The 115,343-nt window shown below is 44.5% G+C and carries 110 protein-coding genes, 5 pseudogenes and 2 riboswitches (1 of these 117 only partly in view); of the genes and pseudogenes, 21 read left to right on the top strand and 94 right to left on the bottom strand.

What is annotated here, in order from left to right:
• Positions 1–215 carry the beginning of an HD domain-containing protein gene (locus AB4Y93_RS01130; RefSeq protein WP_441888186.1) on the bottom strand. 424 nt of this gene lie to the left of the window's left edge, so 215 of the gene's 639 nt are visible here — the first part of the coding sequence; the start codon lies at positions 213–215; the stop codon falls past the left edge of the window.
• A 212-nt stretch (positions 216–427) separates the two neighbouring features.
• Positions 428–1,900, bottom strand: a complete 1,473-nt coding sequence (locus AB4Y93_RS01125; RefSeq protein ID WP_441888185.1) for a PAS domain S-box protein — start codon at positions 1,898–1,900, stop codon at positions 428–430.
• A gap of 140 nt (positions 1,901–2,040) precedes the next feature.
• Between AB4Y93_RS01125 and AB4Y93_RS01120 the strand changes: the two are divergent.
• Positions 2,041–2,109, top strand: a pseudogene (locus AB4Y93_RS01120) (hypothetical protein); the annotation flags it as partial.
• A gap of 145 nt (positions 2,110–2,254) precedes the next feature.
• On the opposite strand, the pseudogene AB4Y93_RS01115 reads toward AB4Y93_RS01120, so the two are convergent.
• Positions 2,255–2,782: pseudogene (locus AB4Y93_RS01115) on the bottom strand (TetR/AcrR family transcriptional regulator C-terminal domain-containing protein); the annotation flags it as partial.
• On the opposite strand from AB4Y93_RS01115, the pseudogene AB4Y93_RS01110 reads away from it, so the two are divergent.
• Positions 2,782–3,490, top strand: a pseudogene (locus AB4Y93_RS01110) (MATE family efflux transporter); the annotation flags it as partial. The pseudogenes AB4Y93_RS01115 and AB4Y93_RS01110 overlap by 1 nt on opposite strands.
• Positions 3,491–3,582: 92 nt before the next feature.
• Here AB4Y93_RS01110 and AB4Y93_RS01105 read toward each other — a convergent pair.
• The 5 genes from AB4Y93_RS01105 to AB4Y93_RS01085 all read right to left on the bottom strand — a co-directional run bounded on the left by AB4Y93_RS01105 (position 3,583) and on the right by AB4Y93_RS01085 (position 6,857).
• The gene (locus AB4Y93_RS01105) at positions 3,583–4,806 is read right to left on the bottom strand and encodes an RNA polymerase sigma factor (RefSeq protein ID WP_441888184.1); all 1,224 of its coding nucleotides are present in this window, start codon (positions 4,804–4,806) and stop codon (positions 3,583–3,585) included.
• 7 nt (positions 4,807–4,813) lie between these two features.
• Positions 4,814–5,161 (bottom strand): YciI family protein, encoded by a 348-nt coding sequence (locus AB4Y93_RS01100; protein WP_441888183.1) that lies wholly within the window; start codon positions 5,159–5,161, stop codon positions 4,814–4,816.
• A 207-nt stretch (positions 5,162–5,368) separates the two neighbouring features.
• Positions 5,369–5,680 (bottom strand): hypothetical protein, encoded by a 312-nt coding sequence (locus AB4Y93_RS01095; RefSeq protein ID WP_441888182.1) that lies wholly within the window; start codon positions 5,678–5,680, stop codon positions 5,369–5,371.
• A 123-nt stretch (positions 5,681–5,803) separates the two neighbouring features.
• Complete coding sequence (locus AB4Y93_RS01090) at positions 5,804–6,025, bottom strand: hypothetical protein (protein WP_441888181.1); 222 nt, start codon at positions 6,023–6,025, stop codon at positions 5,804–5,806.
• A gap of 100 nt (positions 6,026–6,125) precedes the next feature.
• The gene (locus tag AB4Y93_RS01085; protein ID WP_441888180.1) at positions 6,126–6,857 is read right to left on the bottom strand and encodes a class I SAM-dependent methyltransferase; all 732 of its coding nucleotides are present in this window, start codon (positions 6,855–6,857) and stop codon (positions 6,126–6,128) included.
• A gap of 2,370 nt (positions 6,858–9,227) precedes the next feature.
• Between AB4Y93_RS01085 and AB4Y93_RS01080 the strand changes: the two genes are divergently transcribed.
• Positions 9,228–9,440 carry a glycine zipper domain-containing protein gene (locus tag AB4Y93_RS01080; RefSeq protein WP_441888179.1) on the top strand — a complete coding sequence of 71 codons (213 nt, stop codon included), beginning with the start codon at positions 9,228–9,230 and terminating at the stop codon, positions 9,438–9,440.
• Between the two features lie 750 nt (positions 9,441–10,190).
• Positions 10,191–11,006, top strand: coding sequence for a polysaccharide deacetylase family protein (locus tag AB4Y93_RS01075; RefSeq protein ID WP_441888178.1), 816 nt, complete (start codon positions 10,191–10,193; stop codon positions 11,004–11,006).
• Between the two features lie 413 nt (positions 11,007–11,419).
• Here the strand turns inward: AB4Y93_RS01075 and AB4Y93_RS01070 are convergent, their stop codons facing one another.
• Both AB4Y93_RS01070 and AB4Y93_RS01065 read right to left on the bottom strand, forming a co-directional pair.
• On the bottom strand, positions 11,420–11,665 hold the full coding sequence (locus tag AB4Y93_RS01070) for a translation initiation factor 2 (protein ID WP_441888177.1): 246 nt from the start codon (positions 11,663–11,665) through the stop codon (positions 11,420–11,422).
• A gap of 375 nt (positions 11,666–12,040) precedes the next feature.
• Positions 12,041–12,376 carry a DUF3888 domain-containing protein gene (locus tag AB4Y93_RS01065; protein WP_441888176.1) on the bottom strand — a complete coding sequence of 112 codons (336 nt, stop codon included), beginning with the start codon at positions 12,374–12,376 and terminating at the stop codon, positions 12,041–12,043.
• Positions 12,377–12,554: 178 nt separating this feature from the next.
• On the opposite strand from AB4Y93_RS01065, the gene AB4Y93_RS01060 reads away from it, so the two are divergent.
• Together AB4Y93_RS01060 and AB4Y93_RS01055 are read left to right on the top strand one after the other, a co-directional pair.
• Positions 12,555–12,827, top strand: a complete 273-nt coding sequence (locus AB4Y93_RS01060) for a hypothetical protein (RefSeq protein WP_441888175.1) — start codon at positions 12,555–12,557, stop codon at positions 12,825–12,827.
• Positions 12,824–13,057, top strand: a complete 234-nt coding sequence (locus tag AB4Y93_RS01055) for a helix-turn-helix transcriptional regulator (protein ID WP_441888174.1) — start codon at positions 12,824–12,826, stop codon at positions 13,055–13,057. Before AB4Y93_RS01060 ends, AB4Y93_RS01055 begins: the two co-directional genes overlap by 4 nt.
• Positions 13,058–13,248: 191 nt before the next feature.
• Here the strand turns inward: AB4Y93_RS01055 and AB4Y93_RS01050 are convergent, their stop codons facing one another.
• The 5 genes from AB4Y93_RS01050 to AB4Y93_RS01030 form a co-directional block, all read right to left on the bottom strand.
• Positions 13,249–13,725: a GNAT family N-acetyltransferase gene (locus AB4Y93_RS01050; RefSeq protein ID WP_441888173.1), complete on the bottom strand. Its 477-nt coding sequence runs from the start codon at positions 13,723–13,725 to the stop codon at positions 13,249–13,251.
• Between the two features lie 194 nt (positions 13,726–13,919).
• Positions 13,920–14,801, bottom strand: a complete 882-nt coding sequence (locus AB4Y93_RS01045; RefSeq protein ID WP_441888172.1) for a GNAT family N-acetyltransferase — start codon at positions 14,799–14,801, stop codon at positions 13,920–13,922.
• 252 nt (positions 14,802–15,053) lie between these two features.
• Positions 15,054–15,335 carry a hypothetical protein gene (locus AB4Y93_RS01040; RefSeq protein WP_441888171.1) on the bottom strand — a complete coding sequence of 94 codons (282 nt, stop codon included), beginning with the start codon at positions 15,333–15,335 and terminating at the stop codon, positions 15,054–15,056.
• 270 nt (positions 15,336–15,605) lie between these two features.
• Positions 15,606–15,941: a hypothetical protein gene (locus AB4Y93_RS01035; protein WP_441888170.1), complete on the bottom strand. Its 336-nt coding sequence runs from the start codon at positions 15,939–15,941 to the stop codon at positions 15,606–15,608.
• Between the two features lie 76 nt (positions 15,942–16,017).
• On the bottom strand, positions 16,018–16,329 hold the full coding sequence (locus AB4Y93_RS01030) for a hypothetical protein (protein WP_441888169.1): 312 nt from the start codon (positions 16,327–16,329) through the stop codon (positions 16,018–16,020).
• Positions 16,330–16,896: 567 nt separating this feature from the next.
• Between AB4Y93_RS01030 and AB4Y93_RS01025 the strand changes: the two genes are divergently transcribed.
• The gene (locus tag AB4Y93_RS01025; RefSeq protein WP_441888168.1) at positions 16,897–18,966 is read left to right on the top strand and encodes a serine hydrolase domain-containing protein; all 2,070 of its coding nucleotides are present in this window, start codon (positions 16,897–16,899) and stop codon (positions 18,964–18,966) included.
• Positions 18,967–19,607: 641 nt separating this feature from the next.
• Here the strand turns inward: AB4Y93_RS01025 and AB4Y93_RS01020 are convergent.
• The 4 genes and pseudogenes from AB4Y93_RS01020 to AB4Y93_RS01005 form a co-directional block, all read right to left on the bottom strand.
• A complete protein-coding gene (locus AB4Y93_RS01020) occupies positions 19,608–19,790 on the bottom strand; it encodes a hypothetical protein (protein WP_441888167.1) in 183 nt (60 codons plus the stop codon).
• Positions 19,791–19,909: 119 nt separating this feature from the next.
• On the bottom strand, positions 19,910–20,320 hold the full coding sequence (locus AB4Y93_RS01015) for a hypothetical protein (RefSeq protein ID WP_441888166.1): 411 nt from the start codon (positions 20,318–20,320) through the stop codon (positions 19,910–19,912).
• A 456-nt stretch (positions 20,321–20,776) separates the two neighbouring features.
• Positions 20,777–22,063: pseudogene (locus tag AB4Y93_RS01010) on the bottom strand (IS110 family transposase).
• A gap of 232 nt (positions 22,064–22,295) precedes the next feature.
• The gene (locus AB4Y93_RS01005) at positions 22,296–23,189 is read right to left on the bottom strand and encodes a DMT family transporter (RefSeq protein WP_441889203.1); all 894 of its coding nucleotides are present in this window, start codon (positions 23,187–23,189) and stop codon (positions 22,296–22,298) included.
• Between the two features lie 99 nt (positions 23,190–23,288).
• Between AB4Y93_RS01005 and AB4Y93_RS01000 the strand changes: the two genes are divergently transcribed.
• Positions 23,289–24,173, top strand: a complete 885-nt coding sequence (locus AB4Y93_RS01000; RefSeq protein WP_441888165.1) for a LysR family transcriptional regulator — start codon at positions 23,289–23,291, stop codon at positions 24,171–24,173.
• Positions 24,174–24,702: 529 nt separating this feature from the next.
• Here the strand turns inward: AB4Y93_RS01000 and AB4Y93_RS00995 are convergent.
• From AB4Y93_RS00995 to AB4Y93_RS00870, 26 genes are all read right to left on the bottom strand, one after another.
• Positions 24,703–25,119, bottom strand: coding sequence for a PapG chaperone-binding domain-containing protein (locus AB4Y93_RS00995; RefSeq protein WP_441888164.1), 417 nt, complete (start codon positions 25,117–25,119; stop codon positions 24,703–24,705).
• Positions 25,120–25,408: 289 nt separating this feature from the next.
• A complete protein-coding gene (locus AB4Y93_RS00990) occupies positions 25,409–25,954 on the bottom strand; it encodes a hypothetical protein (protein ID WP_441888163.1) in 546 nt (181 codons plus the stop codon).
• 171 nt (positions 25,955–26,125) lie between these two features.
• Positions 26,126–26,599 (bottom strand): DUF5412 family protein, encoded by a 474-nt coding sequence (locus AB4Y93_RS00985; protein ID WP_441888162.1) that lies wholly within the window; start codon positions 26,597–26,599, stop codon positions 26,126–26,128.
• Positions 26,600–26,770: 171 nt separating this feature from the next.
• Complete coding sequence (locus AB4Y93_RS00980) at positions 26,771–27,229, bottom strand: hypothetical protein (protein ID WP_441888161.1); 459 nt, start codon at positions 27,227–27,229, stop codon at positions 26,771–26,773.
• Positions 27,230–28,023: 794 nt separating this feature from the next.
• On the bottom strand, positions 28,024–28,191 hold the full coding sequence (locus tag AB4Y93_RS00975) for a hypothetical protein (protein WP_441888160.1): 168 nt from the start codon (positions 28,189–28,191) through the stop codon (positions 28,024–28,026).
• Between the two features lie 186 nt (positions 28,192–28,377).
• Positions 28,378–28,752 carry a VOC family protein gene (locus tag AB4Y93_RS00970; RefSeq protein ID WP_441888159.1) on the bottom strand — a complete coding sequence of 125 codons (375 nt, stop codon included), beginning with the start codon at positions 28,750–28,752 and terminating at the stop codon, positions 28,378–28,380.
• Between the two features lie 456 nt (positions 28,753–29,208).
• The gene (locus tag AB4Y93_RS00965; protein ID WP_441888158.1) at positions 29,209–29,973 is read right to left on the bottom strand and encodes an IS110 family transposase; all 765 of its coding nucleotides are present in this window, start codon (positions 29,971–29,973) and stop codon (positions 29,209–29,211) included.
• 264 nt (positions 29,974–30,237) lie between these two features.
• Complete coding sequence (locus AB4Y93_RS00960) at positions 30,238–30,615, bottom strand: VOC family protein (RefSeq protein ID WP_441888157.1); 378 nt, start codon at positions 30,613–30,615, stop codon at positions 30,238–30,240.
• A gap of 86 nt (positions 30,616–30,701) precedes the next feature.
• Entirely contained in the window at positions 30,702–31,520 is an 819-nt protein-coding gene (locus tag AB4Y93_RS00955) for a DUF6597 domain-containing transcriptional factor (RefSeq protein WP_441888156.1), read from the bottom strand.
• 370 nt (positions 31,521–31,890) lie between these two features.
• A complete protein-coding gene (locus tag AB4Y93_RS00950) occupies positions 31,891–32,181 on the bottom strand; it encodes a zinc ribbon domain-containing protein (protein WP_441888155.1) in 291 nt (96 codons plus the stop codon).
• The gene (locus AB4Y93_RS00945; RefSeq protein ID WP_441888154.1) at positions 32,181–33,227 is read right to left on the bottom strand and encodes a DUF4037 domain-containing protein; all 1,047 of its coding nucleotides are present in this window, start codon (positions 33,225–33,227) and stop codon (positions 32,181–32,183) included. Before AB4Y93_RS00945 ends, AB4Y93_RS00950 begins: the two co-directional genes overlap by 1 nt.
• 32 nt (positions 33,228–33,259) lie before the next feature.
• Complete coding sequence (locus AB4Y93_RS00940) at positions 33,260–33,982, bottom strand: YwaF family protein (protein WP_441888153.1); 723 nt, start codon at positions 33,980–33,982, stop codon at positions 33,260–33,262.
• Positions 33,983–34,191: 209 nt separating this feature from the next.
• Positions 34,192–36,480 carry a 5-methyltetrahydropteroyltriglutamate--homocysteine S-methyltransferase gene (gene metE / locus AB4Y93_RS00935; RefSeq protein WP_441888152.1) on the bottom strand — a complete coding sequence of 763 codons (2,289 nt, stop codon included), beginning with the start codon at positions 36,478–36,480 and terminating at the stop codon, positions 34,192–34,194.
• 185 nt (positions 36,481–36,665) lie between these two features.
• Positions 36,666–38,015 carry an ABC transporter substrate-binding protein gene (locus AB4Y93_RS00930; RefSeq protein WP_441888151.1) on the bottom strand — a complete coding sequence of 450 codons (1,350 nt, stop codon included), beginning with the start codon at positions 38,013–38,015 and terminating at the stop codon, positions 36,666–36,668.
• 213 nt (positions 38,016–38,228) lie between these two features.
• Complete coding sequence (locus tag AB4Y93_RS00925) at positions 38,229–39,152, bottom strand: glycoside hydrolase family 113 (protein ID WP_441889201.1); 924 nt, start codon at positions 39,150–39,152, stop codon at positions 38,229–38,231.
• Between the two features lie 95 nt (positions 39,153–39,247).
• Positions 39,248–40,078: a carbohydrate ABC transporter permease gene (locus AB4Y93_RS00920; RefSeq protein ID WP_441888150.1), complete on the bottom strand. Its 831-nt coding sequence runs from the start codon at positions 40,076–40,078 to the stop codon at positions 39,248–39,250.
• Between the two features lie 4 nt (positions 40,079–40,082).
• Positions 40,083–40,961 carry a carbohydrate ABC transporter permease gene (locus tag AB4Y93_RS00915; protein ID WP_441888149.1) on the bottom strand — a complete coding sequence of 293 codons (879 nt, stop codon included), beginning with the start codon at positions 40,959–40,961 and terminating at the stop codon, positions 40,083–40,085.
• A gap of 142 nt (positions 40,962–41,103) precedes the next feature.
• Positions 41,104–42,615 carry a response regulator transcription factor gene (locus tag AB4Y93_RS00910; RefSeq protein ID WP_441888148.1) on the bottom strand — a complete coding sequence of 504 codons (1,512 nt, stop codon included), beginning with the start codon at positions 42,613–42,615 and terminating at the stop codon, positions 41,104–41,106.
• 4 nt (positions 42,616–42,619) lie between these two features.
• Positions 42,620–44,479 carry a sensor histidine kinase gene (locus AB4Y93_RS00905; protein WP_441888147.1) on the bottom strand — a complete coding sequence of 620 codons (1,860 nt, stop codon included), beginning with the start codon at positions 44,477–44,479 and terminating at the stop codon, positions 42,620–42,622.
• 29 nt (positions 44,480–44,508) lie between these two features.
• Positions 44,509–45,573 (bottom strand): LacI family DNA-binding transcriptional regulator, encoded by a 1,065-nt coding sequence (locus tag AB4Y93_RS00900; protein WP_441888146.1) that lies wholly within the window; start codon positions 45,571–45,573, stop codon positions 44,509–44,511.
• Between the two features lie 218 nt (positions 45,574–45,791).
• Positions 45,792–46,697, bottom strand: a complete 906-nt coding sequence (locus tag AB4Y93_RS00895; RefSeq protein WP_441888145.1) for a LysR family transcriptional regulator — start codon at positions 46,695–46,697, stop codon at positions 45,792–45,794.
• Complete coding sequence (locus AB4Y93_RS00890; protein WP_441888144.1) at positions 46,694–47,089, bottom strand: hypothetical protein; 396 nt, start codon at positions 47,087–47,089, stop codon at positions 46,694–46,696. Before AB4Y93_RS00890 ends, AB4Y93_RS00895 begins: the two co-directional genes overlap by 4 nt.
• Positions 47,090–47,156: 67 nt before the next feature.
• Positions 47,157–47,393, bottom strand: a complete 237-nt coding sequence (locus AB4Y93_RS00885; protein ID WP_441888143.1) for a GrpB family protein — start codon at positions 47,391–47,393, stop codon at positions 47,157–47,159.
• A gap of 38 nt (positions 47,394–47,431) precedes the next feature.
• Positions 47,432–48,145 carry an AAA family ATPase gene (locus AB4Y93_RS00880; protein ID WP_441888142.1) on the bottom strand — a complete coding sequence of 238 codons (714 nt, stop codon included), beginning with the start codon at positions 48,143–48,145 and terminating at the stop codon, positions 47,432–47,434.
• Positions 48,146–48,281: 136 nt separating this feature from the next.
• Complete coding sequence (locus tag AB4Y93_RS00875) at positions 48,282–49,079, bottom strand: DUF2935 domain-containing protein (RefSeq protein ID WP_441888141.1); 798 nt, start codon at positions 49,077–49,079, stop codon at positions 48,282–48,284.
• Positions 49,080–49,153: 74 nt separating this feature from the next.
• Positions 49,154–50,350 (bottom strand): MFS transporter, encoded by a 1,197-nt coding sequence (locus tag AB4Y93_RS00870; RefSeq protein WP_441888140.1) that lies wholly within the window; start codon positions 50,348–50,350, stop codon positions 49,154–49,156.
• Between the two features lie 150 nt (positions 50,351–50,500).
• Between AB4Y93_RS00870 and AB4Y93_RS00865 the strand changes: the two genes are divergently transcribed.
• Positions 50,501–50,905 (top strand): hypothetical protein, encoded by a 405-nt coding sequence (locus AB4Y93_RS00865; protein WP_441888139.1) that lies wholly within the window; start codon positions 50,501–50,503, stop codon positions 50,903–50,905.
• 64 nt (positions 50,906–50,969) lie between these two features.
• On the opposite strand, the gene AB4Y93_RS00860 is transcribed toward AB4Y93_RS00865, so the two are convergent.
• The 4 genes from AB4Y93_RS00860 to AB4Y93_RS00845 all read right to left on the bottom strand — a co-directional run bounded on the left by AB4Y93_RS00860 (position 50,970) and on the right by AB4Y93_RS00845 (position 55,251).
• Positions 50,970–51,479 carry a hypothetical protein gene (locus AB4Y93_RS00860; protein WP_441888138.1) on the bottom strand — a complete coding sequence of 170 codons (510 nt, stop codon included), beginning with the start codon at positions 51,477–51,479 and terminating at the stop codon, positions 50,970–50,972.
• A gap of 68 nt (positions 51,480–51,547) precedes the next feature.
• Positions 51,548–52,654 (bottom strand): Ger(x)C family spore germination protein, encoded by a 1,107-nt coding sequence (locus tag AB4Y93_RS00855; protein ID WP_441888137.1) that lies wholly within the window; start codon positions 52,652–52,654, stop codon positions 51,548–51,550.
• A complete protein-coding gene (locus AB4Y93_RS00850) occupies positions 52,647–53,738 on the bottom strand; it encodes a GerAB/ArcD/ProY family transporter (protein WP_441888136.1) in 1,092 nt (363 codons plus the stop codon). Before AB4Y93_RS00850 ends, AB4Y93_RS00855 begins: the two co-directional genes overlap by 8 nt.
• 10 nt (positions 53,739–53,748) lie before the next feature.
• A complete protein-coding gene (locus AB4Y93_RS00845) occupies positions 53,749–55,251 on the bottom strand; it encodes a spore germination protein (protein ID WP_441888135.1) in 1,503 nt (500 codons plus the stop codon).
• A gap of 257 nt (positions 55,252–55,508) precedes the next feature.
• Between AB4Y93_RS00845 and AB4Y93_RS00840 the strand changes: the two genes are divergently transcribed.
• Both AB4Y93_RS00840 and AB4Y93_RS00835 read left to right on the top strand, forming a co-directional pair.
• Entirely contained in the window at positions 55,509–58,013 is a 2,505-nt protein-coding gene (locus tag AB4Y93_RS00840; RefSeq protein ID WP_441888134.1) for a TPM domain-containing protein, read from the top strand.
• Between the two features lie 78 nt (positions 58,014–58,091).
• Complete coding sequence (locus tag AB4Y93_RS00835) at positions 58,092–59,045, top strand: substrate-binding domain-containing protein (protein WP_441888133.1); 954 nt, start codon at positions 58,092–58,094, stop codon at positions 59,043–59,045.
• A 68-nt stretch (positions 59,046–59,113) separates the two neighbouring features.
• Here AB4Y93_RS00835 and AB4Y93_RS00830 read toward each other — a convergent pair whose 3' ends face one another.
• The 3 genes and pseudogenes from AB4Y93_RS00830 to AB4Y93_RS00820 all read right to left on the bottom strand — a co-directional run bounded on the left by AB4Y93_RS00830 (position 59,114) and on the right by AB4Y93_RS00820 (position 62,267).
• A complete protein-coding gene (locus AB4Y93_RS00830) occupies positions 59,114–59,671 on the bottom strand; it encodes an NADPH-dependent FMN reductase (protein WP_441888132.1) in 558 nt (185 codons plus the stop codon).
• Between the two features lie 54 nt (positions 59,672–59,725).
• Positions 59,726–61,744 (bottom strand): Na+/H+ antiporter, encoded by a 2,019-nt coding sequence (locus AB4Y93_RS00825; protein WP_441888131.1) that lies wholly within the window; start codon positions 61,742–61,744, stop codon positions 59,726–59,728.
• Between the two features lie 82 nt (positions 61,745–61,826).
• A pseudogene (locus AB4Y93_RS00820) lies at positions 61,827–62,267 on the bottom strand (manganese catalase family protein).
• A gap of 135 nt (positions 62,268–62,402) precedes the next feature.
• Between AB4Y93_RS00820 and AB4Y93_RS00815 the strand changes: the two are divergent.
• Positions 62,403–63,248, top strand: coding sequence for an MBL fold metallo-hydrolase (locus tag AB4Y93_RS00815; protein WP_441888130.1), 846 nt, complete (start codon positions 62,403–62,405; stop codon positions 63,246–63,248).
• Between the two features lie 46 nt (positions 63,249–63,294).
• Here the strand turns inward: AB4Y93_RS00815 and AB4Y93_RS00810 are convergent, their stop codons facing one another.
• The gene (locus AB4Y93_RS00810; RefSeq protein ID WP_441888129.1) at positions 63,295–64,011 is read right to left on the bottom strand and encodes an MOSC domain-containing protein; all 717 of its coding nucleotides are present in this window, start codon (positions 64,009–64,011) and stop codon (positions 63,295–63,297) included.
• A 142-nt stretch (positions 64,012–64,153) separates the two neighbouring features.
• Here AB4Y93_RS00810 and AB4Y93_RS00805 point away from each other — a divergent pair, with 142 nt between their 5' ends.
• A complete protein-coding gene (locus tag AB4Y93_RS00805; protein ID WP_441888128.1) occupies positions 64,154–65,137 on the top strand; it encodes a zinc-binding dehydrogenase in 984 nt (327 codons plus the stop codon).
• A gap of 59 nt (positions 65,138–65,196) precedes the next feature.
• Positions 65,197–65,547, top strand: a complete 351-nt coding sequence (locus tag AB4Y93_RS00800; protein ID WP_441888127.1) for a VOC family protein — start codon at positions 65,197–65,199, stop codon at positions 65,545–65,547.
• On the opposite strand, the gene AB4Y93_RS00795 is transcribed toward AB4Y93_RS00800, so the two are convergent.
• The 7 genes from AB4Y93_RS00795 to AB4Y93_RS00765 form a co-directional block, all read right to left on the bottom strand.
• Complete coding sequence (locus AB4Y93_RS00795; protein WP_441888126.1) at positions 65,534–66,052, bottom strand: DinB family protein; 519 nt, start codon at positions 66,050–66,052, stop codon at positions 65,534–65,536. The two genes, AB4Y93_RS00800 and AB4Y93_RS00795, sit on opposite strands and share 14 nt — an antisense overlap.
• A 211-nt stretch (positions 66,053–66,263) precedes the next feature.
• Positions 66,264–68,012 (bottom strand): allophanate hydrolase, encoded by a 1,749-nt coding sequence (gene atzF / locus AB4Y93_RS00790; RefSeq protein WP_441888125.1) that lies wholly within the window; start codon positions 68,010–68,012, stop codon positions 66,264–66,266.
• Entirely contained in the window at positions 68,009–71,656 is a 3,648-nt protein-coding gene (gene uca, locus AB4Y93_RS00785) for an urea carboxylase (protein ID WP_441888124.1), read from the bottom strand. Before uca ends, atzF begins: the two co-directional genes overlap by 4 nt.
• Positions 71,657–71,684: 28 nt before the next feature.
• Positions 71,685–72,335 (bottom strand): urea amidolyase associated protein UAAP2, encoded by a 651-nt coding sequence (locus AB4Y93_RS00780; RefSeq protein WP_441888123.1) that lies wholly within the window; start codon positions 72,333–72,335, stop codon positions 71,685–71,687.
• Positions 72,336–72,433: 98 nt separating this feature from the next.
• Complete coding sequence (locus AB4Y93_RS00775) at positions 72,434–73,153, bottom strand: urea amidolyase associated protein UAAP1 (RefSeq protein ID WP_441888122.1); 720 nt, start codon at positions 73,151–73,153, stop codon at positions 72,434–72,436.
• A 47-nt stretch (positions 73,154–73,200) separates the two neighbouring features.
• Positions 73,201–73,304, bottom strand: a riboswitch (guanidine-I (ykkC/yxkD leader).
• Positions 73,305–73,415: 111 nt separating this feature from the next.
• On the bottom strand, positions 73,416–74,771 hold the full coding sequence (locus AB4Y93_RS00770) for an APC family permease (RefSeq protein WP_441888121.1): 1,356 nt from the start codon (positions 74,769–74,771) through the stop codon (positions 73,416–73,418).
• A gap of 61 nt (positions 74,772–74,832) precedes the next feature.
• A riboswitch (guanidine-I (ykkC/yxkD leader) is annotated at positions 74,833–74,937 on the bottom strand.
• Positions 74,938–75,197: 260 nt separating this feature from the next.
• On the bottom strand, positions 75,198–76,919 hold the full coding sequence (locus tag AB4Y93_RS00765) for a stalk domain-containing protein (protein WP_441888120.1): 1,722 nt from the start codon (positions 76,917–76,919) through the stop codon (positions 75,198–75,200).
• A 320-nt stretch (positions 76,920–77,239) separates the two neighbouring features.
• On the opposite strand from AB4Y93_RS00765, the gene AB4Y93_RS00760 reads away from it, so the two are divergent.
• The 4 genes from AB4Y93_RS00760 (at position 77,240) to yjcZ (AB4Y93_RS00745) (ending at position 78,531) form a co-directional block, all read left to right on the top strand.
• Positions 77,240–77,404: a hypothetical protein gene (locus tag AB4Y93_RS00760; protein WP_441888119.1), complete on the top strand. Its 165-nt coding sequence runs from the start codon at positions 77,240–77,242 to the stop codon at positions 77,402–77,404.
• Positions 77,405–77,649: 245 nt separating this feature from the next.
• The gene (gene yjcZ / locus AB4Y93_RS00755; protein ID WP_441888118.1) at positions 77,650–77,781 is read left to right on the top strand and encodes a sporulation protein YjcZ; all 132 of its coding nucleotides are present in this window, start codon (positions 77,650–77,652) and stop codon (positions 77,779–77,781) included.
• Positions 77,782–77,992: 211 nt separating this feature from the next.
• On the top strand, positions 77,993–78,157 hold the full coding sequence (locus tag AB4Y93_RS00750; RefSeq protein WP_167274326.1) for a hypothetical protein: 165 nt from the start codon (positions 77,993–77,995) through the stop codon (positions 78,155–78,157).
• A 242-nt stretch (positions 78,158–78,399) separates the two neighbouring features.
• Positions 78,400–78,531, top strand: a complete 132-nt coding sequence (yjcZ, locus tag AB4Y93_RS00745; RefSeq protein ID WP_167274323.1) for a sporulation protein YjcZ — start codon at positions 78,400–78,402, stop codon at positions 78,529–78,531.
• A gap of 37 nt (positions 78,532–78,568) precedes the next feature.
• Here yjcZ (AB4Y93_RS00745) and AB4Y93_RS00740 read toward each other — a convergent pair whose 3' ends face one another.
• From AB4Y93_RS00740 to pdxR, 6 genes are all read right to left on the bottom strand, one after another.
• Positions 78,569–79,348 (bottom strand): SDR family oxidoreductase, encoded by a 780-nt coding sequence (locus AB4Y93_RS00740; RefSeq protein ID WP_441888117.1) that lies wholly within the window; start codon positions 79,346–79,348, stop codon positions 78,569–78,571.
• A 64-nt stretch (positions 79,349–79,412) separates the two neighbouring features.
• Positions 79,413–80,234: a DUF2935 domain-containing protein gene (locus tag AB4Y93_RS00735; RefSeq protein WP_441888116.1), complete on the bottom strand. Its 822-nt coding sequence runs from the start codon at positions 80,232–80,234 to the stop codon at positions 79,413–79,415.
• 151 nt (positions 80,235–80,385) lie between these two features.
• Positions 80,386–81,279, bottom strand: a complete 894-nt coding sequence (locus tag AB4Y93_RS00730) for a DUF3298 domain-containing protein (protein ID WP_441888115.1) — start codon at positions 81,277–81,279, stop codon at positions 80,386–80,388.
• Positions 81,272–81,775, bottom strand: a complete 504-nt coding sequence (locus AB4Y93_RS00725; RefSeq protein ID WP_441888114.1) for a sigma-70 family RNA polymerase sigma factor — start codon at positions 81,773–81,775, stop codon at positions 81,272–81,274. Before AB4Y93_RS00725 ends, AB4Y93_RS00730 begins: the two co-directional genes overlap by 8 nt.
• Positions 81,776–81,803: 28 nt before the next feature.
• Positions 81,804–83,813: an acyltransferase family protein gene (locus AB4Y93_RS00720; protein ID WP_441888113.1), complete on the bottom strand. Its 2,010-nt coding sequence runs from the start codon at positions 83,811–83,813 to the stop codon at positions 81,804–81,806.
• Positions 83,814–83,968: 155 nt separating this feature from the next.
• The gene (gene pdxR, locus AB4Y93_RS00715) at positions 83,969–85,402 is read right to left on the bottom strand and encodes a MocR-like pyridoxine biosynthesis transcription factor PdxR (protein ID WP_441888112.1); all 1,434 of its coding nucleotides are present in this window, start codon (positions 85,400–85,402) and stop codon (positions 83,969–83,971) included.
• 206 nt (positions 85,403–85,608) lie between these two features.
• Here pdxR and AB4Y93_RS00710 point away from each other — a divergent pair, with 206 nt between their 5' ends.
• Positions 85,609–86,229 (top strand): LysE/ArgO family amino acid transporter, encoded by a 621-nt coding sequence (locus tag AB4Y93_RS00710; protein ID WP_441888111.1) that lies wholly within the window; start codon positions 85,609–85,611, stop codon positions 86,227–86,229.
• A 181-nt stretch (positions 86,230–86,410) separates the two neighbouring features.
• Here the strand turns inward: AB4Y93_RS00710 and AB4Y93_RS00705 are convergent, their stop codons facing one another.
• The 6 genes from AB4Y93_RS00705 to AB4Y93_RS00680 form a co-directional block, all read right to left on the bottom strand.
• Entirely contained in the window at positions 86,411–87,607 is a 1,197-nt protein-coding gene (locus tag AB4Y93_RS00705) for a Ger(x)C family spore germination protein (RefSeq protein ID WP_441889199.1), read from the bottom strand.
• Between the two features lie 26 nt (positions 87,608–87,633).
• Positions 87,634–89,043, bottom strand: a complete 1,410-nt coding sequence (locus AB4Y93_RS00700) for a spore germination protein (protein WP_441888110.1) — start codon at positions 89,041–89,043, stop codon at positions 87,634–87,636.
• Complete coding sequence (locus AB4Y93_RS00695; protein ID WP_441888109.1) at positions 89,040–90,134, bottom strand: GerAB/ArcD/ProY family transporter; 1,095 nt, start codon at positions 90,132–90,134, stop codon at positions 89,040–89,042. Before AB4Y93_RS00695 ends, AB4Y93_RS00700 begins: the two co-directional genes overlap by 4 nt.
• A complete protein-coding gene (locus AB4Y93_RS00690; protein ID WP_441888108.1) occupies positions 90,115–90,381 on the bottom strand; it encodes a hypothetical protein in 267 nt (88 codons plus the stop codon). The genes AB4Y93_RS00695 and AB4Y93_RS00690 overlap by 20 nt, the downstream gene beginning before the upstream one ends.
• A gap of 116 nt (positions 90,382–90,497) precedes the next feature.
• Entirely contained in the window at positions 90,498–90,773 is a 276-nt protein-coding gene (locus tag AB4Y93_RS00685; protein ID WP_441888107.1) for a chorismate mutase, read from the bottom strand.
• 158 nt (positions 90,774–90,931) lie between these two features.
• On the bottom strand, positions 90,932–92,407 hold the full coding sequence (locus tag AB4Y93_RS00680; protein WP_441888106.1) for a DHA2 family efflux MFS transporter permease subunit: 1,476 nt from the start codon (positions 92,405–92,407) through the stop codon (positions 90,932–90,934).
• Positions 92,408–92,658: 251 nt separating this feature from the next.
• Between AB4Y93_RS00680 and AB4Y93_RS00675 the strand changes: the two genes are divergently transcribed.
• Positions 92,659–93,240, top strand: coding sequence for a TetR/AcrR family transcriptional regulator (locus AB4Y93_RS00675; protein ID WP_441888105.1), 582 nt, complete (start codon positions 92,659–92,661; stop codon positions 93,238–93,240).
• A gap of 46 nt (positions 93,241–93,286) precedes the next feature.
• Here AB4Y93_RS00675 and AB4Y93_RS00670 read toward each other — a convergent pair whose 3' ends face one another.
• The 21 genes from AB4Y93_RS00670 to AB4Y93_RS00570 form a co-directional block, all read right to left on the bottom strand.
• A complete protein-coding gene (locus tag AB4Y93_RS00670) occupies positions 93,287–93,736 on the bottom strand; it encodes a VanZ family protein (RefSeq protein ID WP_441888104.1) in 450 nt (149 codons plus the stop codon).
• 74 nt (positions 93,737–93,810) lie between these two features.
• Positions 93,811–93,972, bottom strand: coding sequence for a hypothetical protein (locus AB4Y93_RS00665; protein WP_167274271.1), 162 nt, complete (start codon positions 93,970–93,972; stop codon positions 93,811–93,813).
• A 15-nt stretch (positions 93,973–93,987) separates the two neighbouring features.
• Positions 93,988–94,782: a hypothetical protein gene (locus tag AB4Y93_RS00660; protein ID WP_441888103.1), complete on the bottom strand. Its 795-nt coding sequence runs from the start codon at positions 94,780–94,782 to the stop codon at positions 93,988–93,990.
• 90 nt (positions 94,783–94,872) lie between these two features.
• On the bottom strand, positions 94,873–95,040 hold the full coding sequence (locus AB4Y93_RS00655) for a hypothetical protein (RefSeq protein ID WP_167274264.1): 168 nt from the start codon (positions 95,038–95,040) through the stop codon (positions 94,873–94,875).
• Positions 95,041–95,179: 139 nt separating this feature from the next.
• A complete protein-coding gene (locus AB4Y93_RS00650; protein WP_441888102.1) occupies positions 95,180–95,377 on the bottom strand; it encodes a DNA-binding protein in 198 nt (65 codons plus the stop codon).
• 24 nt (positions 95,378–95,401) lie between these two features.
• Entirely contained in the window at positions 95,402–96,304 is a 903-nt protein-coding gene (locus AB4Y93_RS00645) for a DMT family transporter (protein ID WP_441888101.1), read from the bottom strand.
• A gap of 132 nt (positions 96,305–96,436) precedes the next feature.
• Positions 96,437–97,426 carry a hypothetical protein gene (locus AB4Y93_RS00640; RefSeq protein WP_441888100.1) on the bottom strand — a complete coding sequence of 330 codons (990 nt, stop codon included), beginning with the start codon at positions 97,424–97,426 and terminating at the stop codon, positions 96,437–96,439.
• The gene (locus AB4Y93_RS00635; protein WP_441888099.1) at positions 97,395–97,976 is read right to left on the bottom strand and encodes an RNA polymerase sigma factor; all 582 of its coding nucleotides are present in this window, start codon (positions 97,974–97,976) and stop codon (positions 97,395–97,397) included. Before AB4Y93_RS00635 ends, AB4Y93_RS00640 begins: the two co-directional genes overlap by 32 nt.
• Positions 97,977–98,153: 177 nt before the next feature.
• Entirely contained in the window at positions 98,154–99,002 is an 849-nt protein-coding gene (locus AB4Y93_RS00630) for an NAD-dependent epimerase/dehydratase family protein (protein WP_167274246.1), read from the bottom strand.
• A 31-nt stretch (positions 99,003–99,033) separates the two neighbouring features.
• Entirely contained in the window at positions 99,034–99,972 is a 939-nt protein-coding gene (locus tag AB4Y93_RS00625) for an aldo/keto reductase family protein (RefSeq protein WP_441888098.1), read from the bottom strand.
• A gap of 193 nt (positions 99,973–100,165) precedes the next feature.
• A complete protein-coding gene (locus AB4Y93_RS00620; protein WP_441888097.1) occupies positions 100,166–100,882 on the bottom strand; it encodes a YebC/PmpR family DNA-binding transcriptional regulator in 717 nt (238 codons plus the stop codon).
• Positions 100,883–100,981: 99 nt separating this feature from the next.
• Positions 100,982–103,204 carry a heavy metal translocating P-type ATPase gene (locus tag AB4Y93_RS00615; RefSeq protein WP_441888096.1) on the bottom strand — a complete coding sequence of 741 codons (2,223 nt, stop codon included), beginning with the start codon at positions 103,202–103,204 and terminating at the stop codon, positions 100,982–100,984.
• Positions 103,205–103,514: 310 nt separating this feature from the next.
• The gene (locus AB4Y93_RS00610; RefSeq protein ID WP_441888095.1) at positions 103,515–105,071 is read right to left on the bottom strand and encodes an ABC-F family ATP-binding cassette domain-containing protein; all 1,557 of its coding nucleotides are present in this window, start codon (positions 105,069–105,071) and stop codon (positions 103,515–103,517) included.
• A gap of 120 nt (positions 105,072–105,191) precedes the next feature.
• The gene (locus AB4Y93_RS00605) at positions 105,192–106,634 is read right to left on the bottom strand and encodes a bifunctional 2-methylcitrate dehydratase/aconitate hydratase (RefSeq protein ID WP_441888094.1); all 1,443 of its coding nucleotides are present in this window, start codon (positions 106,632–106,634) and stop codon (positions 105,192–105,194) included.
• Positions 106,635–106,659: 25 nt separating this feature from the next.
• Positions 106,660–107,793: a citrate synthase/methylcitrate synthase gene (locus AB4Y93_RS00600; protein WP_441888093.1), complete on the bottom strand. Its 1,134-nt coding sequence runs from the start codon at positions 107,791–107,793 to the stop codon at positions 106,660–106,662.
• Entirely contained in the window at positions 107,794–108,693 is a 900-nt protein-coding gene (prpB, locus tag AB4Y93_RS00595; RefSeq protein ID WP_441888092.1) for a methylisocitrate lyase, read from the bottom strand.
• A gap of 14 nt (positions 108,694–108,707) precedes the next feature.
• Positions 108,708–109,844, bottom strand: coding sequence for an acyl-CoA dehydrogenase family protein (locus AB4Y93_RS00590; protein WP_441888091.1), 1,137 nt, complete (start codon positions 109,842–109,844; stop codon positions 108,708–108,710).
• A 27-nt stretch (positions 109,845–109,871) separates the two neighbouring features.
• Positions 109,872–110,735: a 3-hydroxyacyl-CoA dehydrogenase family protein gene (locus AB4Y93_RS00585; RefSeq protein ID WP_441888090.1), complete on the bottom strand. Its 864-nt coding sequence runs from the start codon at positions 110,733–110,735 to the stop codon at positions 109,872–109,874.
• A 21-nt stretch (positions 110,736–110,756) separates the two neighbouring features.
• Positions 110,757–111,935 (bottom strand): acetyl-CoA C-acetyltransferase, encoded by a 1,179-nt coding sequence (locus tag AB4Y93_RS00580; RefSeq protein ID WP_441888089.1) that lies wholly within the window; start codon positions 111,933–111,935, stop codon positions 110,757–110,759.
• Between the two features lie 14 nt (positions 111,936–111,949).
• Positions 111,950–113,065 carry an acyl-CoA dehydrogenase family protein gene (locus tag AB4Y93_RS00575; RefSeq protein ID WP_441888088.1) on the bottom strand — a complete coding sequence of 372 codons (1,116 nt, stop codon included), beginning with the start codon at positions 113,063–113,065 and terminating at the stop codon, positions 111,950–111,952.
• 170 nt (positions 113,066–113,235) lie between these two features.
• Positions 113,236–114,003 carry a MerR family transcriptional regulator gene (locus tag AB4Y93_RS00570; protein ID WP_441888087.1) on the bottom strand — a complete coding sequence of 256 codons (768 nt, stop codon included), beginning with the start codon at positions 114,001–114,003 and terminating at the stop codon, positions 113,236–113,238.
• 144 nt (positions 114,004–114,147) lie between these two features.
• Here AB4Y93_RS00570 and AB4Y93_RS00565 point away from each other — a divergent pair, with 144 nt between their 5' ends.
• Entirely contained in the window at positions 114,148–114,285 is a 138-nt protein-coding gene (locus tag AB4Y93_RS00565) for a hypothetical protein (RefSeq protein ID WP_441888086.1), read from the top strand.
• A 37-nt stretch (positions 114,286–114,322) separates the two neighbouring features.
• Here AB4Y93_RS00565 and AB4Y93_RS00560 read toward each other — a convergent pair whose 3' ends face one another.
• Positions 114,323–115,324, bottom strand: coding sequence for an ABC transporter ATP-binding protein (locus AB4Y93_RS00560; protein WP_441888085.1), 1,002 nt, complete (start codon positions 115,322–115,324; stop codon positions 114,323–114,325).
• Between the last annotated feature and the right edge of the window lie 19 nt (positions 115,325–115,343).

The raw sequence follows: 115,343 nt of genomic DNA, 5'->3' as shown, positions 1-115,343 counted from the left end.
GCGGGAGTAAGGCCAATATCGTGGAAAATCGAACTGATATAAAGCAATTCAGAATCGTATTTCATTTGATTCAGGTTACCCTTCATAGCCGCAAATAGAAATACCCGATTCGAGTGGTTCCACAGAAGGTCGTCGCCATGCTCACGTAACAATTCAGCCGCTTCAATGGCTAGTTTACTATCAGGAATCTTTATATCAGCGATTAAATTCGTCATCGAAATCTTCCCCCTAATACTTTATTTTTAGTTTGTTCATAAATGTAGACAACTGAAGGAACATATCTGTGACAAGACTAATAACAAATTCAAGATTCCCAATTTTTAACAAGATTATTTTGGAGCCACACCACAACTGAATAAAGAGCATCTATCATCTCTTAAAAGGAGATAGATGCTCTTTGTAGTGTAGTTAAAGTGCTCATAACTGTTTATTCTAAACTTGCACTCAGATTAATTGAATTTTTCTGTTTTACGATTGGCAAAACAACTTCCACCATCGTCCCTTTCCCAACTTCACTTTCGATTCGCATAGTCCCCCTATGATTTTGAATGATCTTCATTGAGACCATTAAACCTAACCCTGTTCCTGTTTCCTTTGTAGTAAAAAAAGGATTTCCGATCTTGGTTATTTCATCTTGTGGGATTCCAAACCCTGTGTCATTAATTCGAATGACAATCTTATCGTACATTTGCTTGGCTTGTACAATTACTTCTCCGCCTTGAGGCATGGATTCAATAGCATTCTTTAAAACATTGATAAATACTTGATTGATACTGCTTTGACAATGAATGAATGGTAAATTGGCATCTAACTCTTTCTTAATTAGAACGTTATAAAGGTTGGCTTGTCCTTCAAATAATCTTGTTACGTGAGTTAATATATGCACTACATCCCTTAACTCATATACTTCATTTGAAGGTTTAGCTAATACTAAAAGCTCACTTACAATTTCATTGATTCGATCAATTTCTGATATCATGACATCATTTCTTAATTTCTTTGAGCCATCCATATCCTCTTTCAAATACATTTGCATAAATCCTCGTAAGCTAGTCAATGGATTTCTAATTTCATGGGCGATCCCCGCTGCTAGTTCGCCAACTAAGGAAAGTTTCTCTGATCTGCGGATTAATTCTTCCGAATGTACCCGTTCCGTTATATCACGCCCCATACTGATTACATGTTGAACTTCACCTGCATTATTTCTAATTTTTTTAGAATGCGCTTCTTGCCATATATAATGACCATTTTTATGCCGAAGACGATATACAAATATTCTGCTTTCAGCGTTATTCGAATTACCATTCCTTAACCAGCCGCCATTCAAATCTTCTGGATGCCAATAATCATAGGCATGTTTCCCAATAAGTTCATCCGGTTCATATCCGAGTTGGTTACGGGAAGCCGGCGAGATATATGAGATAATTCCGTCTGGAGTTAAACGCAAAATAACGTCCTGTGAATGTTCAGAAATAAGCTTATGTAGTTCTTCAATCTTCTTGTACTCTTCTTCCTTCTTTTTTTGTTCCGTTATATCTACAATTTGGAAAATGAAAATGTCATTCCCATTGATTCCCTGAAGGTTTCTTTCTACAGTAACACTTAGATGGCCCCATATAATCATTCCGGATTTATGAATATACCTTTTTTCTAATTGATAACCATCCATTTCACCCTGTCCCAATTTACGCCATAATTCCAGATCAGCTTCTAAATCTTCAGGATGAGTGCCAAATGAAACACCAAGATTTATTAATTCTCTATCGTTATATCCTAGCATTTTGCATAATGAAGGATTAGCCTTCAAAAAATTTCCATCAAAAGATAACAAAGCCATCCCAATTGGAGATTTCTCAAATGCACGTAAAAAAAGACTATGGTCATTGAAATTTGAAAACATCTGTTCCTCCGTTTAAAAGTAGGTACGTGAACCTACTAATAAATTTGATTAACCTTAATAAGGCATTATAACAGCAATTTTCAGTTAAAAATATACATGATTTTCCTGTCCGAATTATTAAAGCATTCCCGATTCCGCAGATGCAGACGGAGCGTAGAGTCTGGATCTATTTGCCGCTGATGAGTTATAACAAAGGGGATCGATGCTACCCGGTCCTCTATATGCACGATGGTCAAAATGTATTCGATCAATCGACGTCATGGGGAAGCGATTGGAGCGTTGATGAGACGATTCCTTTCCACAAATGAGAAACAGCAGCCGATTTGCTGGCTGCTGTCGTGTTGAATTGCACTATTATCCCACCTTCTTCTCCTGCTCCTTGATCACTTGCTCAATCCCCAGCAGTATCAACTTCAAGCCGAATTCAAACGCTCTATCGGTCCCTACCAAACCGAACAGCCCGTTCTTGTACATACCTCGGAACAGTCCCGCATCCGTATTGCTCATGGAGTCCAGAAGACGGTCCATCTCTCCTAACGGATGCATTTCCTCATCCTTAAGGATAGCGGTAAAAGCCTGCTGATGCTGATATTTGTCCAATACAAAGTAGAAGATAAAGTTCACAAGCGTAAGTACCGATTGTAATTTCTGCTCTTCCTCAAGCGGCGTCGATTCTATGCAGAGCAGCATCCGATTGGTGAACCGAATCATGTCCGGTTCATGGGGCAGCGTCAACATCATAAGCTGCGTTGAGCAGGGGTACCGGCTGAGTACACTCCGAACCGTCACCGCAAACTCCGTCAACTGCTCCTTCCAATCTCCCTCGGAGTGGAACTCCTCCACGATCACTTTAGAGACCTGGTTGGCCAGACGCTGGTAAATGGGACGTATTCGGCGTTGCTTCTGCTACGGTCATTTCTAACTTGGCTGCGAGTGTATACTTTGCCTTCCATATCGGATCTAAGAGCCAATTCTTATCCGTCTCCCTCAAATGGTTCAAGGTTACCAAGGACATTTTCCGTTTTCTGGTTGAGTATGGGGAGCAAGCCGTAGCGGCATTCGGAATTTCATCACGTTTATTACAATTTCCTGAGGTTATTCTGATGGGCTTATGCGAGGGAGTCGTGCCACTCATTGCCTTCTCTTTTACAGCGAATAAATTACGTATGAAGAAAACGATTGGATTCACAATCAAAGGGATTGCGGTGTTAGCTATCCTGTTCGGCGTCATCGTCTATCTGATTTCCGACCACCTAATTGGTTTATTTACAAATGACCCGCAGTTAATTGAAATGGGCAGCTATATTCTACACGTAACGTTCTTGTCTTTATTCATTACAGGAATGACCTCGTTGTTTACGGGGATTTTCCAAGCAACAGCGCAAGGAACTGCCTCGTTTATTATGTCCATTATTCAAGGAATTACTTTGATTCCTGTGCTCTCTCTTTATCGCCAATCAAATGAACGGCTTCCACGGGGTGGTCTGGTCACTCGTCATAGCGGATACCGTCTCGTTCCTTGTTGGAGTCATCATGCTGTATGTTCTGCGAAATAAATTGCAGCCGGATTTGGAAAGTTTAGTACAGTAAAAGACAAATACACGCAAAAATGCAGAATAAGGGCACTCCCCTATCCTGCATTTTTACAACCGGCCATTTGGAAATCTTTTTATCAGAGTCACTTAAATCTCAGAAGCTTGGCGGCTTAGAAATTGTCGAATAGAAACTTCAGTGCTTAGTCCAATAGCACGGCTGTATGCAGAGCGAGCCTCTTCTTTTCGCTCCAGCCGCTTGTACAAATGACCGGCAAGCGCCCAGTAGGGCTGATAGGCCACCACATCCGCAGATGGTATAGCTTCCAGCAAGATAACGCCGTGTTCTGATCCATAAACCTCCGCGACCGCTGCTGCTCGACCGACTAATGCGCCAAGTGTAGGATTTATTCGAACGAGGCCTTCATATAACTGAGCAATAGCCTCCCACTCGATACGTCCAGTCCATAAACGCTGCGCATGTACTGATTGAATCGCTGCCATGAGTTGAAAGCGACCAATTCCACCGGCTTGAGAGGCAGCACGTAGATAATCCTCCGCCTCCATGATCAAGCCTTGCTTCCAAAGTGTACAATTTTGCTCAGTGAGTGGAATATAGTTTCCTTTATCATCATGTCGAGCCTCTCGGCGTGCCTCGCAATGCAGCATGAGTGCCAATAGACCGTAAACTTCTGGTTCGCGGGGTACGAATTGAAGAAGCAGCCTCCCCAGATAGATCGCTTCCTCCGCCAAACTCTTCCGAGGTGAATCAACAATGGCAGCCTCCTCCCACCCGCTCCCGTAAGCAGCATAAATGGTCTCCAGAACAGAATCGAGACGATCAGGGATCTCTTCTGAACCAGGCGTTTCAAAAGTTAAGCGTTCGGCACGAATTTTTGCTTTTAACCGAGTAAGACGCTGGCTCATGGTGGAGGGCTTGATGATGAATGCGGACGCAATTCGAGCTGCATCGATCCCAAGCACCGTCTGCAGCATAAGTGGCGTACGCATCCCGGGATCAATTGCTGGATGAGTACAAAGAAACATCATCCTCAAACGTTCGTCCGGAAACGTATAGCTTGAAGAAGTCAGACGTTGTGTATCCTCAGACATAGCAAGGAGTGTCGGCAACGCCATTTCGGAAATTCGGGTACGGCGGGCACGATCAATAAGTCGTCTACGGGCGGTAGTCAGCAGCCAAGCTTCAGGCATATCCGGAATGCCAACCTTTGGCCAAGTCTCGAGAGCGGCGAGAAAAGCATCTCCTATAGCATCCTCTATTGCCTGCAGATCCCGCCAATTTACAGTCAGAAAGGATAGCAATCGGCCATATGCATTACGTGCCGTCTCTTCAATGATCTGATGAGTTTCCATAGAATGATTACTTCAACGCAGGAATATTCTGTCTAACCTCAACCGTATCAACAGGTCCCCGGGCAGCCCACTCTAAAGCGGTGTCTAGGTCCGGAACATCAATAACGAATATCCCGCCAAGCTGTTCTTTTGTCTCGGGAAACGGTCCATCCTGAACAACCAGCTCACCACCGCGCCGCTTCATCGTAGCAGCCGTCTCAGGAGCATAGAGACCCGAGCCAAACACCACAACTCCTGCTTCCCGCAAAGCATGTACATAATGCGTCCAGCTTGCCAAATATTCATCTTGTCTTGCGGGATCCTTTCTTGCCGCAAAGTCTTCCTGACTCTCATAAAACATCAACGTGTAATTCATTCTAAAACTCCTCTCTTATATAACCGTATTAGAATTTGGTTTCGTTATAATGTCGTTTCAGTTATTCCGATTTCTACAATTTCAAGAAAAATATTTTTTATTATTTGTCGTTATCTGTGATAATACCACATATTGGATTAAGCTACCCTTACATAAATAAGAAAGGCAGCAGATCATCCTCTGATCTGCTGCCGCGGTGTTGCTTAACTAACGAGCCCCGTATGGTTGATTATGTTCTTCAAAATATCGCTGTAAGTTGTTCCAAACCTCTTCAGATACGAAATAAGTTTCAGTTGCCTCAAGTTCTTCACCATATTGATCCCTGTATTCGATTATATAAAATAAGTTGTCTCCAACAGATTTTAAGCTCCAATCTAAGTAAATAACGCTATCGCCAACGTTTAGGGTTTTCGATTTGGATAAATCAATACATTTGTCATGATCTAGCACTACTTTAGAGATGAATGATTCAATTATATAGATTGAATCTCCTTTACGACATTCATTTGAAACACTCACTTTGACCTACCTCCCATGGGCATAATTAAGTTACATTCTATCATGAACCATGAGCGTAATTTGTCGATTACTTGCCAGCAACTGATCATTCTCTGATCTGCTGCCGTTGTGATACAGAACTCATTACTTTTTTAATAGTGAAACTATATAGATGATGAACGAAGCTATTGTTACCAGAAATCCAATTCCAGAAATAAATGAATAAATAAAGAGTGGGACTGGACTAGGATCGGCGAAAAAATCAGAATGATCCTGCATCGTATTAAAGAAATATAATCCACCTAACAATGCTGCACCTAACCAAACAATTGCACCTAATATAGCAAATATTAATGATTTTTTCATGCAAATAACTCCTTATGTTTGATTAACTATGCCAAGTTAACAGGCTTAGAGAATCATAAAAATAGTCCAGATTTCGTTCACCTTTCAGCAGGAGTGGCACCTAAGCCGTCGGACGGCTAGCGATAAAGACAAATTCAAGTCCCGGACGATCGGGAGCTCCTCGAACATCATCCACAGATAGGCCCACTTCTTGAAGCGAATTAACAATCTCTTTGCGACTCCGAAAGCGTAATGTCGAGTCTGACGTGATAAGAGCACCATCACTCTCGAAGATATAAGTCCACCGGAAGGATACGAAAGAATTTTTAACATCAGTGACCTCGACCCATCCTTCCACATTGCCATAGTTGGGCACCATAACGCAGCGATAGGTGTTCTCCTTGGTCCATCTGTGCCATGCCTGTGCGTTAGGGTCCCGTGCTTCAAAAACGAAACGTCCTCCGAGGCGCAATGAGTCATACACTGCACAGAGGGTCTCCTTCCACTCTCTATCGGTCAGGAAAACCTGGGCGACGTTGCCGGTCATCGTCGCGATGTCCACTGCCATAGGAGAAAGGTCTTTTGTATCGCCAAGAATCCATTCGACACAGTTGGCCCAAGTTTTAGTTCGAGCTACATTGAGAGAAGCTGCGGCTGGATCAACTCCAATGACCTTGATACCCTGGGCAGCAAGACGACAGGCGAAAGTTCCTGTTCCACAGCCGATGTCGAGCACAGAATGCGCACCAAACTCGTTAACCATTCCCTCATAAGCATCGAGGTCGGAACGGTCCGAATCAAATGCGTCATAAATCGCAGCGAGACGAGAATTTTCGAAAAGTTCATCGGCCATAGAAACATACCTCCATTTATCTATTGACAGGGGAATATCAATATCATTATGATAATACTTTTATTTAACTATGCTGATCATTAACTTAATAGAAAAGGAGCACTTGATATTGCGGCAAACTGCTCCTTGATTGCTGAACTATCATTCCTCGTTTAGCGTAATTCGAGATGCAGCGGGCCCTCTTCTCAATACATATTTGTATCGATCAATCCCCCCCCAAATCCCTATCGTTATAGGCATTATATCGTCATAACCTCCCATTTGATAGGTTGAGTATATAAGAAAATTCTTAGTGTGAACTGTATGAGCCTCCATACCTTTGTGGCTCTCTTTCCAATGATTTATGTAATCAATTTTCGAGGGTTTCGTCATTATAAGTGGAAGAATAAGAATTAAACATAATGCAATCCATACTGGCTTCTTTCTTATAATTTTCAACAAAGATAATACCTCCAATCATTAGTTAATATTTTAGACGCATCATTTTGATCAGGGTTGCAGTTTAATTACAATGGCGGCTGATCCTGTGATCAGCCGCCATTGTGTTGTCTGAACTATCGTTCCCAGTTAGCTTAATAAACACTGTCGCTGATTTTGTAATCTGCAGCTGGCGTAATGAAGGATCTTATCGGGAATGTTACAAAGTTCTAGTCACTCATCGGAAATGTTATCACGTTCTTATCAATTCATTTTGAAAAGAACTTGATAACATAAAATAAAAAAGCCGCAATTTATGCGGCTTACAATGTTACTATGTTCTTGTCACCCGACATATATGGCTCTCAACTCTCGGACGACAAGAATTTCTATACATACCTCTGTTAACGCAATTAAGCTGCCGATTGTGTCGGCAGCTTCGTCACTGGTTTCTTATTGAACTAAAACGCTAATTCGTTCTCCATTAATGTCGTTATCACAAATCACTCAGTCACAGCTCCAAGCTGCCCTTAATGTTTTTTAAGTAAGTAGCTCTAAATTCAATTAGGATCCGATCTCTGCCATCCAATCTATAATCTATCCCCTCCTTATCATAGAGCTAATATCTCAACATCTCCTTTTTACCACTATTTGCGATACGGTTCACGGTTGACCGTATCATCAATAGGGCGAAATCGAAAGGCACCCACTGGGGTGCCTTTATAGCCAATGTGTATGTATGTCATTTCTTTGGAGAGATAACACTAGATCCACCAGTCGGCGGGTTTTTACCTACCGGTGATTTCTTTCGCTAAAACTAACCGGATTACAAAGGGAGAATCGATATGGCTCATTTTCAAACCTTAATATTATCAACGTTCAAGAACAGATTCGAAATCAATGACTCTGAGGTGCCTACCAGCAAAATGTCTGGATCATGGCGCTAGCAATCATACCTTACGTTGAGAAACACGCTACGTCCTTACCTAGAGATGGGTAACCGCCAACCCACATTATTCACCTCGTCCTTCGCACAACCAACAAGGCAGGAACCAAAGTCACATCAGACATTCTATTCTCGCATTTGACTACAGGATGAAATCCTGCGGATTCATGAGTCTGAGTGAGGAAACTGAATTATTTCGAGGGAGCGTACTAATCAGTTCCTATTCGCTTTTTGAAACACATGTTATTACGTAAAAAGCAGCCGATAATAGTTACCGGCTGCATCATTATTTTATTAAGTTAATGTTTCCAGTTAACCATCCATGCAGCGCAAAAAACAGCGCTGCACCAGAGAGGTATGAACTTTGGTGCCATTAGAGCCTAACCGTTAGTCTGACTCCAACCATCACGGTGCATCACAGAATGTCGCACCCAATACGGGTAGCACTTATGGGAGATTAATCCTTTTTAACTGGTTGCACCAGCCTTACCTTTATTTTTAAAAGAAAGTCGTATGCTTCCACTTCAATTAATATAATGATCAATCGGAGGCTCTGCCTTTTTTAAAAAGTGTTCTTCTGGGTCTTCTTTTCTATGCTCTTTTACTAGTTTTAAGCTAATTTAATTTTCATGGGAGTTCAAATGCCTGCCGATTTCATATATCTAGACATCTAATAGGTTTAGATAGATGTTGTAACTTTCCTCATCAAGCAAACGAAGATGATTTTTTCGAGCATTCTTCACTTATAAGATTTAATTACATCGAAACTAAGCTCCGCAGCTAATTATTTTGGAAACCGAAATATTCCCGTTGAAATACATGGAAAAGAAATCTATCCAGAAACTGAACTACAGGGATAAGGCAACGGCCTGTATACTTCAAAATAATGCATGGGCAGTGCACTTGTTTTGGATTTGTTAATGAATCCATTTAACTTATTAGGGCAAGATATATTTCGGAATATGCAACAAGTAACATCATTCATAAAAATGAGGGAGTGAGATTATATGACTGACCACAATCGAAAAAATGATTCTGACCACAACGCAGAAGGTATTAACACTGGAGAAACTTTAAGAACAATGGGTGGTGGCGTTGTAGGCGCTGTCGTAGGTTCTGCTTTAGGTCCAATCGGAACTGTTGTAGGTGGTGCTATAGGTGCAGCGTTGGGCAATAAAGCGGGTGATGCTGTTGATGATGAAAATGACGACAAAGAATAATCTCCCCTATCATTAAGTAGGATATCAGGGTGCAGGAGGATAACCTGCACCCATATTTACTTTCTTCTGTAGTAACTCTAATCGCTCGCTGTTCCCTCTTTTCGGACTTTTCATCGACAACGATTTTTTTATAGTTCAGTTCCGTTTGACTTACATTAGATGTGGATTGCACCTTAGCAGTGATCCGGGTTGCTCAGACCAGACCCATAAGAGAGGTATTTTAAGAACTCCTTATGTTATATAAAGTCTTTCGCCATACATATCTGAAGCATGTTTACATAAAAATTTATACAAGAAAGATATTATTGATGTCCTCCAGGAGGCTTTGTTTATACATCTTTTTAACAACGCCGCCAAGATAAATGGCGTATGTAAGAGCGATCGAGAAAATAGTATGAATTCAACAAATGGCTTGGATCCGTTAGGTTAGAAGGACCGGCCTTCACATGTTCAATTCCCTATTTCCCCTCATCATCCTTTTCTTTAATTTAACTACAGGATGAAATACTGTGAATTCATGAGTCAGAGGCGCGGAAAATGGGTCTGCAGGTCCGCGATTGAACTTGAATGCATAATTAGGCACCTAGAAAACGATACTAACTAGCAGGTTTAGTTATAAAATAAAAATAATGCCCCTTTAACCAATAAATAACGAGCATAACACAGGAACCAATGCTTCTGTTGGTTTTTGTATTTGTTTGGGTTAATTATTTTTCCAGCACAAGACTATAAAGAGAGGAAGTACTATTATTGAAATCGTACACTACATATTTCTTTCTTTTGATACTAATTCTTTTGACTACTGGTTGCGAAGAAAAAGAGAATCCACATTCCCAAATACAAGCTGAGGAAAAACAAATCCAAGTACTCCCCATAAATACCAAACCAGTCAAAATGGACTCACGAGTCTCCCCACTTTCCATTCCCATTTTGATGTATCATTCGATTGGCATTAATTCGCAAAGCACGCTTTTTGTACCCCCGAGGGTATTTCAAGAACAAATGGAATATCTAAAAATGTCTGGATATAATACCATTACATTTAAAGATCTGAAGAGTTGGAAAAAGGGGGAAGCTATACTGGATAAACCGATTTTAATTACGTTTGACGATGGTTACTTGGATAATTTCACAATTGGTTATCCAATATTAAAAAGGCTGGAAATGAAAGCTACGATCTTCATTACGAGCGATTTGGTCAGCAGCACCAATCATTTAAGTTGGGGGCAGATAAAAGAGATGGAGGAATCAGGTTTTATCGAAATTGGTGTACATACCCGGCATCATGTGAATTTGATAAAACAGTCCCCGATGCAGCTCAAGGACGAGATCTTGGGAGCTAAGCAAAAGATAGAGGAGAAATTGGGGCATGAAACGCTCGCTTTTGCTTATCCGTTTGGTAAAAACAATACCAAAGTAGTGAAGGTAGTTAAGAATGCCGGATTTGAATTTGCTGTTACGACACTGTCTGGTCTAGCGCAACAAGACCAGGGACTTTTGACACTGCATCGCATTAGGATAACCGGAAATCAGTCTGAGGCTGATTTTGAGCTGATGTTCCCCTAATACCCAGATATTAAAAGAGGCTGATTAAAACGGTAAATATTGCTAATGTTCAATCTAAATGTCCCCCATGTGTTTAGCACTTCTATTGCTCCGCAAAGAAGGATGCAAGGAAATCGTCCAGGAGAAAATATACTGGAACCACAACTGCACGACTAGAGCTAATAGCACTCATTAAAAGCAAAAGCCGGTGATACTTTGATTGTCACCAAGTTGGATCGGTTTGCCCGTATGAAGGTATTGAGATCATCGAGGACTTGTTCAAGCGAGGAATAAAGGTACACGTTCTGGCCTTAATTGGCCGAGAAATAAGTAAAATCTAGCGAAATGTAGCGTTTTGCGTATAGATATGTAGAATATTGAAGTTCATCTAGAGATTCTATGCAATACTCATTTTATCATTTTCCTGATTTGAACTAACTCGTTAATATATAAGTCAAGCTGCGGCTGCATGGAATCGGTTGTTGATTCAGCTCAGTTCGTGATTGTGAGAAGGTCTCTTCTTCCAGTGCTCGAAGGGCAATGCCAGCAGCAATTGCACTAATGCTGTCACCTAATGTAGTGATAATGGTACCAATATAAGCAAGCCTAGCGGCTATAAGTTCCATAGATTCGCTATTCTGATCATTGCTGCCGCTGCTGCCGTTTTTATTATTGTTCATGAATCATGTCACCCGCGCTGGATATTCATTTGTTCCCTGATAACAACCTATGTATCATAAGGTCAGGAATATACCAAAACTAACCCTAACCCTAACAACGTTGCAATCATCAATTTTTTAGGAAAACTTCTCTTTTTAATTAAAGAAATTATTTTGTTAACATAAAGTATCAAAAATAATATAACGCTTATGAAAGAAATTAAGAAACCAATTAGAATTAGAATGATATAAATCCCCCTTATTATTCACTTTCCAATTATAACCTAACACGCTGAAGACATAGGTATTGTTGCATTATACTGCCCATAACGTAACAAAGCTGCCGATTGTTCACTGGCAGCTTCATCAGTTTGACTATTCCACTATCGTCTCCAGTTACTTCAACAGATCTTGGTAATTCGGGGGAAAGTCGTCAATATTCGGCCCTCTAAGATGTTTAAAACTTTTAAGTTCAACTCCAGCAGCCGAGATCCGATATGTAAATATATCCTCACCGACAGGAATATGAGGACCAACTGTAGGACGCGCATCAAGGGTAATTAAAAAGTCAAAACCACGGAAACCATTAACTCTTTTAGTGTTATTCACATCAACAAAGTAAGGATAAATATCCGGGGATCCGCTTCCTGTAAGTATGCCTGAGTATACCTCAAAAAGCTTTTCTCGCATATGCGGTAGCAAGAGCAACACTAACATATCTTGAAGTCGCAATTCCCTCGAGTCCTCAACTGGCTTCTTTTCCAAAGCATGAGCATTACAAAATGAAGTTTGGTTTCCGAACATTGAAACTAATTAAGGCGGTCAGCCTGGCGATTATCGAGTTCTGCTTGGCCAATCGGAATATGCGGGACCTTTTTTTCAACGTCAAATCGGTACGCGTGGACGATCTATGGAAATCAACCGGGTGCGCAACCGGTTGTTCGGGATGCTGTCCGGCGCCGTTCTGGCTTGCTTGATGCTGGAACCTTCGGACGAGCGGGCATTGATGTATTCGAGGATTTACTTTTTCGCTTTACATGGCATCATCGCGACATATGCCCATTCAGAAGAAACCGTCGAGCAGCTGATGGAGCGGCTTCGGGAAACGTTCGAGCAAACGTTCGAGGTGTTCTTGAACGGCTTGAAAACGAAGCTTACAAGCGGGACTGGGAATGGAGGATGATGAAGCTTCATCGTTTGCTGGCCATCACGATGCTGTTGCTTAGCCGAAGAAGAACTACCGTCCAAGAGCTGACCGACCGGTTCGAGGTATCGCTGCGTACGATTTACCGCGATCTCGGGACAATCAACCGTACGAGCATTCCGATCGCTTCCTATTCGGGAGCGGAGAGCGGCTACGAAATCATGGAGCAGTACCGGATCAACAAGCAGATGGACGTGATAAAGTTTTAACGAGATAATCAGGTTTCTCCATTCCCATCCTTTCAATTGAGAATTGCCCACTCTCTGTGTATTCGACTATCCTGCCCTTTGTTCCACGACGAACGGCGGCCGATCGAATGGCTGGCCGCCGCTTTGTCATGATTGAAATATCGTTCACCGTCCAATCCCTGACACTATCATTTGTATAACATTAATCTAATTCACATTGTAAACTCTTGTGCTGGACCTTTGTTATCAATTCTCCTGATCTCATTGTATTGACCGTTTGTATACTCTTTAATAACTTTTCTCCAAAAGATTTGTGCTGGAGTATTCCAATCGAATTCACTCACTCTCCATTTTCCCATATATAATTTAAATGCCTTTATTGCAGCTTGCTTGCCAATATTATTCCTACGATATTTCCTCAAGACAAAAAAGTGATTAAGATAGTATATTCCTTCTATGGATAAATACTTAATGATTACAAAGCCAGCTAATTCCCCATCAACTCGAATAAAATATAAATTATAGTTTGGATCTCCATACCATTCTCTGTAATTGAGATTCGAGATATACGATCCCGTTTCATTAATAGTGGATCTACTTAGCTCTGACAGATCATAAGCAGCAAATTCAAAGAGATTTTTTAGAACATCTAATCCCTCTTCCATAATTTTCTCCAACAATACACTCAATTTGTCACTTCCTAACGGTCATTAGATGTTTGAAGAGAATCATTTCAAGGCATTGTATTAATTACAGCATTCAGAGTACAAATTTCTCATGTGCTAAAGCAACTCCATCATTATCATTTGATTCAGTAATGTAGGCAGGATGGCCCTGACTTAGATCTCGTATTGTTTAAAGACCGGAATCGTTAACTTAGCCGCTAAGCATGAGCCAGCGTAGGTATACAAAACACGGGTAGCTTTCCCAAATCAGAAAGCGGTCTAATAAACAAGACATCTTCATGCTCACCATAGGGTTCTACATAAGCTTTGTTGAGGAGTTGATCAGGTCTGAAGTGAAACCGTACTTTCTTTGTTTGTTTCGTAGTAATTCGCGAGACCAACGTTTCCATGTTCACCTGTTTGTCGCTGATCACCTCATACAAATGCAGCAAATCGCCTTCATGCTCAAAAACGATAATGGCATCGTCAGTTCGCGAGTAATATAGGCATTCGTGGAAGATGTTCAAAGCATAAAATTGAAATAAACCTTCGCTGTTTGTGACACCAACATGTTTTGAAATGGGTCTACGGGAAGAAAGCATTTGTTTAATTAAATCCCAATGCTCTTCCTTCAAAACATCCAGTTTTTCCAGTAAAGTTGGTTCACCTGCGGGCTGAACAGCTATGTTTAAATAAAATTGATGTTCAGGAAATACCGTAAATCCGAACTTGGGGTAAAATTCGAGCACAGTGCTGTTCGCAAATAAGAAAAGCAAATCACATGTGCCTTCGTAGGTTTCCAATACATACTCCATCAGTTGTCTGGACAATCCCTTACCCCGATGCTCGGGATGAGTCATTACCGTTCCAATTTGTAGTGCTCTTTTGCTTTTACCATTAATAAGCAAATCCATTTTACTTACCGAAACATTCGCGATTATTTGGTCATCTTCAACAAATGAATGGCAAATATAGCGTTCGCCCCAGGCTCCCTTTTGGTACCATGCTTCGAAGTCAATCCCAAATACTAGTTTGGAAAGTCGATTGAAGCTTGCTCGGTACTCGTCATGGTTTTTATAGTCATAACTATGTATTATCATCGAAAGAAAAGTGTTGTCCTTTCTAAGTAGAATAATTATTTATTACATGCTCCGCTATGTATTTCCACGAAGATCACTCACTCAAGATAATACTTTGAGTTTACCATTAAACCCCATATTTCGGGGCATAAAGAATACTTATAATTAAGCTAAACTGCATATTAACGTAACAAAGCTGCCGATCGTGTATCGGCAGCTTCATTCAATTTGGCTATTCAACTATAGTTCCCAGTTAGTTGAATTACTTTTTGGTTAATAAATAGATAACTTTATTTTTTTAATTTCATTTGTGTCCTTATCGTATCTAAAATAATAAACTTGCTTTTCATCTTCTTTATACAACCAGAATCCATCTGCAGTACTTCCTGAAGCGTTCGAAAGCTGATTTAGATCCAATCCGCCTGACATACTCACGTTTCTATTAGGATTGGTTCCTGGCATATTGTTTATTTCTTTTTTCATATCTATAACTTGAAAAATGAGAAATAATACAGCAATAAGCAATCCACCAATTAGAATGTTAGTGTTTTTCATGATTAACTCCTTTTGTTCATTTGTTTTAAAACTACCTTAATAGACTTCTTATAGAGCACTGTGTTTCTTTATCTTTGGGCTCTCGATAGTTACTACACAATTTTATTTTAGAACATATTGGAAGTGCCCTCCCCTTTTGTCCAAAAAAATAGCAACCGTATAGACGACGCCGGCTGCTGTCATGGTGTTTCTGAACTAATGTTCCCAGTTAGGTATGGCTTATGTGTAAAGTTACTCACTATATAGCGTGAAGTGCTTCTCAGTAAGTAATTATTCCATCAAACGCTTTGTTGATTCTAGTAGTTGAGAGTATACTATATAATTATCTTCATTTTCTCTTTTTAGATTATCCAAAGCTATAACTTTTTCTTCAATCTTTATTTCAAGATCATTTCTACGAGTTGATAATTTTTGAATAGCACCGTTGTTTAAAGGATCATTTTTTTCTGTGAGAATTGAAATAGAATCAAAATATGCATTCCTCCAGGCTAATAATCTCATTAGTTCTTCTTCAAGTTCTATTTCACCTGCAGAAAGATTTTCAAGTTCAGTTTCGAATTCTTCCTTCATTCGATTAAGCTCATCTTTATATTCCTCTGGTTCCATGTTTCAACCACCTTATATTTTAATAGCCTACCTATATCGTGAAACTGCACGTTTAACTTTGAACTAACGTTTCCCTTTAGCTTAATGATTCGTCTTGATTAATTGACGTTATATTCTCATTCCTTTTCTTCACGATAAGCTTAATTAATTTCACGATATCATCTTCAAAGCAGCCCCAAAGTAGTAAAATGATACCGCAAATTGTCATAACTATTGAATTATGGTACGTGGTTGTTCCACCCATTTCATCCAAAGCTGTTCCCAGTCGCCCAGGAGGAGTAGTCCAGCCTCCTAATGTGGATGAATGACGTGCTGCCGGAATATAAACTCCTAAGTATAAGATTATTCCAGTGAATAATAAAATTCCTCCGACAATTATCTTCTTCAACTATGAACTCATCTCCCTTGAATTAATGTCTTACATAAATATTATATTACCACATATTGGAATTAACCTGCCCTTTACTTCAATAAAACTGGCAACTGATCCGGCTTCCAGTTCACATCCCATCGCTTTAAATGGCATCTTTCAGATTCGATGGACATATTTTCCTTTTCAAGTTCGCCAAACCATTCTATCACTTCTTTATATTATTAAAAAATGAATCATCACGATTTTTTTCATTCTGCCACCCCCTTGCTATCTGACGTGAAGTACTAACACGATTGTTGCGGCCCTTACCTTAGCATAATGAAACCGGTAGCCGATAGACACTCGCGGCGATCCTCAGATGAGCGAAGCAACAACATTCACGAGCGTAGATAAGACGTAAATGTTGCCAATACTCAGCGCCGGTACGTTTAACCGGGCTTTTTATCGAGCCGTCTTCTCTCAATTAAAAGGAATCTTTTGGAAGAGTAGCGCGTATTAAAGAGAGACTCTGCCCAAGCGAAGGCTTTCAAAGGAGGATGGTCTATTCGGGTGGCTTCGCAATAATCTATTCAGGAGGTTCTAATGCGAAAAAGAAGAATGTGGATACCAATAGTGGTGCTGACGTTAACGATGCTTATTCCAACGGGAGCGATGGCCGCCGGCCAGAGCGGTATGCCGGCCTATGAGGCCACGCGGAAATCCGCGGCGGAGAAAGCCGCGCTGCTTACGGGAAGTTACAATACGACGAGCGTTCAGTATGCGCTGATCGATCACGGCAGCATTATCGTCTCCGGTCAATCCGGCCGCAATGACGAGAAGGAAAAACAGACGTTAACGAAGAGAACGATGTACGGCATCGGGTCGACAAGCAAAATGTTCACTGCGGCGGCCGTGATGAAGCTGGTGGACGAAGGGAAGGTAGATCTGGATACGCCCGTCGTTCAGTATCTCCCGAACTTTGCGATGCAGGACGAGCGTTACAAGCAGATAACGCCGCGCATGCTGCTGAATCATTCCTCCGGTCTATACGGATCAACGCTGACGAACGCTTTTTTATTCGAAGACAACGATACCTATGCCCATGATACGTTGCTGAAGCAGTTGGCCGATCAGAAGCTAAAGGCCGATCCAGGCGCGTATTCGGTTTATAGCAACGACGGTTTCACGTTAGCCGAGCTGTTGGTAGAGAAGATCAGCGGCATGGACTTCACCTCTTTCATCCATCGATATTTTACGCAGCCGCTTGGCATGAACGACACCAAGACGCCGTTGGATCGGATTGATAGCTCTCAGATGGCTGGACTCTATTTCCCTACTTATCAGGGACAATTGCCGAACGAGTCGGTCAACGTCATCGGGACCGGCGGCATCTACTCAACGGCGGAAGATTTAGTCCGGTTCTCGCAACTCTTCTCCGGACAGGTTACAAGCATACTCTCCGATACATCCGTAACCGCCATGGGACAATCGGAGTATAAGAGAGGAATGTGGCCGGATGATGCGGATACGTCGGTTAATTACGGGCTCGGCTGGGATAGTGTCAACCTGTTCCCGTTTGGCAATTACGGCATTCAAGCACTGACGAAAGGAGGAGACACGATTCTTTATCATGCTTCGCTCGTCGTGCTTCCCGAGCAGAACATGGCTGTCGCCGTACTCTCATCTGGCGGTGCCAGCACGACCGACCAACTGCTAGCCAATGAAATCTTGCTCAGCGCGCTGAAGGAGAAAGGTGCCATTGCCAACATCAAGCCCGAGAAGTCGTTCGGCGCGCCGGTCAAAGCAGCGATGCCTGCGGAAATTATGAATGATGCGGGTCTATACGGATCGACAAACCAATCGATTAAGGTTGGCATCAGCCAGGAAGGCGTCATGTCCTTATCCTCAGTACAGGTGCCGGAAGCTCCGGCCGAGAAATATGTATATACGGCGGATGGTTCGTTCATAAGCGCGGACGGGAATACGAAACTCAACGTCGTTAAAGAGGCGAACGGACATACTTACTTGTGGATCCGGGCTTATGCCTCGTTGCCAGGGCTTGGCCAAACGGCTTTGTCGCAATACGCCGCCGAGAAGCTAGTAGCCAACGATATACCTGCAGAGACAGCAGCAGCCTGGAAGGAGCGCGACGGCAAAAAATATTATTTGTTGAATGAAAAATATTCGTCGCTTGCTTATCTGATGCTGCCGATCCTAAAGGTCGATTTGTCGAAAGAAGCCCCCGGCTATGTGTTGGATCAGCAAATAACCGGCCCGGATGCCTCGGTCAGCATCTTGCAAATTCCGACGATGGCGGGACGAGATACCCAGGCGTATAACTTCTACAAAGCAGATGGGATCGAATACCTCGATTCTTCAGGCAGCCTCTATGAAAGTGAAGACGCCGTAAAGCCTATCTATGAGGGGGGCAAATCGAAGGCAACAATTCCAGCAAGCGGTCTTGCCAAGTGGTACACGGTGCCCGGCAAAGCGGCAGGCAAGACCATGCAGGTGAAGCTGCCTGCTAACGGTTCTTTTGCCGTTTACGACGAAAAGGGAATTTGCGTGATTTTTAGCATCATCAGCGGCAATCATTCAATTGTACTGCCTAAGAATGGCGCCATTGTTTTCTCCGGCGAAGCCGGATCGAAGATGGATATTTCCATAAAATAAGAACGCATAAGAGAGGGAGATCGTCTGACCAGTTCAGACGATCTCCCTCTTTATTGGATCTTGTGGACTGCCGGCGTTAGTCTTAAATAGACCGGACCTAAGTTGAATGTCCGCAAGGATGCTCTATTGTTCGCTTGGTAAGCGGAATCGCCGTATGGCGGATGTTAGCGTAACGCGAATGGAGCAGTTGCCACCAGCAAGCTGCTCCACAATGCGTTCAACTATGTTTCCCGTTAGCCATACATGCAGCGCAAGATCAGCGCTGCACCACAGAGGATGAAAAAGGTTAGAATCTGTCAATACTTCTAACGGGGCTGGGAGAAGAAGGTCTATGAACTATGGTGCCATTAGAGCCCAACCGTTAGTCTGACTCCAACCATCACGGTGCATCACAGAATGTCGCACCCTTTACGGGTAGCACTTATGGGAGATTAATCCTTTTTGACTGGTTGCACCAGCCTTATCTTTGCTTTTAGAAGAAAGTCGCTATTACCACTTCAACTACATAATCGTTAATATCATAGGCTCAGGCCTTTTTTTAAAAAGAGCTTTTATGGGTCTTTTTTGTTTTGCTCATTTACAGGTTTTGGCCTAATTTAATTTTCATGGGAGTTAAAAATGTTATTGGTGGTGGCGAATCATCAGTGTTTTTTTCTAAACCAAGTAGAGATAAGAATTAAGGTTGTACCAGGTAGTTGGGTAAACAACAGAGCCTCTTTAGGAAAGTAACCCAAAGGAACACCAATTCCTGCTAGAAGAAAAAGAAAAGCGGCAACGATAATCCAAATCCACGCAGATATTCTCTTACGATTTTTAGCTTCCATGTTACTACTATATCCTTTCGATTTAGTTGTTGAGTTGCTGCCGGAAATAGTCCTAGTCCATTGATACCGTCGGTTGCTTCTTGTTGAACTATCGGTTTGGGTTGTAGTTCAATTCCTTCCTAATTTCCTTTAAAGTATTTAGCTTTTGTTATCGCCCAGGAACCATTTTTCTTCGTTATATATACCACTACATTATCTGCTCTAACATAGCGTATATTGTTTTCATTGTCATAACTTAATAACTCAATTGCAAAAATAATAACTCTCTGTTCGGAGTTTAATTTATTATGTTTTACAATTCTTATTTTATTAAGATCCTCATTAAACAAATCAGTTTTAATGTTCTTATAATCCTCAATTTTAATAATCTTGTTTTCATAGGGGGTATTTTGTTTTATATCATCGAATAATTTGAATGCTATTGCTTCTGTTTTTTGTTTTTCGCTTACGCCGTTAAAATAATGAATAAGTACTAGGGATACTATGGTGACCGTTATTACGCCCCCAAGGATGTAGACAACCCTTTTCAAGAAACCACCTGCTTCGAAAAGACTTCTGTAATAGATATACTACATTTTTACCTTGTAGTTGCGCTACACTGCCCTTCCCTCGGTTTTAAGGGTTTATCTCACATATACTCACTCATTCGCAGGATTTCATCACCATGGATTAGATATGGAGGTGGAATAAGCTGGGGGCGGATGCCGTAAGTCTAGTGACTGAGCATGCGGGAACAGAGGAATTGCTTTAGCCATTCTTTTCTGCCTAACTCTACTGCACGCAAACTCCACAAGCGCCCTGGTGTTTACCATCCCATGGCTCGACGGGTCTATGCCCTTACATTCCATCGTCATACTTATCCAAGGTGTGGAGACCGATTGCGTTTAGCGGACGGGTCTAAGCCCTTATTGGGCAGGAACTCGGTTCTCCGTGCTTTCTTTGTTAAATTCCTGCGAATGAGTCAATATACGTGATAGATCAATGCTCTACGCTGCTGGTAAAACGAGATGACTTGCCTTTTCGGGAGTGAAAGTTTCTGCTCTATGGACCATGCCGATTAAAACTCGTGCTACTTTGCCCACAAGTTTAAAGACAGACTGTTGTTTTTTCATGTGCTTTACTTGAACATTGTGCTGATGTAATTCTTGAAAGACTGGATTAATTCCTATGAGCTGGATCGTCGCCAGATAAAGATATTTTCTTAACCTGGAGTCCCCTCGTTTCGAGATAACGATCTGGCCTTTCCTTTTTCCCGATGTGCTTTCTGCCAAATTTAGACCGGCTTTGCGTAGTAACTGACGTCCATGCGCATACTGCCTGAGGTCGCCAGCACCTGCTAAGATAGCCGCAACGAAGATAGGAACCATGCCTTTTATGGAACGCATATGAAAGGCCATGGGGATCTCCTCTAGCAATACGTGAAGCTGCTTTTCAATGTCCGCTAACATCTCCGTAATTCGCTCAAACTCCGCGATTAAACGTGCTAAATCTAGCTTTGCTTCAGCTAAAGCAGTAATGTCTCCCACACTTCGCTTAGCTTGGGCAATGAGCTCAGCTGCCTTTTGTATGCCTGTTGTACCGCCTGCCCTCTGCATGTGTTTTTTCCATATCGCTATGATTTCTGGTACGGTCTGATCTGCAAGATCTTGAGGTGTAGGGAACTCCTTCAGTGTAGCCATTGAACGTTTGCAGGTCCAATCCTTAAATACAGAGCTGTACTCCGGATAACGGATATCCAGCCACCGAATAATACGATTTTGTAACCGTACACTATTAGCAACCCAAAATTCTCGATCGCTCATCAGCGTCCGTAGCCGCTCAAATACATGGGTCTGTTTCGTATGTTCATAGTAGTAGCCTCGACTTACTACATCTGCAATGACAAGCGCATCTTTAGGGTCACTTTTCGATTGACAGTTGTCACGGTTCTCTTTATTACGTTTTGTCGTTGCTGGATTAACTAAAACGACTTGCAACTCTATATTTGTAAGCCAATTGGCTAGGTTCCACCAATAATGGCCTGTCGGTTCCATGCCTATGATTACATTGCTCAGACGGTGCTTTTGCTGGATACCTTCGATCCATCGCTGCAACTTTTCAAATCCCTCTATGGTGTTGCTAAATGATAGATGCCGATTCGTCAGTACGATCCCACGATAATTCGTAATCTATGCCACATGCGTTTCCTTGGCCATGTCAATCCCTACAATTAAATGCGAGGTCGTAATTCGTTCGATACGTTGATTTTGTGCTGTCGATTGTTTAAACTTCATGATAAGAGCGCCTCCTTGATGGTATTGGGTTATTTACCCTTGGACAAACCCATCATACCGAGGCGCTCCTTTTTTGACAAAGGAGATTTCTTAGCCTTAACAGGAATGTTTAGTCGAGAAAATGGCAGCTCATTATGTGTGAGCTGCCATTAGTGTCTTTATTGAGCTAATGTTCCCGGTTAGCAGAACATTCATTGTAGGATATTTCAATCATGCGTTAACTCATGATTATTCACACATTGTTCCGGTTTTGCATTGATTTCATTTTGAGGTTTACCAGTATAATACCTATGATAATTAATATAAGTCCGAAGACCATCTTAATAGTAATGGTTTCCCCTAAAAAAATAACGCTAATCACGATCGCAATGAGTGGGACTAAAAAGTTAAACGATCCAATTTTTCCGGCTTCACCCGATCTAACAAGCAAAAAGAAAACGAGCCAGGTCAAGGCCGTGCAGAAGATTGCAATAACCGACAACGTCGAGATGAACGGCTGGTTCCAAACGATATCCGTCCAGTTTTCAACGGCAGTACCCGTAATCAACAATACAATTCCACCGAAGATCATCTGAAGAGTAGTTAACCATATCGCATCGACCTTAGTAGATGTTTTCTTCATATAAATCGTACCGAATGACCATGTAACCGTGCTAGCTAAACCAAGCAAGACACCTAGGGTCGAAATATTTCCAGATCCATCGCTGATGCTAATAACAGCGACTCCTATAAAGCCTAAAATCAAGCCGACTATTTTGAAGCCGTTCATGGATTCACCCAACCACAACCAAGCTCCGATTCCGAGCAGAACGGGCTGCATAAACACGATTGTCGAAAATAAACCGGCAGGCATCATACTCAGTCCGAATGTTTGAAAACCGAAAAAGAGAATGATGTTCAAGATTGCGGAAATCAGGTAAATGTGCCAAGTTTGTTTTAATTTAAGACTTCGATATCGCGGTAAAGCGAATACAAGCAAAATGAGACCTCCTATAGTGATCCTCAAACCAGCAAAAAGCAACGGTGTTGCGAATTCAAGTGCATATTTAGAGAGCGGCCAGTTCACCCCCCACATCGCAACTAAAAAAGTAAGTAGGATAAATGTTTTTGTTCTCGAGAGCTGCATTTTCTTCAAGCTCCTTTCTGTGATGTTGTTTACTATGGTACAATAGCTCAACACATAAATAAAATGAATGTTTTTCATGAGGAGGATATCAAATTTGTTATGAATCAATCTCAACTTTTATTGTTTGTAAAGATAGTCGAGACCGGTAGCTTTACAAAGGCTGGTGAGCAACTGAGTATGACGCAGCCTGCCGTAAGTCGCGCCATCTCTACACTTGAATCCGAATTAGGAGTCACTCTTATGATTCGGGATCGTAAAAGCGGCGTTATCCTCACCGATATTGGCTTGCGGTTGCTTTCCATATTCAGAGAGATTTTACACGGATACAGTAGGGTTGAGCAGGAGGTCACGGCTGAAAAAGGGTTTGAAGTTGGTACTGTTCGTGTTGGGGTGTTTCCTATTGTGTCTGCGCACTTCGTGCCGAAAATATTGCGGGTTATTGGGGAAAAGCATCCGGGGTTGACATTCGAACTGTATGATGGGACCATCGATGAGATTAAAAAATGGCTAGATTCCAGAATGATCGATGTCGGTTGGATCATTCCGCCGAGCAACGAACTTGAAACGATCCCTTTCTTCCGAGATGAATTATGTCTGATCCATCGAGATGATCATCCATTGCAAAGTCTAGAAACAATCCATATTACGGATCTAGACAATGAGCCTATGATTGTGTGCAAAGGTGGGTTTGTAACACCGATTTACGAGCTGTTCCAGCAATTTGGGGCCACGTTGAACACCAAATATAATGGTCATAACATAAACACTGCGTTGAATCTGATTCAAGAAGGGCTAGGCATCTCGATCGTATCGAAAACTTCTCTATCGTTATCGAGAATTCCACCTAATGTCCGCATCCGGACAATTGATCCGCAGCCTTATAGAGAAATTCATCTGGCGGTTCCTTCATTAAAGGAGGCTTCTTACGGTGTCAAACTGTTCATTCAGATTGCAAAAGAGCTTTTTTATCCAGTTCTGCACTAGCACCTTCAACGGAAAATCCCATTATGTAGAGCTGAGTTGACTTAAACTGCCCGTTAACGCAAAGAAGCTACCGATCGGTGACGGCAGCTTCTTCCTGGTCGTATATTCAACTATCGTCTCCCGTCCCTCGTTTAGCCATACATGCAGCGCAAGATCAGCGCTGCACCACAGAGGATGAAAATGGTTAGAATCTGTCAATACTTCTAACTGGGCTGGGAGAAGAAGGTCTATGAACTATGGTGCCATTAGAGCCCAACCGTTAGTCTGACTCCAACCATCACGGTGCATCACAGAATGTCGCACCCTTTACGGGTAGCACTTATGGGAGATTAATCCTTTTTGACTGGTTGCACCTGCCTTACCTTTGCTTTTAGAAGAAAGTCGCTACTACCTCTTCAACTACATAATCTTTAATATCATAGGCTCAGGCCTTTTTTAAAAAGAGTTTTTATGGGTCTTTTTTGTTTTGCTCATTTACTGGTTTTGAGCTAATTTAATTTTCATGGGAGTGTAACAAATCATCCCAATACTAAGTTTCTCTTTTATTCCAACGTTCTGTAATAATTTTGACTAAGGTTTTATTATCTAAAAATATATCTTTAAGTGAGACAATGGAGTGCCATGAATAACCTGTACCGATACCAAATAAGCACTCATCGTAAATTAAGCTTATAAGTAATTCCTGGTTGGTTTTATCATTGTGGTGAATTGAACTTGAAACATTATTATAGATATCGATCTCGTAATACATAATATGATCCGCTGCTCTTTCAATTGTTAATTGTCCTGTAAGACTTGAGAACCAAGCATAAAACGATTTCCGACTCTCCTCAAATCCTTTCTCGCCTTGATCACCTGTTTTAAATAGTTCTCGGAATAGAGTTTGTTCTGTTAGTAAAATCCCATTATGATCTGTTAAAGAGTTGTGCGAAATGCGCCTTACCATCTCAGCTCAAACATTTTTATAAGATTCACAAAAAAGCTTTTCCTCAAGAAGCCCCCAATGAGCAGTTTCAAGAGATGGAAATTTAACCACTTCATCCTTTCTAGAAATAAACGCATTTTGTATATAGATCAAGTAGTTTAGTGAGTACGGAGCAAAGGACTTTATTGTGAAATTATTCAATTAAACCCCCTCCTTTATTTCCATCACACTTATCTTACAATTAATGGATTCGGTTGGCTGCTGTGTAGTGTTGTTGAGTTAAGTTCCTCGTTAGTTCAATCGATTGGCATTACTGAACGAATTTTATTCTACGTTCATCAAATGTCTTTTCCTCAGTTGTTCCAAATCCATACCCGTCACTGATGATTTGGTTAACTGGAACAAGCGGGGTTAAGGCAATTTTTCTTTTACCGCCCTCTAATACGGTAACGATAAAGAAGTAGTTCACTCCGTTTATGTGATATATATCCTCTCTATATACTTCATAGTTAACAGCCACATATGAAATCTGAGGTGCGGTAAATGACTCGATATAACGAGCAGGTATATATATTTTTCCATATTCGTAGGGTATTTGCTTCGAAGCGACAAGATGAGCTTTTTTGATATTAAATAACCCAAGCTTATGTTCTTTATTTTGCTTGTTGTTGAAAAAGTAAAATAGTGTATCACGTTGACCTTTAACCCATAAATCCAGGATACATGACCAGTCTTTTGCATTTATTGAGTTGATGTATTTGTCAACTATGTATTCAGTCGACATATCTTTTGCGTATGCTGAATTAGCAGTTAGGATGTTCAGCATAAGTATTAGAAATAACGAAAACTTTTGCATTTGTGCATACCTCCAATCTTCTTTGGATTGATTAGTATGCCCATGGGTTCAACGATTTCCAATAGGTGATTAACTATCCTGCCCATTCGGAACAAAGGCATCAGGTCTTTATTGACCGGATGCCGTAGACTCCCATCATTCATTATAATTTTTAGGATCTATTAAGCTCTGTTAATGTTGATTGTTGATTATCCTCCAAACCAAACCTCCATCGAAATAAGTCTCTTTTTCAACGTTCAATTTAACACTTTTATTAGAACTCGAGTACCCTGGTTCTTCATTTACAATGTATAAAGTATTTTCATTTTTCCATTCCATAGAAAAGTTTCTTTTCGCATCACTATGATAAACAGTCTTTATTTTGTTATCATCATGATTAGTAATTTCTACCCATAAGTTAACTCCACCAACAGCACCACCATAAGTATTATAGAAAGCATTAGCAGTATATTTGCCGGTTGGGGATTCCACAGGTCCTTTATAAAATTCACCTTCAAGGTTATCGAATGTAAAAAAGTATGTATTGTATATCACTTGTGTTGAAACGATACCAATTCCTATGAGAGTTGCAATTAATAGTTTTTTAGGAAATGGCTTCTTTTTGATAAAGAAAACAAATAGTTTGAAACAAAATATTAAAAACAATAGAACTGTAATGAGAGAAAGGATGAAGAAGCCTAATAAGTATAAATAATTAATAGTAATTCCTCCAATGAAGTATTCTCATATTCCTTACAGTTTAAGTAACGTAACCAAGTGGGATAATGTTTCAAATATTTGGAATCTGCTGTTGGGTTCAACAAATGAAGCAGCCGTTTACTTGCCAGCTGCTGTCTTAGCAATATTAGGGTCTATTATTGAACTGTTCTTCATTAAAATATGCACTACTAAAAGTTGCACTTCTGAGTTTAGCCCAAACTCATTTTGTATCGCTTTTGCTCTGTTGTCTGGGTCATGCCGTATCCATAGTATTCTCTTAATATTATCTCGTTTTTCGTATGAGCTAGTCATAACTGTGTCCGCATCAATCCTTTGAAATTCTTTGAAGTCATTCTTTTGCATTGCATCATGCAGTTTCATAATTGTTGATAGAATATCGGACGGTATGGAGCTGTCAGCAATAGGTGTTCTTTCATTTCCCTCCAAGAGAGCTTCGCGAATTAGTACTCGCATTCTTTCTTGTTCATATATAAGATTTGTATTTTGCAATTGAATTTCAGCTGATTGTACATTCAATCTATTCTTCTCCGACTCAAAATCAGCTTTTAGTTTCAAAATGTCATTTCTCTTTCTGGGCTACTTCATTCTTAAATGCGATAGTTGTTTGTTCATTTTCTTTACCTCATTACTGAGTGTTTCCATCAATTAAACACATTCCCTAAGATAATTGCAGATTCTTAACTAGATAACTTTCAATTATCCTCCATAGCCTGGCCTAATTTCCCTGCATGATTCCACGTTATCCTACCCATTACTTCAACAAAAACGGCAACTGATCCTCTGATATCGGCTGCCGTTGTTTTTATTGAGCTATAGTTCTTCGTTTAGCTAATCGAAAATCACTTATCATTATCCACATCTCTCTTTTTTATTATTTGTTGTAGAGAAATGTGAATTGCTCTGAGGTAACTGATAACGCATATGAAACCAATTATCAAAATCAATATGAGAATTCCCAAAGGTTCCTTCACTCCTCATTATAAGATAACCTTATGTTACCACATATTGGAACTATCCTGCCCTGGTGGCGATCTCGGTTGAAATGGTGGTCCTTTGTGCTTCGCACTTCTGTTTGCGCCACGGGAGAATCCGCAGAAAAGAAAAACCGCCAGGGCACAATGCCTTGGCGGTTAATTTATCGTTGATCTAATGTATATCCTTTGTCAGCACCTTCAGAAGGTCCGACTTACACAGTTTAGTCATGAATATCAGTTAAACACAATCGATAGTTATTTTTATAGTCTAACCATTATATAAACTTATAAACATCTAACATCTACTTAATGAACTATCGTTTTTCATTTGTTTATATCCAACTGTAAACATTCTATATAATCCTCTTAATTTAACTAATCAACGAATTTCTTATCTAGTACGACTATTAAAAAAGTGGCTATTGGTCCCAGCAATAAAGACAGAAGAAACCAATTCATACCACTTCTATTTTTCCCTTGTGCTAATCCAGCATTAATTAATGCAAGTGTACCCCATCCGACTGTAAAACTACTTGTATTCATATACAGACTCCTTTACTCTCATGAACTCGGTTATTTCACATAACGTGATATTCACAAAGTTCAAATTTACATTATCTCAAAAGTATTCGTGAAGTCAACTATCCTGCCCATAGATTAACAAAATGAGCAGGCAGCACCTGCTCATCCATATATGGTATTTAACTATTGTTTCCAGTTAGTTTAATGCTATGTTGTTGGGTAGTCACCCCAAAGTTCAATTGCATTTCCATCAGGGTCAAAAAACTTAAAGGACAAGCCTTGATAGTCTGACAACTTCCCTACCTTAATACCCTTGTCATTAAATTGCTGGTAAAGCGAACGGATATCATCATCCACAGTAAAGCCGTATGTTGCTTGTACACCATTTGTGTAATTCATATGTGATGTAACTTTTCCTTCATCATTAGGGATTAAGAATACCCGGACTCCTGATTCTGTTCTCAATTCTAGACAAATCGGGTCATCAACCGCTAATTTAAAGCCGAGATGTTCCGAGTACCATTTCAAAGCCTGTTGAAGATTAGTTACAGGTATGTACTGGTAACTGGTTTTTAATTGCATAGAAAACCGCCTCCCATAATTTCTCTAACCAATAAATACCACGCGACTATTCAATTATCCTGCCAGCTAAACAAAGGGCTGCTACGCGGCAGCCCTCTGTTTAGCTATCATTCACCGTTGGTTTAGAAGACAGTTGTGTGTGCTTCGCCGTTAGTGTACTGAAGAATCCAGATTTTAATTTGTCTTGCTACTTCTTCTACATTGTTATCAGTAGTTACAACAGTTGGCATAGGTGGGTCAAATGCAGAAGAAGAAATCTCAAGTAACTCTTTTGCGATTTTTATAATCCTGAATCATCTCATCAGACCAATTTCTCTCTCTCAAGCGTTTTTCTCGTGTCACGTCATTACGTAAGTTTTACCTGAACCACTTAAACCAGTAACAATTAAGTAAAGGTAACTTCTTTTACATTTTTAACTTTCTTCAATGAGCCGTTGTAGATTTGCTTTGGCTTCATCAACAGCAACTCGTTCTCCAACACTTTGTTTGTGCGATTAGTTGAGCTGCCTTCTCGGTTCCCGTAGTGCCCCCGGCACGCTGCATATGGACTCGCCATGCACTAAGGACATCGGATACTGTATGCTCCTCAAGATCCTGCGGACAAGGAAAGGTCTTGAGAGTCGCCAATGAACGCTTACAGGTCCAATCTTTGAACACAGAAGGATATCCCGGGAAATGAATATCTAGCCATCGTACGATTCGATTCTGCAGCCGTACACTATTCGTCACCCAAAATTCTCGGTCACTCATCAAGGTCTTCAAGCGCTGGAACTCATGTGACTGACGCGTGTACTTGTAGTAGAAACCTCGGCTGAGGGAATCTGCGATGGTCAGTGCATCTTTTGGGTCATTTTTTGACGGGCTATTATCCCGGTTTTCTTTATTTCTCTTCGTCGTTGCTGGATTAACCATGACCACATGCACGCTTTTATCTGATAACCAGTTGGCCAGGTTAAACCAGTAATGCCCGGTTGGTTCCATGCCGATAATGAGCCTATTCAATCGATGTTTCTGCTGTAGCTCACTCATCCAGCGGCTCAGTTTTTCAAACCCTTCAGTACTATTGGAAAATGAGAGATGGCGTTTCGAAACCACTATTCCACAGAAATTTGTAGCTTGTGCAACATGTATTTCTTTCGCCATATCGATCCCTACTACAAGATGCGAGGTAGTAATTTGTTCAACCCGTTGATTTTGTGCATCTATTTCCTTAAACTTCATAGTAAGAGCTCCTCCCTGATGTGTTCTCGACAAACCCATCATACCGAGGCGCTCCTTTTTCTCAAAGCTCTCATTTCTTAAACTCTACAGGATTGTTTAGTAAAATGAAAAAAAAGAGCATCGCCGCGCAGCCTGTTCCATGTTCCGGTTGAATTATATCACCCGATTGTTCAATCCAATTAGGTAATACTCATTTATTCTTCTGTAAGCAACAGGCAGTCGAAGATACACTGGCGACAGTGCTTCCCATCTGCCTTCTCTTCGCTAAGCGACGAGACTGATTAAATTGTTATCGGGATCCTTTATGATCGCATATCGCTCTCCCCATGGTGTATCCCGCGGCTCGAGGAAGCCGTGATACCCAAGCGTCGTCAACTGACGGTACACGTCGTCCAGCGCTTCGTTGCTGGAGAACTGAAAGGCGAGCTCGGTCCGGTAGCCGACAGGATCCTCCCAACCCTCAAAAACACTCTTTACCGATTCCACCATATCGAATGCAATCACAATTCCTTCTTGCTCAACGTCTACGTGATGCGCTTCGTCGGCGCCGTCTGGAATAGCCAGCCCCAGCACGCGATAAAAATCCAAAGCCCTCTTCATCTCTTCTACGTAAATCGCGACTCGTTTCAACTTTACAGTCATGCTTTGCAACTCCCCTCGCCTAGCTTGATTTTCACTCCCATTATAGTAATTGTCCCTCGTTGCAAAATAGTAAAAAACGGACTTCCTCACTCCTGCTTGGTCAGCCGTTTGAGTGGAAGTCCGTAATATTGCTTAAAAACGCCAGCGAAGTGCGACTGATCGTAGTACCCGTGTTGAAGCGCCAAATCCGTCAAGCTGAAATAGTCTCCGCTATACAATTCCTCCAGCACGCTTTGAAAGCGAACGATGCCGAGCATCTCCTTCGGGCTGAGACCAAGCTCCAGTTCAAAGGCCCTTCGCAGATGCCTCTCGCTGAAGTTCACTTTATCCGCCAAATCCGTTACGGAGAGATTACCTTTGACCTCGTATATATACTGCATGCTCTGGTAGACCAAAGTGGCAGCAGGCTCCTCGGTCGAAGCCAGTATTTGGCCTAATTGCTGCTCGACGACCTCGATTCTGTCTGGTAACGATTGGGCAGTCAGCAGCTTTTCGACCCAATCGAGAGCCTCTTGTCCCCAGAGATCCTCCAAAAAAACACGATTTGCCGTTAATCTCGATATTGGAGACTTCAGGATCGCGCGGGCCGACTCCGAATACAGCCGGATGCCCCATACCGAGCGTGCTTTTGCAAATTGCAGAACTTCGACTTGTGTCGTTAGCCCTACGACATAAGCGGCCTGCCTGCTTGATGAAGCGAGCAGGTCCACTATAATATCGACACAGCCATCGGGGATGACTCGATGTCCCGGATTTCCCGGTACCGGCAGGAAATCCACCGTCCAATAGGCAGCTACATGCGACGCCAGGCTACGGCTCGGTGCAAACTCCCGGAAGTTGTGCGAGTGGATATGCAACTGCGGCTGCAATTGGGGAGCATGCAAGGGTCGGTAAGGATGGCTCATCTGCGCTTCTTCCTCCTATTACGTGAAAAATCTTGACACTTTGGCGGCTTTCAAGGCTAACTTGGCTCGCCGAGGAATGAATTCCACCTCATGAATGTGAAAGACGGCTCAAATACCCGCACAAATGTTACATCGAAGGGTGGAAAAGGAGATAATGCTTCTCTCGCAGCCATTTTCATTTCTGTAATTTCTTCTTCATTCATGCCCCATTTTGTTTGCCCCAAAGTCAAATGTGGATGGAAGTGATCCAACTCCTTATGTACTAAATAAAAGACGTTTGATGTTACTCAAAGTTGCGCTATGCTGCCCTTTACTACTATTGTAATGGCAGTTGATCCTGATGAACTGCAGCCAAACGAATTCAAGTATATTAACTCCCAAACAAAACATCTATTATAGATCCCAATTTTCCGACTTTCTTATCTTCCAGGACATTTGGGTCATAGATCTCCACAGAGCCACAATTTATACAAGATACGAACAAATAGTGATTGTGCTGGATATCGAGCAACTTACTCAACCCTGCACCAGTCATTGCAATTTCTTTGACCGTACAATCGGTGCCGTTACATTTAGAACATTTGAAATTATCTCCACTTCTAAAATCTGCTGGAACATGGGGACCCCTCTCAATACTATCTTTTATAGATTTCAAACTCATTAGGCATTATATATATTTTTTAATGCTTTTCTTGCGCATTCTCCCTCAGACCACTGATTCATTTTTCTAAAATCCGTGTTGTCTGTAATCTGGTCTATGTTACCAATCAGGCGTTTTTGGGATAACTGTTGAATGTCAGGATCCACAATCTGATTTGTGATGAGGCTGGCAATTGCTTCACCGTTCATTACTTTAAAAGGACGATCATAAAAGGTTGAAACATCCTCAGGAATCTTTTCCGTGACCCCTAATCCGTTGTGCATATTTGATAGAGGTTTGTATGCATTATTCAACGCAAGCTCGCGTTCTCTCCATGTGACTGCCGTTTGAGCAGTCCAAAGATGAGGCATGATTTGATCAGAGCATTTCAATTGTTTAAAAGCCGTACCAAACCATTTTGGATAGGGTGCATATTGCCGCTCCATAAGAAAACAAAGATTCATAATATCGCGGACAAGGCGTGAAGCGATAATAGCCGATCCAAGCTCGTCACCTGTAAAGCCTGAACGCAGCATCAGATGTTCCTCTTGACCGATTCGCTGCCAACTTGATGCCATAAGATACAACCAAATATCGTGAGGGTAATATTCGAATTGTTTGCGTAATGTGGAAAGTTGACCCTTGTCGTCCCTATAAACTGCCCCCTTTGTTATTTCAAGCAGTGACTGCGAAGGAAACGTTAACCAATCTGTTAGTTCTAATTCATCTTTGTTAACGGCAAGATAACTTTCAATGAACTTCGGCACTGTTGTTATAACGCTTTTCTTTATATCAACATGGAAGCCGTAGTACTGTTCCGGAGCTTGCTCGTGGAGAGCGGAAAGTATTTGATCTGAGTACCCTATATCTTGTTGGGTAAGAAATAGATACACCCGCGGCACCCAATCGTGATCGGTCGACATTTCCGTATCATAACCGAGCACTTCGCTTCCGGGACCAATTAGAGCCGATGAATATGACAAGAAAGAGTAATGGCTCGTCATTACAGGCTCAACGAATTCTACATGAAATCGACGACATAATTCTATTCCTTTAATAAAAGACATTCCCCATTCCTCCAAGTCTGTCAACATCTTCTTTATAAGTCCTGCCGTCTTCTCCACCGGATAAAGGGCAGGTACATAATCGTGAATATTAAAAGTGCAATAACTTCTTCTACTGCCAAATAATAAGGGTATGGACCTAATAAATCTAATAGAGAGGCGCCTTCTGGCTTATGCTTAAGAAACATGTAATTGGCGTCCAGCCAATAATCTGTACCACCAACAACTACGAGAAGAATGTTCAGAAAGATCATTGTAATCCAAATGGATTTCCAGGTCGGACGGAAGTTTTCGATCCACGTCATATAGAGAGGGGCAAGGATAATTGCAATATGAACGATGAAGAAGTGAAAAAATCGGAAATGCGGAAACGGATAATCTAAATCTGGCGTGAATATCGCTTGTATCGCACCACCAATGCCCGCGAAGAATATGATCTGATAAAGCAATCTACTCCTTGTAAACAACATAATAATAGCAAGGAACTGTGATATACTACAGAGCTCGAGCGGAAGCGTGTATTTAACGTCCCATAGTCCTAGAATAGCATACCAGTAATAGAGGACTATCTGAGGCGCCAAGAGGCCCAGGAGAATACTGTACCTAATAATCGTTTTTACAAGATCGTGGTTACGGACTTCCGACCGAAAGAAATATAGAAGAAGCACCGAAACAACCAGAGCTGTAAGCATAACTGTATGAGCAGCGGTGTAGGGTATAAAATCTTCTGTACCATTCCGGGCAAAAAACGCAGGCATGTCATCTCCCCCCTTTGGATCTTCATCAGTATACAGTTCTCCTTGCAAGCCATCACTAACTTCAGCTACATTGACACCATCCACTAATACCCCTTGGTTATTAATTCATCTTACAATTATTGGATAGAACTAATCAACCATATGTCTTCAATAAAAAGACTGCACCAACAGTCATCCAAGATGACTTTTGGTACAGTCTTAAATAATCTTTACACGTTTACTATATGTTTGTCACGGGCAATCTTGGTCGCAGCGACCATGTTGCGGAGCGAGGCAATTGTCTCTTCCTTACCGCGTGTTTTTAGTCCGCAGTCTGGGTTAATCCAGAACAGCTTTGGATCCAGTACTTGCAGAGCCCGATCAATCATTCCTGTCATTTCTTCAATGTCCGGAACACGTGGGCTATGGATATCGTATACACCAAGACCAATGCCAAGTTTATACGTATTTTGTTCGAAGCTTTGAATCAGTTCACCATGACTGCGCGAAGTTTCAATGGAGATCACATCCGCATCCATTGCTTCAATCGAATCGATCATGTCATGGAACTCGCAATAGCACATATGAGTATGGATTTGCGTTGTATCTTGGACGGTACATGTCGTTACTCGGAACGCTTTTACTGCCCATGCCAAGTAGTCAGCTTGTTCATTCTCCTTCAGCGGCAGGCCTTCCCGTACAGCAGGCTCATCCACCTGAATCATTCCAATTCCGGCTTTCTCCAGTGCCTCAACTTCTTGACGCAGGGCATAAGCCAGTTGATAAGCAATTTGCTCTCTTGCCAGATCATCACGAACGAACGACCAGTTCATAATGGTAATCGGGCCGGTGAGCATACCTTTAACCGGTCTTGCAGTCTTTGATTGTGCATATACGGTTTCTTCTACAGTCATTGCTTTAGTAAATTCGACGTCTCCATAGATGACCGGAGGCTTCACACAACGGGAACCATACGATTGTACCCAGCCGTTTTGCGTAAAGGCGAAACCATCAAGCTTCTCCCCAAAAAATTCAACCATATCCGTCCGCTCAAATTCTCCGTGAACAAGTACATCCAGCCCAATCTCTTCTTGATGCTTAATCCAGCTGTCGATTTGTTCTTTAATGAAGACAGAATACTGCTCGCTGTTCCACTCCCCTTTCCGCCAGGTCTGACGGGCTTTACGTACTTCCGCCGATTGCGGGAAGCTGCCGATTGTTGTCGTTGGGAACAAAGGAAGCTGCCATTTCTGCTGTTGGGCATGTTGACGGCTTTCAAAGTTGGACTGACGAGCAGCATCTTGCCCTTGAATAACTGCCACTGCCTCTTGCACAGCCTTACGGTTCCTTGCTTCAGATTGTTCCAGCGCTTGAAGCGCCTTCTCACTTTGTTCTAGCTCCACTGAGATGGAAGCCTCACCTTTATTTAACGCACGTGTCAACAAGGTAAGCTCATCCAGCTTTTCATCAGCAAAGGCAAGTGCGTTCGTAAGCGTAGGCTGCAGCTTGGATTCCCCCTTCACCGTTACCGGTACATGCAACAGGCTGCAGGAGGATTGAATGAGCAGTTTGTCTGATGCAGCATGACCTTGTAGCTCTTTCAGAAGTTCCAGCTTTTCTCCAAGCGATGCCTTCCAGATGCCACGGCCATCAATGACACCTGCGCCAAGCACTTTATCTTTAGGGAAACCGAATTCACGAATAGATGCCAGGTTGCCTTGAAGTCCGTGTACGAAATCTAGGCCGATCCCCTGAACAGGCAGATTAATAATTTCCTTATAGTTTTCCACCGATTCGAAATACGTCTGAAGCAGAAGATTTAGAGAAGGCACCGCTTCAGCCAATTTGCCATATACCGTTTGAAGTCTGGTCACATCATCTCTGCTCAGCTTAGTGACGAGGGCTGGCTCATCGATTTGTACCCACTGAACGCCTTCTTCTTCAAGCTCCTTCAGCACTTCCACATACAACTTAACTAGAATAGACAGCCATGTGTCAGTCTCCGACTTGCCATAGCCCTTCGACAGCTTCAGGAACGTGAACGGTCCTAAGATGACCGGCTTGCCTTCAATTCCGAGCTTCTGTTTGGCTTCGCGATAAGCTGCAAGCGGCTTGTTCTCAGTGAGTACTGGCTCCGCGCTGTACAGCTCAGGAACGATATAGTGATAGTTCGTATTGAACCACTTCGTCATTTCACTTGCTGCCGCATCCTTCGTACCTCGAGCGACACCATAATAGACCGATAACGGAACGGCACCACCTGTATAGTTAAACCGCTTTGGAATGATCCCGAACATAGCAGCCGTATCCAATACTTGATCATAATAGCTGAAATCATTAACGGCGATTAGATCGATTCCCTTCTCCTTTTGCTTGCGAAGATGATTCAACCGAATCTCCTGAAGTTGATTATGAAGCTCCGATTCCTCAAGCTTTCCGGACCAGAATGCCTCCAGCGCTTTTTTCCATTCCCGGTTCTCACCAATCCGAGGATACCCCAATACACTGCTCTTTGCCATGTGCAACAACCCCTTATCAATTGTTTGTTACAAACAAGATATCATGGTTTCGGAGTTATAGTGTAACTGTAAAATACTATATCTGGTTATAGCTATTGGCTATAACGAATTTCATTTCAGCACATCAATAAGAAAAAGACCTCGCTCCGGTATAATCCCGAAGCGAGGCGATGTTAGCTATTAGTTTAATAGCCCAAAGCTGTTTTTGCATCTTTCCATTTTTTATTCAACTTATCGAAGGCTGCTTTGAGATCATCAGCTACAATGTACTCTTGAACGTAGTCGCCAGTACCGATGCCGATTTGCGCTTTGTTCGCAATTTCATTGTATTTAGGATCCGTTGCTTCACTTTCGATCAGCGTTGGGTTCAAAGCTTGAAACTCTGCCAATTGCGGAATAGATGATTTGGCCGATTTGTCGATTGGCATAAAGCCGGAATCTTCAACGTAACCGGATTCTTTTACATAGAACTCAACCCAAGCTTTAGCAAGCTCCTTGTTTTTGCTGTCTTTGCTTACGGCTACGAAATAGTCGGAACCAAGCGGTGCGTTGTACTTACCACTGTTATCATAAGGAAGTGGGAAGAAACCGATATCTTCCGATGCTGCACCAGCACCAATAATTTGTGGGATTACCCAGTTGCCAAGGAAATACATGGCCGCTTTGCCGCTTGCTACTTCGCCTTTGGACAATTCCCAGTTGTTCGTATACAAGTCTTTCTCTACATAGCCTTTTTCAACGAAAGTGCGGCCAATGGTTGCGAGTGTGCCCCAAGCGTTATCTACTTGGAACGGTGCTTCCTCGGATACTTGTTTCGTTGCGAATTGCGGATCGCCGTTGACATACCAAGCAGAGCCATCTCCCCAGTTGCCCATCGGCCATTGAGCGCCAAAGTTCATGTACAGCGGTGTGATGTTCGCTGCTTTCAGCTTAGCAGCATCTGCATAAAGCTCATCGAGCGTTGTTGGCACTTTATCAATACCAGCAGCTGCGAATGCTTTTTTGTTATATACGATACCTTGTGTGTTAACACCGGTAGACAGGCCGTAACGTTTGCCTTCAGACAAAGTGTTGTCCGCGAAGTAAACGTTATCGAACCATTCGTCTGGAAGCGGTTCGAAATATTTGCTGTATTCTGATGTAGCAAGGCCAGAAGGAATCATCAGAACGTCGCCGGCTTCCCCTGTCGTCAAGCGGACTTGAATGTCCGTTGCGTAGTTAGTGAGACCTTCAAATTCTACTTTCGCATTTGGATATTTTTGCTTGAACGCAGCTGCATACTTGTCAAAAGTTCCATCATTAACATAGTCCGTTCTTTGCGTAAGTACTTTAATCGTGCCGCTCAGATCGCTTGGAGCGTCTGAGTCTGTTGCAGCAGCATTTGTCGCACCAGCGTCGTTAGAAGCTGTTGCATTGTTACCGCTGGAATTCGTTGCCGTTCCTGCATTGTTATTACCTGCATTGTTGCCTCCACAGGCAGCCGTGAGGACTACTGTTAAAGCAAGAACCAATGTGACTGCAAATCTTTTTTCCATCGTTGTTACCCCCTACAATTTAGTTTTACACAGCTTTCATTTGGTTTGTTGAACGTTTTGGTATCGCTTACATATCCATCATATCCGCTCTAAAAAAAAATTCACATGAAGTTTTTTTGTTTTTCTTGTCATTAATTATGCTAACATTTTTTGTTTTGTTAGGTTGCTAGACAGTAAAAGACTACTATTTCTTGGATGCCAAGAAATGATATTCTAACGTCTATTCCGTACTCCTAATGCATAATGCTCGCTTATGACTGCAGCCGCGCTTTTGCCATACATGCAGTAATCATCGTTACTTCCAGCTTCCTCGGCCTTATACAATCGTGCCGGCCAATCCCATAGCATAAAGCCCTGCATCCATTCGCGCTTCGAGCAAGATGCGAACATGGCTTCATAATAACGCTTTTGTTCAAGCTCGGAAGGGCTGCCAGAAAGTGACCAATCATTAGGCTTGAAAGGCGAGCCCTCACGGCTTGGACAACCAGCCTCCATGAAGAAGAACGGTTTGTTCCAAGGCTTCACTGCAGCTTCGATCCGGTTGAGCTGATCTTCCCATTGATCAATCGGATAATAGCCGCTTGAGGAAATAATATCGACAGCATCCCACCAGGTAACACGTTCCTCCTGATATTTGTCACAATTATAGGTAATAAGCCCACTGTAGATTTTGCGAACCTCAGCAATTAAATCGCGCCATTCCTTATCGCGTTTATCGGTCTGCACCATTTCGCAGCCGATGCACAGCATCTCACAGCCTTCCGCTTCTGCAATTGAGGCATAATGCATAATAAATGAAGCATAAGACTTGAACCACTCCGCCCAGCTTGGTTCACCAGGCACCTCATCATCGAAGAAATTAATGTGAGCCCGCCATGTCCCATTCGCACAGTTGACGACCGGCTTCAGACATACTTTTAACCCATGCCGCTTCGCTTCTCGGATGGCCCACAACACTTCACCGTCCGTTACGGTTGGTTCATTCCAATAAGGAATGTCTGTGGACTGCGGTGTTTCTTGGTCGGCAGCGAGTGCTATCGCCACCCAATTTACATTCAGCTTGGTCATCTCTGACATGGAGTGTTCCGCTTCCGGACTCGCCCACGTGCCGCGAACCCCTGTCCAGCCCCATGTCATTCCATTCACATACTCATTCCATTGTTTCAACGTTGATGCACTCCCCTATGAATTGCTTTTGTTTTGTCCTATCAGCTACTATTTAGTCCATTTAACTATTTCACCGCGCCATTCGTTACTCCCGCAAAAATATAACGCTGGAGGAACAGGAACAGCAATAATGTCGGAATGAAAATAATAAGAATGCCTGCCGATATTACGTTTAATTGAGCAGCATTTGGTCCGACAAAGGAATAGATAGCTGTCGATACGACCTTCAGTTTCTGGCTCGGCATGTATAAGTACGGTGTATAGAAATCGTTATAAATTGAAATAGTCTTCAAGATGACAAGAGTTGCTGTGGCAGGTCCTAGCAGCGGGAAAATAATAGAACGGTAGATTCTGAACAAGGAAGCCCCTTCGATCATCGCGCTTTCGTCCAAATCCTTTGGAATGCTATTAACAAACTGCAAGTAAATAACGATTTGAAGGACATCTGCTCCCAAATACAAAATGATCGGGCCACCCATCGTATTGTACAGATGCAGTGATTTAATCACACTGAACGTAGCAACTTGGGTCGTTACCATCGGAATAACTTGGGCAATCAGATACATCCCCATAATCGGTTTTTTCAACTTAAAATCAAATCTTCCGATTGCATAGGCGACCATCGTCCCGAACATGATATTACCGGCAACCGCAATGACGAGAATGATGAGAATATTTTTAAAGCCGAGCCCAAGCTTGCCGATGTCAATTACCTTGCTAAAGTTATCAAAGTTGAATAGATTAGCAGGCAGTCGAAGCCCCGATTGGTAATACTCGATCTGCGTCTTGAATGCACCAACAAATACAGAATACAAGGGAAAAAATACGACGAACAAGGCCATGGCCAGCGTTACATATTTGAATATAATAAAGGAGAATGATTCTTCTCGTTTCATCTCGTTATCTCTCCTCTCTGAACAGCAGCTTGCGTTGAATCACGATGAAGATTAGTACCATGATGAGCAGCACCACTGCCATTGCGGATGCGAGACCGAAGTTCTGATATTTGAACGCCGTGTCAACGGTCTTAATGACGAAGGTTGATGTATCATTCGCACCAAGCAGCATGACATATGGAATATCGAATGCTTCGAGAGCTCCGGTCAAGGTGAGAATAAGCATCAGCTCCATAACTTTTCGAATACTCGGCAAAGTAATGAACCGGAATTTCTGTCTGCTGTTTGCCCCGTCGATTGAAGCTGCTTCATACAAGTCACTCGGAATGGATTGCAGCGCCCCAATAAATATAACCATGTTGAGGCCCATATACTTCCACATCGAGATAAAAGCAAGTGAGAAGTTCACGAGATGTTTGTTTCCAAGCCAAGCCTGCTGCCATGATTCCAATCCAATTGAGCCAAGCAGCACATTAAGCGAACCGTATTCCATGTGATATAGGTTTTTGAACATGATTACCGTTGCAACACTGTGCAGGACGTAAGGGATGAACAGCATCGCCCGGAATCCGTTCCGACCACGCAGCTTGCCGGTCAGAATAACCGCGAAGTACAGCGATAACGCTACCTGGACAAGTCCGCCGATAAAATAATAAAGATTGTTCTTCAGCGCGCCGAACACTTCTGGCTTCGTGAATATTTCCTTGTAATTATCGAGGCCAATGAAATTCATATCCCAGCCTAGTCCACTCCAATCGGTTAAGCTGTAATAGATTAAGGAGATTGCTGGATAATACGAGAATGTCAGCGATAGCAGGACGGGAATCGTTAAAAATCCGAATAAAATAAGATAACGCTGTGTTTTGAAGCTGAAATTAAACAATAGGCTCCCTCGCTTTCTGTTGGATGATTGCACGCCGAATTGTTAACGCTTACACCGAATTATAGGCGATTGGCTCTATTATTTTAATGGTCTTTGTTATTCTTTATTGTCTTTAATTAACATAACTTTCACCTAACAATAATCACCTAACAATATCACGGTATTCTTTTGGCGTTTTACCGGTCATTTTTTTGAACACTTTTGTAAAATAAGCCGGATCCGCATAGCCTACCCTTTCGCCGACCATATACGTTTTCAAACCTTGCTCGTCGCGAAGCAGACGTTTTGCCTGTTCAATTCTCTCCGCGGTCAAATAGTCGGTTATCGTCTCTCCAGTTTCGGTTTTAAACAGCTTGCTCAGATAGCTTGGCGTCAAATAGACGAGATCAGCCAGACGCTGCAGTTCGATTTCTTCCGTATAATGCTTCAGAAGATACGCTTTAATGGTTTCAATCGCTTTATTCTCAGAACGTCCCTGCTCAAGCGTGAAAAACCGTTTGCTCATATCCGCGCGCAGTTGATCGGCAAATGCACGCCAATCATCGAAGCTCTCGGGAGCAATCATCTTAATCGGCTGGATATTCGACTGCTGCTGACCAAGCCATTGCTTTATTTCCTCACTTATAAGCACATCCATATCTGAACATACTTCCCTCAGCTCTTCCCAATTTAAACGGTAATTGGCGCATTCCAACAGCCAGCTTTCGAAAGCTCGTTTCGCCATTGCAAAGTCGCATACCTGAAGGGCTGGCAAAACCTCCTTATCGATAATACGAAGCAAGCGATAACGCTCTTCCTTATGTGTCGATTGGTTATTCATGCCAGAACACCAGCGCAGCTCGTTATTATACCAAGCATGTTGAAAAGCTGTCGAAGCTTCGCGATAAGCCTGTTGAAGCCAGATACTGCCACTGAAAACACTGCTAATTCCGATTTTCGCTTTCGTAAAGCTGGGCATTCGCTGCAGCAGTGTCACGGCAAGCTCTCGTACCGTATTCGCATGGTCATTCTCACCGACTGCGATCACCATTGCTTTTCGCTGACTATCGTTTATTACAATTTTGCGTTCACGCTGCCAGTCTGCGGTGAACTTTTCAAGCTGCTCATCCGTAATTGTCGGCTCAGCAGCTATAAACAGCACAGCATAATGCTCAGCAAACAAACGGCTGCTGTCAAGCTCGCTGCTTACCTCATCCATTAATGAAGCCGGCATTTGCCTGTCGTCAGCAAACAGCAGCAAACTGACCAAATCTTCCGATTCCAGCCGTTTGCGGCTATTCTCCTGCTTCACACTCGCCTCCACATTTGCAAGCATACGATTCAGTTCTTCTAAATTAACGGGTTTAAGCAGGTAATCCTTAACCTCATAGCGCAGCGCCTCCCGCGCATACTCGAAATCATTGAAGCCGCTCAGGACGGCGAACTTCACCTTTTTCCGCGTACGGATAATTTTCGCAATAAGCTGAAGCCCGGTCATTTGCGGCATTTTAATATCCGTAATAATTAAATCCGGCTCCAGATGCTCAAGCTCATTTAGGAGTTCCTGGCCGCTGCCATAGGAGCCGATAATGACATAGTCATCCCCTGCTTGTTCGATCAGCTTGCACAATCCGAGCCTAATACGTTCCTCGTCATCGACTACAATAATGTTCATAAGGTCATCCCCCTATTTTTGAACTGATCGGAAGTTTAATGGTCACGGTCGTTCCTTCATCTAACACGCTGTCAACCGTAATTCCATAAGCTGCGCCATAGCGTAATTTGAGCCGCTCGTTCACATTCCTCAGGCCAATGCCGCGGCCATCCCATTCCGGCATTTGCTCCGCATCAAGCATACTTCGCAGCCGCAGCAGCGCTGTCTCATCCATCCCGCTGCCCTCATCTTTGACGACAAAATATTGATCTCCTCCAGCTTGCATATAACCGATTGAAATAACCAGATCCCCCGTCTGCTCGTCGTACGCATGATTGATCGCATTTTCAACGATTGGTTGGAACAGCAGCTTCATGACTTCAATTTTCCCAATCGCGGAATCCTCCGGCAGCTTTAAGGAATAGCGAGTTCCATAACGATAGCTTAGAAGCTGCATATACATTCTCAGGTGCTCCCATTCCTGCTCGGCCTGTACCATCTCGCTTCCCGCATGAATGCTGTAACGAAGCTGCTGCCCGAGTAGCTGCACCATCTGTCCTACCTCCGGGTCATCATTGATGACAGCAGTCATTCGAATCGACTCGAGCGTGTTATAGATAAAATGAGGATTGATTTGACGCTGCAAGCTTTCGAGTTCGATCTGTTTTTTGCGCTGCTCGATCCGGTATATATCCTCAATCAAAGATATGATACGCGCCATCATCCGGTTGAAAGCGTTACCCACCATGCCTACCTCATCACGCCGCCTTATGGGGAACACTACATCCAGCTTGCCGGACTGAACCTGCTTCATCAGCTTAACTAGCGAGCGCAGCGGCTTGGTCAACGCAAAAATGGTGATAAGCGAGATGACGAACGCCAGACACATCGTGAAAATAGCAGCTGCCGTCGTATAATTGCGTGTTCGCATCGCATCAGACATGAGCTGCTTCTCAGGAATTGAGATGAGCATCAGCCAACCGGATTCCTCCGATTTGCGGTATATAACCAGCTGTGATTGATCCTTTTCACCGATATGAAAGCTGCCTTGTTTGCTAGTTATCTGCTTCAGCAGCTCATTTTCCGATAAATTTTGCAATAAGTATTTTTGCTCGCTGTCATAGATGACACTCTTCTGCTCATCCAAGATGAGCGTTGTACCATGCGTCGTCGCATCCAAATCCTGCACAATATTCGTTATAACCGATATGTTCGCATCAACTGCAATTAGCCCAATAGGATTATAAGATTTATCAATAATTTCCCGAACTACTGTAAACACATATTGTTTGCGGTTAACCGAGGTCACTTCCTGCGTGCTGACCAGAACAGGTTTGCCATGCGCTTCATCCGCAATTTGCTGCCAATTACCGTAATAGTCGCTCAGATTTGATCGTACGCCTCCACTTTTAATCACATAATAGGGATTGCCGTAACGGTCAAACAAATAAATATTGCTCGTACCCTCTTTAATATTGTTCATGAAATAAATACTGCTCTCGATTTTGCGCTGAATTTTAAGCTTTACCGTGTCATCCGCAGCCGATGTGTCGGTTAATATCCCCTTATCTTCATGCTCCTTCGCATAGTAGTCGTTGGACAGTTTCAATCCGGCTTGGATTTCATCCAAATAAGATGGGATAATCGAGATTTTTTTCATATCCACCGTGTAGTCGTCAAGCTTGCTTATCATTTTATCTGTTAGTTCCGAAGCATAGGATACCGTGTTCGTCTCGATCGTTTGCGTGTATCGCTGCGCAGATAATAAAGTAAGTAAAGCAATGGGAAGCAGAATAAGCAGAACAAAAACGATTAACAGCTTCGCTTCCATCCGTGTAGACGGCCACTCCGTCCATATTCGCAAACGGGAACCCAATTTGCTCAAGTTGTCATCTCCTTCAACCAGCTGCCCGGTTAGCCGCCCTTCGGAAGCGCTGTCGATTCGCGAATGATGAATTCTCCTGCAAGCAATACTTTCTCCTGCAGATTGTCAGGATGCTCCAGTCTTCTAAGAAGCATTTCCACAGCCCGACGGCCGAGTGCTTCCTTCTGGACATTAACGGTGCTCAGTGTTGGTTTAGCCCATTCCGCATCCTGGATGTTATCAAAGCCTGTAACGGAGCATTGCTCGGGAACCTGTACCGACAGCTTGCCCAGTACTGTCATCATACAGATCGCTATTGAATCGTTCGCACAGACAAAGGCGGTCGGAAGCCGCTGTTCATTAATAAGTTCTTTCACAATGGCTTCCAGCGCCTCGGTTATTTCACTCCGATTCTCGCCTTCAAATGAAAGAAGTCCTTCCTCCTGATTCAGCGCCAGCCCGTGCTCCTCCATCATTGTGCGGTAACCGGTATATCGATCAATGAAGCTTCGCGCATAGCGGGTATTGCCAACGAATTGTAGCTTGCTGTGGCCGCAGCCGATCAAATAGTTGGTGACACGTCTTGTACATTCTACATTATTCATGAATAGAACATCCGAAGGAATAAGCGGGTCCTCATGATCGACGAGAACAAAGGGAATACCGAGATTCCGAATTTCGAGCAGCATCTTGGAAGCAATAAAACCCACGCCAATAATACCTAAAACGCCACTTGGATTAATGAGATTCGAGAAGTTGTCCTTGAAATGCTCGGTTACGACCAGTGCGCCGATATCGCGGTCGGCGAGCTCCTCCGTAATGCCGTCAATAATACGTCCCCAGAAATAGGAATCCCGCGTCTGAAACCTCACTTTCGGTACGAGCAAAATAACCGTATCTCGTGTATTGGTATTGATCGATACAGGTTTATTCCGTTTCGCGGCGGTCTTTGTTTGTTTATTGACAAAATAACCAAGTTGGGTGGCAACGCTTACAATTTTGTCCCTTGTTTCTGGACTAACACCACCCGGCTTTCCCGAAAGCGCTTTAGATACTGCGAATTTTGAAACCCCAAGATGATCGGCGATTTGCTGCATCGTAACTTTATTGACCATGAATTAGGCACATCCTTTGCTAAATTAGCTTTATAAGCGATATCATAGCATAACTTTTGTTAGGTAAAAATAGATTTTTTTTAGCTAACTATTTGTACTGTTTTGCACTAATGCTTGGTTCAAGAATCATTTCAAAATAAAAAAAGGCCCCTCAGCTGATGTACAGCTAAGAGGCCCTGAAGTAAGTATCGTGTCCCGCTTCCATTCCTCTAATTCGTCTAGGAAGGTGCGATTGCTTGATGCAGCGCATCAATATAGGTTGATCCCAGCTTGGATAGAGCTGTACTGCGATGGGCTATCCACCCCACATTAATCGTCTCATCGGTATCAAGTGGAATCGGAATAATCTCATTCCCGTTCAGATCCGCACTAAGTACGCCGGTTGAGATCGTATAACCATTTAAGCCAATCAGCAGATTAAATAAGGTCGCTCTGTCGTTTACACGGATGCTTTTTTTATGTGATAACGTACTTAGAATTTCCTCGGCAAAATGGAAGGAATTATACTCCCCCTGATCAAAGGACAGATACGGATACTCCTCGAGCTGGTCAATGGTAACCTTCTTTTGCTTGGCCAATGGATTTTTGATGCTGATAAAAATATGGGGTTTTGCGGTAAACAGACTGGTAAACTGCAGGTTCGAATCCTTCAACAGCTTGTTTATCACTTTCCCGTTGAATTCGTTCAAATAAAGGATACCAATCTCACTTCGCAAGCTCTTCACATCTTCAATGATCTCGTAAGTCTTCGTCTCGCGTAAGGATAGCTCATATTCCTCCTGCCCATATTCCTGCACCAGGCTAACAAATGCATTCACGGCAAAAGCGTAATGCTGAGTTGACACGGAAAAATGCTGTGGTGACGGCTTCGCGTTCAGATACCTGCTCTCCAGCAGCTCCGCCTGCTCCACGACCTGACGGGCATAGCTTAAGAATTCCACCCCCTCCTTCGAGAGAGAGATACCTTTATTGGAGCGCTCGAATATCGCGAGCTGTAACTCTTCTTCCAAGTCTTTGATGGCATTCGACAGCGTTGGCTGCGAGATAAACAGCCGCTTGGCGGCTTCATTAATAGAGCCGCGATTCGCGACTTCAATGATGTACTTTAGTTGTTGCAGCGTCAATGGAGTTTCTCCTTTCTGTGCAGTTGTTTTCTATAGTCACGTATACCAATTAGAATAACGATGAATGCAATTTGCATAACAACGAACAGTCCTGGGACAAAAAGTTCTAATAAACCCCAGTCCCATGAAAACATTGCTAATCCTGGATCGTTATGATATTTCGCATAAATCATAAATAATGCTCCAGGAATAATTGAACTCCCCATCCAATACAAATAGGAGTTTCTATGTTCTCTTTTTCTTGTAAGAAGGGCACTAGGCAAACTTAAAAGAAGCACAATTATGTATTCAATGATGTATGAATAATCAAACTCCTCAAATTCAGCCCCCAATAGTAGGGCTAATATTACATAGCTGATAACGATAATGAGATAACTAATTAAGATTTTCAAGAATGTCCCCCTCTAAGCATCCGAATCACCTGGCCGCCAGCCTATTTCCTGTGACCAGAGATGAGCCTTATGTAAATATCCCATGTTCAATCTTAGCCTTATAGCTGATTATATCGTTATAATCCATTACAGACACCTGAATATCAATAATCGGCTTGGCATCTAGCCCCTCAACGGAGGTTGAGCCTATATGATCAATGCGAATGGCCAATTCCCCTAGAGCTGCTCTTAGTTTCGAACCGAGCTCTTGAAATAACATTCGCCACTGCGGATCATGCTCCGCAATCCTCCACTGATCTTCCATCGTTGGATCCCCCCTCCATACTCCTTACTTCTTACTCCTTAATCCTCGAACAACTCAGCCAACACCGTCTTCCGGTTCTCCAGAAATCTCCTCGTCACTATATAATGCAAGGTATCTTCATAACGGATCTCCTCTACCGGCTGGTCATCAAAATTCAAGATTCGAGCATCCGGATACCCTAGCAGAATGGGGGAATGAGTAGCGATAATAAACTGAGCCTCATCTGACAGATCCTTAATCACACGCATTAAGGCTAGTTGACGAGCAGGTGACAATGCAGCCTCTGGCTCATCAAGCAGGTAGATCGCTTTTTTCCCAAAACGATGCTTAAACAAAGATAGGAATGCTTCTCCATGTGATTGCTGATGTAAGGAGCGCCCTCCATAATTCCGTAAGGTATCTGAATCCAGTGTATCAATATAGGAGGCAAAATGATAAAACGTTTCCGCCCGCAGAAAGAATCCGTTCGTGACCTTGGGCATCCAGGAAAGCCGAATGGCATTTCCTAATATTGCAGCTGAAGAATCAACCTCATATTCGTTATTCCTGCTTCCGCCCGCTGTATGAAATCCGCATTGATACGCGATAGCTTCAAGCAGCGTTGATTTCCCTGACCCATTTTCCCCAACCAGAAACGTCACATTTGTATGAAAATGCAGCTTGTCCATCGTCTTAATCGCTGGAATGGAGAATGGATATGCCTTCTCATCCATGTCTTCATCCCGCCTGATTTCCACGCTTCGTAGAAACATAACCGGTCAACTCCTATTGTCCTTCGACCATGATAACTACATTATCGCTATCCAGATTCCTATCTGCAAGCTGAACACAAAAAGAACTATCCCGTATAGGACAGTTCTGCTGGCTTTGCCTAAATCTCATCAACGTTCAAGATTGAATTCGCGGTTTATCAGCCTGGCAATTCGGATTTGGAACCAGCCCCAGCTGCGCAAGCTTGGTCAGGTAGTAACATTCTTCCCTCATCATATGATCCGGCATTAACGGACTGATTCGATCCAGTACTTCATCCGACAATTCAAGCTCCTCCAGCTCTTTCAGAAAACCAACAAACAACTTCATCTCGATATCGATTTCTTTATGAAGCCTGCGGAATGCCGGAAAATCTCTGAGTTCTGTCCTCATGTATCCGGCAAGCTCCACGCTTTTCCAATACAGCTGTTGAAAATGCCACTCAAATTGTTCCGTCCGTTTGATTAAAGGCTTCTCTACAGAATCCAGATCGCTTCCGATTGCTGCTGCGTGCCCTGCCGCATCCGGCAGCCATAAGAAATCATGATGCAGGGCATCAAACTGAGGTACCGGTTTGCCTGCAACTAATTCATGCAGAATTCTCAAATATTCCTCTAACTCATTCACCATATGATTTAGAAAGGTAGGGGTAAGCATAATCTTCACTTTCCCCAGTATCGCTCTCTCGAGCAGATCAAGCTTGAAGGTCCGGAATTCGGTTGTTAGATCACAAGCCTGCTTGCTAATTGAGAGGCAATCCGCTTCCGAAGAAGATTGCCTCGCGTATTCGAGCAATTGATCATAGGCAGCAATGAAATAACCCGCGAGCTTGATATCATTCGTCTCAACTGGTGATAAAGTGTTGAATATAAATCGGGCATGATCACCCATAATTTGCAGCCAGAAGCGATGCTCATACCATTCAGACTTTGCCATGCGCCTATCCCTCCTCTGGTTCCATTCCTTTTAGAGGGTATGACACAATCTGCGAAGATATAACGGGATTACCGTTAACCTTGCTTTGGCTTTATCGTGAATAGTGCAATCAGAGCAGCTGCAGTGCAGCAGACGGTCAACACCCAGAATAGTGATGTCTTGGAATTTTCGATTAATAATGCAGCGACTGGCGGTCCGGCAGCAACCCCTAGAAATCGGATACTGCTGTAGAAGGATGTGACGGTTCCCCGCTGCTCTTTCTCGATTCCTTCTGTCAGCAGGGCATCAAGGCTTGGCAATGCAGCTCCAAGCCCAATTGAGGCTGCAAACAGGATCGAGATGATAACCCATAGCGTATCTGTTTTACCTAGTGCTAAAAAGAGCAAACAGCCCGCAGCTTCAACAAATCCAACGACACTAATCCATTTCATTAACTTCTTGTTCTGGCCAATCCATTTGCCTATGGCCCATGAGGTAGAGCATAAAGCAGCAAGTGGAATGGCAACAAGACAGCCCTTCAGAATGCCATGGCTCCCTCGTTCCTCCAGTGTTTCTGAAAGATAAAATAAGGATGCGAATATCGCGAACATATTGATGCCGCCCGAAATATACACACCCCAAAGCCATCTGCCCTTCTCATGAAATAAAGCAACAACGGAGTGGACGAACTGGCCAAAGGGTACAGCTGGCTTCTTATCTTTTGGGGCTTTGACCCAAGCAGCAACAAGTACAAATGAAATAAGACTAAATACCGGAATGAACCAGAATGGCATATACCAGGTCCACATGGCTAAGGCAGATCCGATAATTGGAGCCAGTACTTTACCAAAGGTGTTGGCTGTCTCTACAAGGCCAAGACCACTGCTGACATCCTCTTCTTTCTTAAACAAATCACCAACAAGGGGTAATACTACAGGAAAGCAAGCTGCTGCGCCTAATCCTTGAAATAATCGTCCGGTCATCACTAAGGCGTACGGTTTATCAAAGGCAACCGCCGCCCATCCGCAAAAGGCACCAGCTGCGGCGACAAGTAACAATCCGGGTAATATAACCTTTTTCCGCCCGACCCGATCCGACAAATAACCCGTGATTGGAATAAACAGAATGGCAATTACCGCATATGCCGTAATCAATAAGCTTGATTGTACAGCGCTGATTCCCATCGCTTTCTGCATAGAAGGAAGAACGGGAATAAGGATGGAATTAGCTAAAGTCATCGTTAAAGGTATTGTCGCAATTGAAGCTAGATCTCGTTGCTTCTTCTTCTCCATGACTTCCTCCAAGTGAACCAGTCGGAATTAACATAACGGTTATTAGAATGAGCTTCTTACGCTCAAATTATAATCAGTTCGGATCGGAATATTAATCGTTCATAATGGGACTCTATTATGTGTTCTTTAAATCAAAGGAGGAATTCAAATATGCAATTTACAAACAACCAAGCAAGTCAGTCCCTTCATCAATGTGAGCAAATGATTCAACAGCTTGTTAATCAGACACAGCAAGCCAGCCATAATTATCAAATGCTCTTACAGCAAGAGCAACAAAATGCTCAACGCCTTGAGGAATTAGCAGCTCGTGAGCAAAAAGCTGCTCAAATTATCCAAACGGCTTTGCAAGGTCATCAAACGGCTATTCAACAGCTGCACCAAGTATCCCAGATCTGCAAACAAGTCGAGAATATGATTCACTCGCAATATAACTCCCCGCTGTCACAATCGCATACTTCAGCACCTGACATAAATCCAGGTTTTGCTGCCCATTCCTACACAAGTTACAACAACTCCAATAATGAAGGGATCCATTCGCCGTACCGGTCCATGTAATAAATTAATATAAGTAAAAACAAGCCCGTTACAGGCAAATGCCTGAACGGGCTTCTCTTATGTTTTATCTTACAATTATTGTACCTGCTGCTGAAGAGACATTACCATATTCATCAGCTGCATAAAAAGTATAATACCCAGGAATAAATGTTCCTGCTTCTACCGTAAGCGTTGCTTCCTCATTCGCTGACACTTCAACCTTAATCCCGGACAAAGTTGTCTCATCATCAAGTTCTTCAACCGTAGGCGTACCATGTACCCCAACATTAGCCTGAACTAAATATAAATAACCGTCTTCTGAGCTTGTAGCCTTTAAGTCTTTGGTCTCTGTTGACAGAAACTCAACGTCTGTGACTCCTGACAGGACAGGGCCTGACGTATCTTCTGGAACAGAATTAAGCATGATGATTTCTGGTTCTGATACTAATCCAGTCTCAGGATTAACGACATACAAGACATAAGCACCAGATTCCAGACCTCCAGTTGACAGAACAACAGGCTCTCCGGCAACAGCCAGTTTCGCAAGTCCGCCATCGGTGTAATCAGGGATTTCAAGTGTATACGCTCCTATCATGGAATAAAGTGATTTGGGAACATCATACTAAAATCCACTCTTGCAGACTAGGTCCGTTAGTTCTATATCTACCTGATCTTCCCATAATCCTTCGCTTTGAAATACAGCTGACAATCGACCTTTACACGAGGATATTCCTCGCGCCAATTTAACTTTTTCCATGCTTCATAGGACATGCTATTACGGACGTATACACCTATGCCTAAACTGTCCACGTTGTTCCGCTGCATCTGTTTTACAAGACGATTCGCATTCTCAGACAACAACTCGGTTACTTTCGCTTCTACTTGATGCCGCTCCGCGTCTCGACTGAGCTTTTTATCTCCCAGATATTCATGAACGGAGCCTTTTATATGCGCCTTAATCGTAACATGAATAGGCTCATTCGCTTTATGAGTAACATGAACCGTTCGTTTACTAATAATGGAAGTAAACATAATGTATTCCTTCGCCTCTTTATCTTTTCCTTCATCTAGATCGAGACTCATCTCCCCTTTCCTAATTTTCCCTTTCATGATCGAAAAGAGCATGGCATCCTTGTTTTGGATTTTGGTTATATATTTATAATCTCGGAATAACCCAATTCCATCAATGGTTATGTTGTCCCCATTATCCTTAAGAACAGGTGCAACTGGATCAATGCCATCATCATAGTAATCCCGTTCAAACTCATATATGGTCGTTTTGGGAACCCTATGGCCTGAGCTTGATTTCTCTAATAAACGATCAATATATTTATCCGTTGACAGATGCTGCTTATAATTTTTCAACAGCAAATGATTTGCACTGCCGTTCACTAAGGTGATCTTCACTAACGGCGAAATGGATGTATCTCTCAATACACTGTTAATCTCATTGGATAGATCTTTACGCGCAAGTTCCTCCGAATAAAGTAACACGCGAATTTGGCCATTCACGAGCAGCAAATCCGACTCATTGGCAAACTTTAATCTTGCATCTTTGGATGTTTTTCCGGTTGCGGTATGTACTTCTCTAACCAGCTTAATCGTAGGATCAGCTCTTGGGATACTGATTGCAAGCTCTATGAGATCATCAGACAATATATCGTAACTGGCTGCATAGGTAATACCGATCCGTTCTAAAATACGGTAATCACAGCCAGGAAGCACAAGAAGCATTATTATCGTTAGAAGGAAAAGCAGCATTTTATTCATGAGCAGGCCTACTTCCGATTTTTTGGAACATAAGAACAACTAGCAGCAGTAAAGGAAAACCAAAAGCGATTCCGCACTCAATCATACTTAGCGTACTCAGCCAATCCCCCACTTCATTTAACGTTTTGGGGATGTATGCAATCGCAAAACAGCTCGCAATGAGTATGAAAGCAAGAAAGTTTGTCTTCATTTTCGGGAAAACCTGTTTTAACATCTCAAGTGCACACCACTCATACAACAAGATACTGAACAAGACGGTAAATAGAAAAAAACCATACAGTAGATTTTCCATCCGTTCAAGAAACGGGAATCGAATATATGCCAATAGTTCAAGTAACGGAAATGCCTTATTCTTTAATTGCTCCAGGCTGAACAACCCAAAAGTAATTAGGGATAGATATAAATAAGAGAATGTGGTCATCGCATTTCCGAGCAAAGTGGACTTTATAAGCTTTGTCTTCTGATTGGTATAAGCGAACATGAGAAGCACAAGCTCGTAGCCGAGGAAGGAGGAATAAATATCAAGTCCCTCCAGAAAAGTAAACTTCCCGCCTTTAAACATGAATGGTGTAAGTCTTGCCCATTTAAAATCCCCGTAAAAGAAAAATAAAAGAAGAATCATCCAAATAAACAGCCAGAAAAACACCGTAGATGCTTTGGCCATATTGTAAAGTCCTTTCGTTAAGAGCCAGAATACAAGCAAATCCAATATCAGCTTAAATTCCATCGGACTCGTAGTCGGAAAAGCATACATCTGAAAAATTAAGATATATTCCTTTCCTGCCATGCAGCCAAGCAAAGTCCAGACAAGGGCTAGCGCGAGATACACGGGGAGCAGAAGAAATTTAGGAATAGACTGCTCTAAAATTTGAAAGATCGACCTTCCCTTCCCCAATTTATATACCGCACCAATCAGCAGGATATTGACGGAAGCCATTAGTCCAAATCCGAGTACAGTAATCCACCCGTTGGTTCCAAAAGACTCCGCCAACAGTTGAGGAAGGATTAAAGCCATGACACCACTTTGGATCATAAATACCAGGATTGTCGCATGGAACGGGGCGAGCTTTTCTTTTGTTTCCATGTTGAACTCGTCACTCCTTGGTTTTATTGCGGATCTTGTTGGGAGAATCGCTTAGTGTGGGCCTCGACCTTAATGACTGGAAAGGAGCCCGTATGAACATATCCTTCCAATCCCCTGGCTCAAACGGTGCTACAGGATTTAAGTATGAAGAGCCCATACTCGTCAACCCGCTCAGGTGTATAACGATAGCTGCAATACCAAATACCAATCCAAGATTACCGAATACACCTGTTAAGATAATCAGTCCGAATCGAATTAGTCGAATCGACGCACTCATCACGTAGCTTGGAATAACGAACGAAGCAATCGCCGAGGAGGCGACCGCAATAATCAGAATGTTACTCGTTAATCCTGCCTGAACAGCTGCTTGACCGATAACGATACCGCCTACGATACCAATCGTTTGACCGATCTTGGTCGGCAGTCTGGCTCCTGCTTCTCTTAGTAATTCAATCGTTACTTCCATCAGCAAAGCTTCATATAAGGGCGGAAAAGGCACTCTGCTTCTTGACTCCGTTAAGGTAAGGAGCAGATTTTCCGGGATCATTTCGTAATGAAATGTCGTTACAGATACATACATAGCCGTGAAGCTGATCGTAATGATAAACGCAATGAAACGCAGCAGCCTGATGGCACTGCCTAGAATCCAGCGCTGGTAATAGTCATCGGAAGACGAGAAGAATTCGAAGAAGGATGTTGGCGCGGTAAAAGCAGACGGACTTCCGTCAACAATACCTGCTACTCGTCCAGCAACCAGCTTCGACACTATGGCATCTGGCCGCTCGGAAGTTAAAAATTGCGGGAAGATCGAATATTTGTTGTCATCCATATATTGAATGAGCATATTCGTATCCAGAATCGCATCCACTTCAATCTGTACAATCCGTTTTTTGGCTTCCTCCACAAAACGCATATTGACGAGATCCTTCACATACAGCAGGTACACATCTGTTTTCGACACTTCACCAACGGATAGTTTTATAACTTTTAAATGTGAGCTCTTAAGCCTAGACCGAATCATCGCCAATGTGGTATCAATCTGCTCGGTGAACGCATCATGTGGTCCTGTAATTACCGTCTCCGTCTCCGACTGAGAGATCGTTCTGCTTTCAGGACTATAAACGTTTAAGGCAAAGATACCTTTACTAGAAAAGACCGCTACCCCTCCTGATAAAACACTCAGGATCAGCTGCTTGCTGCTGGTTGTCTCGTACTGCTGTAGATTTTGCAGAAGTGTCGAGATCTCCTTCTCATTACCGCTTAACAATGGCGACATGACATGCCGGCTTAATTTATCTTTGTCGGTCATTAGATCGAAATAAATCAGATCGATCTGATAATCCGGGAAGGAACGATGCGTAAGATCATCGCAATCCTTAAATTCTTCAAGGGTATGTTCTAGTGTCGGAGGCTTTAAGTCTTGATCTGTATGTTCAGGTGATGTCTCGTTCTTATTCTGATTTGTGCCCGATTCCTTGATCATCATTTGACGCATAAGTTGAGTAAATGTCATTCGTATACCTCTGGTAAGGATAGGATACAGTACTACCTTATTTTGTCTTCTCATCAGAAAATTAACCAAAAAAACCGCAATTAATGATTACGGCTTCTTAAATCAGTAATTTAGTAAAGATTGGTTTTCTCTTGTATGGTTGATGAACTCAGGTGCCTCCTGCATAAAAACTCAGAAGTTTAATTTTATTTGGGAATATGTGGGGTCAATTGAAAGATGATACAATATAACGAGAAAAATAGTTCAGGAGGATTTGGATGAAGAAAACGCTATTACCCATGATTTTCTTATTCTTATGCATGTTTGCTGGAACGGTAAGTGCGGCCAGTTTACCAGACAAGGGAGCAAGCCATATTTACGATACCGCTGGCATGATTCCATCTGAACAGGTCAAAGAATTAGAGCTAGCAGCTGGAGCAGGTGCTCCTTACATGTTTTACATTCTTACAGTCGATTCTTTAGAGGGTGAAGAATCTGATGTTTATGCAAAGCGTGTCTACGATACTTGGTCACTTCATGCGGATGATATTCTTGTTCTTCTTTCCAAAACAGATCGTCGCATACAGCTCTATTTCATTAATGTCCCGCTTCAGAAGAAACTTGATGCTTTACCAATCGACTACGCTGGCAGTGAATATAGCTCTCGCCCTTCAATAGACCGGTTCATCGGGAAAACCTTCACGCCTTTGGCCAAACAAGGTGATTTCGGGTCTGGACTGTTAGGAATAGTCGGCGCAATGAATGCTTTGCCTGTACCTGAAGCACCTGCCCCAATCGAACAAATCACTCCAGATCCACTGTGGGTAGCGCCAACATCGCAGCCTTCCCATTCACAAGTGATACCCGATTTTTCACAGAGAGAACCTGTGAATGCCGGTAGATTTCCCCTTATTAGCATCATTGTTATCATTAGCCTTGTCCTCATTGCTACTGTGCTCTATGTGTTGATTCGATTCAAAAAGAGGACTGCTCTCAAGCGTAATATACTTTCAATGGCCGAAGATACTTCAGTAGAACTTCTCCGTGCACAGGAAACATTAAAGCCGCTTGTACAATTATATGGAGCTCCGCCTTCTGCTGAAGTGAAGCTTCTCCCCTTGTCTCGCGCTATAGACCAACAAGCTGAGGTCGTGCAACAACTGATCGTATCGATCAGAAATCTCCAGATCGGCATTGTAACTAGGAAGGGCACTGCAGAGCTCGATCATTTCGCAAAGACCGTTAGCGACCAGAATAATCATGCAAAGCAGCACAGTCAAAGCGCCAACGAACTAGCAGAACTCGATCAGACGAACAGCCAAGTCGTAAAAGAAATGCAAGCTGCTATTCAGGTACTTACCAAGCGAGTAAATGAACAGGCTAATATCTATCAATTGTCCTTAAGGATAATAAGAAATGAAATTGAGGCGAACAAGGAGAAGACAGATGCTGTCCACAAGCAGCAGTTATCCGAACTCATTGATGCTGCAGAGATACTGACAGCGCAGCATGAGCAGACCGACTTACACAATCAGCTATTGGATAAACTGCCAGATTTTATTGCGGAGCAAAAGTCAGGTCAAGCTAAGATCGATAAATTAGAAGCTTCGATTAAAGCGCAGATGCAAGAAAATCATTTAAAGCTCGTTGAGTTTAACCCGTTTGAGCGAACAGCATACGCGGCAGCTGAACACAAACAGCTTATCATTTCTCTAGAAAATGGGGATCTGAAGGATGCATCCGATCGGTTAGCTAACATTCGTGGTGCATTAGAAGTGGCAAGCCAGATGGTTCCTGAGCGCCTAGAACTTCGAACTTCGGTCCAGCAGGATATGCAGAAGATGAATAGATTCATCCAGTCCTTCTCTCTAAATGAAGATGCCTTCCAAGAAGAATTTCGAAAAATAAAAAGTAAGTTTCATCCTTCCGTATGGACATTCATGCCGTCGAAATATGAGCAGGCTGTACAATCCTATAAGCAAGTTGTCTCCTATTCCGAAACAACAACTCTTGCCATAAACGAGCAACGCTATAACGCTGCACGTGAACAATTATATAGCATGATCTCACTGTCGGAGCAAGCAACGCTAGCGATGCAGGACTGCATGCTCGCCTATGAACGCTCCCTGCAACGACTCGCTGGCATTCAACAGGCACATTCGGATACTTGGAGAGAGTTCAAATCAGCTGACACTCTATTCTTAGCACAGAATCTCTCTCCCCGAAGCGGACCTGGCAGCATGCTTAATAACGCAAGCGACATTATTCGTAAGGATAAAGAAAGATTGGATCTTCTTTTTACCTCCTATCAAATATCGCTTGATGACGCGGAGATTCTGCAACAAACGATTAATGGAAATGTAAACACTTTTACAAGAGAGGTCCAGCGGGTTGTGCAGGAGAAACAACAAGCCGAACGTCGCATACGAGAAATTCAGAATCGTTATGAATCGGTGTATGCCCGTACGAGACACCGCTCTGTATCCAGCAGTCACAGCAGCAGTTATCAATCAAGCATGAGTCAAATTGATAACCTGATTATGCTTGGACTTTATATGGAAGCCATGAATCTAATTGATGATGCCGATCACAATATTAATCAAATGCAATCCGAATACGATAACATCATTCGCGAAGAGCAGAGACAAGAGGATGAACGACGCCGACAAGAAGAGGAACATCGACGCCAGCAGGAATCGATCAGCTCCTCCCCATCTCCCCCTTCTTCCGGTGGAGATTCTTATAGTCCGCCAAGTGGTTCTTCAGGAGGCGACAACTGGTAACCAGACACTGCTGCTAATCCCGATCTATGGTAACTTATGTTACAATATGGCTTAACAGCTGATGAAGGAGAATACCATATGGCCGAAGATATCTCTTACACGACCGAAGAGATCGCACAGATTCTTAAAGTGTCCAAACTTACGGTCTACGATCTAATTAAGAAAGGCGAGCTCCCCTCCTATCGTGTTGGCAAGCAGATGCGGGTGGATTCTTCCGACCTGGAAGCCTATAAGCAACAAACGAAGAAGTCTGCCCGAACCATTGAATCTTCTGGTAGCTATAGCGGAACGGCAAAAACATCTCAACCCTATACGATTTCAGGTATCCGCCCGATCGTTATAACGGGTCAAGATATTAGTCTGGACTTGTTAGCGAAGCATATGGAAAAGCATTTCCCTTCAGTCAGGCCATTACGCTCTTATGTCGGCAGCCTCGACAGCCTGATCTCCATGTACAAGGGAGAATCCGATATTGTCAGCACACATCTATTAGACGGAGACACCGGTGAATATAATCTTCCTTATATCCGTAAACTACTGATCGGTTCCTCCTATAAGGTTGTAAACCTGCTCAAGCGTCGGGCTGGGCTTTATGTCGAACGTGGAAATCCGCATCATTTAAGTGGCTGGGAGGATCTTGGCCGACCAGGATTACGGCTGGTAAATCGAGAAAAAGGCTCTGGTGCAAGAGTCCTGCTCGATGAACAGCTTCGTCTGCACCGTATTCAACCCAATCAATTGATTGGCTACGATCTGGAGGAGAGCAACCACCTCGGAGTGGCCGGCAAAGTTGCTGCGGGTGAAGCCGATGTTGGGGTTGGCATTGAGAAGGCAGCTGCCATCGTAGGCAGCGTGGACTTTATTCCGTTAATTCAAGAGCAATATGATCTTGTCTTTCTTAAAAAACCTGAAAATAAGGAATGGATCACAGCTGTCATGAACATCCTGCGTTCCAACGCCTTCCAGAATGAGCTCCGCTCGATCTCGGGTTATGATCTAGCTCTAACTGGACAAGTCCTGTATGAAACCTAATGAAAATACAAAACGGCCTTGGAGCTTCATCGCTCCAGGGCCGTTTACTTTATCTATTTCATCTACGACTAAACCTTGGACTTTTCTACTTTTTGAACCAATTTATCGACTAATTGCTGCAACACTTGAAGTGTTGCGAAGTCACTCAATCTGCCATCGTCATCGAACTTCATATGTGCCTGGGAAAGCTTCAATTCTGGGCGATTCACGGAATCCATATCCAAAGCAAACAGCAGTTGACGCAAGTTAGTTTGCGCGCGGACAGTTCCGCTAGGTCCGGTTGTAGCGCCCATAATCGCAACAGGCTTTGTTGCGAGTGGTGCACCTATATTTTTTCTGGATACCCAATCAAGTGCATTTTTGAGTACGCCAGTAATCAGTCCGTTATATTCAGGCGTGCTAATTAGAATACCGTCGGCGCTGCTGCATAGCTCAGCGAATTGCTTGACTGACTCCGGCAAATCTTCCTCCAAATCCTGATTATAGAGCGGCAGATCTCCAAGATCAGCGTAGGTGTATGTAAAATTTTCAGGAAGAAACAACGCCGCATTTTTAAGTAATGTCTTGTTCATTGAAGCTTTCCGCAAGCTCCCTGTTAGGCCAACAATATGAAAGGTTTGTGTCATGGTGGTCCTCTCCTTCTGGGTTATACTGTGCAATCAACTGCACACTCATTAAGATTAACCGATTTCATCTTCCTCGTACATAGCAGCCTCCCGATCTCGAATATGACGCCGTAACAAAGCGGCTAACTCACGGTCGATCGTTCCTTTTTCATATAAAACTTGAACTTCCTCCCGTTCAGCTTGGATGGCAATCCAATGGAGCTCCTTCCTTGCTTCATTAAAGTCATTGTTTTTATTCTTCATATGAATCGGCATCGCCTTCATCCGGCTGACGATCTGGTTATAGTAAGCGATCACGAATTCGGTTGGATCATTCTTAACTTCAGGCATGCAGCGGGCTTGCATCTCTTCAAGAACAGCTTCCGAGCATTGCAATTTCAGCCCTCTTAAGGCATAGATATCAGCCTCTGTATAAGCGGCCTTGTTTTTGCCAGTAAGTAAGGCTTTTATCTTACCCAATAAGCCTTTGATGACCATCTTACTTAGATGAAGCCGGTTGGCGAGAATTAATTCGATCTGATCCAGCATTTTATTATAGAAATGAGCATGCTTCGGGCTAATCAACCCTTTCTCCAATTGGTTATGGACATAGTTACGTTCGATTCCCAACGCGAGCATTCGCATCTCTAATTCTTCCCTCTTGCCTCGAGAAAGTTGTTTGTTCGGATTGTCTTTCATATCGATCTGCAAAATCATTCGGCGATATTCGGCAACGACGGATTCAACCGCTGCCTCATTTGTTTCATTACTAACATGCTCCAAATGCTTAACCGCTGCGCCCATTACTTTCATCTGCCACTCACGCTCTTCATGGCTTCTCTCGGCTTCGTCTGCAATTACCCGTTTCTTCGCAATAAGCGGCAGCAGGATGCTTGCCGTGAGCAGCGATAATAGGATAATAAAAGCGGCCAGGAAAATGATTAGATCACGCTGTGGGAACGGATTACCATTGTTGAGCAGCAACGGGATGGAAAAGGCACCCGCAAGCGTAACAGCACCTCGCACTCCAGAGATCGTCGTCAATATAATGACCTTGAAGCTTAACGTTTCTCTGCCGGAAGCTCCAAACCAAGTGAACAAAAACGTCCATACAAAGCGCAATACCAGTAGCAGAGCAAAGATAACAATCGCATACCAAATGACCACATAATTGTTAAAGCCCGGATCTTTGAAGATAACCGAAGTAACATCAGGGATCTGGATACCTAGAATAACAAATACAAGACCATTCAAGATAAACAGGATGACAGACCAAGTATTGACCGATACGGATTTCAGCTTCGGCATTGATTGATCCGTCCGGTCATCCTCAATTGCGTGTACAATACCGCCAGCTACAGCTGCAAGAATGCCTGAGACCCCAAGCTCTTCTGCAACAAGGTAAAGAATAAACGGGGTTACAATCTGCAGCAGCATATGCATCGTTTCATCCTCGAGCCCCGCCCTTCTTAGCAACTGACGGATAAGGATGATTATAAAAGCAATGACAGCTCCCACCATCAGCCCGCCAACAGCGATTACAAGAAAGCTGAGCGTTGCTTTATGCAAGGAGAATATGCCCGTCATGGCTGCAGCAATCGCAAATTTGAAAGCAACTAGTCCGGACGCATCGTTCATCAAGGCTTCTCCTTCGAGCAGCCTCATTAATCTTTTAGGCAGTTGAATCCGTCCAGCTAATGCACCTACTGCAACCGCATCCGTTGGAGATAAGATGGCAGCAAGGCCAAACGCCGCCGCGAGTGGAATTGACGGAATCATCCAATGAATGGTGTAGCCCACAACAAATACGGTAGCGAAGACAAGCCCCACGGAGAGCAGCAATATCGGCGCACGCAGCCGCCACAGCTCATCCCGAGGAGTATGCTTCCCATCGTTATACAATAATGGCGCAATGAACAAGATGAAGAACAATTCCGGTTCAAGATGCAGATGAATGCCAAGTGGTAGAATCGTCATGACTGCTCCAAGAGCAATTTGAATCAGCGGTACAGGCACGAACGGAATAAAGCGATAGATGACGTTAGACACGCCAATCAGGACAAGCATGACGAGTACAGCAACAAATATTTCCAAGCGTGATCCCCCTCTATACTTATTAAATGGTGTATACAAAAAGGATCAACCGCAAGTTGCGCTCGATCCTTTTTATTATGATCTATCTACCCATGTCCGTTAGACCGGGAGCGTGTTCGTTCGGAAGTTCCGGATTATAAGGCACTGGATATCCATCCGGCGGCGGTGTGACCTGCAGCTCTCCGCCATTTCCGGTTTGGAGATTTGCCGCTAAACACTTCAGCAATTCTTGTCTCATCCAACCGGAAGAGAGCCTTGTGCTCCAACGATATAATGATGGGGATTAGCATGCTTGACTGCCTCATCAAGCGGAGCACCATCTACACCAGCATTACCCGGAATCTCTTCTCCTGAACCAGTTAACAGCTGATTAATGGTTGTCTGCACCAGCTCGACATGGCTGATCTCCTCAAGAAAGACCTCTGATCAAATCACGATACTGCGTTGCTTTTCCTCTGAAGTTCGTGCTTTGTAAAAAATATCCAGCAATCATGTTAATCAAATCTTGTTTATAGAAATACAAGTCGAACACTCCTTTAATTGGCTTAAGCGCTAATAGCTTGCGCTCAAGGTCAATATTTCATTCTGTGCTAATGATTCCTTGCCGAGTAGGACAAATTATCGATATGCGATTTGAAATGAAAGAGAGGGTTCCTGCATGAATGAAGAGATGTCATATGGTGATGATTATCATTTTCTTCCGGTCACCTCTATTAAGAGCGGTCTGGGACAAGAAATTTTACCAGATCTATTTTGCCAGACCATTCAAATCGTCAATATCTGTTTCGTTGGCCAACCGGGAGAAAAAGACTGGGTGCTGATTGATGCTGGTATGCCCCATTCGGCTGATGATATTTTCTCAGCTGCGGAGAAACGATTTGGTTCAAATTGCAAACCAAGCGGAATTGTACTAACACATGGGCATTTCGATCATGTTGGTTCGATTATCGAATTGATCAGGCATTGGAATATCCCTGTTTATGCCCATCCACTAGAGCTTCCGTATTTGACTGGGCAGCGTAATTACCCCACCCCTGATGCTACAGTGGAAGGCGGATTAGTCGCAAAGCTGTCCCCCTTATTCCCTAACGATGCTATCCAGCTAAGTGGTCATGTAACCGAGCTTCCATCGGATGGATCAATTCCCATTATGGCAGGCTGGCGATGGATTCACACACCTGGGCATACTCCCGGACATGTATCTCTATTTAGAGAAAGTGACCGCACCCTGCTTGCAGGTGATGCTTTTGTTACCGTCAAGCAAGAATCGCTTTGGAGTGTTATTACGCAGGATCTTGAGATTAGCGGACCTCCCCGCTACTTGACTACGGATTGGGCATCAGCCTGGGAGTCGGTTAAAAAATTGGAGGCTTTGAAGCCAGTGACAGCTGTTACTGGACATGGGATGCCGATGTCAGGTCAACTCTTGTCTGATAGCCTGCTGAGATTGGTTCAAGAATTTGATCAGATCGCCATCCCTGATTATGGGAAGTACATCCAATAACGAAGAAAAAGAAACCGCGATCGCGGTTTCTTTTTTTCTCAACTATCTATTCGACTAACAGCACCTTGTCTCCCAATTTAACGGAACCAGGTTGGAGTACGGAAGCATAAACGCCAAAATGCAGATTGAACTCTTCATTCACTTTTCTGAGCAAAGTTGGATCCTTCACCTGCGTATCAGGATCCATCGTAATTAGTACACAACGCTCACAGAAGCTGTCCACTTGCAGTTTAGTATCTCCAATGGAGAGCTTACGTCCGATCCAATCCCCTTCTGTAAACGTATCATCATTTACCGTAATGACGAAATTCGCACGAAAACGACGGTCATCCAGCTCCTTGCCCCATGTCTCCTGCAGCTTGTTTAAGGAAGAATCCGTAATGATCAAGATACTTGCCCCGTCTACCGACAACAGATGTGGATGTTTAGCCTCTGGATGGGGTTCCTTCCGTTTAGACATCGTAAGAGTTGTTGTGGTCTGATTTTGGATTTCTTCTAATAAAGCTTCATCCCAGCCAAATACTCGGCCGTCAGGCGAAGTAACTTGAATGTCTCCATCTTTAAATTCAGCTTTATAGTTAAGCAGATTAGGAATATTCCTAGCCGTCATGTATTTGTACCAGTCCTTCTTGGTCTCATCGTAAAAGGTGACAAAACGATCCCCTTGCAAGCCATACTCTTCAATAACACAGTCCTCCAGCTTTTCGCCGGCAAATGATTTAATCGGATAACGATAAATCTCGCTAATTTCACCTAACTGCACCTTTCATACCTCCATCTGACTTTGAATAGTTCTATTCTAACGGATGTTTCCCGAAAAACAAAAATGAATATTGTTGTTCTCAAGCCTAACAGATTAATGATATTCTGATATCAAGCAGACAAAAAATGGAGGTTTTCTCAAAATGAGAGCAATGGTCATTCATGCCCCAGGGGCTCCCGATACATTCACAATGGCGGACATGCCTATTCCTGAACCTGGGCTAGGTGAAATTCGGGTACAGATCAAGGCTGCAAGCCTTAACCCTGCAGATTATAAAATGACTGCAAACGGCAATCCTGCTTGGCAATACCCTTTCATTCCAGGCCTTGATGCGGCTGGGATTGTTGATGCAGTAGGTGAAGGTGTTACGGGCTTTGTCATAGGTGATCATGTCGCTTATCACGGCAGCTTTATGAAACCGGGTACATATGCCGAATATGGCATAACGAAAGCTCATATGGCTGGCCGTATTCCAAGCGGCGTAGCCTTCGAAGAAGCTGCTGCTTTCCCTTGTGCTGGGCTAACTGCCTATCAAGCTTTACTAGATAAGTTGAATGTGAAAGCTGGACGTTCCATTCTTATTCATGCCGGAGCCGGCGGCGTTGGTGGGTATGCCATCCAACTGGCAAAGCTACTTGGAGCATCCCCAATCATCACAACGGCATCGGCAGCCAATACGGACTATGTAAAACAGCTTGGCGCTGATGTTGTGATTGACTACAATACCGAAGATGTGGTGGCTAGAGTCATGGAAGCGACGAACGGCTTAGGCGTTAATTACATCTTAAATTCACTTAATCGGGTAACAGCCCAAGCAGATCTGACTACGCTTTCTTTTGGCGGCCAACTAGCCTGTATCGCCGGCGCTCCTGAGACAGTAGCCGACTTCCAGCCATCCTACAAAACTTTCTCGGTTCATAAAATGATGATTGGCGGTGCTCATTTATCCGGTGATGTTCGTGCTGAACGTGAACTTGGAACGATGACAGAAGAATTCATGCAGCTCATATCTGATCGTAAATTGAACGCCATCGTGGAGAAAAAAATCAGCTTAGAGGAAATTCCAGCTGAGTTAACCCGTTTAGCGCAAAGACATGTTCGCGGTAAAATTGTAGTGGTCATGTAACTGAAATAAGCTTACTCTTCTGTGCAGAGTAAGCTTGTTTTTAATAGGAGGAATCATAGATGAGAATCCAAGAGTCCGGTATTATTTTATTCACGGAAAATTACGAGAGTGCCGTAGACTTCTATGCCGCACATATGGGATTACACGTACGTGAACGACAGGCTAATCTTACCGTATTCGACTTTGGCAGAAGCTATCTTATGGTTGAGCGAGGCGGCGTGGGCTCGTCAGCAGAAAAGTCGAGAGCTCAGAATCCAACCGTTCTGCGGTTTGATGTAATAGATTTTGATCAGGCTGTGCAGGAGCTGTTAGACAGAAGAGTTACGGTAGACGTTCATATTCATAGTTGGGGAACGATTGGCGTCATCATTGATCCAGAAGGTAATCGCATTGAACTCAAGAAAGCTTAATTTTCTTCCAAGCCTGCTCTAACTCCTGTTGCTGACGCAAATGATGACGGGTATGCATATCAATCAAATCGAACCATTCCCTGGCATTCAGCCAGCCGAAGCCGCCATGTCTGATTTTATAGTTGGGATTAATAGATTTAATTCGAATATCCCATTCTCTCATCTTGCTGAGCAGATCGTCCAATTCACGGTTATGCTCAGCTTTACTTTTTTCATTATTAGGACTGTACTCCATGCCTGGCGGCAATTTAATCTTAACTGACGGAAACCCTCCGCGCTTGATGAGTTCTTCACCAGCCTCTGTTTTGCCTAAAGGCTGCTCAACGCTCGAGCCTGCGCATTGATCGATATTTTCCAGGTATTCTAGTGCGACATCAACGATATGGGAATAGACCTGGCCCATCGACCATACTCCCGGTGCGCTGTTATATCTTAATTGTTCCTCAGAATATGTAGATAGTCGATCTTTGAAAGCATTTATAACGTCTAGCCCTTTCACTCGCATTCGCCTCGCTTTTAGTGGATTCTGAATGTCTCATCCGTCGTAGCAACTCTACTAACTGCTCAAGTGGCTTGCCGTGAATATTGTCCAATAAAAAGACGCACTTTCCATCGAGGATCGTGCGTCTTTCTATTTAAGAGTATAAATCTTGGAATTTATTGGTGTCAACCAATTGACCAACACCAACGTAGAGCTCTTACACAGAAAAACCGTGTTACAACACCGCGTTCACGGCTTCAATCGCTTTTCTCCAGCCGCCGTAAGAGGTGATGTCTTCCGCACCTACTGCTCCATACGCTTCACAGATAAAGCCGGGGATGATTGTGCCGTCCTCGAGCTCGACTTTACCGATGCCAAGCGGTCCGGGGATAGCAGCCGTGAAGGAACCAAATGCAGCGAGCGGCATTTCCCATACTTCAACAGCAATGGATGCTCCGCCATGCGTCTGTTTGAACAAGCCTGGTTTTGGCGGCACAGTTTGAAGCTTCATCAGCTTGTAGGTCGCGGAGGTGTAATCTTCACGGACAAAATCGGCACCATGCTCGAGCATTTGCCGCTCCAGCGGCAGACCACGCATATGCAGACCACACACCGCTACGAGAGTAGTGGGCTGCTTCTCCTTCGAGGAACGGATTGTCTCTGCTAATTCGAAGAGCATCCCCTCTCCTCCTGACGAGGCAAACAGGGTAATCCCAAATGGCAAATCCTTTTCAGCTTCGCCGGATTGAACAGCGAGTGCACACAGATCCAGCAAGTTACAATGATTCGTATACTTGCCCATGGCGCTATTCGTACCAATCGGGTCAGCCGCAACCTGCTCACGTGTCCAAGTGCCGCCCGCTGTAGGCATCACAAGTACCGAATCTTGCAAAAGCTTGCTCGCCGCAAGCTTATAGCCTTGCAGCTTATGGAAAGCTTTGAATACGGATGAAGCATCAAATTCCGGCTTTGTAGCGCTGCGAAGTACCTGCTCAGTTACTGGGAAAGTAACGCCAGGATTCGCTTCAATAAACGAGCCTAGTGCTGCCCATCGCTCTGCAACCCAAGGTCCTTCATACAACAACGCTGCCGCAGCTTGGAACAGCTCTGCTTCTACATACTCGATTGGAAGATTTAATGCTTTCAGATCAACCACTGCCTGTTCCCATGCCGCTCTATAAGAGTCTTCAAACGGTCCGTAGAAATCAAGCTGGCTTTCAGGCAGTAAAATTTTCACAGGCAGCTTATCTCCGCCCGCCGAGATCTCTTTAGACCATGGGTCATCGGCTTGCAAGCCGCGCACTACTTGATCGACCAGCTCCGCATCCTCCAGATTGTGGGCAAATACCGTCACGCAGTCCAAGCTTTCGCATGCTGGCACAACACCTTTAATGGACCATGCGCCAACACTTGGCTTCAGACCAACCAGATTATTAAGTGCTGCAGGTACTCTGCCCGATCCAGCCGTATCCGTTCCAAGCGAAAAGGCCGCCTGACCTAAAGCAACGGCAACTGCGGAGCCGGAGCTTGAACCGCCACTTATCAGCTCGGGCCGCAGCGAATTATGCGTCTCGCCATACGGGCTTCGCGTCCCGACCAGTCCAGTTGCGAACTGGTCGAGATTTGTTTTTCCAACAGGAATTGCACCTGCTTCTATTAAACGTTCTACCACAGCAGCATGATCAGCAGGCAAATAAGAGAAATCCTCGCAGCCTGCTGTCGTTGGCATTCCAGCCACATCGATATTATCTTTTACCGCAAAAGGGATACCCCAAAGCGGCAATTGTGTACGATCAAGCCGATGTAGTCGTTCCAGATAACGCTGGATAAAAGCTAATGATGGGGGTGTAATCCAAATATGCTTTGCTTCGTCAGCTTGTGCACGATCAATGATGGTTTGGATCACTTGCTCTGGCGTCAATGTTCCGTTCAAATAGCGCTCACGCAGCGAAGAGATCGTTATTCGCAATTGGTTGTCATTCATACGCTAGTCAGCTCCCTCTCCGATTGTTTCGAGATGCCAACAATAAGTTGGCCGCCATTTACACTGTCACCTGGCTTAACATGTACAGAATGAATCACACCGTCGAATGGCGCATTTTGCGAAAACTCCATTTTCATCGACTCTACAATAATAAGAGTATCGCCCTTCTTAATCGTATCACCCGGATTCACAAGTACTTTCCAGACGCTGCCCGGCATGGAGCATTTCATGGCATCCACGTCAGAAGGCAGCTCCTCATCACTCGCCGGCTTCGACGAATCCTGCTCAGATACATACTCTGCAAGTCCAAGCTCCTTCCAACGCTCGCGCTCCTCGTTGAAGGACTGCTGCTGCTGGCTGCGGAATTGTCCGGCGCTCTCCTCAATCGAACTCAGGAACTGCAAATATTCGCCAAGATCAAAGGTCGTCTCCGTAATGTCCGCTTCGAACCGTCCACGTGGGAAGTCTTCACGAAGCTGGAGCAATTCCTCTGCTGATACTGGGTAAAATTGAATCTGATCAAAGAATCGGAGCAGCCATGGCTTGCCGGATTTAAAGCTTTCTGTCGAACGAAGTTTGTTCCACATTTGAATTGTTCGGCCTACGAATTGGTAGCCGCCTGGGCCTTCCATACCGTATACGCACATATAAGCGCCGCCAATGCCAACTGCATTTTCCGGAGTCCAAGTCCGTGCCGGATTGTACTTGGTTGTAACAAGACGATGACGCGGATCGATTGGAGTTGCAAGTGGTGCCCCAAGATAAACATCGCCAAGGCCAAGAACAAGATAACTGGCATCAAAAACAATTCGCTGAACATCATCAATACTTTCAAGTCCGTTCACACGGCGGATGAACTCCAAGTTGCTAGGGCACCATGGCGCATCTGGACGAACATTTTGCTGATAGCGGTCAATCGCCAGCTGCGTAGCTGGATCATCCCAAGATAACGGTAGGCGGACGACACGGGAAGGTACACGAATCGATTCCAGCGGCGGCAAATGGCTGTCAATGGCGAGCAATTGCTTAGCTGCTTCCCGAACCGTAATTCTCGAAGCATCGATATGCACTTGAACAGATCGTACACCAGGCGTCAGATCAAGAACAGGAATAGTACCATCTTCACGAATTGCTTCTATAAGAGCATGAACCTGGAAGCGCAAAAGCAAATCCAATTCTAATGAGCCATACTCGACAAGAAGATTCTCATCGCCGCTGCAGCGGATTGTAATCGGGAACTTACGTCCTTCAGCTTCACGGAACAGAACTGGATATTCTGGCGATACGGACGAATGCACCACTGGTAAAGCTATCGCTTCAATTGCCGAGCAATCCCCTTCTTGAATCGCATTCAGCAGCTCTTCCTGTTGCATACGCAGCTCTTCTGCTTCCTCCAGCGTGACGAGTTGGAAGCGGACTTTATCGCCGGGATGCAGTTGACCAAGCTTCCAGAATTCTGCGGATGCCGTCGTAACCGGACATACAAAACCACCAAGGCTAGGGCCATCCGGTCCAAGCAGGATCGGCATATCACCGGTTAGATCAAGCGTTCCAATCGCATAAGCGTTGTCATGAATATTCGATGGATGAAGACCTGCTTCCCCACCATCCTCTCTCTCCCAAAGAGGAGCTGGTCCAATAAGACGCACACCAGTTCTAGAGCTGTTAAAATGTACTTCAAAGCTTGTATTCGCAAGCTGTTCCAAATATTCAGGTTTGAGGAATTCATTTGTGCAATGCGGCCCTGGAATAACACCAATTGTCCATTCACGAGTAATGGCTGGCTGTAATTGACTAGGCAGCGAAGGCTGCACATGGATGAGATCCGCTCCTTGATGGCGATTCACACCAAGTACGTCACCTGTTCGTAGTGCACGTCCACCATGTCCGCCAAATCCACCAAGCGTAAACGTTGATGCACTGCCAAGAATAAGCGGCATATCAAACCCGCCTTCGATCAGAAGGTAAGTACGCAAGCCTGCTTCTGATTCTCCAAAGCTGAGCACTTGTCCGCGTTCTGCTTTTACAGTTGTATACATCGGGATGGACACGTCATCCAAAGTTGGCTGCATTTCTGCACCTGTTACACAGAAATGCATACTTTCTCTGAACTTATAAGAACCACCGCGGAGCGTCAGTTCAAGGCCGCTAGCTTGATCGGCATTACCAAGCAGCTTGTTCCCGATACGGAATGCGAGCGGGTCCATTGGTCCGCATGGCGGTACTCCAACATCCCAATGACCAACTCGGCCCGGATAATCTTGAACCGTTGATTGGATACCACCATCCAGCACCTCAATGGCCGATTCGGAAGGTACAAAGTTATTAAGAAGCTGGGTGAATACATCCCCTGCTGTGAATTGCTCTTCATCAAGAAGCGCTTGAACATATTGCAAATTCGTTGTTATCCCATAAAAACGAGTCTCTTGGAGCGCCTGCTTCAGCTTTGCAATCGCATCTTCACGATTCTCGCCATGAACGATAACTTTTGCCAGCATCGGATCGTAAAGCGTCGTAATTGTAATCCCATCGCGAACCCAAGTTTCGTTACGAGCTTCCGGCGAGAACAAAGCTTGATCCAGTTGCCCCGCACTTGGACGGAATTGCTGCAGACAGTCTTCAGCATAAATACGAGCTTGAATACTATGTCCTTTTGGCGTACCCACAAGTGATTCCAAGGCACTCAGTTCACCAGCCGCCTCCTTCACCATCCACTCCACTAGATCAAGACCAAGTACTTCCTCGGTAACGCCGTGTTCGACCTGCAAGCGAGTGTTTACTTCGAGGAAATAGAACTTGCAGCTGGACGGATCATACAGGAATTCGACCGTACCAGCACTGCGATAACCAGCTTCAGCCGCCAGTCGCTTCGCACAAGCGAGGATTTCTGCCCGAACCTCTACTGGGAATTGAGGAGCAGGACTTTCCTCGACTACCTTCTGATTCCGGCGTTGGACCGAACAATCACGTTCGCCGAGAGCAACAACTTCGCCAAACTCGTTTCCGAAGATTTGCACTTCAACATGACGTGCTTTCGCAATATATTTCTCAAGGAACATGCCGCCATTCTTAAAGTTGGCTTCAGCGAGGTGACGAACGTTATCGAAGGCAGCGCGAAGTGCATCTTCATCTGCACATACCCGCATGCCGATCCCGCCGCCGCCTGCTGTACTTTTCAGAATAACGGGATAGCCAATCTCCGATGCATGATGAGCGGCTTCCTCCAGTTCAGTCAATAACGGCGTACCCGGGAGAAGCGGAACATTTGCTCTCTCTGCAAGCTCACGTGCGGAATGCTTTAAGCCGAATGCTTCCATTTGCTCAGGAGTTGGCCCGATAAACACGATACCGCTATCCCGGCATGCCCGTGCAAAATCTGCATTTTCGCTCAAAAAGCCATACCCAGGATGAATCGCTTGAGCACCTGTTTCTTTGGCAATCTGCAGGATAAGATCCGCATTCAGATAACTCTCTTTCGCTGGGCCTTCTCCTAGAAGGACTGCTTCATCCGCCAGATCTACATGCAGACTGTCTTGATCGGCTTTCGTATATATAGCAACGGAGGCAATGCCCATCTTACGAAGCGTTCTCTCGATTCGAACCGCAATAGCACCCCGATTAGCAATCAGTACCTTAGTAAACATATGAACCTCTCCTCTTCTCCCAAGATGATTAGCTGTTCCAGATCAGGACCCGAACCGGCGTTGGATTATAAGCATTGCAAGGATTATTAAGCTGTGGACAATTGCTGATAAGTACAGCTGTACGGCCGATCGACTGCATTTCTACATAAGCTCCTGGTGAGGAGACACCATCATCAAACTTCAATCCGCCTTGCGGCGTTACCGGCACATTCATGAAAAAGTTCACATTAGGAGCCAAATCCCGTTTACCGTATGGCTCACCTCTTTGTGCCAGCTGCAGCATAAAAGTATCCCGGCAGTTATGCATGTGAAGCTTCTCGTGTGCATATCGAACTGTATTGCTTTGTGCGGAACAGGAACCGCCTACCGTATCATGACGCCCGCAAGTATCGGCAACAATCTTCACCAGCTCTTTGCCGGATTCCGCCAGTAAGACCGAACCTGTTGTTAAGTAAATGTTTTGCTGATTCGCAATCGTCGCAACCGCGCTATAGTGGTCCTCCGGATTATCTGCGTCAAAGAACAATGTATCCGCCGCTTGATTCCCTTCCAAATCAACAATGCGAAGCACTTGACCCGGTTCCAGATCATGCATCCAGCCATCCCCTGCCAAAATCACTTCATTATAGATCGCTGCCTCTGGCAAACGTTCGCTCTCCATTCGGTTAAAGCTTCCCATATGTGAATCCTCCTTAAATGAATTGTGAAGCAATTCATGCTTCGTAAGCATAAACCTAATGAATTGTGAAGCAATTCATGCTTCGTAAGCGTCAATAATTACAAACCAGTCAATTGATGATAGCTCCAAGTATTCTCGAATGCTCTCTTGTTCTCCGGCCTGTAGCTCAAGCAATAATCATCTTCATTCACGGCTTCAGCTTCCAAGACTTCTATGTTTACAGGAACGGAAGGATATGCCGTTCTTGGATCAAGCGGATTTGGTGTATTGGACAGAACTAGCAGCACATCCATCTCGGTACGAAGGACAACGGTTGCGCCAGCCGGGCAATGCTCCGTCGCGTAATGCATCTGTCCTTCATCATCGCAGTACACTTTGGAGAAGAGATTCACGACCGGTGACAGATCCCGTACACCAAGTCCATTCCTTGTTAACTCCACTGCGAAATTTTCTTGACCTGATCTATGCCATTCATTGCGAAGCTCTTGATAGGTCGTCTTCCCATACTTGCGGTCTGTAAGCGCCCGTGTTGTATAGCCGCTGATCGTATCATGCCAGCCAAGGCTGTCTTCCACGATGCTGGCAAGCACCCGTCCGTTATCGCTCATCAGCGTATTTCCTCTTGTCAGGTGTGCGGTATATTGTGCTTTTAACGAATCCGGCATATTGTAGCGCTCGGTCAAATCCTTCGCATGAAATATCATGGCCGACAGGTTTGCGCCTGCTTCTAACGCAGTGAACCGAATGAGTCTCCCTTTTCGAATCACACCCGACCATTTCTCCCCTGCTCGAACCGATGTTTGCCAAATGCTGCTCATTCCAATTCCCCCTTATATGTTGGTAACAAAAAAAGCCCGGGAGAATAATCTCCCAGGCTTTTGTCCTTCCGTGTCATATGGCTTCCGCCATACGCCGTCTCTTGGACCAGGCTTGGCTGTAACAGCCAACGGAACCCTAGACAGCTTTGTCGTTCTAGCACTTCATTTGCTGTGCAGAACCTTTATTCAGATGTGAAGTTTTCTAACATACCGCAAGTATAAGTGGATTCTTTTTTCGTGTCAATATATATAACATTAATTTTTATTTGAGTTCTGATTCTATCGCTGCAGACGCCGGAAAGATCGAATTGGTGTTAGCTGTTGTATGGCTTTCTCTCGTCTTTCTTGTGCGGATCAGATAATACGTTACACCAAACACGAGCCATACGCAGCCTAGCAGCAAAGCTTGAGTGTCCAGCAAGGTAATTAACCAGATAATGAATGATGCTCCGATCAATGGGAATATCAGATACTGGAACGTTTGCTTCAGTGAACGTTGTTTCCGTTTAATAAAGCATTCCACAATGACGGAGATATTGACGAAAGCAAATGACGTCAATGCACCAAAACTTACGAATTTGACGGCCATATCAAGACTGATCACAAGAGCGAGCAATGAAATGATAGACACAAGGATGATGTTATTCACCGGTGTACGGAATTTTGGATGAAGTGTACCGAAGAATTTTCTCGGAAGAATCGAGTCACGTCCAAGTACATACATCAGGCGTGATACACTTGTAACTGATGTTAAGCCTTGTGTGAAGATCGCGAAAATAAGAACGGTTGTGAAGATTGCACCAAGCGTCGCCCCGCCAACCATTTTCATCAACTCAAATCCAGCGGAATCCATATTATTAAACGTCAGGTTAGGATAGCTGACTTGAATGAGGACAGATGTTGCAATGTATAAGATACTTGCGATCAGGATGATCAGCATAATGGCTTTTGGAATCGTCTTTTTCGCATTAATCGTCTCTTCTGACAGTGTGGATACCGTATCAAACCCAAGGAACGAGAAGCAGATGAGTGAAGCTCCGGCAAGCAGAGTCGGCAGTCCCGCATCCATATGTGAGAACGGAAGTACAACATCATGTACACCAGACAACCCTTTAATCAAATATCCGCAGAACAACGCAATGAAGATGATTTGGAATAGTACAAACAGCTTGCTTAAGCTAGCTGAGAACTTGATGCCTGCTATATTAACTACTGCGAGCACCACATTCAGCACAATGATCCAGACATAGGCGGGAATGGCCGGGAACTGAGCATTCAGATAGATGCCGAATGTGAGGCATGCGATAATGGGAGAGAACAAGTAATCAAGCATGATTGCCCAACCAACAGTAAATCCGGGAATCGGGTGCATCGACTTCTTCACATACGTGTAAGACGAACCGGAGCCTGGGAAGATTTTGGCCATAACACTGTAACTATACGCAGTGAAAAAGATAGCGACAATTGAGAGCGAATAAGCTTCTGTGATCATGCCCTTTGATGCATCGTACGCGATACCAAATACCGAGAAGTAAATCATCGGTGTCATCCATGCGAGCCCAAGTGCGACAACTTGAACGAGTGTAAGTGATTGGCGGAGCGTAACCTCTTGTTTCATCTCCATATTCCTCCCTCTCTCTGAACAAAAAATAAAAAAGCCGCGGGAAGATATTTTCATATCCTCCCGGGCTTTTATCCCTCCGTGGACACAGCCGCGCGGCTGTGCGTCCTCTCTCGGACCAGACCAGCGGCGTTACCGCTACGGAACCCTAGAGGACAAATCTATTCAGTTCGCTGAGCCATGCGAGTTAAGCTCACATACTCCGTTTCAACTTGATGTTATTTAATATAACATGTAAATTGGCGTTTTCAAGACCTTTTTTGAAATTTATTCTTTTACATGTTCGATATTCTTACATTTGAGTCGTTTTACCCACTCACATGGCACTAATCTCTTCCCTTACGCAATGATGAACATCCAAGCCTACAAATAAAAAAAGCCTGCTCCAGCTTCAGAGCAGACTTCTTCTTGATTGATTAATAATTACCGTAAATCCATATTTGTAATATGCCATTGACCATCATCAAGCAGCTTAAGGGAATATAATTGCATAGACGTTTCATCTACAAGTCGTTCTGTGTTGAGAAATTTCTGATTATGCTGCTTGGTCTCGATTGTTATGGAGTTATTATTCTGCGTCTTTACCTTCATCTCCTGGATATCAAATAGCCATTTCTCCCATGACTGCGACACCGCCAACCGAGGAGCTTTTTGTTCGAACGTGCTGCCCGCAATACGAAGCTCAGCATTGGCAAGTTGTTCTTCTCCTCGCTCAACATGTATTAAGAAGCGCTTAATGGCATCTTCGGCAAGCTCGACAGGTGTTCCGAAACGTATTTCGTTCAATTTCGGATCCCATTCCTCTTGGAGGCCAAGAGCGGAAGCAACTATGGATGCTGGAATATAGCCTGTGGATTTAATAGATTGAGGTGCAACGGTCAATTTCTTCGTCTTACCGTTCACTTTGACGGTCATTCTCAGCTGATAGAACTGTTCATCCTTATTAGGGAAAACCACGATAAACTTCTCATTACCATTCGAATCCAGACCATAAATATTTCCAACTTGATCGGTGAAGAATACATTCCCTTCACTATCCGCTGCGAGATTAGAAATCTTGCTCCATGAAGAAGTATAATACTTCCATTTTACATTTCCTTGGGTATCATAAGCGCTAAGGTCATTGCTTTTTCCTGCTTTGTACACACCTTTAGACCACTTAGCCTCAGGCAGAGCTGAAGCACCCACAGTAAATTTACCATTGTTATAATTTTCAATAATTTCTTCTTTCTTATAGAACTCACCATTAATCCAATATAATCCATCTTCAGATACATATAAGTCAACTAAATTCGTTCCATTATCCATTTGAATAACCGCTGGTTTAAGCGAATTATTCGACACAAGTTTACCTTGATTGCTCAGAATTAATAGCCCCTCATCGGTTCCTACTAGAATTTCATTGGTTTTAGGTGCAGTTATACTGTTTACATTCGTATCCGCAACGGAAGTACTACCAAATAGGGAATGACTATCCGGCCCAATCTTTGCGCTAACTCCATCATTATAGATCCAGTTGAGAGTACCCTTCTTGCTAAAGGAGGCAATCCCGTCAGAGCGCAAAATAATCAGATTGCCATCTGAGTCAAAACTATAGGGATTAGAGAAGAATTGCTTCGGTAATATGTACTCCGATTCCAATAAAGTTTGACCTGATCGATTTAGCATCGTTAGGCTGCCGTATTCCGTTGAGGGAGCCGACTCCTCCCCTTCAATGATGAGTTGAGACTCCTGACTCTTCACTTCAATCGATATCATTCTCTCCGAATCAATACGATCAAACTCTCGTCCATTGAAGAACGTCCAGTTTCGCTCCCCTTGCGGGGTCACTTCATAATAGACGTTGTTATCATCACTATAACCGATATTATTACCGCTGGATGGAATCCAATTATAATTGAATGTACTGTAGGAGAATTGATCTGCACTAACGATACCCCAACGCCATTCATAGTCTCCATCTGTTCTGAACCGCACTTGCTCCTTTGTCTTATCACCGTACTTATAAATGGTTAACGGCAATACCTTGTCCTGCGTTGTTGGAAGCTTCGATTGTTTCACGAAAGCAGCACCTGTTAGGAATGTTGTTGAGAAAACTGCTGTACAAACCAATAGAGCGATCAAAGCTTTGTTGCTGCGCAGCATTCTAGATCCTCCCTGTTCAATTATTACTTTCAATATTTTTACAAAATTAAGTATAGCAATATAAAGTGTTTTATCAACCAATTATTTCTATATTACCTGCCCTTCCGTAAACGATGAATTTAAAATGGAATTTCGGTCACCTCCCCCATCTCATTGTTGGTCAACAGGGTAAGCCAGTTCCGGACTCCTTTGTGCTTGATCGAGACATTTTACTTATGGGCAAATGGAGCTGGTCAAATGCCTCCGAGGTAAATACCCAAGCACTTCCTCTCCTCCCACATATATTAACGTATAATTCAGATAAGGAGGTGTTGTGAATTATGTCAGGAATCGGCCATGGTAATCATGTTGGTTTCATTCTTGTGCTGTTCATCTTGCTGGTAATCATCATCTGCGGCTGTGGATTCGTAGGTGGATTTGGCGGCGGCTGCGGCGGCGGCTACGGGCCAGTTGGTGGAGTAGGTCAAGGTAAAGGGTACTACTAATACCAAAGCTTCATGTCGCCTCCATGAAAGCAGACTAACTTAATTTCTCTATCATATAAAAACAAAAGACCCTTTCACGGGGTCTTTTGTGCGTTTCAAGCACCTGACATTCCGCCTTTCTATATAAATGACCTATCATGATTAATGGAATTGGACCTCTATCACCCTACTATCTGTCCAAGCAATTCAGAACATTGGAGCATAATCTATAGTGTATTCTAAATTACTAGGAGGTTTTATTCTTAATGGCTTCTTCCGGTTTTATTCTTGTTTTGTTTATCTTGTTGGTCATTATCGCATGCAGCTGTGGTATTACTGGTGGAAACGGTGGCTGCGGTCCTGTCTACGGCGGATATCGTGATAAAAAAGAATGCTAAAACAAAAAGGCCCTTTACGGGCCTTTTTGTTTGTCTATTTATTGGAATCAGTCCACATTCCATCTACTGATTTACCCCTGTCATGCCATTACATTTGTTACGGAGGGGCAAATGGAATTGGTCAAATGCCTCAGAGGCAAATACCCAAGCATATTTTCACCCCACCTCATACAATAATGTATACTCCAGACGTAAGGAGGTGTTGTGAATTATGTCAGGAATTGGCCATGGTTTTAATAATGTTGGTTCCATTCTTGTGTTGTTCATCTTGCTGGTGATCATCGTCTGCGGTTGTGGTTTTGTAGGCGGATGGGGTGGCGGCGGTTGTGGCGGCCCAATGGTTGGAGGCGTAGGTCAAGGTAAAGGTTACTACTAATTAGTAAAGCCTCATGCCTCCATGAAAGCAGAAACTTAATTTCTCTCCAATATAAAAAAACAAAAGACCCCTTCGTGGGGTTTTTTGTTCGTTCAGAGCACCGTGAATTTGCCTACTTAGGACAATGTCCTTTACTGAGATATGGAATTGGACCTCTATCACCCCGCTAAATGTCCAAGCAATTCATAACATAGATACATAATATATAGTGTATTCTAAATTACTAGGAGGTTTTATTCTTAATGGCTTCTTCCGGTTTCATTCTTGTTTTGTTTATCTTGTTGGTCATTATTGCTTGCAGCTGTGGTATGTTTGGCGGTAGCAGTGGCTGTGCTCCAGTCCACGGCGGATATCGCGATAAAAAAGAAAGCTAAACAAAAAAAGGCCCTTCACGGGGCCTTTTTTGTTTGTCTATTTACGATCGGCAAGCATAGCATCTACTGATTTACTTAGCTGTTTGAAGATAAAATTAGGCGCCACGCGGCTCATCAGCTTAAGCAGATTGCTTTGACCTGGACGGATCTCGAGCTGATCCCGCTCCAGACCTTTCATCACATAGTCTACCAGCTTCGCAACAGCCATTGGTACACTACCCTTCATATCATTTCCTTCAAACGCATCAACTAAGGTCGTTTGTGTTAATGGCGGTGCCAATTCAAATACTTGAACCGGTGTATTCTTTAATTGTACCCGCAAGGATTGCGTATAGGAATGGATGCCTGCTTTAGTTGCGCCATATACCGGTGAGATAGGAAAAGGCACAAATGCCAGAGCAGAAGAGACGTTCATAATAGCCGCGGACGGCTGCTTTAATAGTTGCGGTAGGAATTGATTAATCATGCGAATCGGGCCGCTGAGGTTCGTCTCAATCTCACGGTTAATATCCAGTAAATCGATTTCCTTCGTTTGCAGGTTTATTTTACGCATGAGTCCGGCATTATTAATAAGGAAATTCAGTTTCGGAAATTGAGCAGTCACTTGGTTATACAGATCCGAAATAGCAATTGGATCAGTCACATCACATTGGAAGGTATGAAGCTTCGGGAATTGCTTCTTAGCATTATCGAGCTTGGCTTGATCTCGGCCGCTGACGATAACAATGTTATTAAGCTGAAGCAAACGGCCAGCCAGCTCCAGCCCGATGCCGGATGCGCCGCCTGTAATAAGAATAGTATTGGATTGAAGTTGCATTGGACGAGTCCCTTCCCTTTGTCTTTATCTGCTGTATTTTACCATCCTTTTCTCTATTTTGTCACTAATGCCATGCGTCATGACCTAGATTCTGGGGGGCACTCCCTGTTAGATGGTTTTCGAACATATCGATAATCTCCAAGAAACGCTCTGCTTCCCGATAAACATGATCAGCTAACAAGGGGTGTATGATACTCTTGATGCGGCAAGCCTCTATTAGATCCCGAGCAGTCTTTTTAAAATCACGAAGACTGACTACTGAAACGCGATTTTGGTCTAAAAATTGACTCAGTAAAGGTTGCGTTTGCGACTGAGGACGCATTGAACTTAAATCCTGAGCTTGCCAAAGTAACGTATCAAAATCTTGGCTAAATTCCCGTGCTTGCTCGACTAATTTCCGCTCAGAAGGGTCAAGCAAATGCCCTATAAATTTGGCGTGGTCAGCCATAATCTTCAAAAAGAAAACATTCTCGTCAATAATGGCGTCATGCAGCGGCTCTAGTTGACCGTTATTTAGTTCTTGAAGGCGGTTTCTAAAGTAATTTGCTTCTCTGCTGGTATGGTCGACCAACAGAGGGAAATTATTTGCTCCCGGCATCTTGCAAGATATTATTAACCCCAGCACTTTGCGCTTAAAAACCCATATATGAACTGCTGCATTGTATACTTCTATATTAAATGCCCTGATTTGCTGAGGATCAGTGTCAGCATTATACCCATGCGATTTCGCTTCGATTTGTTCAAATAGGGAATAAAATCCGTTAGCTTCCTGAATGAGCTGTGTGTCCTCACAGCGAAATCCGAGCTTAAGGAAAAGGGAATGCTCTTTCATAATTCTAGACCAAAACCTGATCTCATCAAGTGAACGCGTCACAAATACATTCAATTGCAATCAACCTCCCATTTACTCGCCTCTTTGATGTTATGTTAAATTTGCATTGTCCTATGTCAAAGTAATAGACCGCTCTGCGCTCGCGGCGCGTCAATTTATATCAACGTACAATAAAAAAGAGGAACCGAAGTTCCTCTTTTCTTTCTTACTTAATGTAATTGTGGCTGACTAGATCTCCTGCAATCCGATACGTTGGAATGATAAACTCAATTGGGCCCATATAACCTGGCGCCACTTCGTATTTATTAAACACGATAACAAGCTTGCCGTCATTGTTAATGTAGAAGCTTTGATCTTTCTTAATCGTAGAGAACGCTTCTTCCATCGGAATATCATTTGCTTCGCCGGCGATCCAGTAGATTTTACCCTCGTCGCCTTTCATTTGTTCTTTCATCTGACTAATAATGTTCTCGCTGATCACCTGAACATATTGATCGTCTTTGAACAGCATTGGCAAACTAATCAGAATTTGATTTTTCTTATCAATCGTATCAAATTGCATTTCCATCGAGGAAGAAGCTGCGATTTGCGTGACGTAACGACTAATGGAGAAGATCGTGTCGTTATCGGTCTTCACTTCATAGCCCGCGTCAACTCCGATATGAGCCTCATTTAATCCCTGTTTCTTTAATTCCTCAATCTCAGCTTGGAATTGATCGTACAGCGCTTTATTTTCAGCCAAATACTTCTTATTCAGCCCTAATTGTAATTCTTTGTTCTCCATATTGGTGATTGCGGGCACCTTAATGCTGGCGTCATAATTAGGATCAGCGACTTTAAACTCTTTTAAAGTCAGCACCTTAATGATTCGATCCACTCCCGGAATCGCAGCAAAGGCATTCGCAACCGTTGTACTTGCATTAATGGCAATCAAGAACACAAGGATCGCTGCCGCAACAGTAAGCCCTTTGACCTTCAACCGTTTTACTCTGCGTGTTTGCAAGGCTTGCTTAATAGATCGATTAACGATTAAATCCAGCTCTTCGGGAATCGGTACCGCTTGGTACTCCTTCCTAAGATTATCTAGTATATCAGTCATTACTTGATCTCCTATCCTTTAATTTCACACGAAGAAGCTTTAGCGCTTGATACAAACGTGTTTTGACCGTATTGACATTGTCATGAAGAACTTCCGCTACCTCTTCAATCTTCATATCTTCGAAATAACGAAGAATGATAACATCCCGATATTTGGGAGGCAGATCGTCAAGCGTTCGTACGAGATCAATGTCCATGTACTCATCCACTGCACCATGCGCGTACAATTCCAGCTTTTCTTGATCCATCGGATAAATCTTCTTATGCTTACGTAAAAAATCGAGCGATGTATTAACTACGATGCGGAAAAACCAGCTTCTCACTACTGACTCATCTTTGAGATACTCTATACTCGTCATCGCTTTGTAGATGGAATCTTGTACGATATCGAGCGCATCTTCTTTATTTTTGACATAGCTGTATGCCAGCCGGTAGATATTCTGCTTATTCTCGGTAATACAATTCGTCAGTAATTGTTCGGTCTTCCTATTCAACATAGCCCGGCATACCCTTCTTTATTTATGATCACTTAGTAATGGCATCAATGAGCATAGCTGCGTAAAATTGTGCGCCATCCTTCTTCAAGTGAACGCCATCGTTGGAGAAATAATCGTCTTTCCCTTCACTTGCCGTATACCAGTCTACTATGATGACATTGCTGAAATCCTTAGCAACTTCTGGAAGCATCTTATTTACGGTGTCTTGCCAATTACGAGGCACTCTTGTATTCACCAGATAGATATGATCAACTTTACCCAACGACAGGATCAAAGCTTTTAATTGTTTGCTTGTAAAAGCTCCATTCGTACCCAGCTCGACAACAACCGTACTGCCCAGCTTGTTGTCCTCCTTCATCTGATTGATAACCTCTTGAGCCTGCCGCATTTGCCGGCCAACTTTACCATCAATGACAATGCCGGGAAGCTGCTTCTCCAGGAATGGCGCAGCATCCAGGATGACAGAATCACCAATAACCGTAATACCTTTGCCCGACTGGTGTTCCAGCGGTGGCTGGACGGTGTTTTCTGGGTCTGAAGGCTTCACCGAAGGGGGCTCAGTTGAAGGCTGCTCATCAGGCTTTTTCCCATTATCCACCGGTGTTTCAGTCGGCTGCTCCTTAGGAGGTTCCGGTGTTTCAGTCGGTTTTTCTGTCGGAACTGGTTCATGAGGTGTTTCTTTTGGCGGATTCTCATCCTTAGCGGTCTGTGCATTTGATGTTGTTTTATCTTGATCAGCATGAATGATTTCGCCCTTGCCTGCTTCATTTCCATCAGGAGTTGTAACAGGATGCACCTCATAGTCCGGTTCGATGGGCTGAGAAACAACTGGCGTAGGAGCCGGCTTAGCCTTCAGGAGATACCCTCCGAAAGAGCTTGGTGTAAGCAGTAAAGGAATAATTAACATAAGAGCAATCGGCTGCAAACCAAACCATCTAACGGACAATAATTTTCGCGAAATTTCTCTAATTGACCCGCGGCGAAGCGGCTCTTCAATAAATTTATAAGACAAGGCCGCCAATACAAAGCTTGCAGCAACCTGCATGACAACAAGTGAGACATTAGGAGCGCTTGCTTGATTGGCGGGTGAGGTTAATACAATAACTGGATAATGCCAAATGTATAGGCTGTAAGAACGTACGCCAATCCACTTCAGTGGACGAAAGCCCATTATTTCACCAAGTCTGCTTGCCGGATGAGCAAGAACAGCGATAACCACAGCCGTAATAACAGACAACAGAAGAAAACCACCGCGATATAACCAAGCATCATATTCATTCATGCTGTACATCATGTAAATCAGAGCAAGCAAGCCAGCTGCTCCAATGATATTCATGGAATAACGAGCGCTTCTTGATACCGCCTGTTTCAATTTATGACTCGGCCATACCACAGCAAGTGCAGCTCCGATCAGCAGTCCGAACATACGAGTATCTGTTCCGTAATAGACACGGCTTGGATCTGCACCCGGTTCGTAAAGAAACAACATAGCTGCAGCGGATGCGATAGCCCCAACAAGAATAAAGAGAAATAGCTTACCTCTCCGATGAGTTAGCAACAGAAGAAGTGGCCAAAGCAAGTAAAACTGCTCTTCAATCGACAAGGACCATAAATGACCGATTGGCGAGGGTGGGCCAAAGCTTTCGAAATACGAGACCTGATGGAAAATGAGCCACCAGTTATTGACATAGAACAAGGATGACAAGTAGTCGCCTTGCAAATGCAGGAGTCGGTTGGGATTAAGGAACAACAGCCAAATGGCGACGAACAGCAGCATGCAGAACATGGCCGGAAGCAGCCTGCGGGCTCTTCTTATCCAGAAATCTTTTAAATTGAGCTTACCGTGACGCTGTTTCTGAATAAGGATTTGATCGGTAATGAGGTACCCAGAGATAACGAAAAAAATAGCTACACCAATTAATCCACCTTGCGCCCACTTCATATTCAAGTGGTAGGCGATGACGGCAAGCACCGATAAGGCCCTTAATCCGTCAATTCCCGGCATATAACGCTTCATACTGTTCATGTTGTCTTCCATTGCTGCTTCCGTCCCTTACTTATCGAATAATTAACTATGTATTCAAGACGTGTTAATGAGCCAAAAAGTTTGCGATTTACACATGGAAATATAAAACAAAAAAGCATTCCTTATCCTTAAGGAATGCTTCCATAATTGCGATGAGAACCTTAGGTTTAAATCAACTCTGCAAGCAGACGAATCCCCTTCTCCATTTGTTCTAAAGAGGCAAAGGAATAGGATAGTCTGAGGTGATGCTGATCTGTTTTGTCATACAAATAGCCGGGGTTTAGAAGCACTCCTTCCTTTAGTGCGGCTTCAAATAAAGAAGGAATGGCTGGCTCACCATTTAACCGTAACCAAATGTAAAAACCGCCGGTTGGGATGAGCCAGGTAGCTTTATCCCGCAAATGATGCTCCAGCAATTGAAGCATATACGCACGCCGGCGCTTAAGTTCCTTCCTTATAGAAACCAGATGCTCTTCATATAACCCATGCTTAAGAAAATGCATGACCGTCCATTGCGATAAAGAACTTGCCCCATAATCCGACTGCATCTTCACATCCGCTAGCCGATGAATAACCTGCTCGGGTCCTATTACCCAGCCGATCCGCAAACCCGGACTGAGCGACTTCGACATGCTGCCGATATAGAGCACAAGACCATTCTGATCCAGAGCTTTGATCGGTAGTGGTGACGGTTCATCCAGCCATAGATCACGATAGGCATCATCCTCAATAATCGGCAGCTTATGCTGCATACCTAGCTTATAGATCTCTAGCCTTCTTTGTTCCGACATCACGATGCCAGTAGGGTTATGAAAGCTTGGAATCGTATAGAGGAAGGTGCCTCTCCCACTTCTCGCATATTGCTCCAATGTCTCGATATTCACCCCATCAGCATCCATCGGCAGAGCAGTCAAACTCATCCCGGCAGATTGGAACACTTGTAAGGACTGCAAATACGAAGGTGATTCAGCCAGCACGGTTGAACCATTCTTCAGTAAGCCAAGTGCGATAAGCTGAAGAGCTTGCAAGCCCCCTGAAACGATGAGGACAGAATCTGGAGAAACTTTCACACTATAATGCCCCATATGCCGGCTTATTTGTTCACGAAGTTCATAAAGTCCTCGCGGCTCGGTATAGCCAAAATGTTTCATTTGGGCTGGGAGCTCCCGAAGTATTGATCCCAGCGATTGCGGAAATAAATCCGGAGAAGGCTCACCTGTCCCAAGCCGGATTATATTCGGGAGAAACTCTGCATGATTAATATCTTGTATCGTACGGAGATTAGGCTTGTGAGTACCCGTCTTCACATAGGACTCCCAATCCGGAAGCTTTGGAATCCCCCTATTCCCTGCAGCAAAAGTAACAAGTGTCCCTCTTCCACTTTTCCCCTCAATTATTCCCTCCGCCGTGAGCTCTGCGAATGCTTGAACAACGGTACTTCGATTCACATTAAATGCCTGTGCAATGGATCTCTCGGTTGGAATACGGCTTCCCGGCGGCCATTCCCCGCTTATGATTTTATCCCGCATATATTCTGCGATTTGCCGGTATAAGGGGATCCCACTCTGTCGATCCGGCTTCCAGTTCGTTTCAAACTTCATAGCGTCCCCCTCTTTATATGAGCATTGGTTGGTAGCTGTACCAACCAATATTCAAGATAATAGAAAATGGTTGGTACGATAACCAACCAATTTTCAAGGTAATAGAAATTGGTTGGTACGGTAACCAACCAATTGGATGGAGACAATTATAGACGATCCTTATACAATGAGTCCATATTTACAACTAACGAAAGGCTGTGTTTTCTTTGCCGTTCTTTCATGGTTTATTGCTCGCGATTGGTCTTATTCTGCCACTTGGAGCGCAAAATGTGTTTATATTCTCACAAGGCGCACTTCATCCCAAATTCCGTATGGCATTGCCTGTTATTATTGCAGCTGCTTTATGCGATACAATCTTGATCCTGCTGGCTATTCTAGGTGTCTCCGTCCTTATAATAAACATCCCGATTCTAAAGACCATCCTGATTGTGGCAGGTGTATTATTTCTAGCTCACATCGGATGGATGACCTGGCGTTCTAGCAGCGGGGGGCAAACTGTAGAGGAAGCTGAACGTTACTCCCCCCTTAAGCAGATCCTTCTTGCCGCCTCTGTCTCCCTGTTTAATCCCCATGCCATCATGGATACGATTGGAGTCATCGGCACAAGTTCCTTACATTATAACGGTGCAGACAGATGGTTGTTTACGCTTGCTTGTATTCTCATTTCCTGGCTATGGTTCTTCTCTCTCGCTTCGGCCGGACGTATTCTCGGGAATCTGGATTCCAGCGGAAAGCTAATGAAGATGATGAACAAAATCTCTGCCTTGCTCATTTGGGCATCTGCTATTATGTTGCTCGCGATAAATGCAAGTGACCTCTTTAATTAGAAAGCAAAGAATTAGCCCTCTTAAAATGTTAAGTATTAAAAAATACTGAGACCAAATAAATTTATATAAAATGGCCTTGCTACGATTAATTAGCAAGGCCATTCAGAATCCACGAGTAATGGCGATCGGAAGAACATTCGGATGCGCAGAATGCTGCGTAATCGGTCAAAGACTTTTCCAATCAAGGCCCAATCCCTTCCTTTTCAATCTTCTGAGTCTTGAGATCAGGGCGTCTTAGCGTAAAGTCACTCTTCACATCCAAATCCGCTCTTGTAAACAGCGTGTTCCATTCCTTTGCAAGAGGCTTGAACTTACGGAAGTGATACCGATAGTAATGCTCACCAAATCCAAATACATCAACACCAAGCTTCTTCTGGGCATAAATGAACGTCTCCTGCATCTTTTCTTTCACATATTCGGAGGTCAACTGTTCAATTGTACTAAAGCCCTGTATTTTGGTCAGCTTGATGTTGCGGTCTATACTTGTTATTTTGCCGTCTCCTTCAACATGTAGCTTGAATATCGGCTTGTCGCCATCCATGCTGACATGCATGTGGCTATGCATATGGTAGAACTGTACGCCAATAGCACCAGGACTTGTTGGTTTACCGCCCGGACCAGGCAAGGAAAATAAAGTACTTCTGACATAGTCACTGGCAAGCATAGCCATTCGGGTCTGTTCATTAGAGAGATAACCAATCAGCTTATCCCCTCGAAATACCGCTGCTCCTGCCGTTTTGACAACTGCAGCAGGATAGATGGTTTTGATCGCATCCAGACTTTTACTTTTTTCGACATCGCCGGATATTGTAATCGCCCCAAGCATTAACACACGGCCTTCGGTCAGAAGCGCCTGTGCAATATCATAGAGATGACTACGGGGGATACCGCCAAAAACTTGACGATAGGTCTCAACTTGTGTTTGAATTTTAAAACTTGCATATTGCCCCCTCGCATACACTGTCTTCAAGAAATCCGAAGCAGGATACCCTTTGGCCACCAGTACGAGAACATCCTCACGCACATATCGGTTACGCTGAAGCACGTCTATAAATTGATTGATTCCCTCTCTCGCAAGCTTCTCGTCTATGATAATGATTCGAATATGGGCAAGGAGCGGCATACGTTCCAGGCTTTCATTTAATCGGGAGGTTGCTTCGGCTATAGAATTCCCTTCCTTGGTATACAGGGCAGTAGGTGTACCACCCTTCCCCCCTTTGTTTGGATCGGTCTCCAGGGCATTAACGGTTTCGAAGGTCACTTTGTATCTCATATTTTGACCAGGCTCCAAGGCCATCCCTGTTATAAGAGATGCACGGTTAAGCTCAACCTGATCCCAACACCCCGTGCCCATGAACATGAAAGAAAGGCATAACATCAGAAGGTACAGGCTGCGCAGCGAGTTCATGTAACCCTCCGTTTATCCCATTTGGAAAACAAGGACAAATAAGGGACACCAAAGGATTCAATTCTTGTTAACTGTACCATTAGCAAGCAGCAACCTAATACAAGCCCATAAAGCCCAATCAAGGAGCTAAGAATAATCATTCCGAATCGGAAAAACCTCACTTTCGCACCGAAAGTGTAGATCGGTGAGACAAAGCCTGAGATAGCCGTCAAAGAAACGACGATGACGTTAATATTGGAGACAATTCCCGCTTGAACGGCCGCTTCCCCAAGCACCAGGGCTCCTACAATTGAAATCGTCTGACCAACAATCCGAGGCATCCGCGTACCCGCTTCACGCAATATTTCGAATGTAATCTCCATCAGAAGAATTTCGATGCCGGCAGGAAACGGTATGCCTTCACGCTGAGCTGCTATACTCGTCAGCAGGATACTTGGAATGAGCTCCTGATGATAACTAGTCACAGCGATATAGAGCCCCGGTACGATTAAGGACAATATAAAAGCGAAATAGCGCAGATAACGGGCGAATGAGCCAATAACAAACCATTGATATTCGTCTTCTGGTGATTTGAAGAAGTCCGTAAAGATCGATGGGACAATCAGCACAAATGGACTGCCGTCTACAATGACAGCTATTCTTTTGTTAATCAAATAGCTGCAGACGGCATCTGGACGTTCACTGCTGTAGACAGTGGGAAACAGTTGCATGCTTTTTCCCTTTGAATGAAGCAAATCTTCAATACGACCGGAATCAAACAAGCTGTCTATATGCGCACTGTTCAGACTCTCACGAACCTGCTCCAAGATCTGTTCTTCGACCTCGCCATCCAGATAAGCGATATAGACCGCCGTATTTGTCATATAACCAAGCTCAAACTTTTCAAATCGCAGCTTTACATTATTGAACCGTCTTCGAATCAAGCTCATATTCGTATCCGCGGACTCCGTGAACCCTTCTTTGGGACCTCGGACCACATTTTGCGACGTAGGCTCTTCGACGGAACGGGAACTCAGCGACCTAACGTCTACAGCGAGAACAAGTGGTAATCCTTCTATAAATATAGCCGCATACCCGAGAACCATTTTATAAGTAACGTCATTCATATTTTTCAAGATTTCATGCTTAAGCGCGGAATAATAGTTGGTCTCAAGCTGATGAAAGGTCTCCTCTTTGCTAAGCTGCTCCTTGTTATCTGCTAAGGGAAGATCTTTCACGATCTGTTTCGTAATAAAATCTGTACTCGTCATCGTCGTCAGATAGCATAGCAATCCCTCGTATTGCCCAACATGAACAGACACTACTGCAAGATCTGTCGTTTGACCAAATACCTCCTTTAAGCTTTTTTTCACCTTCTCTAAGCTGCTAAGCTCCTCTCCTGAACTTGTTTGATTGTCCGTATTCATGTAATCGCTCCTTTCCGGTAACGGATTCGAATCAGCAGCAGCGTCAAGAGCGGCACTAACAGCTGAAGTGGAATATGCAGCGTATAAATGACATACTTCAAGCCTTCTGTCACATGCTCAGCGCTGTTACGCGTAACGAGAATGGAAAATGCTCCTGCCAGAATGGCAAGAGGAAAAGCAAAATCCTTCGCCTTTCTATTGAAGACACGCGCTACCCCCTCCGTGCAGGCAAGGAGAAAGACCGTACATTTCAACAGGGTGCCAAAAATAATAATCAAAGCGATTATGGCATCCATCCGGGTAATGATGTTTGCAATATTAATTAATCTCGCTGCATCGAGCAACGCAAACACGGAGTATTTTTTATTCTCAAGTCCCAAGGTCCAAATCTGGATAAGATCCGTTAGGGATAGGATGATACATGTGCTCAGGAAGGCATATAGGGTGATTTTTCGGAACCCTTTTGCCCCGCCTAGCTGCGGTTGAAAAACAAGGAAGACTATAATCTCTCCATAGGGGAACCAGATTGAAAAGCTGAATGCCGCTTTAATAACCGGCCACATTCCCTTTGATAAAAACGGCAGCATTTGCTCCAGAATGATCGAGCTGCTGAACATGAGCAAGACAGCAAGGGTGATCAGCATAAACAGAATGAGCCATAAGATTAAGGAAGCAAAACGGGCTACCGCATGCAGCCCCCCTAGCACGGTGTAAGCAATTAACAGTACAAACATGGTGGTTAGAAGAGGAACCGGCGTCATTCGAAGCAGCGTACTCATAATCAGCTCGATCATATCCCTAATATTACGAGCAGCAATATATAGGAAATAAGTCGAATAGATCAGTACAAAGCCCTTCCCTATCACCTTGCCCCAAGCTTTTTCCAGCATGGGATAAAGTCCCCTGTCTTCTTGTGACGTTAACATGGCGCTATAAATTACAATTAACAAACAAGCTGGAAAAAAAGCGACAATGCCAACGAGCCACGAATCCGGAACAAGACTTGGCGTCCCGAATATAATCGAGGTGCTCAGCAAAAAAACGAGCTGTATGGTGAAGGTATCGATTATATTAACTTTGCTTGGCGTCACGCTTCTCCCCACCTTGATTCTTTGATTTGCTGCCGAATTTCTTCTTTAGGCGGTCGCTCATTCTAAAGTTGACCCATGCTGCTATCACAAATGCACCAATAATCATATAAATGGTTGACGTATCTGGATATACTGGAAGCAAATGCACGAGTACAGTAAAAAAAGGCTGTTGAAAGACCAGTACATCCAGCATGGCCATCAGCAATATGCCAAGCACCATCATAACCAACATCCCGAGGATGATCATACGACACCCTCCCTATCGTTTAAGTTACTGTCATTTTGCTCCAATATGGATGGAAATATGTACAAAAAAACACCACGATCGTAACCGAAGTTACAATCGCGGTGCTTTAGACAACATTATTTGTAGTGCAGCTCTTGATGTCTCGAAATCACGATATCCATTATTTTCCGATAAATGTCCAGGGCATAATCAGGCTTCAAACCATACTGTTCAGAGATCTCTGCTATCTTCCTGAATTGCAAAGTTTCACGATTAGGATCCTGCGCTGTAAGCAGATGCTCCGCTTTGTACTCGCCGACTGCCTCCGTATAGATAAACCTCTGAGCTAATAAAGCAACAATCTGTTGATCCGTCTTATCAATGGCCGATCGCAGTTCATCTAATGTTGTCATGTGCACCCTCCGTAGTCTGATGTCGCGTAGACGCTTTATAGCGGTAAAGCAAACATTATATATAGAAGATAACACAAGATTAGAACGTCTGTAAACGAAAAAAACCATCTATTCCTGAACATTTCAGAAATAAATGGTTTTTTCGTTCGGATTAATAATTAATGTCCCATCATAATTGGTGCCTCAACGATTTTGCCCTCATCTTCCGGCGATCTGACCGGTTTACGCAGTAATAATCCAAGAATGGCACCTACAATTGCAACACCTGCAACCACCAGGAAGGTCTCCCCATACGAATCGTAAAAAGCATTCGGAGTTGCCGCTTGACCTGGTTCCATATGATCCTTAATCTTGGTTGTCAAATACGTGCTGAGACCCGCGATCGCAAAGGAGGTCATAACCTGCTGGGTAGCAGAGGTCAGTGATGTCACTCGTCCAACAAGACTTGGCGGCGATGCCTTAATCAGATACGTATTCATCGGCATCATTGAAAGACCCATTCCTACGCCAAACAATCCGGATGTGATTAGAATCAACGACATCCCATCGTCAGGAGAAATATTTGATAAGAGGTATGCTGCAATCCCAACAACGCTAAGCCCTGTGACCAGCAGTGGTCTTGCACCAATCCGGTCAAATAATTGTCCTCCAATTGGCATGAAGATCGCTGAAGCGATAGCCTGTGGAAGCATAATAAGTCCGGATTCCATCGCTGTATGTCCTTGCACTTGGATTAGCAGCATTGGAATTAAGAAGAAGGTTCCCATTAGCGCAATCTGTGTGACCCACTGGACAACAATACCTTTACTGAAATCTCTGGAACGGAATACACGAAGCTCCAATAGCGGATGCTTGCTTCGAAGCTCTACGATAATAAAGATAAGAAGTGCGACAACCCCAACAATTAGTCCCGTCAATGTCTGAGCGGATGTCCAGCTCGTTCCTCCTTCACTTACCCCGTACGATAAAGCAGCAAAGGCAAGAGGTCCAAATATAATGCCGGGAATATCAAGCGAGCCAACGGTTTGACGTTCAAAGTTAGGTAAGGTACGCAGACCAGCCATGATGCCGATGATCCCAAATGGGATATTGATCAGGAAGATCCACTGCCAAGAAGCATAATCAATCAATGCGCCCGCAACAACTGGGCCTAATGCCGGAGCAATAAGAACCGGGATACCCAGCATCCCCATAACCGATCCAACCTTCTCAGGCGGACTCAGTCTGTAAATAATTGCGAAGGCAATTGGCATTACCATTCCCCCGCCAAGCCCTTGAATGACACGGAATAAAATGAGCATTTCGATGTTGCCAGCAAAAGCACATAGCAGTGAGCCTGCTGTGAACATTCCGACCGACACCAGGAAAATCCGTTTAGCCCCGAATCGGTCAGATAACCAACCGGCCAGCGGGATAACAGCAGCTTGAGCTAAGGCGTACCCCGTAGTCGTCCATTGGACAACGGACAAATCCTTCCCGAACTCCTTCATGAAGCCGCTTAAGGCTACGTTCATGGCGGTCCCATCCAGAATAACCATAAATAATCCGACGATGACAGCGATAAGCGGCGCGATGATCGACCTTATGGTGAACGTACTCGCGTCCGGTACAACGTGTTGAGCAGTTTGTGACATGTAAATCCTCCATTCCTGATTCATGTACTTCGGATTATAGCGATAAAATGACCGATGGTCAACTTATTTTTGAACCGGCGGTCATTTTTATTTTTATGTTAAAATATAAAGGTTTCAGCTCCAATTATTCATTTAAACTAAACTTAAAGATTGTAAATACCATAAAAACTTGTACTTATGGTCATTAATTGTTTGAACCCAAATCCACAATGGATATGCTATACTGTAGGCAATAACGGAGGATGATGGCTGTGAACCGAGAAGAGAAAAAACTCGAGACAAAAAATCGCATACTTGACGCGGCGATGTGCCTGTTTGCCGAACAAGGCTTTGAAGCCACCACAGTCGCTCAAATCACAGAAGCTGCCGGCGTTGCGAAAGGCACCTTCTTTAACTATTTCAAAACCAAAGAAGATGTCCGGGGCAAGCTCGACAAATTAGTCGCCATTGATGAATTAATCAACCTGAAGGATAAGCCAGGCCCGTACGCCCCCCGCTTTCTTGCTTTAGTCAAGACTTTGGGCGACTCAATGGCTGTGAATCACAGCATGCTTCTCCTGTCGATCCAAGGCATGCTGGCCAACAATCAGAACATAGAAGAAAGCAAGGAAGGCTTCTGCTTTGTCATCGATAGTCTGGTTCCCATCTTTGAGAAAGGCCAGCAGACGGGTGAATTTACGACAACCATCCCTGCTCTAACGATGGCCCATATTGCGACGCAGATCTACTTGGGAGTCATGCTTAATTGGGTAATGGGCATTACCAAAGACAGCTTTGGCGACCAATTGCTTCTCTCATTCCAGGTGTTTTTCGAAGGCATTCTGAAGAAATAAGATTCTGTGGACAAACAAAAAAACCGTGCCAATGGCACGGTTTTTTTTATCGCGATAATCCACGTGTAATGCTTTTCAGAAATGCCAGACCTATCATTGCGCCCAGCGTATTTAAGATAATATCGTCTATATCGAAACTCCCTACTCTTGTAAATAATTGAATCGATTCAACAAGAAATAGAATAAGGACGATTACGAATAGAAAAACAACGGGACGAAGCAGCTTGCGATTGAGCGCCGGGATAAAGATACCTAGTGGGATGAACATGACGATGTTTCCAAATAAATTTTTCACCCAAGTATCGGTATTATAGTGTTCCCGGTGATAGACCAGCGATTTGATCGTATGGAACGGAATGATGTTGTAATTATAAGTCGGCCATAAGTTATTGCCTCGGATAAAGAGCAGCTTGATCATGATGAGGCAGTAAATAGTAAAGAGCGTCAGAATAATGAAATAGACAGGCTTTGGCAAATGCCTAGCGTTAGCGTTCATAGAGTAACCTCCTCCTACAAGCTTCGCAGAAAAATAGCCCCTCTCCGCCTGAACAGCGGCAAAGGGGCTTATCGTTATTTCGCCAGGTTATAATCATCTTCAATCTTGCCACGCAATATGACCGTTCCGTGCTTAGCATTTGTTAAGGCCGGCTTATCCGAGTGCTTCACTTTTCGAACGATTTTTACCGGTGTTTTCTTCGATTTACTTCCGAATAGTCGATCGAATAAGGTCATCTGGAATCGCCTCCTCTATGTATAGTTTACGACAAATCTTACCAGCTTGTCCATATGTCCCAGCATTGTAAAGGGACTTACGATATGCTCCCATTCCTGCATATGCTTCTCTAGATCGATCGAATTCTCAATGGCGATCAGGCAGCCAAGCCCAAGCTTCCCACTATTACGAATAAAAAGAAGCGTGTCAGAATCGGTATGGTCAAAATGGCTTTTCACCTGCTCCCAAGTCGGATAGGTAAGCTCGGTTTCGAGAAATTTGTCAATCGCCTTATAGTCCATCCGATCTTGATCCGGCGTACAGGCACGTCCCCACCGCCAGCTTGTCAGCTTATGTCTACCCCGATTGTTTATGACGAGCACCGCTCGCACACCTGACCTTTGAACCTGGAAGAGATGACAGACATCCTCAATCAGGGCATCAAACAAGAGGTTGATTTTCTCAGCTTTCAGAAGATTAGTCGCTTCTCGGCTGTTTACGGTTTCCTTCACATCAGCGATCAACCTCTCGTAATTATTACGTGATCGATATGGCGGCACTGCAATCTCTCCAGATTTACGCCTGGAAGCAAGGAATCCAGCAATTACTGCAATTGGTGAAGCGTATACAATAAATAATAGAATAAATTTAAGTCGGCCCTCAAGGGTGCTGTCTGCCTTCCATTCGGCTAGACGTTTGAGCGGGATTGACAACATGTCATTAAGAGCGAAGAGCTCTTCGAGAATGGCGGGAAGCATAATACTAACGACGACCCAGAAGATGATCTGTCCCGGGACTGTTCGGAAGACGGCTTGTACGAATTTTTTCAAGGTTTCCCCTCCCATCCTCATTCAGTATACTAGATGGAAAGATTTTCTACCAACAACAAAAAGCCCCTTTTAATAGGGGCTTAAGATGCATTATTGTTGTTTGCCGAGTAATCGAACCGTACCATGTGAGGCAGGTGGAATCGGTTTATTTGTCTTAATTTCTGCTTCGACCAGTTCCCTGCCGCATATTGTACGGATCGTTTTCTGCGATGCAATGCGAAGCTGGAGCTTTGCCGACTTTTTACTGCTACCGAACATCTAGGATCCCTCCATTACCCATCATGGTCACATGCTTACAAATATATAATGAAGGAATCCAAATTATGAAACAGTTGCTTATATATTTCCACATAAAAAAAGAGCAGCAATATCATCATCACTGCCCCAGCACTTCTATTTATTTGCGAAAAGATAAGCCCTTGTCTGCTAATGCCTGGCGAAGCAGGACAATGGCTGTTGGCCCTACGCCATGCAGCTCCAGCACATCTTTTTCGGTCAGCTCAGCAAACTGATCAAGCTTTGCGTAGCCCGCTCCTGCAAATGCTCGCATAGCAGGCTTGCTTAGTTTGCTTGGAAGGTCACTTGTTTGTTCCATTGTTATTTCGCTCCATTCAGCTGGTTATAACGCTGCTTCAGCGTTGCTTTCTTGCTTCACCGGTTTCTTCTTGGGGCCGGAGAAGTTAAGAAGCAGGAAGCCTGCTACGAAGATTAGTGTACCTACTATGATATAGCTTGTGATCGGATCTCGGAAGAAAATGTACGCCCAAAGAATGGAGAATAATACCGAGCTGTTGCCCACGATCGCAACGACCGCAAACGGCACTCGCTTCATCGCTTCCGCGAACCAGAAGAAGCTAAGTCCTGTAATAATCCCTAAGAGGATTAGCGCTCCCCATGCTCCAAATGTAATCGGTCCCGTAAATCCATGGGTCTGGAATGGCACAGGTATGGATACCATCAAGGTCGCCAATAAGAAGACCGAGAAGTTCATGTTGCCATTGTCCATCGTCTTCACCAGCATTCGCTGACTTAAGACATGAATGGCAGCCCCGATTCCTGCCAAGGTGAAGAGTAACGTTGTTAATCCACTGCTGCCCAGCAGCTCATTCAGAGGAACACCGTTCCAACCAACAACAATAACGCCGATGACGCAAAGAGCAGCTGACAACCATCCCGCTTTCGTCACTTTCTCTTTGAAGAGAACGCTGCCAGATATCAGCAGTACGACTGTCTGCACTGGTTGAACAAGAATATTGCCATAGGAATAGCCGATCATGAGGGCGATATTCTCGAACACATAGTTCGCTGATTTACCTGCTGCTCCGAACCATAACCATTTCATACGGGCACGGAATTGTATCCGGCCATCCTTCATGAGCAGATAGATAGCCAGCACCACAACACCAAAGAAAAATCGGCATAACGTGATGATCGAGCTGTCTACCATCGTTGAAGCTGTCTTAACCAAGACCCCAACAAAGCTCCATGCTAATGTTGCCAAGAATAAATACACATAACTCACAAGCAGCTGCACCTTCTTATGTCCATAGGTTTGTTCAATTATGTAAGCCTATAAAGTATACTCCTCCACTGGGAAATGCGTCTATACAAAAAACTGGCTGCACCGATCATATACGGTGCAGCCAGTTTCTCTTTATTTCACCTGGTATGCTGTAATAAAAGCTTTTGTGAAAGATCTTAGTTCCTTATCTGATGCATCGCTGCTGTTTACCATGTAATTATAGCGGTCACCTTCTGCATTTTCCTGTGCTGACCAAAAGTATTGCTTTATTTTCGAATCCTTCCTTAAGTTCCTGTACATCTCTTGCCCTTCAATACGAATAATATTGGAGGATGACGGATTGTCGACAAGTATCGATGCTAATCTCATATTATTATTGTTGTCAATCCATGTTTGATAAGTTGCTTTCTTATCTGAATATTCATAGACTACTCCAGATATATGGACAGGTGTATGAATCTTCTGATAGGCGTAAGGATATCCGGTTGCTTCATCCTTACCGTAGACCCATTCCTCTTTGTTAGGTAAATAGGAATCGTATAGCGTTTGTAATTTTATATTTGTTAAAACAGCCTTCCCAATGGATTGAATTGGCGGCGCGATGTTATTTACTTCTTCCATAAATGCAGAAGAGATTTCTCGTACTGAGTTGTAGATAAATGGCTTTGACGTCGATGAAGTATAAATGGGAAGACCTGTGCGCTTGACTGTGCCTGCATCTTCCCCAAATGCAATGACAGCAGCTTCTCCTGGCTTAAGCAAATTCGAAACTCGCTCGGAAAGGATCCTTTGGGTGTCAGAATATTCATCTAATTGAACTTGCTGGTTCGATCCCACCGTAAGTGTAACGTTACCTTGCTTATCTTTTAGAGTGACCCACCCTGATGATACCGCTGCATACATGAATCCACTTAATACAACGAAGCTTAATGCGATAATGGCAACTAATAAGGTTACTCGATTAGGCTTATACTTTCGATACAAAGCAGAAGGCTCAGATACATGATGAGCAGTAATTTTCTGCATCATTCGCTCAGAGAAATCAATCTCCACAGGGTGACGGACAGCAGCTTGAAATTGTGCGAGAGAATCAGCTCTCCGTACAAATCGTTTGGTTTTCATCTAGCAGCTCCTTCCTATTCCAATCTGAGGATCGTACGATCTTCTTACGCAGGCGCTCGAATTGCTTGCGCAAAGTGGCCTCTTTCTCCCCCATAATTTCCGCGATTTCGGAAAAGCTCTGTTCTTCAATCACTCTAAGAATTACGAATTGACGATCATGGACCGACAGACTCTCGAGTATTTCCTCTGCAAGACTGGCCGTATGGTTGGCTGGCTCATGTACCTGCAAGCGTACAATAATGTTAAACAGCTGCAGCCGTTTCTTTCGTTGCTTAATCAGATTCAGGCAATGATTATGGGCGATCCGATATAGCCAGGCAGAAAACGATATGGTTGGTTTATAAGTGGCTATAGAGGTGTAGGCTTTCAGAAAAACCTCTTGTACCGCATCCTCTGCTTCTGACGGATTCCCTAACACATGAAAGCAATACAGATGTATTCTCCTTTGAAAATGCAGCACAATTGGCCGATATTGCTCCGTATCCCCATTCTGCACTTCCTCAACCCATTCTCCGATTCTCTCGGCAAACTCCTGTTGGATAGATTCCATAAGCGCTCCTTTCTTCTCTCTTTAATTACCTGTATAACAACGACAAAGTCCGTAATGTGACATCCCCTTCAAATATAACTCATAAATTTTACCATATTTAGAGATTTCGATAAGTGCAAAATTCAAAGGGCCCTTATCGCACTGCGATAAGGGCCCTTTGAACGAACATTCCACTACCTATTTACCAAGCTGCTCACGCCAGAAATACTTCGGCTGCCAGCCCAGCAGTTTCTTTGCTTTATCACTATTCAGAAGTGATTCGTACCCTTCCAGTGGTGCGCGGAAATCGGTCACTTCCGGGTAACGCGCAGCCATCAGCTCACGGCTCGTCATATCCATACTCGATTCATCGTTAGCAAGGTTGATAGCTACTGAGCCAAGCCCTTCAGCTTTGATGGCAAGCTCACACGCTTCAGCAACATCACGTGTATCGATATAGCTCCACAAGATGCGCTCCCGCTCCTCTGGTTTATGAATAAACGAAGGGAAGCGCTCATACCATTCCGGCGGAATGACGTTGCCGAGACGCAGCGATACGACCTGCATGCCAGTACGGCGATGGAACATATCAGCTGTTGCTTCGTTGACGATTTTGGATAAGCCGTAGCTGTCCTGCGGAAGCTGCGGGTGAGCTTCATCCATCGGAACGTATTGCGGGCCAAAAGGGTGCTCCGCAAAGCAGATCCCGTAGGAAGATTCGCTGGAAGCGATAACGACTTTTTGAATACCTAAGCCAGCCGCTGCTTCAAGTACGTTATAAGTCGCCATGACATTATTGCGGAAAGTAACCTCTGGCGGCACCATTCCCGCTCTTGGAATCGCAGCCATATGCACCACTGCATCTGCTCCTGCAAGTGCACCATAGGTTTGACCTAAGTCCTCAAGATTAACGATCAAAGTATTGCAGATCGCTTCTTCCGGATGTCGGGTATCTACGTTTAATACTTCATATCCCTGTTCGACAAAATGTTTGACGATCCAGCGCCCAAGCATCCCGCTGCCACCGGTTACTACAACTTTAGCCATTCCTTCTAGCTCCTTCAGATCAATTCCTGATTTATTTCAGAATTGCTTCGATTTGGGTAAGTACGTCTTCACTAAGCGTAATGCCGGATGCTTTCGCATTCTCCGTCACTTGCTCCGGACGACTTGCGCCAACAAGTGCGCTCGCTACGTTCGGTTGGCGGAGAATCCACGCAAGCGCCAAGTTGCCGACACTGATCTCAAGCTCAGCTGCAATTGCTTCAAGCTGGCGTACTTTGTTGATTTTCTCCTCTGTGATGCCTTTGCCCATCCAATCGATCTTGGAAGCACGGCTGTCAGCCGGGAATTCTGTTGTTGAAGTATATTTGCCTGTTAAGAGGCCTTGTGCAAGCGGCGAGAATACAACCTGGCCGATGCCGGAACGCTCGCTGAGCGGGATAATCTCCTTCTCAATATAGCGCTCAAACATATTATAGATCGGTTGATTGACAACAATACGGTCAAGCAGATAACGATCTGCCACACCAAGTGCTTCAGCGATTTGCGAAGCCTGCCATTCACTTACACCAACATACAGCACTTTGCCTGAACGAACGAGATCGTCCATTGCGCGCAACGTTTCATGCAGCGGTGTCTCTGGATCATGACGATGACAGTAGAAAATATCGATATAATCATGACCAAGACGCTTAAGGCTTGCATTCGCCTGCTCGATCACATGCTTACGGGACAAGCCGCGGTCATTTGGACCTTCACCCATCGGCCAGAATACTTTTGTTGCAAGCACATACGATTCACGAGGATAAGCTTTGAGCGCTTCCCCGACTAATACCTCTGCCCCGCCCCGCTCGTACACATTTGCTGTATCAAAAAAGTTAATCCCAAGATCATAAGCTGTGCGAATCGCGTTAACCGCATTCTCACGTTCCACATAACCACCATATGTAAGCCAGCTGCCTAAGCTGATTTCACTCACTTTCAGACCTGTACCACCAAGTTTCCGATAATTCATTGTATTGTTCCTCCATTCAACTGTAAGTTATGAAGCCAACCTCATTCTAAAGGACTTCCCTAAGGATGAAAAGAACTGAAATGTTTTTCATTAGATGTGTTTGAGGTTACCTACTATACTTGGATATACCTAATCATTAATCCAGCTGGAACAAAAAGCGGCCGCCAAAATGGCGACCGTCATCTCTAAATACCTATTCAAATTCAACGTTATGATATACCTGCTGAACGTCTTCCAGATCTTCAAGAGCATCAATCAGCTTCTCGAAGGAAGCTACTGCGTCTTCTGGAAGTGTTACAAAGTTTTGCGCAAGCATTGTTACTTCGGCAACTACAAATTCCGTAATACCCGCGCTCTTGAATGCTTCTTGTACGGCGTTAAATTGATCAGGTGCTGCATAGACCATGATGGTCTCGTCTTCTTCTACGATATCGCGGACATCAACGTCGGCTTCCAGCATCAATTCCAGTACATCATCCAAAGACTTGCCTTCCACACCGATAACAGCCGTTTGATCGAACATATAAGATACCGATCCGCTAACACCCATGTTACCTCCAGCTTTGTTGAAAGCGGAACGTACTTCAGGAGCTGTACGGTTTACGTTGTTTGTCAGAGCGTCGACAATAATCATTGAACCAGCTGGACCAAAACCTTCATAACGAAGCTCGAAATATTGCTCATCCGAGCCGCCTTTTGCTTTCTCAATAGCGCGGTCAATAATCGCTTTCGGAACGTTATACGTCTTCGCGCGTTCAAGGACGAACTTCAGAGCGCCATTGGACTCCGGATTTGGCTCGCCTTTCTTCGCAGCTACATAAATTTCAAGACCAAATTTCGCATAAATACGGCTAGTATTCGCATCTTTCGAAGCTTTTTTCTCTTTGATATTATTCCACTTACGACCCATGCTGCACCACTTTCTTCAATTTTCTATAAGCCTATTATAACGGCTTTTGGTTGTATTGGACAACTCCTAATCCAATTGTGGTGTTTGATCTGCTATCTCTTATTTCCTCACTTGAAGCTTTTGCAGACGCAAGGCGTTCAAGACGACGGAAACCGAGCTGAGTGCCATCGCTGCCCCCGCTACCCATGGAGCAAGCAGTCCAATTGCTGCAATCGGGATACCAAGCGTGTTATAGCCCAGCGCCCAGAAAAGATTTTGCTTAATGTTCCGCATCGTCATCCGGCTAATATAGATCGCATCTGGAATACTCTCCAGATCGCCTCGCATTAATGTCAAGTCTGCTGCTTCCATCGCCACATCCGTCCCCGTCCCAATCGCGATGCCGATATGAGCGGTTGCGAGTGCCGGCGCATCATTGATGCCATCTCCGACCATGGCAACAATATGTCCTTGCTGCTGCAGCCTCTTCACTTCTGCTGCCTTGCCTTCCGGCAATACTTCTGCCAGCACTTGATCAATTCCAGCCTGCTTCGCGATAGCTTGAGCAGTACGCTTATTGTCACCAGTCACCATAATAACCTGAAGCCCAAGCTCCTTCAATCGTTTTACCGCAGATACAGAGCTGTCTTTGATTGTGTCGGCAGCCGCGAGAATACCTGCATATTGGCCATTGATCGCAACAAGCATCGCTGTTTTTCCTGCTTCCTCAAGCTCAGCCATATTGGTGTAAGCTTGATTGGCGAGAATACCGCTCTCTTCAAGCAGTCGCCGTGTACCAATCAACAAGGAGTTCCCTTCCACGACAGCTCGAATGCCATAGCCCGGAAGCGCTTCGAACGAATCCACTGACGTAAGCGTGATACCCCTCTCCCGTATCCCATTTGTAATAGCTACTGCTAATGGATGCTCCGACATTTGCTCAGCACTGCCAACGAGATGAAGGAACTGCTCTTCTTCCCAGCCTTCTACAACAATATCAGTCAGCGCTGGTTTACCGTTCGTCACCGTACCGGTCTTATCCAAGAGGATCACATTCACCTTATGCGTCTGCTCGAGATGTTCTCCGCCTTTGAACAATATACCTAACTCAGCTGCACGGCCTGATCCCGCCATAATCGAGGTAGGAGTTGCCAAACCAAGCGCACATGGGCAGGCAATCACCAAGATAGCTATAGCTGTCTCAAGTGCGGACGTCACATCACCAGGCTCGATGAAGATCAGCCAAACCAGGAAGGCGACAACCGCTATACCTGTCACAATAGGGACAAAGATTCCTGAGATCACATCTGCGACCCGCTGAATTTGAGCTTTGGAGCCTTGCGCTTCCTCCACGACCCGAATGATCTGAGCAAGAGCCGTCTCTGCTCCAACCTTTGTCGCTTGGACCTTCAACACGCCATTACCGTTAATCGTCGCTCCGATCACCGGTTCACCAGCCTTCTTCTCAACCGGCAGGCTTTCTCCCGTCAGCATCGCTTCGTCTACTGCTGAGAAGCCTTCTACCACGACTCCATCAACCGGAATCTTCTCACCGGGACGAACAATAACGATATCCCCTTTTAACACTTGTTCTACGGGAATGCTCATCTCCTGACCTTCCCTAATGACGGTTGCCGTCTTAGCACGAAGCCCCATAAGTGACTTGATCGCTTCGGAAGTACGTCCTTTCGCCAGTGTCTCGAATAGCTTCCCAAGCAGTACAAGCGTTATCAGGATGGCGCTGGTCTCGAAATACAGCTCTGGCGCATGATGCATGGACGCACCGTCTGCTGCCCATTTGATCGCTGCATACACACTGTAGAAGTAGGCGGCCGATGTGCCTAACGCAATAAGTACATCCATGTTAGCTCCACCGTTCCGCAGTGCCTTATAGGCGCTGACATAGAACGAACCGCCAATGTACAGCTGTACCGGGGAAGCAAGGATTAGCTGAAACCAAGGGTTCATGAACAGCTCGGGAACATACATCCATGAGGTGAAGGAGAAGTGCCCCACCATACTCCAGATTAGAGGCAGAGACAACAACGCAGAAAAGATTAACTTGCGAATTTGAGCGGTACGATCTGGCTGTCGCACGTCTGCATTTCGTTCAATTCGTTCTACTGCAGCGTAACCAAGCTGTTCAACTTTCCGCTCTATATCTTCAATCGTAATTTCACCTGGTGCGAATTCGACTCTAGCGGTTTCCATCGCGAAGTTGACCGTAGCAGAGGTAATGCCGGGCAATCTATTTAGCCCTTTCTCGATTCGGTTCGCACAGGCAGCACAGGTCATACCGGTTATATCTAAAGTAGTCTGATCACTCGATTGTACGGGAGGCATGCTCTCACATCCATTTCTAAATGTCATCATCTGATTGGCTTCAGTATACCCCCCACCCGTATATATGTCAATCAATAAAAATACCTACAGGGGGTATATCTGAATGCTCCCGCTTCCTATGAGAAAAACTACTGTCGGAGTACTTCGAGGATGAGCGACCGCGTTTAAGCAGAAGTTTTTATCGCTAATCGGAATGATTTTCTTTACGCCTTATCGCTTTAAAGAACCTGAGCATTCCGATGTGGTAAAAAAAACCTGCCTGACAACAGCTGTCAGGCAGGATCAGTTCTATCTATTATGCACAAATGGCTTAGAATACTTTCGTTGTCCACGTTTCGCAGTTCCACGTATCGGTAACCACTTGATTGTAGAATTCCGGTTCATGGGAGATCAGCAGGATGCTTCCTTTGTAAGCTTTCAGTGCACGTGCCAGTTCTTCCTTGGCATCAACGTCCAAATGGTTCGTAGGCTCGTCAAGCACAAGAAGGTTTGTCTCACGGTTGATCAGTTTACAGAGGCGAACTTTCGCCTTTTCGCCGCCGCTCAGTACCGTGATTTTGCTCTCAATATGCTTCGTTGTCAGGCCGCATTTCGCCAGTGCTGCACGCACTTCGAATTGGGAATAAGACGGGAACTCATTCCAAATTTCGTCGATACACGTATTGTTATTCGCTTCTTTCATTTCCTGTTGGAAATAACCAATGCTAAGGATATCGCCTAGTTGGACGGAGCCTTCAAGTGCCGGGATCTCACCTAGGATACTGCGAAGAAGCGTTGTTTTACCAATACCGTTTGCACCAACAAGGGCAATCTTCTGACCACGCTCCATACGGAGATTAAGTGGTCTGGAGAGCGGCGAATCATAACCGATAACAAGATCCTTCGCCTCGAAGATCAGCTTGCTGGATGCTCGAGCGTCAATAAAGTTGAACTGCGGCTTCGGTTTTTCTTTCGCCAGCTCAATGACTTCCATCTTATCGAGCTTCTTCTGTCTGGACATCGCCATGTTACGTGTCGCGACGCTAGCTTTGTTACGTTGAACGAAATCCTTCAGCTCTGAAATTTCCTGCTGCTGGCGTTTGAACGCGGATTCCAGCTGCTGCTTCTTCATTTCGTGAACTTCAAGGAAATGATCGTAGTCGCCTACATAACGAGTCAGCTCTTGATTTTCCATGTGGTAGATTAAGTTAATTACACTGTTCAGGAAAGGAATATCATGGGAGATCAGAATGAAGGCATTCTCGTACTCCTGAAGATAACGCTTCAGCCATTCAATATGCTGCTCATCGAGATAGTTGGTAGGCTCGTCAAGGAGCAGAATGTCTGGCTTCTCCAGGAGAAGCTTCGCAAGCAATACTTTCGTACGCTGACCGCCGCTCAGATCGTGAACATCCTTGTCCAGACCAACATCAGTCAGACCAAGGCCACGTGCCGTTTCGTCGATTTTGGCATCGATCAAATAAAAGTCTTGGTTCGTCAGTGTATCTTGAATCGTGCCAACGTCCTCAAGCAGCTTCTCCAGCTCTTCAGGGGATACGTCGCCCATACGGCCGTACATATCATTCATCTCTTGTTCCATGTCAAACAAATATTGGAAAGCGCCTTTAAGAACATCGCGCATTGTCAGCCCTTTGCTCAGTACCGCATGCTGGTCGAGGTAACCAACGCGCATCCGTTTGGACCACTCCACCTTGCCGTCATCCGGCTGGAGCTTGCCTGTAATAATGTTCATGAAGGTTGATTTACCTTCGCCATTCGCGCCGATCAGGCCGATATGCTCCCCTTTGAGCAGTCGGAATGATACATCGTTAAAAATCGCGCGGTCACCAAAGCCGTGGCTTAATCGTTCTACGTTTAATATACTCATGAATGCACCTTTTCTTATTTAAACTTTTTTCTCGTTATATTATAAGCGGTATGGTGCCCATAACTCAATGAAGGATGTCAAGAAAAGATGAAAAAAGACGACCTTTTGAAGGTCGCCTCGTTATATGACGAATAGATCGACAAATTGCTGCACTGTAATACCCTCTAACCCCTCCTGAGCCTGGCAAAGACTTGCTATCTGATCCACCTGCTTCGCCGGAAACCGCGACCTCAAATTGGCATCAAATTTCTCCACCAGCAGCGGAATACCTTCTTCTCTTCGCCTCCGATGGCCAATCGGATATTCTACTGCGATTTGATCTGTCGATGAGCCGTCTGTGAATAAAACTTGAATCGCATTAGCGATTGATCGTTTATCCGCGTCGAGGTATTCCGCTGTATACCTTGGCTCTTCTTTTGTATGCATTTTGCCGCGCAGCTCATCAATCCGGGGGTCTTTGGCAGCTGAGTCTTCATAATGATCTGCTGTCAGCCCGCCATGTAAGAGGCCGACAGCAACCATATATTGCAGGCAGTGATCACGGTCAGCAGGATTATGAAGTGGCCCACGCTTATCGATAATACGCAGAGCAGATTCATGTGTAGTGAGCTCGATCGAGGCAATCTCACTCAAGCGGTCCTTCACAAGCGGATGCAGGCGGATCGCCGCTTCAACGGCCGTCTGCCCGTGGAATTCTGCTGGATAGGATATTTTGAACAAAATATTTTCCATGACATAGGATTCAAACGGGCGTGACTTGAGCAGTGGTTTCCCCTTAAATAAGACATCCTGGAAGCCCCATGTTGGAGCAGACAAGACTGATGGATAGCCCATCTCCCCTCGTAAAGCCATAAAGGCGAGCCATACCGCACGACTGGTCGCATCACCCGCTGCCCATGATTTTCTTGTCCCCGTATTAGGAGCATGGCGGTAAGTACGCAAGGCATGGCCATCCAGCCAGGCAAGGGACAAGGCATTGATGATCTCTTCTTTGCTGCCGCCTAGAAGCTGCGTCACAACGGCTGTTGAAGCAATCTTGACGAGCAGAACATGATCCAGTCCAACTCTGTTGAAACTGTTCTCGAGTGCCAATATTCCCTGGATTTCGTGGGCCTTGATCATGGCCGTCAGCACATCCCGCATCGTTAATGGCGGAACGCCTTCCGCTATGTTCTTTCGGCTTACATAATCAGCAGCGGCGAGAATCCCACCGAGGTTATCGGATGGATGTCCCCACTCTGCAGCAAGCCAGGTATCATTATAATCAAGCCAGCGGATCAGACTGCCGATCTGGAAAGCAGCCGTTACTGGATCCGTCTGAATGGATGTGCCCGGCACCTTCGAACCATTCGGTACTACAGTGCCGGGTATCAGAGGGCTAAGCAGCTTGGCGCATTCCGGATAACGAAGGGCCAGCAGCCCGCAGCCTAATGTATCCATCAGACATAGTCTCGCGGTGTTATAAGCTTCGGTGCTTGTAATTTCTTTATCCAGCACATAATCTGCGATCTCGACCAATAGGGGATCGGGATCAGGACGATTATTGTCGATCGTTCCAGACATACTTGCTGTATTCCCCCTTCACGGGTTATTGCCCTGCTAAGCGCTGCTCGATTGGCAGCCATTCTTGCGGATCAGGGCCAATATAATCGGCACTTGGCCGGATAATCCGATTGCCTGCCCGCTGCTCCAAAATATGAGCTGACCATCCTGTAATTCGAGACAGGACAAAGACGGGAGTAAATAAAGATGTTGGGATACCTAGATGATGGTAAGCCGATGCACTGTAGAAATCGAGATTCGGAAACAGCTTCTTTTCCCGGCGCATCACCAGCTCAATTCGTTCCGATATATCGTACAGCTTCCGGTCTCCTGCTTGCTCTGACAAGGTGAGTGACCAGTTCTTGATCACATCGGACCGCGGATCTGAGATGCTGTAGACACGATGTCCAAATCCCATGATGAGCTGTTTCTTCTGAAGTGCCTCCAATAATCCTTGCTCAGCATCGTCCGGATCGGAATAACGCTCAATCAGCTCCATTGCTGCTTCATTGGCACCGCCATGCAGGGGTCCCCGCAGCGTACCAACGCCGGTTGTAATGGCCGAATAATAATCGGACAACGTCGAGGCTGTTACCCGCGCAGCAAAAGTTGAAGCATTAAATTCATGCTCCGCGTACAAAATGAGCGAAACATCCAGCGCCTTCACATGCTGCTCCTCCTCAGGCTCGCGATTATGCAGCAGCTGAAGGAAATGGGCAGCAATACCACCATTGCCAAGCTCCGTATCAATCCGTTTGCCACTTAGCTGATAGTGGTACCAATACAGCAGGATCGACGAGGTGCAGCCAATCAATCGATTAGTGATATCAAGAGCAGAGCGCCCCTCCTCCTCAGGTTCAAAGGATGCCAGCGCGGAATAACCCGTTCTCAGAACATCCATCGGGTGTGTATGACCCGGTAATAACTCGAGTATGGCATATATGGCTGGAGGGAGTAGTCGATGAGTGGCTAACCGCTTCGTATAAGCATTTAGCTCTTCTGCTGTAGGCAGCCTTCCATACAGGAGCAAATAGGCGGTTTCCTCAAAGGTAGCAAAATGAGCTAGATCATAGATGGAGTAACCGCGGTAGGATAATCCCTTCCCTTCCTTGCCGACGGTTGAGATGCCAGTCTGTCCGGCGATCACTTCCGCAAGTCCCCCTTGCTTTGCTGCCGACATTTACCCCTCCCCCTTCTCCTCCTTCTTCACCGTTCCAAACAACTGATCAAGCTTAGTCTCGTAGTCATAGTAGCGGAGAAAATCATACAGCTCTGACCGTGTCTGCATCAGATTCACAACCTGATGCTGCGTTCCTTCCTCACGGATAGAACGATAGACACGCAGTGCCGCCGCATTCATCGCCCGAAACGCTGATAATGGATAAAGTGCAAGACCAACACCAGCTTCACGTAATTCTTCAATTGTAAAAAGCGGCGTTTGGCCAAACTCCGTGATATTCGCGAGAATAGGAACCTGAGCTGCTTCAGCAAACTGCTTATATTGCGCTAAGCTGCCAACAGCCTCAGGAAAAATCATATCCGCTCCGGCTTCCACATACTTTCTCACGCGCTGAGCCGCTGCCTCCATTCCCTCTGCGGTTAATGCATCCGTACGAGCCATAATAACAAAGCTGCTGTCTGTCTTCGCATCAACCGCAGCTTTGATTCGGTCAACCATTTCGCTAGTGCTCACCATTGCTTTATTCGGCCGATGTCCACATCGCTTCTCAGCCACCTGATCCTCGATATGGACGGCCGCCACACCTGCTCTTTGCATTTCTTTAATCGTACGAGAGATCTGGAAAGCCCCGCCGAAGCCCGTATCAATATCTACAAGCAATGGCAGCTCTGTAACACTTGTAATACGGCGGATGTCTTCAAGTACATCCTGTAAGGTGGTGATGCCAAGATCGGGCAGGCCAAATGAAGCGTTCGCTACTCCGGCGCCAGATAAATACAGTGCACGAAAGCCGACCTGCTCCACCATCATTGCTGCATAAGCATTAATCGCTCCAGCAACCTGCAGCGGCTGCTCGGCCACTACTGCTTCCCGAAGTTTGTGTCCGGGACTACTCGCCATAAAAGTCACCCTCTTTATCTCATCAGCCTGCTGCTAATGACAATGCGATGGATTTCATTCGTGCCTTCATAGATTTGTGTAACCTTGGCATCCCGGAACAAACGCTCCGCAGGATGCAGCTTGGATATGCCTTCCGCACCTAACAAACGTACAGCCGCCCCAGATGCAGCTACTGCAGTATCCGATGCGAACATTTTAGCCATAGAGGCTTCCTTCGTACATGGCCTGCCTTCCTGACGCATAGAAGCCGCCCGATAAACGAGCAGTCTTGCTGCCTCCGTTCTTGCCATAAGCTCGGCAAGCTCCGCATAGCGGCTGGATAGTGGCTTCCCTGAACGCTGCCGAATAATAGGCAGCAACTGCTCCTGGAGGAGTTGAACTGCTGCTTGCGCGATCCCGAGTGCTTGGGCAGCTATTCCAATCCGGCCGCCATCCAATGATCCTTTGGCAATTGCGAACCCTTCCCCTTCGCGTCCCAGCCGATAGGCAGCCGGAATACGCAGTTGTTCGAAATGAAGCTCGCATGTATTCGAGCCATGCAGACCCATTTTCCGCTCTGGCTTTCCGATCTGTAAGCCTTCCGTGTCCCCTGGCACTATAAAAGCAGAAATTCCGCCTGCTCCCTTGGCACTGTCTGTCACCGCAAATACGAGATAAACCCCGGCCGCACCCGCATTTGTAATAAACAGCTTTGATCCGTTCAGCTCATAATGATGGCCTTTTCGTTCAGCGGACGTGCGAATCGCAGCAGCATCTGACCCGGCATGCGGCTCGGTTAGAGCAAACGCACCGATACATTCGCCAGTCGCAAGCTTTTGAACGAAAAGCTGCCGTTGTTCCTCCGAGCCATAATACAGAATAGGAAACGTACAGACTGATGTATGCACCGATAAAATAACGCCAACCGCCGCACTAATCTTGGATACTTCATTAATCGCTATCATGTAAGATATAAAGTCAGCGCCTGCTCCACCCCACTGCTTAGGAATCGGAATACCTAGCCAATGTTTCTCCGCCATTTGTTGAATGATCGCACTAGGGAATCGTTCCTCCGCCTCCATTACGGGAACCATTGAAGCAATCTCTGTAGTCGCAAATTGCCGGATCTCCTTCTGCAATTGTGTCTGTTCTTGTGTAAACCGGAGTTCCACGGTTCATCGCTCCTTTCAGGTGCGACTTTATTCGTAGTTGTAAAACCCTCTCCCGGTTTTCTTCCCTAACCACCCGGCTGATACATAATTTCTTAACAATGGACATGGCCGATATTTCGTATCGCCAAATCCGTCATGCAAAGTCTCCATAATCGAAAGGCAGGTATCTAAGCCAATAAAATCCGCCAAGGTAAGCGGCCCCATCGGATGATTCATGCCAAGCTTCATAATCTGATCGATTGCCTCTGGTGATGCAACCCCTTCATAGACAGCATAAATCGCCTCATTGATCATTGGCATCAGAATCCGGTTGGAGATGAAGCCCGGATAATCTTCAACTTTAATCGCCGTCTTACCAAGCGACTCAGCCAATGCCACGATCGTCAGCAGTGTATCTTCGGTCGTTGCCAGTCCTCGTATCACTTCCACAAGCGGCATAATCGGAACCGGATTCATAAAATGCATGCCGATCACCTGCCCTGGACGTTTCGTCACTGCTGCAATTGCTGTAATCGATAAGGAGGAGGTGTTAGTCGCCAGCAGTGCATTTGGCGGGCAAATGTTGTCCAGTTCGCGGAATAGCTTTTGCTTGAGCTCCAACTGCTCCGGCACAGCTTCAATGACAAGATCAGATTCCCGGCAATCTTCAAGCGTGTTGACCGGTGTAAGCTTACTCCGTGCTGACTCTCGCTGTTCTTCCGTCAGTCGTCCTTTATTCACCAATCGTAGCAGAGAGGTTTCGATTGCAGCTATCCCACGCTGCACAGCAGCTTCGGTAATATCATAGAGCACCGTGTTATACCCGTGCTGCGCAAAGGTCTGAGCTATACCACTTCCCATCTGACCGGCTCCCAGTACGGTAACCTGCTGAATACGCTTCGACAGCTCCATAACGCCTCACCTCGGTCTTATTCATCCCTCGACTTTCAGTAGGATTGCGTCACCTTGTGCTCCTCCGCTGCATATGCCAGCGATGCCAAGTCCTCCACCCCGCCGCTTCAATTCATGAATGAGGGTTAAAACGATGCGGGCACCGCTTGCTCCAATTGGATGACCTAATGCAATGGCACCACCATTCACATTCACCTTCTCTGGATCCCATCCAAGCATTTGACCACTAATCAGCAAGACAGAAGCAAAAGCCTCATTCACTTCAAAAAGATCGATCTGCTCGAGCTTTACACCGGTTTGCTGCAGCAGCTTACGGATCGCTAATGCCGGAACCGTAGCGAGATATGCTGCTTCAGCACCTGCTGAGGCGTGGCCGAGTATGGTCGCAAGCGGCTTCAACCCTTGCTTTGCAGCTTCCTCTGCGTGCATAACCGTAACAGCTGCCGCACCGTCATTTACGCCCGGAGCATTGCCGGCTGTAATTGTTCCGATACGATCAAAGGCAGGCTTCAATTTGGCGAGCTTAGCCGCATCTGTATCCGGGCGAGGGCATTCGTCGACTGCGAGCAGCGTGCCGTCTTCGGTGGTAACGGGTACAATTTCTTCAGCAAAACGACCGCTTCTGATAGCAGCAACCGCACGAACATGGCTCCGAAGTGCCCATTCATCCTGTTCAACCCGCCCGATACCGAATTCATCTGCCACACGGTTGCCAAGAGACCCCATGGGGACTTGATGAAAGGTACAAAATAGACCGTCATTGTTCATCAGATCAAGCATCACGGTATTCCCCATTCTTGCTCCCCATCTAGCTGAGGGAACCCCATAAGGAACACGGCTCATATTTTCCATCCCGCCTGCTACTAGGGTCTTCGCATCACCTGACCGGATGATTTGATCGGCCATCGTAATAGCTCTTAGGCCCGATGCACATACCTTATTAATGGTCTCGGATGGCACCTCCCAGCTTAGTCCAGCTAGCCTAGCCGCTTGCCGTGAAGGAATTTGACCGGCTCCTGCCTGCAGAACCATTCCCATAATGACGCCATCCACTTGATCGGCGCCAATACCAGATCGTTGTAAGGCTCCTTCAATCGCTGTCGCACCTAGCTGAGCGGCAGACACGGATTTGAACTGGCCGCCATATTTACCAAAAGCCGTTCTAGCACCTGCAACAATGACTGACTGACGAGTCGACATACCGTCAGTTCCTCCTATTCCGTCTCTAAGCTTGAAAGAATAGCAGCGTATTCCAGCTCATCATCGCTGCTTGCTTCGAGACACTTTGCATCTCGCAAATAACGTTCAACATGATACTCCTTCATATATCCATAGCCGCCAAAAATTTGAACCGCTTCTATGGCTGTGGCAACAGCCTGCTTCAAAGCGAACCTTTTTGCCATCATCGCTTTCCCACTGCACGGCAGCCCTTTATCCATAGCCCACGCTGCATCATAGACAAGCCATCTTGATGCCTCAACATTGGCCGCCATATCCGCTAACTTGAAAGCCACCCCTTGTTGACGTCCAATCGGTCTGCCAAATTGTGTTCGTTCCTTCGCATAAGCGATTGATCTGTCTAATGCTCCTTGAGCAATCCCCGTTGCTTGCGCAGCGAAGGCTATACCCTGCATATCGTTAACGGCATTAACTATTAGGCTCCCGTTAGCTCTAATAGACAGAGTTTCCGACTCTTTATTAACTGCATTAAAGAATTGAGAATGACAGGAATGAAAATACAGCTCAGCCGTGGGAAAACTGCGAAGACCAAGCTTATTCAGCTTCGCGCCTATGGAAAGACCAGATATTTCTTTCGGAACAACACTCAGTGATACCCGTCCGTTTGCCTGTTTCACAAGGAGAATGTAGTCATCTGCAGCTCCTGCCTGATCAACCGATGAAATCTTGCCGCTTAGTTTATAAGAACCGTGAATCACTCTCTTGCGCCTCAAATCTTGACCCGTGAAAGTAAAAGCACCTAGTCTCGCACCTGTAGTTAATGGCGTTAATTTTTCTTCTAACAGGCTGCCATATTGGCCCATCGTCCAAGCCGCTGTCGTATGCGCTCTAAGAACGGAGGCAGCTGAAGCACATACCCGTGAAATTTCCTCCAGCACGATCGCATAAGCCAGCAGGTCACTTCCAGCCCCGCCCCACTTCTCGGATACCGGGATTCCCGTCAATCCCATGGCTGCCATACTATCGAATAGACTCCGATCAAACTGCTCCTGCTCATCCCGCTCTAGAGCACCACCCGCAAGCTCACCATCTGCGTAATCTCTTACTACTGCTCGGGTCAATTCATATTCCTCGTCGAGCTGAAACCGCATCTCCCCCTCCCCCTTTCTTCAAAAGGACAAACTGTTCGACGAATTCCGAGCCTACTTCAAATATATGTAGGGTCATTCCTCTAACATGCCGCAGACAATAAAAAACCGTAGCCCATTGGGCTACGGTGCACAGATGTGAGGCTATTCACTATCTGACCATGCCTGTGAGGCTACGGTTGGATTACTCCCGTATAAATATGAATCGCATCGCGCAGAAAGGCGGCAGTGCCTGGCTGATCAACGTCGTAGTATGCAGTGAAGCGTACATCGTCCACGTACATTTGGGCAAGCCCGGCATGGGCTTCCTTCGAATACTCTTTCCAATAAAACATCAGCCAGCGTTTATGCAAATCGGCAGCTTTTTGCGCGATATCGCTTGATGGATCTCCTGTTTGGAATGCTTCAGCTAGTGTCGATTGTACCTCATTCGCCAGCTGCGTAACTTCCTCGTATTGTTCCTGCGTCATACCACTCAGCTTGGCATTAGACGCATTCACCGTATCATCGCCATACTTCTCTCGAATTTCTTTGCCATACTTCTTCTCATTCTCGTCAATCAGCTTCTGCTTAAAGCCATCAAACTTTTGCTTATCCGTCATCGTTATTTTCCCCTCCGCATGTTCAATGGATTGGTCGACATTCTGAATGAGAACATCCAGCTGTCGTCTACGGTCGAGAAGCTGCGCGCGGTGTTCCTTTAAAGCCTTAGCTTTATCGAAGGTTGGATCATCTAGAATCTGCTTAATCGCATCAAGCCCTAATCCAAGCTCGCGGAAAAATAAGATTTGCTGCAGCAAATCCACCTCCGCCTGGCCATAGATACGATACCCCGACGAGTTTACTCTTGCTGGCTTTAATAAGCCAAGCTCATCGTAATACCTTAGCGTTCTAGTACTTACACCAGCGAGCTGCCCTAGCTTCTGTACGGTATATTCCATCTGCTCACCTCCCGACAACCTTACTGTACACCTTGACGTAACGTGAAGGTCAACACCTATTTCATTAGGATTTCTTAGGATCATTATACAATGCATGAAAGGGTTCCCTTACGCTCAACCTAGTAAGGTTGGAGGTGAGCAATCATGACTGGACGCAACAATAAGCCCGATAATGATGGACCTGCAGCCAGCCCATCACGCCTTGATCAGTTTGGCGATAAGCTGGCGGATAACTCAGGAAACGTACCAAAAAAACCGAAAAAGAACAATACCTGCAATTAAAGCAAAGGCTGCCCCAATAGGGCAGCCCACCTTCAAGCTATGATTTCGACGCGGCTGTTTCAACCACCGCCTTGCCCATATATAATTCCTTCATAATGGATTCAATTGGTATAGCTTCAATCGCCATATCCACAATCCCGTATACCTCGTTAAACTCCCGGATAAATCTCTTCAGAGGAAGCATAGTTGTATCGATCTCAAGCGCGATTTCCAGCGGCCCGATTCGTTCTGTCATTTGTATCCCTTGAAGCTTAATGTCCGGCACCGCTATCTCCGTCGTTAACTTAACCGACTTCTTATCCCCTAAACGGCTTCGCAACACACCAAGAGAATCATCCACTACAATCTCACCATGGTTAATAACGATCACACGCTCTGCCAGCATCTCGACGTCCTCAAGGTCATGTGTCGTCAGAATAAAGGTTACTCCTTGGCTGTTCATATTCCGAATAAAGCCGCGGATATTCTCCTTCGCAATCATATCCAGACCAATTGTTGGCTCATCAAGAAATACAATTTCCGGGCGGTGAAGCATCGCCATAATGAACTCACATTTCATCCGTTCACCAAGTGATAACTGCCTGGTCGGCTTTCGGATGATTTCACCTACGTTCAGCAGCTCCGTCAGTTCATCCAATGTTCTCTTATACTCTCTGTCCGGCACACCATAGATGGCTTTATTCATATAAAAAGCATCTACCGGCGGAATGTCCCACAGAAGCTGCGATTTTTGACCAAACACCGCTCCGATTCTGCCAACATATTGCCGCCGCTGCTTCCATGGGACAAGTCCAAGCGCTTTCACTTCCCCTGCAGTTGGATGCAGAACGCCCGTTAATATCTTCAACGTCGTTGATTTCCCAGCACCATTTGGCCCAAGAAAGGCCAGCATCTCGCCCTGTGGTACGGTAAAAGATAAATCATTTACTGCTTTGATTTCCTTCATAGGTCGTCTAATCAAATTACGAGTGACTTCTCGCAGCGTATGTCCACGTTCATGCGTCATATAGGTTTTCGTCAAATTACGAACTTCAATCATTCTGCACTGTCTCCTCCTT

Source organism: Paenibacillus sp. YAF4_2 (assembly GCF_052113225.1).
Taxonomy (GTDB): Bacteria; Bacillota; Bacilli; order Paenibacillales; family Paenibacillaceae; genus Pristimantibacillus.
Note: the sequence above shows the minus strand (reverse complement) of the source record. Positions and strands in the feature narration are given on the sequence as shown.

Bases quoted from the DNA above. Each gene is read 5' to 3' on its own strand.
- AB4Y93_RS01125 (WP_441888185.1), bottom strand. From the start codon at position 1,900: ATGTTTTCAAATTTCAATGACCATAGTCTTTTTTTACGTGCATTTGAG.
- AB4Y93_RS01105 (WP_441888184.1), bottom strand. From the start codon at position 4,806: ATGGAAACTCATCAGATCATTGAAGAGACGGCACGTAATGCATATGGC.
- AB4Y93_RS01100 (WP_441888183.1), bottom strand. From the start codon at position 5,161: ATGAATTACACGTTGATGTTTTATGAGAGTCAGGAAGACTTTGCGGCA.
- AB4Y93_RS01090 (WP_441888181.1), bottom strand. From the start codon at position 6,025: ATGAAAAAATCATTAATATTTGCTATATTAGGTGCAATTGTTTGGTTA.
- AB4Y93_RS01085 (WP_441888180.1), bottom strand. From the start codon at position 6,857: ATGGCCGATGAACTTTTCGAAAATTCTCGTCTCGCTGCGATTTATGAC.
- AB4Y93_RS01080 (WP_441888179.1), top strand. From the start codon at position 9,228: ATGACTGACCACAATCGAAAAAATGATTCTGACCACAACGCAGAAGGT.
- AB4Y93_RS01070 (WP_441888177.1), bottom strand. From the start codon at position 11,665: ATGAACAATAATAAAAACGGCAGCAGCGGCAGCAATGATCAGAATAGC.
- AB4Y93_RS01060 (WP_441888175.1), top strand. From the start codon at position 12,555: ATGGAAATCAACCGGGTGCGCAACCGGTTGTTCGGGATGCTGTCCGGC.
- AB4Y93_RS01055 (WP_441888174.1), top strand. From the start codon at position 12,824: ATGATGAAGCTTCATCGTTTGCTGGCCATCACGATGCTGTTGCTTAGC.
- AB4Y93_RS01045 (WP_441888172.1), bottom strand. From the start codon at position 14,801: ATGATAATACATAGTTATGACTATAAAAACCATGACGAGTACCGAGCA.
- AB4Y93_RS01040 (WP_441888171.1), bottom strand. From the start codon at position 15,335: ATGAAAAACACTAACATTCTAATTGGTGGATTGCTTATTGCTGTATTA.
- AB4Y93_RS01035 (WP_441888170.1), bottom strand. From the start codon at position 15,941: ATGGAACCAGAGGAATATAAAGATGAGCTTAATCGAATGAAGGAAGAA.
- AB4Y93_RS01025 (WP_441888168.1), top strand. From the start codon at position 16,897: ATGCGAAAAAGAAGAATGTGGATACCAATAGTGGTGCTGACGTTAACG.
- AB4Y93_RS01020 (WP_441888167.1), bottom strand. From the start codon at position 19,790: ATGGAAGCTAAAAATCGTAAGAGAATATCTGCGTGGATTTGGATTATC.
- AB4Y93_RS01005 (WP_441889203.1), bottom strand. From the start codon at position 23,189: ATGCAGCTCTCGAGAACAAAAACATTTATCCTACTTACTTTTTTAGTT.
- AB4Y93_RS01000 (WP_441888165.1), top strand. From the start codon at position 23,289: ATGAATCAATCTCAACTTTTATTGTTTGTAAAGATAGTCGAGACCGGT.
- AB4Y93_RS00995 (WP_441888164.1), bottom strand. From the start codon at position 25,119: ATGGTAAGGCGCATTTCGCACAACTCTTTAACAGATCATAATGGGATT.
- AB4Y93_RS00990 (WP_441888163.1), bottom strand. From the start codon at position 25,954: ATGCAAAAGTTTTCGTTATTTCTAATACTTATGCTGAACATCCTAACT.
- AB4Y93_RS00975 (WP_441888160.1), bottom strand. From the start codon at position 28,191: ATGAATACAAGTAGTTTTACAGTCGGATGGGGTACACTTGCATTAATT.
- AB4Y93_RS00970 (WP_441888159.1), bottom strand. From the start codon at position 28,752: ATGCAATTAAAAACCAGTTACCAGTACATACCTGTAACTAATCTTCAA.
- AB4Y93_RS00965 (WP_441888158.1), bottom strand. From the start codon at position 29,973: ATGAAGTTTAAGGAAATAGATGCACAAAATCAACGGGTTGAACAAATT.
- AB4Y93_RS00960 (WP_441888157.1), bottom strand. From the start codon at position 30,615: ATGACTGTAAAGTTGAAACGAGTCGCGATTTACGTAGAAGAGATGAAG.
- AB4Y93_RS00955 (WP_441888156.1), bottom strand. From the start codon at position 31,520: ATGAGCCATCCTTACCGACCCTTGCATGCTCCCCAATTGCAGCCGCAG.
- AB4Y93_RS00950 (WP_441888155.1), bottom strand. From the start codon at position 32,181: ATGAGTTTGAAATCTATAAAAGATAGTATTGAGAGGGGTCCCCATGTT.
- AB4Y93_RS00945 (WP_441888154.1), bottom strand. From the start codon at position 33,227: ATGTCTTTTATTAAAGGAATAGAATTATGTCGTCGATTTCATGTAGAA.
- AB4Y93_RS00940 (WP_441888153.1), bottom strand. From the start codon at position 33,982: ATGCCTGCGTTTTTTGCCCGGAATGGTACAGAAGATTTTATACCCTAC.
- metE (WP_441888152.1), bottom strand. From the start codon at position 36,480: ATGGCAAAGAGCAGTGTATTGGGGTATCCTCGGATTGGTGAGAACCGG.
- AB4Y93_RS00930 (WP_441888151.1), bottom strand. From the start codon at position 38,015: ATGGAAAAAAGATTTGCAGTCACATTGGTTCTTGCTTTAACAGTAGTC.
- AB4Y93_RS00925 (WP_441889201.1), bottom strand. From the start codon at position 39,152: ATGACATGGGGCTGGACAGGGGTTCGCGGCACGTGGGCGAGTCCGGAA.
- AB4Y93_RS00920 (WP_441888150.1), bottom strand. From the start codon at position 40,078: ATGAAACGAGAAGAATCATTCTCCTTTATTATATTCAAATATGTAACG.
- AB4Y93_RS00910 (WP_441888148.1), bottom strand. From the start codon at position 42,615: ATGAACATTATTGTAGTCGATGACGAGGAACGTATTAGGCTCGGATTG.
- AB4Y93_RS00900 (WP_441888146.1), bottom strand. From the start codon at position 45,573: ATGGTCAATAAAGTTACGATGCAGCAAATCGCCGATCATCTTGGGGTT.
- AB4Y93_RS00885 (WP_441888143.1), bottom strand. From the start codon at position 47,393: ATGGAAGATCAGTGGAGGATTGCGGAGCATGATCCGCAGTGGCGAATG.
- AB4Y93_RS00880 (WP_441888142.1), bottom strand. From the start codon at position 48,145: ATGTTTCTACGAAGCGTGGAAATCAGGCGGGATGAAGACATGGATGAG.
- AB4Y93_RS00875 (WP_441888141.1), bottom strand. From the start codon at position 49,079: ATGGCAAAGTCTGAATGGTATGAGCATCGCTTCTGGCTGCAAATTATG.
- AB4Y93_RS00870 (WP_441888140.1), bottom strand. From the start codon at position 50,350: ATGGAGAAGAAGAAGCAACGAGATCTAGCTTCAATTGCGACAATACCT.
- AB4Y93_RS00865 (WP_441888139.1), top strand. From the start codon at position 50,501: ATGCAATTTACAAACAACCAAGCAAGTCAGTCCCTTCATCAATGTGAG.
- AB4Y93_RS00860 (WP_441888138.1), bottom strand. From the start codon at position 51,479: ATGATAGGAGCGTATACACTTGAAATCCCTGATTACACCGATGGCGGA.
- AB4Y93_RS00855 (WP_441888137.1), bottom strand. From the start codon at position 52,654: ATGAATAAAATGCTGCTTTTCCTTCTAACGATAATAATGCTTCTTGTG.
- AB4Y93_RS00850 (WP_441888136.1), bottom strand. From the start codon at position 53,738: ATGGAAACAAAAGAAAAGCTCGCCCCGTTCCATGCGACAATCCTGGTA.
- AB4Y93_RS00845 (WP_441888135.1), bottom strand. From the start codon at position 55,251: ATGACATTTACTCAACTTATGCGTCAAATGATGATCAAGGAATCGGGC.
- AB4Y93_RS00840 (WP_441888134.1), top strand. From the start codon at position 55,509: ATGAAGAAAACGCTATTACCCATGATTTTCTTATTCTTATGCATGTTT.
- AB4Y93_RS00835 (WP_441888133.1), top strand. From the start codon at position 58,092: ATGGCCGAAGATATCTCTTACACGACCGAAGAGATCGCACAGATTCTT.
- AB4Y93_RS00830 (WP_441888132.1), bottom strand. From the start codon at position 59,671: ATGACACAAACCTTTCATATTGTTGGCCTAACAGGGAGCTTGCGGAAA.
- AB4Y93_RS00815 (WP_441888130.1), top strand. From the start codon at position 62,403: ATGAATGAAGAGATGTCATATGGTGATGATTATCATTTTCTTCCGGTC.
- AB4Y93_RS00805 (WP_441888128.1), top strand. From the start codon at position 64,154: ATGAGAGCAATGGTCATTCATGCCCCAGGGGCTCCCGATACATTCACA.
- AB4Y93_RS00800 (WP_441888127.1), top strand. From the start codon at position 65,197: ATGAGAATCCAAGAGTCCGGTATTATTTTATTCACGGAAAATTACGAG.
- AB4Y93_RS00795 (WP_441888126.1), bottom strand. From the start codon at position 66,052: ATGCGAGTGAAAGGGCTAGACGTTATAAATGCTTTCAAAGATCGACTA.
- atzF (WP_441888125.1), bottom strand. From the start codon at position 68,012: ATGAATGACAACCAATTGCGAATAACGATCTCTTCGCTGCGTGAGCGC.
- uca (WP_441888124.1), bottom strand. From the start codon at position 71,656: ATGTTTACTAAGGTACTGATTGCTAATCGGGGTGCTATTGCGGTTCGA.
- AB4Y93_RS00780 (WP_441888123.1), bottom strand. From the start codon at position 72,335: ATGGGAAGCTTTAACCGAATGGAGAGCGAACGTTTGCCAGAGGCAGCG.
- AB4Y93_RS00775 (WP_441888122.1), bottom strand. From the start codon at position 73,153: ATGAGCAGCATTTGGCAAACATCGGTTCGAGCAGGGGAGAAATGGTCG.
- AB4Y93_RS00770 (WP_441888121.1), bottom strand. From the start codon at position 74,771: ATGAAACAAGAGGTTACGCTCCGCCAATCACTTACACTCGTTCAAGTT.
- AB4Y93_RS00765 (WP_441888120.1), bottom strand. From the start codon at position 76,919: ATGCTGCGCAGCAACAAAGCTTTGATCGCTCTATTGGTTTGTACAGCA.
- AB4Y93_RS00760 (WP_441888119.1), top strand. From the start codon at position 77,240: ATGTCAGGAATCGGCCATGGTAATCATGTTGGTTTCATTCTTGTGCTG.
- yjcZ (WP_441888118.1), top strand. From the start codon at position 77,650: ATGGCTTCTTCCGGTTTTATTCTTGTTTTGTTTATCTTGTTGGTCATT.
- AB4Y93_RS00750 (WP_167274326.1), top strand. From the start codon at position 77,993: ATGTCAGGAATTGGCCATGGTTTTAATAATGTTGGTTCCATTCTTGTG.
- yjcZ (WP_167274323.1), top strand. From the start codon at position 78,400: ATGGCTTCTTCCGGTTTCATTCTTGTTTTGTTTATCTTGTTGGTCATT.
- AB4Y93_RS00740 (WP_441888117.1), bottom strand. From the start codon at position 79,348: ATGCAACTTCAATCCAATACTATTCTTATTACAGGCGGCGCATCCGGC.
- AB4Y93_RS00730 (WP_441888115.1), bottom strand. From the start codon at position 81,279: ATGACTGATATACTAGATAATCTTAGGAAGGAGTACCAAGCGGTACCG.
- AB4Y93_RS00725 (WP_441888114.1), bottom strand. From the start codon at position 81,775: ATGTTGAATAGGAAGACCGAACAATTACTGACGAATTGTATTACCGAG.
- AB4Y93_RS00720 (WP_441888113.1), bottom strand. From the start codon at position 83,813: ATGGAAGACAACATGAACAGTATGAAGCGTTATATGCCGGGAATTGAC.
- pdxR (WP_441888112.1), bottom strand. From the start codon at position 85,402: ATGAAGTTTGAAACGAACTGGAAGCCGGATCGACAGAGTGGGATCCCC.
- AB4Y93_RS00705 (WP_441889199.1), bottom strand. From the start codon at position 87,607: ATGTTATGCCTTTCTTTCATGTTCATGGGCACGGGGTGTTGGGATCAG.
- AB4Y93_RS00700 (WP_441888110.1), bottom strand. From the start codon at position 89,043: ATGAATACGGACAATCAAACAAGTTCAGGAGAGGAGCTTAGCAGCTTA.
- AB4Y93_RS00690 (WP_441888108.1), bottom strand. From the start codon at position 90,381: ATGATCATCCTCGGGATGTTGGTTATGATGGTGCTTGGCATATTGCTG.
- AB4Y93_RS00685 (WP_441888107.1), bottom strand. From the start codon at position 90,773: ATGACAACATTAGATGAACTGCGATCGGCCATTGATAAGACGGATCAA.
- AB4Y93_RS00680 (WP_441888106.1), bottom strand. From the start codon at position 92,407: ATGTCACAAACTGCTCAACACGTTGTACCGGACGCGAGTACGTTCACC.
- AB4Y93_RS00670 (WP_441888104.1), bottom strand. From the start codon at position 93,736: ATGAACGCTAACGCTAGGCATTTGCCAAAGCCTGTCTATTTCATTATT.
- AB4Y93_RS00665 (WP_167274271.1), bottom strand. From the start codon at position 93,972: ATGACCTTATTCGATCGACTATTCGGAAGTAAATCGAAGAAAACACCG.
- AB4Y93_RS00655 (WP_167274264.1), bottom strand. From the start codon at position 95,040: ATGTTCGGTAGCAGTAAAAAGTCGGCAAAGCTCCAGCTTCGCATTGCA.
- AB4Y93_RS00650 (WP_441888102.1), bottom strand. From the start codon at position 95,377: ATGGAACAAACAAGTGACCTTCCAAGCAAACTAAGCAAGCCTGCTATG.
- AB4Y93_RS00640 (WP_441888100.1), bottom strand. From the start codon at position 97,426: ATGAAAACCAAACGATTTGTACGGAGAGCTGATTCTCTCGCACAATTT.
- AB4Y93_RS00635 (WP_441888099.1), bottom strand. From the start codon at position 97,976: ATGGAATCTATCCAACAGGAGTTTGCCGAGAGAATCGGAGAATGGGTT.
- AB4Y93_RS00630 (WP_167274246.1), bottom strand. From the start codon at position 99,002: ATGGCTAAAGTTGTAGTAACCGGTGGCAGCGGGATGCTTGGGCGCTGG.
- AB4Y93_RS00625 (WP_441888098.1), bottom strand. From the start codon at position 99,972: ATGAATTATCGGAAACTTGGTGGTACAGGTCTGAAAGTGAGTGAAATC.
- AB4Y93_RS00620 (WP_441888097.1), bottom strand. From the start codon at position 100,882: ATGGGTCGTAAGTGGAATAATATCAAAGAGAAAAAAGCTTCGAAAGAT.
- AB4Y93_RS00615 (WP_441888096.1), bottom strand. From the start codon at position 103,204: ATGCCTCCCGTACAATCGAGTGATCAGACTACTTTAGATATAACCGGT.
- AB4Y93_RS00610 (WP_441888095.1), bottom strand. From the start codon at position 105,071: ATGAGTATATTAAACGTAGAACGATTAAGCCACGGCTTTGGTGACCGC.
- AB4Y93_RS00605 (WP_441888094.1), bottom strand. From the start codon at position 106,634: ATGTCTGGAACGATCGACAATAATCGTCCTGATCCCGATCCCCTATTG.
- AB4Y93_RS00600 (WP_441888093.1), bottom strand. From the start codon at position 107,793: ATGTCGGCAGCAAAGCAAGGGGGACTTGCGGAAGTGATCGCCGGACAG.
- prpB (WP_441888092.1), bottom strand. From the start codon at position 108,693: ATGGCGAGTAGTCCCGGACACAAACTTCGGGAAGCAGTAGTGGCCGAG.
- AB4Y93_RS00585 (WP_441888090.1), bottom strand. From the start codon at position 110,735: ATGGAGCTGTCGAAGCGTATTCAGCAGGTTACCGTACTGGGAGCCGGT.
- AB4Y93_RS00580 (WP_441888089.1), bottom strand. From the start codon at position 111,935: ATGTCGACTCGTCAGTCAGTCATTGTTGCAGGTGCTAGAACGGCTTTT.
- AB4Y93_RS00575 (WP_441888088.1), bottom strand. From the start codon at position 113,065: ATGCGGTTTCAGCTCGACGAGGAATATGAATTGACCCGAGCAGTAGTA.
- AB4Y93_RS00570 (WP_441888087.1), bottom strand. From the start codon at position 114,003: ATGGAATATACCGTACAGAAGCTAGGGCAGCTCGCTGGTGTAAGTACT.
- AB4Y93_RS00565 (WP_441888086.1), top strand. From the start codon at position 114,148: ATGACTGGACGCAACAATAAGCCCGATAATGATGGACCTGCAGCCAGC.
- AB4Y93_RS00560 (WP_441888085.1), bottom strand. From the start codon at position 115,324: ATGATTGAAGTTCGTAATTTGACGAAAACCTATATGACGCATGAACGT.